General features: G+C 70.1%; 103 protein-coding genes (2 of these 103 cut by a window edge). 26 read left to right on the forward strand and 77 right to left on the reverse strand.

The window, feature by feature from the left end; all coding sequences use genetic code 11:
* From LQ757_RS13705 to LQ757_RS13720, 4 genes are all read right to left on the reverse strand, one after another.
* Window positions 1-494, reverse strand: partial view of a DUF4097 family beta strand repeat-containing protein gene (locus LQ757_RS13705; protein ID WP_231047801.1) — the 5' portion only. 358 nt of this gene lie to the left of the window's left edge; only the first 494 of its 852 coding nucleotides appear in the window; it begins with the start codon at window positions 492-494; the stop codon falls past the left edge of the window.
* 112 nt (window positions 495-606) lie between these two features.
* Complete coding sequence (locus tag LQ757_RS13710; protein WP_231047802.1) at window positions 607-1095, reverse strand: toxin-antitoxin system HicB family antitoxin; 489 nt, start codon at window positions 1093-1095, stop codon at window positions 607-609.
* Between the two features lie 166 nt (window positions 1096-1261).
* On the reverse strand, window positions 1262-1957 hold the full coding sequence (locus tag LQ757_RS13715) for a LuxR C-terminal-related transcriptional regulator (protein ID WP_372459658.1): 696 nt from the start codon (window positions 1955-1957) through the stop codon (window positions 1262-1264).
* The gene (locus LQ757_RS13720; RefSeq protein ID WP_231047803.1) at window positions 1950-3161 is read right to left on the reverse strand and encodes an ATP-binding protein; all 1212 of its coding nucleotides are present in this window, start codon (window positions 3159-3161) and stop codon (window positions 1950-1952) included. The genes LQ757_RS13715 and LQ757_RS13720 overlap by 8 nt, the downstream gene beginning before the upstream one ends.
* 114 nt (window positions 3162-3275) lie before the next feature.
* Here LQ757_RS13720 and LQ757_RS13725 point away from each other — a divergent pair, with 114 nt between their 5' ends.
* On the forward strand, window positions 3276-4958 hold the full coding sequence (locus LQ757_RS13725; RefSeq protein WP_231047804.1) for a PspC domain-containing protein: 1683 nt from the start codon (window positions 3276-3278) through the stop codon (window positions 4956-4958).
* A 2-nt stretch (window positions 4959-4960) separates the two neighbouring features.
* Window positions 4961-5500 (forward strand): tetraspanin family protein, encoded by a 540-nt coding sequence (locus tag LQ757_RS13730; RefSeq protein WP_231047805.1) that lies wholly within the window; start codon window positions 4961-4963, stop codon window positions 5498-5500.
* Window positions 5501-5703: 203 nt separating this feature from the next.
* On the opposite strand, the gene LQ757_RS13735 is transcribed toward LQ757_RS13730, so the two are convergent.
* The 5 genes from LQ757_RS13735 to LQ757_RS13755 form a co-directional block, all read right to left on the reverse strand.
* Window positions 5704-6969 carry a UDP-N-acetylmuramate dehydrogenase gene (locus LQ757_RS13735; RefSeq protein WP_231047806.1) on the reverse strand — a complete coding sequence of 422 codons (1266 nt, stop codon included), beginning with the start codon at window positions 6967-6969 and terminating at the stop codon, window positions 5704-5706.
* A 1-nt stretch (window position 6970) separates the two neighbouring features.
* Window positions 6971-7417, reverse strand: coding sequence for a MaoC family dehydratase (locus LQ757_RS13740; RefSeq protein ID WP_231047807.1), 447 nt, complete (start codon window positions 7415-7417; stop codon window positions 6971-6973).
* Window positions 7417-7863: an FAS1-like dehydratase domain-containing protein gene (locus tag LQ757_RS13745; RefSeq protein ID WP_231047808.1), complete on the reverse strand. Its 447-nt coding sequence runs from the start codon at window positions 7861-7863 to the stop codon at window positions 7417-7419. Before LQ757_RS13745 ends, LQ757_RS13740 begins: the two co-directional genes overlap by 1 nt.
* A gap of 162 nt (window positions 7864-8025) precedes the next feature.
* On the reverse strand, window positions 8026-8670 hold the full coding sequence (locus LQ757_RS13750) for a DUF937 domain-containing protein (RefSeq protein ID WP_231047809.1): 645 nt from the start codon (window positions 8668-8670) through the stop codon (window positions 8026-8028).
* A 101-nt stretch (window positions 8671-8771) separates the two neighbouring features.
* Window positions 8772-9386 (reverse strand): TetR/AcrR family transcriptional regulator, encoded by a 615-nt coding sequence (locus LQ757_RS13755; protein ID WP_231047810.1) that lies wholly within the window; start codon window positions 9384-9386, stop codon window positions 8772-8774.
* A gap of 135 nt (window positions 9387-9521) precedes the next feature.
* Here LQ757_RS13755 and LQ757_RS13760 point away from each other — a divergent pair, with 135 nt between their 5' ends.
* Both LQ757_RS13760 and LQ757_RS13765 read left to right on the forward strand, forming a co-directional pair.
* On the forward strand, window positions 9522-10754 hold the full coding sequence (locus LQ757_RS13760) for an MFS transporter (protein WP_231047811.1): 1233 nt from the start codon (window positions 9522-9524) through the stop codon (window positions 10752-10754).
* Window positions 10751-12394 (forward strand): amidohydrolase, encoded by a 1644-nt coding sequence (locus LQ757_RS13765; RefSeq protein ID WP_231047812.1) that lies wholly within the window; start codon window positions 10751-10753, stop codon window positions 12392-12394. The genes LQ757_RS13760 and LQ757_RS13765 overlap by 4 nt, the downstream gene beginning before the upstream one ends.
* Window positions 12395-12563: 169 nt before the next feature.
* On the opposite strand, the gene LQ757_RS13770 is transcribed toward LQ757_RS13765, so the two are convergent.
* From LQ757_RS13770 to gabT, 6 genes are all read right to left on the reverse strand, one after another.
* A complete protein-coding gene (locus LQ757_RS13770) occupies window positions 12564-14117 on the reverse strand; it encodes an APC family permease (protein ID WP_231047813.1) in 1554 nt (517 codons plus the stop codon).
* Between the two features lie 42 nt (window positions 14118-14159).
* Window positions 14160-15038, reverse strand: a complete 879-nt coding sequence (locus LQ757_RS13775; protein ID WP_231047814.1) for a universal stress protein — start codon at window positions 15036-15038, stop codon at window positions 14160-14162.
* A complete protein-coding gene (locus LQ757_RS13780; RefSeq protein ID WP_372459666.1) occupies window positions 15038-16465 on the reverse strand; it encodes a flavin monoamine oxidase family protein in 1428 nt (475 codons plus the stop codon). The genes LQ757_RS13775 and LQ757_RS13780 overlap by 1 nt, the downstream gene beginning before the upstream one ends.
* Before the next feature lie 60 nt (window positions 16466-16525).
* Window positions 16526-17995 carry an NAD-dependent succinate-semialdehyde dehydrogenase gene (locus tag LQ757_RS13785; RefSeq protein WP_231047816.1) on the reverse strand — a complete coding sequence of 490 codons (1470 nt, stop codon included), beginning with the start codon at window positions 17993-17995 and terminating at the stop codon, window positions 16526-16528.
* 77 nt (window positions 17996-18072) lie between these two features.
* The gene (locus tag LQ757_RS13790) at window positions 18073-19419 is read right to left on the reverse strand and encodes a Glu/Leu/Phe/Val family dehydrogenase (RefSeq protein WP_231047817.1); all 1347 of its coding nucleotides are present in this window, start codon (window positions 19417-19419) and stop codon (window positions 18073-18075) included.
* On the reverse strand, window positions 19416-20801 hold the full coding sequence (gene gabT / locus LQ757_RS13795; RefSeq protein WP_231047818.1) for a 4-aminobutyrate--2-oxoglutarate transaminase: 1386 nt from the start codon (window positions 20799-20801) through the stop codon (window positions 19416-19418). Before gabT ends, LQ757_RS13790 begins: the two co-directional genes overlap by 4 nt.
* 223 nt (window positions 20802-21024) lie before the next feature.
* On the opposite strand from gabT, the gene LQ757_RS13800 reads away from it, so the two are divergent.
* Window positions 21025-22680, forward strand: a complete 1656-nt coding sequence (locus LQ757_RS13800) for a PucR family transcriptional regulator (protein ID WP_231047819.1) — start codon at window positions 21025-21027, stop codon at window positions 22678-22680.
* A 42-nt stretch (window positions 22681-22722) separates the two neighbouring features.
* Here LQ757_RS13800 and LQ757_RS13805 read toward each other — a convergent pair whose 3' ends face one another.
* Complete coding sequence (locus LQ757_RS13805; RefSeq protein ID WP_231047820.1) at window positions 22723-24102, reverse strand: GH1 family beta-glucosidase; 1380 nt, start codon at window positions 24100-24102, stop codon at window positions 22723-22725.
* 194 nt (window positions 24103-24296) lie between these two features.
* On the opposite strand from LQ757_RS13805, the gene LQ757_RS13810 reads away from it, so the two are divergent.
* Window positions 24297-24491, forward strand: a complete 195-nt coding sequence (locus LQ757_RS13810; RefSeq protein ID WP_231047821.1) for a DUF1918 domain-containing protein — start codon at window positions 24297-24299, stop codon at window positions 24489-24491.
* 122 nt (window positions 24492-24613) lie between these two features.
* On the forward strand, window positions 24614-25375 hold the full coding sequence (locus LQ757_RS13815; protein ID WP_231047822.1) for an SGNH/GDSL hydrolase family protein: 762 nt from the start codon (window positions 24614-24616) through the stop codon (window positions 25373-25375).
* Between the two features lie 28 nt (window positions 25376-25403).
* Here the strand turns inward: LQ757_RS13815 and LQ757_RS13820 are convergent, their stop codons facing one another.
* Window positions 25404-25967 (reverse strand): dihydrofolate reductase family protein, encoded by a 564-nt coding sequence (locus LQ757_RS13820; protein ID WP_231047823.1) that lies wholly within the window; start codon window positions 25965-25967, stop codon window positions 25404-25406.
* Between LQ757_RS13820 and LQ757_RS13825 the strand changes: the two genes are divergently transcribed.
* A complete protein-coding gene (locus LQ757_RS13825) occupies window positions 25962-26705 on the forward strand; it encodes a TetR/AcrR family transcriptional regulator (protein WP_231047824.1) in 744 nt (247 codons plus the stop codon). The genes LQ757_RS13820 and LQ757_RS13825 overlap by 6 nt on opposite strands.
* 8 nt (window positions 26706-26713) lie before the next feature.
* Here LQ757_RS13825 and LQ757_RS13830 read toward each other — a convergent pair whose 3' ends face one another.
* Window positions 26714-27214 (reverse strand): FBP domain-containing protein, encoded by a 501-nt coding sequence (locus tag LQ757_RS13830; protein WP_231047825.1) that lies wholly within the window; start codon window positions 27212-27214, stop codon window positions 26714-26716.
* An 88-nt stretch (window positions 27215-27302) separates the two neighbouring features.
* The gene (locus LQ757_RS13835) at window positions 27303-28229 is read right to left on the reverse strand and encodes a bile acid:sodium symporter family protein (protein ID WP_231047826.1); all 927 of its coding nucleotides are present in this window, start codon (window positions 28227-28229) and stop codon (window positions 27303-27305) included.
* Window positions 28230-28351: 122 nt separating this feature from the next.
* Between LQ757_RS13835 and LQ757_RS13840 the strand changes: the two genes are divergently transcribed.
* Window positions 28352-28645 carry a hypothetical protein gene (locus LQ757_RS13840; protein WP_231047827.1) on the forward strand — a complete coding sequence of 98 codons (294 nt, stop codon included), beginning with the start codon at window positions 28352-28354 and terminating at the stop codon, window positions 28643-28645.
* Window positions 28646-28654: 9 nt separating this feature from the next.
* Here the strand turns inward: LQ757_RS13840 and LQ757_RS13845 are convergent, their stop codons facing one another.
* From LQ757_RS13845 to LQ757_RS13855, 3 genes are all read right to left on the reverse strand, one after another.
* The gene (locus LQ757_RS13845) at window positions 28655-29941 is read right to left on the reverse strand and encodes an aminotransferase class V-fold PLP-dependent enzyme (protein ID WP_231047828.1); all 1287 of its coding nucleotides are present in this window, start codon (window positions 29939-29941) and stop codon (window positions 28655-28657) included.
* A 17-nt stretch (window positions 29942-29958) separates the two neighbouring features.
* Complete coding sequence (locus tag LQ757_RS13850) at window positions 29959-31368, reverse strand: NtaA/DmoA family FMN-dependent monooxygenase (protein WP_231047829.1); 1410 nt, start codon at window positions 31366-31368, stop codon at window positions 29959-29961.
* Between the two features lie 129 nt (window positions 31369-31497).
* Window positions 31498-33315, reverse strand: a complete 1818-nt coding sequence (locus LQ757_RS13855) for a DEAD/DEAH box helicase (protein ID WP_231047830.1) — start codon at window positions 33313-33315, stop codon at window positions 31498-31500.
* Window positions 33316-33421: 106 nt separating this feature from the next.
* On the opposite strand from LQ757_RS13855, the gene LQ757_RS13860 reads away from it, so the two are divergent.
* Entirely contained in the window at window positions 33422-35047 is a 1626-nt protein-coding gene (locus LQ757_RS13860; protein ID WP_231047831.1) for a glycosyltransferase, read from the forward strand.
* 4 nt (window positions 35048-35051) lie between these two features.
* Here LQ757_RS13860 and LQ757_RS13865 read toward each other — a convergent pair whose 3' ends face one another.
* The 6 genes from LQ757_RS13865 to LQ757_RS13890 all read right to left on the reverse strand — a co-directional run bounded on the left by LQ757_RS13865 (window position 35052) and on the right by LQ757_RS13890 (window position 41047).
* Entirely contained in the window at window positions 35052-35594 is a 543-nt protein-coding gene (locus LQ757_RS13865; RefSeq protein ID WP_231047832.1) for a hypothetical protein, read from the reverse strand.
* A gap of 167 nt (window positions 35595-35761) precedes the next feature.
* Window positions 35762-37435, reverse strand: coding sequence for a cytochrome b/b6 domain-containing protein (locus LQ757_RS13870; RefSeq protein WP_231047833.1), 1674 nt, complete (start codon window positions 37433-37435; stop codon window positions 35762-35764).
* A 3-nt stretch (window positions 37436-37438) separates the two neighbouring features.
* Complete coding sequence (locus LQ757_RS13875; protein WP_231047834.1) at window positions 37439-38431, reverse strand: electron transfer flavoprotein subunit alpha/FixB family protein; 993 nt, start codon at window positions 38429-38431, stop codon at window positions 37439-37441.
* Window positions 38432-38441: 10 nt separating this feature from the next.
* A complete protein-coding gene (locus tag LQ757_RS13880) occupies window positions 38442-39218 on the reverse strand; it encodes an electron transfer flavoprotein subunit beta/FixA family protein (RefSeq protein WP_231047835.1) in 777 nt (258 codons plus the stop codon).
* A gap of 95 nt (window positions 39219-39313) precedes the next feature.
* Window positions 39314-40444, reverse strand: a complete 1131-nt coding sequence (locus tag LQ757_RS13885; RefSeq protein ID WP_231047836.1) for an acyl-CoA dehydrogenase family protein — start codon at window positions 40442-40444, stop codon at window positions 39314-39316.
* A gap of 147 nt (window positions 40445-40591) precedes the next feature.
* Window positions 40592-41047 carry a hypothetical protein gene (locus tag LQ757_RS13890; RefSeq protein WP_231047837.1) on the reverse strand — a complete coding sequence of 152 codons (456 nt, stop codon included), beginning with the start codon at window positions 41045-41047 and terminating at the stop codon, window positions 40592-40594.
* Between the two features lie 549 nt (window positions 41048-41596).
* Between LQ757_RS13890 and LQ757_RS13895 the strand changes: the two genes are divergently transcribed.
* Both LQ757_RS13895 and LQ757_RS13900 read left to right on the forward strand, forming a co-directional pair.
* Window positions 41597-43408, forward strand: coding sequence for a tyrosinase family protein (locus tag LQ757_RS13895; RefSeq protein ID WP_231047838.1), 1812 nt, complete (start codon window positions 41597-41599; stop codon window positions 43406-43408).
* Between the two features lie 4 nt (window positions 43409-43412).
* Complete coding sequence (locus LQ757_RS13900) at window positions 43413-44387, forward strand: SCO family protein (RefSeq protein ID WP_231047839.1); 975 nt, start codon at window positions 43413-43415, stop codon at window positions 44385-44387.
* Window positions 44388-44391: 4 nt separating this feature from the next.
* Here LQ757_RS13900 and LQ757_RS13905 read toward each other — a convergent pair whose 3' ends face one another.
* The 18 genes from LQ757_RS13905 to LQ757_RS13990 all read right to left on the reverse strand — a co-directional run bounded on the left by LQ757_RS13905 (window position 44392) and on the right by LQ757_RS13990 (window position 64386).
* A complete protein-coding gene (locus LQ757_RS13905; protein ID WP_231047840.1) occupies window positions 44392-44847 on the reverse strand; it encodes a hypothetical protein in 456 nt (151 codons plus the stop codon).
* Window positions 44848-44926: 79 nt separating this feature from the next.
* Window positions 44927-46984, reverse strand: coding sequence for a glycoside hydrolase family 36 protein (locus LQ757_RS13910; protein ID WP_231047841.1), 2058 nt, complete (start codon window positions 46982-46984; stop codon window positions 44927-44929).
* Between the two features lie 16 nt (window positions 46985-47000).
* Window positions 47001-48107, reverse strand: a complete 1107-nt coding sequence (locus LQ757_RS13915; protein ID WP_231047842.1) for a Gfo/Idh/MocA family protein — start codon at window positions 48105-48107, stop codon at window positions 47001-47003.
* Window positions 48104-48841, reverse strand: coding sequence for a sugar phosphate isomerase/epimerase family protein (locus LQ757_RS13920; RefSeq protein ID WP_231047843.1), 738 nt, complete (start codon window positions 48839-48841; stop codon window positions 48104-48106). The genes LQ757_RS13915 and LQ757_RS13920 overlap by 4 nt, the downstream gene beginning before the upstream one ends.
* Window positions 48842-48903: 62 nt before the next feature.
* Window positions 48904-50976 (reverse strand): alpha-galactosidase, encoded by a 2073-nt coding sequence (locus tag LQ757_RS13925; protein WP_231047844.1) that lies wholly within the window; start codon window positions 50974-50976, stop codon window positions 48904-48906.
* Complete coding sequence (locus LQ757_RS13930; RefSeq protein ID WP_231047845.1) at window positions 50973-51827, reverse strand: carbohydrate ABC transporter permease; 855 nt, start codon at window positions 51825-51827, stop codon at window positions 50973-50975. The genes LQ757_RS13925 and LQ757_RS13930 overlap by 4 nt, the downstream gene beginning before the upstream one ends.
* The gene (locus LQ757_RS13935) at window positions 51824-52774 is read right to left on the reverse strand and encodes a carbohydrate ABC transporter permease (RefSeq protein ID WP_231047846.1); all 951 of its coding nucleotides are present in this window, start codon (window positions 52772-52774) and stop codon (window positions 51824-51826) included. Before LQ757_RS13935 ends, LQ757_RS13930 begins: the two co-directional genes overlap by 4 nt.
* Window positions 52775-52869: 95 nt before the next feature.
* Window positions 52870-54204, reverse strand: a complete 1335-nt coding sequence (locus LQ757_RS13940) for an ABC transporter substrate-binding protein (RefSeq protein ID WP_231047847.1) — start codon at window positions 54202-54204, stop codon at window positions 52870-52872.
* A gap of 277 nt (window positions 54205-54481) precedes the next feature.
* A complete protein-coding gene (locus tag LQ757_RS13945) occupies window positions 54482-55477 on the reverse strand; it encodes a LacI family DNA-binding transcriptional regulator (RefSeq protein WP_231047848.1) in 996 nt (331 codons plus the stop codon).
* Window positions 55470-56165 (reverse strand): glycerate kinase, encoded by a 696-nt coding sequence (locus LQ757_RS13950; protein WP_231047849.1) that lies wholly within the window; start codon window positions 56163-56165, stop codon window positions 55470-55472. The genes LQ757_RS13945 and LQ757_RS13950 overlap by 8 nt, the downstream gene beginning before the upstream one ends.
* Entirely contained in the window at window positions 56162-56356 is a 195-nt protein-coding gene (locus LQ757_RS13955) for a hypothetical protein (protein ID WP_231047850.1), read from the reverse strand. Before LQ757_RS13955 ends, LQ757_RS13950 begins: the two co-directional genes overlap by 4 nt.
* A gap of 176 nt (window positions 56357-56532) precedes the next feature.
* Window positions 56533-58032 (reverse strand): chlorohydrolase family protein, encoded by a 1500-nt coding sequence (locus LQ757_RS13960; protein WP_231047851.1) that lies wholly within the window; start codon window positions 58030-58032, stop codon window positions 56533-56535.
* Entirely contained in the window at window positions 58029-58886 is an 858-nt protein-coding gene (locus LQ757_RS13965; protein ID WP_231047852.1) for an ATP-binding cassette domain-containing protein, read from the reverse strand. Before LQ757_RS13965 ends, LQ757_RS13960 begins: the two co-directional genes overlap by 4 nt.
* On the reverse strand, window positions 58883-59737 hold the full coding sequence (locus LQ757_RS13970) for an ABC transporter ATP-binding protein (protein WP_231047853.1): 855 nt from the start codon (window positions 59735-59737) through the stop codon (window positions 58883-58885). The genes LQ757_RS13965 and LQ757_RS13970 overlap by 4 nt, the downstream gene beginning before the upstream one ends.
* Window positions 59734-60624, reverse strand: coding sequence for an ABC transporter permease (locus tag LQ757_RS13975; protein ID WP_231047854.1), 891 nt, complete (start codon window positions 60622-60624; stop codon window positions 59734-59736). The genes LQ757_RS13970 and LQ757_RS13975 overlap by 4 nt, the downstream gene beginning before the upstream one ends.
* A complete protein-coding gene (locus tag LQ757_RS13980; protein ID WP_231047855.1) occupies window positions 60621-61571 on the reverse strand; it encodes an ABC transporter permease in 951 nt (316 codons plus the stop codon). The genes LQ757_RS13975 and LQ757_RS13980 overlap by 4 nt, the downstream gene beginning before the upstream one ends.
* A gap of 5 nt (window positions 61572-61576) precedes the next feature.
* On the reverse strand, window positions 61577-63208 hold the full coding sequence (locus LQ757_RS13985; protein WP_231047856.1) for an ABC transporter substrate-binding protein: 1632 nt from the start codon (window positions 63206-63208) through the stop codon (window positions 61577-61579).
* 68 nt (window positions 63209-63276) lie between these two features.
* Complete coding sequence (locus LQ757_RS13990; RefSeq protein WP_231047857.1) at window positions 63277-64386, reverse strand: amidohydrolase family protein; 1110 nt, start codon at window positions 64384-64386, stop codon at window positions 63277-63279.
* A 96-nt stretch (window positions 64387-64482) separates the two neighbouring features.
* Here LQ757_RS13990 and LQ757_RS13995 point away from each other — a divergent pair, with 96 nt between their 5' ends.
* Both LQ757_RS13995 and LQ757_RS14000 read left to right on the forward strand, forming a co-directional pair.
* Window positions 64483-65160, forward strand: a complete 678-nt coding sequence (locus tag LQ757_RS13995; protein ID WP_231047858.1) for a FadR/GntR family transcriptional regulator — start codon at window positions 64483-64485, stop codon at window positions 65158-65160.
* Entirely contained in the window at window positions 65153-66379 is a 1227-nt protein-coding gene (locus tag LQ757_RS14000; RefSeq protein WP_231047859.1) for an MFS transporter, read from the forward strand. The genes LQ757_RS13995 and LQ757_RS14000 overlap by 8 nt, the downstream gene beginning before the upstream one ends.
* 178 nt (window positions 66380-66557) lie before the next feature.
* Here LQ757_RS14000 and LQ757_RS14005 read toward each other — a convergent pair whose 3' ends face one another.
* The 3 genes from LQ757_RS14005 to LQ757_RS14015 all read right to left on the reverse strand — a co-directional run bounded on the left by LQ757_RS14005 (window position 66558) and on the right by LQ757_RS14015 (window position 68928).
* Window positions 66558-68057, reverse strand: a complete 1500-nt coding sequence (locus LQ757_RS14005; RefSeq protein WP_231047860.1) for a flavin monoamine oxidase family protein — start codon at window positions 68055-68057, stop codon at window positions 66558-66560.
* 148 nt (window positions 68058-68205) lie between these two features.
* Window positions 68206-68685, reverse strand: coding sequence for an Lrp/AsnC family transcriptional regulator (locus tag LQ757_RS19430; RefSeq protein ID WP_231047861.1), 480 nt, complete (start codon window positions 68683-68685; stop codon window positions 68206-68208).
* A gap of 9 nt (window positions 68686-68694) precedes the next feature.
* Window positions 68695-68928, reverse strand: coding sequence for a hypothetical protein (locus LQ757_RS14015; protein ID WP_231047862.1), 234 nt, complete (start codon window positions 68926-68928; stop codon window positions 68695-68697).
* 131 nt (window positions 68929-69059) lie between these two features.
* On the opposite strand from LQ757_RS14015, the gene LQ757_RS14020 reads away from it, so the two are divergent.
* Window positions 69060-70718, forward strand: coding sequence for a flavin monoamine oxidase family protein (locus LQ757_RS14020; protein WP_231047863.1), 1659 nt, complete (start codon window positions 69060-69062; stop codon window positions 70716-70718).
* An 82-nt stretch (window positions 70719-70800) separates the two neighbouring features.
* Here the strand turns inward: LQ757_RS14020 and LQ757_RS14025 are convergent, their stop codons facing one another.
* The 4 genes from LQ757_RS14025 to LQ757_RS14040 form a co-directional block, all read right to left on the reverse strand.
* On the reverse strand, window positions 70801-71709 hold the full coding sequence (locus tag LQ757_RS14025) for a UTP--glucose-1-phosphate uridylyltransferase (RefSeq protein ID WP_231047864.1): 909 nt from the start codon (window positions 71707-71709) through the stop codon (window positions 70801-70803).
* 62 nt (window positions 71710-71771) lie between these two features.
* Window positions 71772-73226, reverse strand: coding sequence for an aminobutyraldehyde dehydrogenase (locus tag LQ757_RS14030; RefSeq protein WP_231047865.1), 1455 nt, complete (start codon window positions 73224-73226; stop codon window positions 71772-71774).
* A gap of 40 nt (window positions 73227-73266) precedes the next feature.
* Entirely contained in the window at window positions 73267-74685 is a 1419-nt protein-coding gene (locus LQ757_RS14035; RefSeq protein WP_231047866.1) for an NAD(P)/FAD-dependent oxidoreductase, read from the reverse strand.
* A complete protein-coding gene (locus tag LQ757_RS14040; RefSeq protein ID WP_231047867.1) occupies window positions 74682-75983 on the reverse strand; it encodes a glycosyltransferase in 1302 nt (433 codons plus the stop codon). The genes LQ757_RS14035 and LQ757_RS14040 overlap by 4 nt, the downstream gene beginning before the upstream one ends.
* A gap of 134 nt (window positions 75984-76117) precedes the next feature.
* Here LQ757_RS14040 and LQ757_RS14045 point away from each other — a divergent pair, with 134 nt between their 5' ends.
* Complete coding sequence (locus LQ757_RS14045) at window positions 76118-76729, forward strand: TetR/AcrR family transcriptional regulator (protein ID WP_231047868.1); 612 nt, start codon at window positions 76118-76120, stop codon at window positions 76727-76729.
* Here LQ757_RS14045 and LQ757_RS14050 read toward each other — a convergent pair.
* From LQ757_RS14050 to LQ757_RS14065, 4 genes are read right to left on the reverse strand one after another with little or no spacing between them, the layout of a single operon-like run.
* Window positions 76708-77841, reverse strand: a complete 1134-nt coding sequence (locus LQ757_RS14050) for an ABC transporter ATP-binding protein (protein ID WP_231047869.1) — start codon at window positions 77839-77841, stop codon at window positions 76708-76710. The genes LQ757_RS14045 and LQ757_RS14050 overlap by 22 nt on opposite strands.
* Window positions 77838-78692 (reverse strand): ABC transporter permease, encoded by an 855-nt coding sequence (locus LQ757_RS14055; RefSeq protein ID WP_231047870.1) that lies wholly within the window; start codon window positions 78690-78692, stop codon window positions 77838-77840. The genes LQ757_RS14050 and LQ757_RS14055 overlap by 4 nt, the downstream gene beginning before the upstream one ends.
* Window positions 78685-79587 (reverse strand): ABC transporter permease, encoded by a 903-nt coding sequence (locus tag LQ757_RS14060; RefSeq protein ID WP_231047871.1) that lies wholly within the window; start codon window positions 79585-79587, stop codon window positions 78685-78687. The genes LQ757_RS14055 and LQ757_RS14060 overlap by 8 nt, the downstream gene beginning before the upstream one ends.
* A 4-nt stretch (window positions 79588-79591) precedes the next feature.
* Window positions 79592-80692, reverse strand: coding sequence for a polyamine ABC transporter substrate-binding protein (locus LQ757_RS14065; RefSeq protein WP_231047872.1), 1101 nt, complete (start codon window positions 80690-80692; stop codon window positions 79592-79594).
* A 118-nt stretch (window positions 80693-80810) separates the two neighbouring features.
* Between LQ757_RS14065 and LQ757_RS14070 the strand changes: the two genes are divergently transcribed.
* The 3 genes from LQ757_RS14070 (at window position 80811) to LQ757_RS14080 (ending at window position 84803) form a co-directional block, all read left to right on the forward strand.
* A complete protein-coding gene (locus tag LQ757_RS14070) occupies window positions 80811-81980 on the forward strand; it encodes a hypothetical protein (protein ID WP_231047873.1) in 1170 nt (389 codons plus the stop codon).
* A complete protein-coding gene (locus LQ757_RS14075) occupies window positions 81944-82933 on the forward strand; it encodes an SIS domain-containing protein (protein WP_231047874.1) in 990 nt (329 codons plus the stop codon). The genes LQ757_RS14070 and LQ757_RS14075 overlap by 37 nt, the downstream gene beginning before the upstream one ends.
* Before the next feature lie 127 nt (window positions 82934-83060).
* The gene (locus tag LQ757_RS14080; protein ID WP_231047875.1) at window positions 83061-84803 is read left to right on the forward strand and encodes a beta-N-acetylhexosaminidase; all 1743 of its coding nucleotides are present in this window, start codon (window positions 83061-83063) and stop codon (window positions 84801-84803) included.
* 67 nt (window positions 84804-84870) lie between these two features.
* Here LQ757_RS14080 and LQ757_RS14085 read toward each other — a convergent pair whose 3' ends face one another.
* Genes LQ757_RS14085 through LQ757_RS14100 form a run of 4 tightly spaced genes read right to left on the reverse strand, consistent with a single transcriptional unit; the run spans window position 84871 to window position 87669 of the window.
* Window positions 84871-85194, reverse strand: coding sequence for an L-rhamnose mutarotase (locus tag LQ757_RS14085; RefSeq protein ID WP_231047876.1), 324 nt, complete (start codon window positions 85192-85194; stop codon window positions 84871-84873).
* Complete coding sequence (locus LQ757_RS14090) at window positions 85191-85958, reverse strand: SDR family NAD(P)-dependent oxidoreductase (protein ID WP_231047877.1); 768 nt, start codon at window positions 85956-85958, stop codon at window positions 85191-85193. Before LQ757_RS14090 ends, LQ757_RS14085 begins: the two co-directional genes overlap by 4 nt.
* Window positions 85955-86809, reverse strand: coding sequence for a fumarylacetoacetate hydrolase family protein (locus tag LQ757_RS14095; RefSeq protein ID WP_231047878.1), 855 nt, complete (start codon window positions 86807-86809; stop codon window positions 85955-85957). Before LQ757_RS14095 ends, LQ757_RS14090 begins: the two co-directional genes overlap by 4 nt.
* Window positions 86806-87669, reverse strand: coding sequence for an amidohydrolase family protein (locus tag LQ757_RS14100; protein ID WP_231047879.1), 864 nt, complete (start codon window positions 87667-87669; stop codon window positions 86806-86808). Before LQ757_RS14100 ends, LQ757_RS14095 begins: the two co-directional genes overlap by 4 nt.
* Window positions 87670-87746: 77 nt before the next feature.
* Between LQ757_RS14100 and LQ757_RS14105 the strand changes: the two genes are divergently transcribed.
* Window positions 87747-88490, forward strand: a complete 744-nt coding sequence (locus LQ757_RS14105; RefSeq protein WP_231047880.1) for a FadR/GntR family transcriptional regulator — start codon at window positions 87747-87749, stop codon at window positions 88488-88490.
* A 4-nt stretch (window positions 88491-88494) separates the two neighbouring features.
* Here the strand turns inward: LQ757_RS14105 and LQ757_RS14110 are convergent, their stop codons facing one another.
* Window positions 88495-89466: an aldo/keto reductase gene (locus LQ757_RS14110; RefSeq protein ID WP_231047881.1), complete on the reverse strand. Its 972-nt coding sequence runs from the start codon at window positions 89464-89466 to the stop codon at window positions 88495-88497.
* Between the two features lie 152 nt (window positions 89467-89618).
* Here LQ757_RS14110 and LQ757_RS14115 point away from each other — a divergent pair, with 152 nt between their 5' ends.
* From LQ757_RS14115 to LQ757_RS14130, 4 genes are read left to right on the forward strand one after another with little or no spacing between them, the layout of a single operon-like run.
* Complete coding sequence (locus tag LQ757_RS14115; RefSeq protein WP_231047882.1) at window positions 89619-90689, forward strand: zinc-dependent alcohol dehydrogenase; 1071 nt, start codon at window positions 89619-89621, stop codon at window positions 90687-90689.
* A complete protein-coding gene (locus LQ757_RS14120; protein ID WP_231047883.1) occupies window positions 90686-91444 on the forward strand; it encodes an SDR family oxidoreductase in 759 nt (252 codons plus the stop codon). Before LQ757_RS14115 ends, LQ757_RS14120 begins: the two co-directional genes overlap by 4 nt.
* Window positions 91441-92052, forward strand: a complete 612-nt coding sequence (locus LQ757_RS14125; RefSeq protein ID WP_231047884.1) for a bifunctional 4-hydroxy-2-oxoglutarate aldolase/2-dehydro-3-deoxy-phosphogluconate aldolase — start codon at window positions 91441-91443, stop codon at window positions 92050-92052. The genes LQ757_RS14120 and LQ757_RS14125 overlap by 4 nt, the downstream gene beginning before the upstream one ends.
* A complete protein-coding gene (locus tag LQ757_RS14130; protein WP_231047885.1) occupies window positions 92049-92999 on the forward strand; it encodes a sugar kinase in 951 nt (316 codons plus the stop codon). Before LQ757_RS14125 ends, LQ757_RS14130 begins: the two co-directional genes overlap by 4 nt.
* Window positions 93000-93062: 63 nt before the next feature.
* On the opposite strand, the gene LQ757_RS14135 is transcribed toward LQ757_RS14130, so the two are convergent.
* Genes LQ757_RS14135 through LQ757_RS14185 form a run of 11 tightly spaced genes read right to left on the reverse strand, consistent with a single transcriptional unit; the run spans window position 93063 to window position 105313 of the window.
* Window positions 93063-94565, reverse strand: coding sequence for an aldehyde dehydrogenase (NADP(+)) (locus LQ757_RS14135; protein WP_231047886.1), 1503 nt, complete (start codon window positions 94563-94565; stop codon window positions 93063-93065).
* Window positions 94566-94579: 14 nt separating this feature from the next.
* Entirely contained in the window at window positions 94580-95761 is a 1182-nt protein-coding gene (locus LQ757_RS14140) for a fumarylacetoacetate hydrolase family protein (protein ID WP_231047887.1), read from the reverse strand.
* A 14-nt stretch (window positions 95762-95775) separates the two neighbouring features.
* Complete coding sequence (locus LQ757_RS14145) at window positions 95776-96558, reverse strand: enoyl-CoA hydratase/isomerase family protein (RefSeq protein ID WP_231047888.1); 783 nt, start codon at window positions 96556-96558, stop codon at window positions 95776-95778.
* Window positions 96555-97691 carry a type 2 periplasmic-binding domain-containing protein gene (locus LQ757_RS14150; RefSeq protein WP_231047889.1) on the reverse strand — a complete coding sequence of 379 codons (1137 nt, stop codon included), beginning with the start codon at window positions 97689-97691 and terminating at the stop codon, window positions 96555-96557. The genes LQ757_RS14145 and LQ757_RS14150 overlap by 4 nt, the downstream gene beginning before the upstream one ends.
* A complete protein-coding gene (locus LQ757_RS19435; protein WP_231047890.1) occupies window positions 97691-98911 on the reverse strand; it encodes a CaiB/BaiF CoA transferase family protein in 1221 nt (406 codons plus the stop codon). Before LQ757_RS19435 ends, LQ757_RS14150 begins: the two co-directional genes overlap by 1 nt.
* Complete coding sequence (locus tag LQ757_RS19440; RefSeq protein WP_231047891.1) at window positions 98908-100014, reverse strand: Gfo/Idh/MocA family protein; 1107 nt, start codon at window positions 100012-100014, stop codon at window positions 98908-98910. Before LQ757_RS19440 ends, LQ757_RS19435 begins: the two co-directional genes overlap by 4 nt.
* Window positions 99996-100958, reverse strand: coding sequence for an MBL fold metallo-hydrolase (locus tag LQ757_RS14165; RefSeq protein ID WP_231047892.1), 963 nt, complete (start codon window positions 100956-100958; stop codon window positions 99996-99998). Before LQ757_RS14165 ends, LQ757_RS19440 begins: the two co-directional genes overlap by 19 nt.
* Before the next feature lie 20 nt (window positions 100959-100978).
* Window positions 100979-102130 (reverse strand): mandelate racemase/muconate lactonizing enzyme family protein, encoded by a 1152-nt coding sequence (locus tag LQ757_RS14170; protein ID WP_231047893.1) that lies wholly within the window; start codon window positions 102128-102130, stop codon window positions 100979-100981.
* Between the two features lie 13 nt (window positions 102131-102143).
* Window positions 102144-103046 (reverse strand): carbohydrate ABC transporter permease, encoded by a 903-nt coding sequence (locus LQ757_RS14175; RefSeq protein WP_231047894.1) that lies wholly within the window; start codon window positions 103044-103046, stop codon window positions 102144-102146.
* On the reverse strand, window positions 103039-103983 hold the full coding sequence (locus LQ757_RS14180; RefSeq protein WP_231047895.1) for a carbohydrate ABC transporter permease: 945 nt from the start codon (window positions 103981-103983) through the stop codon (window positions 103039-103041). The genes LQ757_RS14175 and LQ757_RS14180 overlap by 8 nt, the downstream gene beginning before the upstream one ends.
* A gap of 1 nt (window position 103984) precedes the next feature.
* Window positions 103985-105313 (reverse strand): ABC transporter substrate-binding protein, encoded by a 1329-nt coding sequence (locus LQ757_RS14185; RefSeq protein WP_231047896.1) that lies wholly within the window; start codon window positions 105311-105313, stop codon window positions 103985-103987.
* Window positions 105314-105486: 173 nt separating this feature from the next.
* Between LQ757_RS14185 and LQ757_RS14190 the strand changes: the two genes are divergently transcribed.
* Window positions 105487-106239 (forward strand): FadR/GntR family transcriptional regulator, encoded by a 753-nt coding sequence (locus tag LQ757_RS14190; RefSeq protein ID WP_231047897.1) that lies wholly within the window; start codon window positions 105487-105489, stop codon window positions 106237-106239.
* 33 nt (window positions 106240-106272) lie between these two features.
* On the opposite strand, the gene LQ757_RS14195 is transcribed toward LQ757_RS14190, so the two are convergent.
* The 4 genes from LQ757_RS14195 to LQ757_RS14210 form a co-directional block, all read right to left on the reverse strand.
* Window positions 106273-107115, reverse strand: a complete 843-nt coding sequence (locus tag LQ757_RS14195) for a carbohydrate ABC transporter permease (RefSeq protein ID WP_231047898.1) — start codon at window positions 107113-107115, stop codon at window positions 106273-106275.
* The gene (locus LQ757_RS14200) at window positions 107115-108095 is read right to left on the reverse strand and encodes a carbohydrate ABC transporter permease (protein ID WP_231047899.1); all 981 of its coding nucleotides are present in this window, start codon (window positions 108093-108095) and stop codon (window positions 107115-107117) included. Before LQ757_RS14200 ends, LQ757_RS14195 begins: the two co-directional genes overlap by 1 nt.
* A gap of 53 nt (window positions 108096-108148) precedes the next feature.
* Entirely contained in the window at window positions 108149-109432 is a 1284-nt protein-coding gene (locus tag LQ757_RS14205) for an ABC transporter substrate-binding protein (RefSeq protein ID WP_231047900.1), read from the reverse strand.
* A gap of 204 nt (window positions 109433-109636) precedes the next feature.
* A complete protein-coding gene (locus LQ757_RS14210; protein WP_231047901.1) occupies window positions 109637-113086 on the reverse strand; it encodes a right-handed parallel beta-helix repeat-containing protein in 3450 nt (1149 codons plus the stop codon).
* Window positions 113087-113319: 233 nt separating this feature from the next.
* Here LQ757_RS14210 and LQ757_RS14215 point away from each other — a divergent pair, with 233 nt between their 5' ends.
* On the forward strand, window positions 113320-113515 hold the 5' portion of the coding sequence (locus LQ757_RS14215; RefSeq protein ID WP_231047902.1) for a hydroxyacid dehydrogenase. Its footprint extends 797 nt past the window's final position; 196 of the gene's 993 nt are visible here — the first part of the coding sequence; the start codon lies at window positions 113320-113322; its stop codon lies off the right edge, out of view.

Raw genomic sequence — 113515 nt, forward strand, 5'->3', positions numbered from 1 at the left:
ATCGCGTCACCGGCGACGGCGCCGACCCGGATCTGACCGTGGTCGGCGGTGATCTCGATCCCCCCGTCGGCGGTACCCACGGTCGCATTGCCGTGCCCGGCGCGCATCCACAGGTCGCCGGTGGCGTCGACATCCACGGGACCGGTCATCGCCTTGATGCGGGTCGCGCCGAGGCGTCCGACGGTGCGCACCCCGCCCTGCGCGATCTCGGCGGTGAGCCGCGACCCCGTCGGCAGCTCGACCGTCACGTCGACCGAGTCGAATGGGCCCGGGCCGATCCAGCTGAGGCGCGGCCGCGGTCCGATGACGGTGAGCCGCCGGCCGTCGAAGTCGACCCTGGTGTCGTCGACGCCGCGGCGGTCGACCGCTTGAGCGGGGCTGGACGGCGACACGGTCACGACCGTGTCGGCGCGGTCGCTTGCGAAGATCTCGATGTCGCCGACCTGCAGGTTGATGGCGAGGTCGATCGGGGTTGGGGTGCTGAAGGTGGGCATGCTCGCGCCTCCCTTTCTGGGTATGCCTCTGGACAGGTACTGCCGTCCGGCCCTGCCCGTCGGCGTGGCTGGTGCGTGTTGCTCGGCTGAGCGCTCGAGTTGTGGACTGCGGCTAGCGCGCCCAGCCCGTGAAGTTGTCGCCGGTGCGCAGCGCGCGCTGCGCGGATCGTCGTTGCCTGGGTTGGAGGGCGGCCGCGATCGCGCGCACCAGCCAGGTGTTGACGGACAGGCCGTCGGCCGCCGCCGCCTCATCGACCCGTGCCTTGAGGGCGTCGGGCAGGCGAAGCGTCGTACGCGAGGTGCTCGCGTCGTCGAGGTCGACGGGTGCAGCGGGTCGCTCGTCGGCGTCGGACTCCGTGTTCGGCGCGGTGACGACGAACACGATCTCACGCCCGCGCAACCGCAGGTCGACCGAGCCGGGTGCGAGGTCGCGGGTGATCTCGCCGACCGCAGCCGACAGGACGTCGAGCAGCACGAGCCGCGTCGCGGCATCGAGCGCGCCGGCGAGTCGCTCGGCGGCGGCCCGGGCCTCGTCGGTGCCGTGCTCGGCGGCATCCGCCAACTGGCGCTGCAGGTCGCTGACGTATCGCCCGAGTTCCATGTCACTATAGTGACACCACTATGGTGTCATGTCAACCCGTTCTGGTGTCGGATCGGTGCCGCCGTGGTGTCAGCGTGGTCGAGTAAGCGCGCAGCGCCATCTCGAGACCACGCAAGCAGGTCTCGATACGCGTCACGCTCCGAGTGGAGCTACTCGACCGACGGGATCAGAGCAACCGCCGCGCGTTCGCCCACGCCGTGAGCTCATGCCGGCTCGACAGCTGCAGCTTGCGCAGCACCGCCGACACGTGCGTCTCGACCGTCTTCGTCGAGATGAAGAGCTCGGCCGCAACCTCCTTGTAGGCGTACCCGCGGGCGATGAGCCGCATGACCTCCTGCTCGCGCGCCGAGAGCCGATCGAGCTCGTCGCTCGCCGACGCCGTCTCGCCGACCGCCGCGCCGAACGCGTCGAGCACGAACCCGGCGAGCTTCGGCGAGAACACGGCGTCACCGCCGGCGACGGCATGCACGGCTCGACTGACGTCGGCCCCCGAGGAGCCCTTCGTGATGTACCCGCGAGCCCCGGCGCGGATGACGCCGACGACGTCTTCGGCCTTGTCGGACACGCTCAGTGCGAGGAACCGGGTGCCCGGCACCAGCGGCGCCGCCCGGCGGATCACCTCGGCCCCGCCGGTCGTGCCGGCAGGAAGGGCGATCCCCGGCAGGTGCACGTCGAGCAGCACCACGTCGGGCGCGACATCCGTCACGACCTGCACCGCAGACTCGACGTCGTGCGCCTCGCCGACGACCTCGATCGAATCCGCGAGGTCGGCCTTCAAGCCAGACCGGAAGATCGAGTGATCGTCGACCACGACGACGCGCACCGCGCGATCGTCGATCGAGCGATCGGATGCCTCAACCACGACCGTTCTCCGATCCCGAGCGCTCGACGGGGTAGCGCAGCCGCACCTCGGTACCGACACCGCCCGCGCCGGGCCGCACCTCGCCCGACCCGCCGGCACGGCGCATGCGACCGATGATCGACTGGCGTACGCCGAGCCGGTCGCCCGGCACGTCGGCCAGCGCGAACCCCGGGCCGCGGTCGCGGACGAACACCTCGGCCGCCGCGGGGCTCGACTCCACGTACACCGACACCTCTCCCCCGGCGTGCCTCGCCGCGTTCAGCATCGCCTCGCGGGCCGCCGCCGCGAGCTCGCCGCTCGCCCGCTCGCGCGACTCCCCGACCACGACCACGTCGAACGTGACGGGGTAGTCGATCTCGAGCGCACCGCCGTAGTCGCGCAGGTCGGTCGCGAGGTCGCTGTCGAGCGGGGCGTCGCCCGCGAAGAGCCAGTCCCGCAACTCGCGTTCCTGTGCGCGGGCGATGCGGGCGACCTCGCTCGTGGCGCCCGCGCGGTTCTGGATGAGCGCGAGGGTCTGCAGCACCGAGTCGTGCAGGTGCGCGGCGATCTCGCTGCGCTCCTCTTCACGGATGCGCCGGGTGCGCTCGGCCGTGAGGTCGCGCCACTGCGCGATGAGCGTCGGCGCGAAGACGAGGGCGATGCCCACGAGCGCGGCGAGTGCGGTGAAGGCGGCGCCGAACGTCGAGGTCCTGCTCCCCGATTGACCGAGCACGGCCACGAAGACGAGCACCGTGACGGCGAGCAGCACCGTCGCGACGACCCGGACCGTGAGCTCGTGACGCGGCCCCCGGATGGACTCGCCCCGGTCGATGAACGTCGCCCAGGCACCCGCGGCTACGGCCGCACCGATGCCGGCCAGCGTTGGGCCGAACCAGGTGCCGACCAGCTCGGCGACGACATCCGAAGAGACCGTGAACTGCGCCAACCACACCGGCACGAGGCAGAACGCCGACAGTGCGATCAGCATCCACGCGACCGGTGCGCTGCGACTGGGCCGCTCGTCACCCGGCGACCACGGCGTCAGCGCCCACAGCCAGAGGTAGAGCAGCAGCCCCGCGCCGGCGGCGAGGCTCGCGATGATGAACGCGGTGCGCACGATCCACACGGGCCACCCGAGATGCGCGGCGAGACCCGCCGACACGCCGGTGGCGACGCACTCCCGCGGTCGGGTCATCCGGCGTTCGATGACACCGCTCGTCTCCATGCTGCAATCCAAGCAGACCCGGCCACGCCCGCCTCGGGTCGCGGACGACGCTCAGGGTCGAATCAGGGATTCACCCCATGGCGGCCGCCCGGCCGCCGCTGCCACCATCGAGACATGGAGACGAACCAGACCGCCCCCGGGGCAGGCCCAGTGCCGGAAGATGCGCAGGGGGACTCCGCGTCCGCCGGCCCGCAGGCCGAAGGGGCGGTCGGTTCGTCTTCTGCGAGCTCCGCCGGTTCGGCCGGCGGCTCGACGGCGGGTGGCGCGACGGCGGATGCCTCGGGCCCCGGGTTCTACGCCTGGCTCCGCCGCCTCGGTGTGCCGCGCCGGGCCGGCTGGCTCGGCGGGGTGTGCGCCGGGGTGGGCGCCCGCCTCGGCATCGATCCGATCATCGTGCGCGGCATCGTCGTCGTGATCGCAGTGCTCGGCGCCCCGTTCGTGCTGCTCTACGCGATCGCGTGGCTGCTGCTGCCCGACACCGACGGCCAGATCCAGCTCGAGCGCCTCACCCGCGGCATCGTCGACCCCGCGATCGTCGGCATCGCCGTCATGGGCGTCATCGGGCTCATCCCGCTCGTGCAGGGCGGATGGCTCGGCTGGCGCTGGTGGCCCGACTGGTCGATCTCCGACCCGCTCTTCGGCTTCGACCTGACGTGGCCGCTGCGCATCCTGTGGGCACTCATCGTCGTCGGCGCGATCATCGCGCTCGTCGTGTGGCTGGCGCGGCGCGCAGCGGCGGGCTCGCCAGGCACTGCGGGCGGACCGGGCGCCGCGGGATCGCCCGCCGCCGCGGGCACTCCCCCGTACGGTGCAACGGATGCCTCGACCGCGTCCTCGGCCACCACCCTCGCCTTCGCCGCCGGGGGCGCGGGCCCTGCGACGGCGACGGCGCCGGCCGCGGCATCCGCCGGGCCCGTCCCGGCCACCGAGCCGCCGGTGCCCGCGCAGGGAGCCGACGCCGACGCCATCGCCGAATGGCGCGCACAGCACGAGGCCTGGCGCGTCTCGCATGCCGAGTGGAAGGCCGGCCAGGCCGAGGCCGACCGCGAGGCGCGCGCTCGCGCGGCCGAAGAGAACAAGGCTCGGGCGCAGGAGTTGGCGGCACAGGCCGAGGCCGCGCGCGCCGCACGCCGGGCGAGCCGGCCCCGCACGAGCGCCGCCTACGTCGTCACCGTGCTCGGCGTCGCACTCATCGGCGGGGCGATCGCCGCGCTGCGGGCGCTCGGGGTGCCTGAGACCGCGGGCTTCGCGATCCCGATCGCCCTCGCCGTCGCGACGCTCGCCATCGCGGTCGGCATGCTGCTCGCAGCCCTGCGCCGTCGCCGCGCCGGATTCCTCGCCTTCACCGCGATCGTCTCCACGGTCGCGATGGTGACCGCCACCGCGGGCGCCTCGATCATGCCGCAGGGCGCCCTCGTGCCGCCGGGGTACGGCATCTCGCTCGACCACTCGCAGCGGCTCGTGCAGCCGTTCGGCGACGCGTACATGTTCGCCCTCCCCACCGGGGGCGTCGACACACCCGTCATCGAACTGACCCAGGGCACGGGCGACACCTGGCTCACGATCGACGAGAACGCGAGCGTCGTCCTCTACGCCGCCGACGCCGGGGACGTGCGCGTGTACACGGTCGGCCCCGACGGCATGGTCTCGCAGGTTCCGATCGACCCCGACGACGAGGTGCTCACGCTCGGCGGCGACCCGCTCGTCATCGACCGGGCCGAGAGCGACGCCGACGTGCACCTCGTGCTGAGTCAGGGCACCGGTGACGTGCACATCGAGATCCACGAGGGAGAATGACCGTGACCGACACCACGCACCCGGGCGACGCGAGCGGCCGCGACGCGAGCGCAAGCGGCGCTCACGCCGCAGACGAGACAACAGCCTTCGACACGACTGCCTCGGACACGATGGCCTCCGACACGACCGCCCTCGACTCGAGCGTCGCCGACGCCGACCGCACCACGACCGTGCTGCCCGAGTGGGTCACCACCGGGCAGGCGCCTGCCGATGCCGCGACGATCACCCCTCCCCCGGCTCCGGCCGCGACGCCGGCTTCGGGTTCGGGTTCGGGTTCGGGTTCGGGTTCGGGTTCGGCTGATGCCGTCGAGCGTCCCACCATCCGCTGGGGCGCCCTCGTCTGGAGCCTGCTGTTCGGCGCCACCGCCGGGTTCACCCTGTGGGTGCTCATCGACCCCGCGCGCCGGCTCGCCGTCGGCGAGTGGCTCACGACGCTGAACCCCCTCGCGGCCGCGCTCTACGGCCTCGTCGCCCTCGGCGTGATCCTCGCCCTGTTCGGCATCGTCGGCCTCATCCGCCGCGGCGAGCGCGCCCGCGCCTGAACGCCCGCGCCCGCACCTGACCGCCCGCGCCCGTACCTGACCCGCGCCCGTACCTGACCGCCCGCGCCCGTACCTCACCGCGCGCGCCCGGCGGCCGTCGCGCCTCGCCCGCCCCGCATCCCGAATGTTTCCGTTTCCGCCCGCCTTTTCCGCCCCACGGGCAACACCGGGTCGAAACGGAAACGTTCGGCGTGGACGAGGACCTAGAGCTCGACGCCCACGAGCACGGGCTCGGGCCGCAGCACGATGCCGAACTCTGCCTGCACGCGCTGCTGCACGAGCCGCGCGAGCTGCACCACCTCGTCGGCGGTCGCGTCGCCCCGGTTGGTCAGGGCGAGCGTGTGCTTCGACGAGATCGCGGCCCGCGAACCGGGCAGCGCGAACCCACGACGGATTCCCGAGTGCTCGATGAGCCACGCGGCCGAGAGCTTCACGAGCGGCTCGGAGTCTGCGACATCCGATTCGATGACGGATGTCTCGAGCGACGCCTGCAGCTCGAGGAACGCGTCGAGCGGGGTGGTCGAGGCGATCGTCGAGAGCGGCGTGACCTCGTCGGGTGCCTCGGGCTCGACGTACCAGCGCGGTGCCGCGGCCGGCAGGGTGCGGGCGGTGTGCTCGCCGACGATGGGGTTCGTGAAGAACGAGCCCGCGCTCACCGAGTCGGGATCGGCGGGGTCGAGCACCATGCCCTTCGAGGCGCGCAACTCGAGCACGCTCTCGCGCACGCGCGCGATCGGCACCCGGTCGCCCTGCTGCACGCTCAGCGCGTCGGCGAGCTGTCCGTAGGCGATCGGCTGGCCGAGCGCCCCGCCGAGCACGGCACGCTCGGACGCCGTGTCGTGCAGGTCGAGCTCGACCGAGATGACGATGCCGCGCAGCCCCTGCTTCAGCACCGAGGTGCGGTAGCCGAGCTCGAGCTCGTCGGCGGTCATGCGGCGGGGAACGTCGGCGCCCTCGTCGAGGAACTCGATCGCCACGAGCGTCGCCTCGAGCTCTTGACCGTAGGCGCCGATGTTCTGCACGGGCGCCGCACCGACTGCGCCCGGAATGCCCGAGAGCGCCTCGATGCCCGAGTACCCGTGCTCGACGGTCCACGCGACGAGGTCGTCCCAGGTCTCGCCGGCCTGCACCCGCAGGCGAACGGTGTCGGTGGTCGTCGATCGAGTAGCCGACGAAGGAGGCGTATCGAGATCACCCTGCGACGGGTCTCGATACGCTTCGCTACTCGACCGACGGGGAGTCAGCACCTCGATGCCCTTCGTCGCGATGCGGATGACGGTGCCGTCGAAGCCGTCGTCGCCCACGAGCAAGTTGGAGCCGCCGCCGAGGGCGAGCCACGGGACATCCGTCGACCAGGCCTCGCGCGCGAGGTCGACGAGGTCGCGCTGCGTCGTCGCCGTGACGAGGCGACCGATCGGGCCGCCGACGCGCAGCGTCGTGAGGTCGGCGAAACGGATGTCGCTGCCCATGTCAGCCGAGCGCGACGCGCACTTGCGCCTTGCCGAGCACGGTATCGTCGCCGAGCTTCACGGTGAGGTCGATGCGCGCGACCGTCGCGGACTCGTCGAGTTGGCCGATCTTCGCGACGACCGTCACGAGCGCGCCCTGCTCGGGGTCGACGACGACCGGACGGGTGAACCGCACCTGGTAGTCGGCGATGCGGCCGGGGTCGCCCGCCCAGTCGACGACCGGCTGCACCGCGAGGCCCATGGTGAGCATGCCGTGCGCGAGCACGCCGGGCAGGCCCACCGATGCGGCGACGTCGTCGCGGTAGTGGATGGGATTGAAGTCGCCCGAGGCTCCGGCATAGCGCACGAGCGAGTCGCGCGTGAGCGGGAACTCGCGCTCGGCGACGACGTCGCCCACGGCGAGCGCGGCGAAGGCGGGAGCGGTGGGGGTGGCGGTCGCGGCGGCCATCAGTCTTCTCCTCGGATCACGAGCGTCGAGATCGCGGTGACGACGTGGGCGCCCGTCTCGTCGACGATGGATGACTCGGCCGTGACCATCGAGTGCGCCCCGAGGCTCTTCACGCTCGACACGGTGAGGGTGGCCGTGAGCAGGTCGCCCGCGACGATCGGCCGCGTCGATGTGAACCGCTGGTCGCCGTGCACCACGCGCGAGAAGTCGATGCCGGCGTCGGGGTCGGCGAGCAGCTGGGCGAGCGTGTGCTCCTGCACGACGACCGCGAAGGTCGGCGGCGCGACGACGTCGTCGTACCCCGCGGCGCGCGCGGCCTCGGGGTCGAGGTTGATCGGGTTCCTCGCGAACACGGCGCGAGCGAACTCGCGCACCTTCTCGCGACCGACGAGGTAGGGCTCGGTGGGCGGGAAGACCCGCCCCTGCAGCTCGGGGTTCAGTGGCACCCCGACAGTCTAAGCGGGGGGATATGCCGTCGGTCGAGTAGCGAGCGACGAAGGAGCACGCGTATCGAGACCACACGCGAGGTCTCGATACGCTCGCTTCGCTCTTGATCTCGAGACGGCGCTGACGCGCCTCCTCAACCCGCGACCCGGACCATCGGGACGTCAGCGCTTGCCGCCGCCGAGCAGCCCGCCGAGGATGTCGCCGAGACCGCCGCCCGATCCGCCCGAAGCGCCGCCGCCGCCATCGCCACCGCCGATGAGTCCACCGAGCAGGTCGCCGAGGCCGCCGCCGGCGCCACCGCTCGAGGCGCCACCACCGCCGCCACCGCCGAGCAGCCCGCCGAGGATGTCGCCGATGCCGCCGCCGTCACCGCTCGCGTCGGCCTGGGCTTCGGGTGCCTGCTGCTTCTTCTGGAACTGGCCCGCGAGGAAGCTCATCACGATCGGCGCGAGGATCGGCAGGAGCTTCACGACCACGCCGCCGATGCCGCCGCCCGACTTCGTGTCGAGCGCGGTCACGACCTGGTCGGTGTTGCCGCCGAACACGTTCTTCACGATCTTCTCGCCATCGGCCTCGTCGACCTCGCCGAGGTTCACGCCGCCCTGCACGAGCCGCGGGTCGTGCTGCGCGACGGCCTTCTCGAGCGATGCCGCACCCGCCGGGTCGGTGGCGTTCGCACCCATTCCCGCGAGGAGCGTCGGAAGCGCCTCGTTGACGGCGCTCGTCGCCGTCGCCTCGTCGACCCCGAGCTTCGCCGCGATGTCGCCCATCGGCAGGTCGGCGATGATGTCTTCGATTCCAGCCATTGCGGTTCCCCAATCCTCACGCCCCGCCGTCGCGGCGCCCCGGGTTCACCGTATCGTCGCGAACCGGCCCGGCGGAAGGGACATCCGCTCGACGGGTTCTGTCAGTCGAGCTCGTAGCGCGCGAGCCGAAGGCGCAGGCCGTCGAGCAGCAATTCGACCCCCGACTCGAACGCTCGGTCGCTGCGCGGCCGACCGCGGTCACCCGTCTCGACCAGGCGACCCAGCGTCTTCGTGGCGGTCTCGGGCCGCCAGACGTCATCGGGCGACGCGAGGTCGAGGCCGAAGCCGATCGAGAACGCGTCGATGATGGCGACGACCTCGAGCACGTCCTCATCGGGGAACCCTGCGTCGGCGAGCGTGGTTGCGAGCCGGTCGTAACTCGCGATGACCGTCGGGTCGGTGATGGTCGTGCCGACGATGAGGGGAATGAGGAAGGCATGGTCCGCATACATCCGCCGCTCGGCGCGCAGCGTCGCCTCGACGACCTCGTCCCACGTGCCGGTGATCGTCGCGGACATGTACCGCTCGCCCAGCCGGCCGCGCATGAGCTCGATTATCTCGTCGCGCCCGGCGACGTGGTTGTACAGCGATGACGCGGTGACGCCGAGCCGTCTCGCGATCGCGTTGACGCCGAACGGCGCTCCCTCGTCGACGAGTTCCATCGCGGCATCCGCGATGCGCTCGGTCGACAGGATCGGGGTCCTCGGCCTGGGCATCAGCGCCTCCTTCGTCCACGTCAGCCTATGGGTTGCGAAAATTGCCTCTTCCCATTGCGGCCACTCGCGTTCATAATAAACGAATACCATTCGTTTACCTCGCGCACATCGTCGTGCCAACCCCGGAGGTCCCCCGTGTCCCACTCCCTCCCATCGGTCCGCATCCCCCTGCGACTCCCCAGTGCCGTCGCCACGTTCGGGATCGGCATCGCCGGCTACCTCGGCGTGAACCTCTCGCCCTACATGATCGCCGCGGCGCAGTCGGCGCTCGAGGTCGACGTGCTCACCGCCAGCTGGCTCGTGACGGGCACCCTGCTCCTCACCGCCGTGACCGGCCTCGCCACCGCCAAGCCCAGTGCCGGGCCGCACCGGCTGCTCGTCGCACGCGTCGGCCTGATCGTCGCCGCTGCGGGCTTCGGTGCCGCAGCGCTCGTGCCGACGCCGTGGATCGTCGTGGCGGGCCTGCTCGTCGGCGGTATCGGCGCCGGCGGCGCGGTGTCGTCGTCGGGCGCCGCGTTGGCCGCGTTCATCAATCCCGACCGGGTCGCCGGGTTCAACGGGTTGGCGAATCGTGCGATCGTCACGGTGATCCTGGCCCTGGTGCCGTTGCTTCCGCTCGTGCCGATCAGCGTGTTCGGCACCCTCGCGCTCTTCGCCCTCGTGGTGCTGTTCGCGTCGGCGTGGCTGCCCTCCGCCCCGGTCGTGGAGCACGCGGCCGCGCCTGCGGGCGCCGCGGCATCCGACGTCGTCACCCGTCGGCCGCACCGCGCCGAGACCATCGCCGGCTTCGTACTGCTCGGCACCTTCGCGCTGTGGGCCGTGAGCGAGGACTCGCTGTGGGCCATGGCGGGCGTCATGGGTGCCGACCAGGCCGCGCTCACGCCCGAGGGTCTCGGCATCGCACTGAGCGGCGCGACCGCGGGCGGCATCGTCGGCGCCATCCTGCTCATGATCGTCGGCGACCGCCTCGGGCGAGCGGTGCCGCTCGCGATCCTGCTCGCCGCCGGCGGTGTGCTGAAGATCGCCGAGGGCTTCGTGACCGACCCGACCGTGTTCATCGTGGTGTTCATCGCGTGGAACACCGTCTACGCGATCGCCTTCCTCTACTTCGTGTCGACCGCCGCGGCCCTCGACGCCGACGGCCGCTGGTCGGGCCCGCTCCTCGCCGTGTACCTCGTGGGCTCGGCCCTCACGCCGGTGATCGGCGCGGCGCTCGTCGAGTCGTTCGGCTACCAGGGCTTCACCGTGGTGCTCGGCGTCGCGAGCTTCGCGCTCGCGGTCCCCGCCTTCCTCGTCGCGCGCATCTCGACGCGACTGCAGCGCACCGAGGAGCCCGCCGCCGCGGTCGTCGAGGGGGTGAACGCATGACCCGGGTGCTCCACTCCAGCGGCCGCGTGTTCACCGCCGACGAGCCCGCGTGGGCCGAGGCGATCGTCACCGAGGGCGGGCGCATCGCGTTCGTCGGCTCCGACGCCGACGCCGCAGCGTTCGCCGGGCCGGATGCCACGACGGTCGACCTGGGCGGCCGGGTCGTGGTGCCCGGCTTCATCGACGCGCACACGCACCTCGTCATGATGGGCGAGGCGCTCGGCAAGGTCGGCCTGACCGACGCGCGCACGCTCGCGGAGATCCACGAGCGGCTGCGCGCGGCGCGCGAGGCCGATCCCGATGCTCCGCGGCTGCTCGGCCGCGGATGGCTTTTCGACTCCGTTCCGGGCGGGGCGCCCACGGCGGCGATGCTCGACGAGGCCGTCGCCGACGTGCCGGTGTACCTCGACGCGAACGACTACCACTCCGTCTGGGTCAACTCGGCCGCACTGCGCGAGCTCGGCATCGACCGCGACACCCCCGATCCGATCGGAGGTCGCATCGGCCGAGGCGCCGACGGCGAGCCCGACGGCATGCTCTTCGAGACCGCGGCGCAGCAGCACGTATGGACCCTGCTGGCGGATGCCGCGACCGACGCCGACCGCGACGCCGCGGTTGAGCGCACGATCGCCGCGTACCTCGCCACGGGCGTCACGGGCGTGGTCGACATGGCGTTCGACGAACTCGGGCTCGCGGCATTCGACCGCGCGGCCGCGCGGCGCGGCGGCATGCTGCCCATCCGCGTGCTCGTGCACTGGTTCATCGCCAACACTGGCGACGATGCGCAGAACCTCGCCCAGGTTCGGCGGGCAGTCGAGCTCGCGGGCGAACACCGCCCGTGGCTCAAGGTCGCCGGCATCAAGCTCGTGCTCGACGGCGTGATCGACGCGTGCACGGCCGCGATGCGGCATCCGTACGCCGACGGCTCGAACGCCGACCCAATCTGGCCGCTCGAGCGCCTGCGCCCCGTGGTGGCCGCCGCCGACGCGGCCGGCCTGCAGGTGGCGCTGCACGCGATCGGCGACCTCGCGAGCGACGTGGCGCTCGACGCGCTCGAGCACGCCCACGCCGTGAACGGCGAGCGCCCGCGGCGTCACCGCATCGAGCACCTCGAGTACGCTGCTCCCGCGACGGCCGGCCGCATGGCCGCGCTCGGCGTCACCGCGTCGATGCAGCCCGTGCACGCCGACCCGGCCATCTGGGCGAACTGGGCCGCCATGCTCGGCGACGAGCGCGCCGACCGCGGCTTCGCCTGGACGGAGTTCACCGAGGCGGGCGCGCTGCTGGCGTTCTCGACCGATGCCCCGACCGCGCCGCACGAGGCGCTGCCGAATCTCTACATCGCGGCGACGCGCCGCTCGGCGCTCGACGGCTCATACCCCGCGAACCACCCGGAGTACGCGGTGCCCCTCGCCGACGCGCTCGCCCACGCCACGCGCGATGCCGCCGCGAGCTGCCTCGAGGAGCACGAGCGGGGCCGCATCGCCGTGGGGCTCGCGGCCGACTTCGCGGTCCTCGACCGGGATCCGTTCAGCGAGGGCACCGATGTGCTGCTCGAGGCTCGCGTCGTGCGCACGGTCGTCGCGGGCGAGCCGGCGTACGAGGCCGAGCGAGCCCCCGTCGAGGCATCCTCGGCCTGAGAGGCAACCGGGCGGGACATCCGCCCGTCCAACGCCCCGACCACCCGACGACCCCGTCGACCCGACGCTATTCAGGAGAATGGGCCCCATCCCCGCCTCACAGCGGGCATGGGGCCCATTCTCCTGAGCGGCGTGACCCGAGCCGCAGCCCGCGCTCAGCCGCCCGCCGTCAGTCCTCGGCGGACGCGCGCGTCAGCGTCTCGCCGCGGAAGAAGCCCGGCCGCTTCCACCACTGCCACACCATGATCACGACACCCGACAGCAGCACGACCATGCCGAGCACGAACACGAGGCCGACTCCGAAGATGTCCGAGCCGCTGCCGTAGTCGGGGTTCATGCTGTCGATGAGCGTGGTGAAGAACAGCACGCCGAGGATCACGCCGCCGAGCAGCGGGAACAGCAGGGTGAAGAAGAAGTTGCGCACTGACCGCCACCACACCTTGCGGAAGAACCACACGCACGCGAACGCGGTGATGCCGTAGTAGAAGCAGATCATCATGCCGAGCGCGGTGATCGTGTCCCAGAGCACGTCTTCGCTGAGGAACCGCATGACGGCGTAGAACACCGACGCCACGACGGCCGAGACGATCGTCGCGTAGCCCGGCGTGAAGAACCGCGGGCTCACCTTCGCGAACTTCTCGGGAAGGGCGCCGTAGTGGCCCATCGCGAGCAGGGTGCGCGCGGGCGACACGAACGTCGACTGCAACGACGACGCCGACGAGGTGAGCACGGCGAGCGACACGAGCACCGCGAGCGGGCCGAGGATCGGGCCGGCGAGGTGGAAGAACACGTTGTCCTGGATGTCGGGGTTGCCGAGTCCGAACTCGCCCGTGCCGACACCCGCATAGGCGATGAGCGCGACCGCGATGAGCAGGTACAGCACCACGATCGTGACGACCGTGATGGTCGCCGCACGGCCGGGTGTCTTCTCCGACCCCTTCGTCTCCTCGTTCATCGTGAGCGTGACGTCCCAGCCCCAGAAGATGAAGATCGACAGCGAGAGGCCGGCCGCGAACGCGGAGAACGACTCCACGGCGAACGGGTTGAACCAGCTCAGCTCGATCGCCGTCGCGTCGAACGCGTTGCCGTTGGCGACCTCCACGAGCGCCGCGCCCGCGAAGAGCAGGAGCACGAGCACCTGGAAGCCGACGAGCCAGTACTGCAGCTTCTGCGTGGTTTGCATATCGCGGTACGACACCCATGTCGCCGCGGCGACGAAGAGCAGGCAGACGGTGACGTTGATGAGCGGATTCGCCGCGAGGTCGGCGATCTCGGGGTTGCCCGCGATCTGCGAGATCAGCAGGAACAGGAAGTCGACCGCGATGCCCGCGAGGTTCGAGAGCACGAGGATGGTGGCGGCGATGAGCCCCCAGCCGGCCATCCAGCCGATCCACGGGCCGAAGGCGCGGGTCGCCCACGTGAACGACGTGCCCGAGTCGGGCATGCGCCGGTTGAGCTCGCGATAGCCGAACGCGACGAGCAGCATCGGGATGAACCCGACGAGGATGATCGCGGGCACCTGCACCCCGACCTCCGACACGGTCGGGCCGAGGGCGGCCGTGAGCGTGTACGCGGGGGCGATGCACGAGATGCCGATGACGATCGCGCCGATGAGGCCGACGGAACCGGCCGACAGCCCCTTCTTCGTGATGCCGTGCTCGGCGCCGTCGACCGCGCGGGTCGCTTCGGTCAACGGGGGCTGGTAGTCGGGTTGTTGCGTCATCGCAGTCTCTTTCAGGAGGTCGTGGTGCGCGGCATCACGACGTCAGGGGGTCGTGGTGCGCGGCACCACGACGACGGGCACCGGCAGTTCGCGAAGCATCTTCGCGGCGGTCGATCCCAGGAACAGGTGATGCGGCGTCGCGAGCCGGCTCGAACCGACGAGCACGACTTCGCCGGCATGCCACTCGAGGTCGCGCACCGATTCCTCGATGCTCGCGCCCGTGGCGGTCACGACGGTCGCGTCGACGCCGGCCGGCAGCGCGCGCTGCGCCTCGACGAGCACTTCGTCGGCGTGCGCGCTGCTCGTGAGGTCGGCGAGCTCCTCGTCCATGCCCGAGGGCAGGTCGATGGGCACGAGCGACAGCAGGCGCAGCGGCGCGTGCGCCGAGCGGGCGAAGCGAACGGATGCCTCGAGCACGGCACTCGACCCCGCGCGCGTGCCGATCGCCGCCGTGATGCGGGTGACCCCCTGTGCCGGCGCGACCTCGCGAGCGCCCGCGGGCGCGAGGGCCACCGGGACATCCGACGAATGCAGCAGCGCGCTCGCGACCGAGCCGACGCGCATGCGTCCGAGCAGGCCGCCGCGGGCCGCCCCCACGACGATGAACGAGGCGCCGAACTCGTGCGCGGCCTCGATGAGCCCCTCGGCGAAAGACTCCGCGTAGCGGATGTGCAGCTGCTGCGCGATGTCGTCGTCGAGCGTGGCCGAGGCTTCGGCGAGCCAGGTGCGCGAGCGCTCCTTGAGGTGACGCTCGTAGCCGGTGTCGGGCGGCACGACGCCGCCCCGCGCCTCGATCGGCAGCACCATGACGACCTCGAGCAGCGCCTCCGTCGCGGCGGCGAGCCGCGCACCGAGGGCGAGGGCGTCGGCACCCGACTCGTCGGCCGTGTAGCCGACGACGATGCGATCGGGACCGGACATCAGCGGCCTTCGAGGATCTTGGCGGCGACGAGCCGTCCCATGCGGATCGCCCCATCGACGTGCTGGTAGCCCTTGCCCGCCATGTCGCTGCACGCGAAATGGATCGGGCCGACGGGCGTGCGCAGGTCGGCGCCGTACCGCGCGAGACCGCCCATGTCGAAGCTCGCCGCGTACGCGCCGCGGGTCCACTCCTCACTGCCCCAGTCGCTCTCGTAGTAGACGACCGGGGTGAGCGCCTGCTCGCCGTAGTAGTGCGAGAGCGACTCGAGGATGCGCGCCTTGCGCTCCTCGGTGCTCAGCGTGAACACCCCGTCGGCCTCTTCGTCGGAGACGAAGCCGACGAGCGTGCCGCGCGGGTCGTCGTGGTTCGTGTTGTCGTAGGACTCGTGGCAGAGCTCGTACGGGCTGAACGCGGTGCCGCTGAGGCCGGCGTCGCGCCAGAACGGCGTCTCGTAGACGGCGTGCACCTTGATGACGAACCCCATCGACAGGTGCTGGTGCAGCTGGTGCTGGCGGCGCGGCAGCGGCGGGTCGTACGAGATGCGGCTGAAGAGGATCGGCGGGACGGCCAGGATGACCCGTGCCGCGTGCACCTCGAGCGTGTCGGTCACGGCGACGACGCCGGCGCCAGGGACATCCGTCCCCCAGCGGATCGTGCGCACCGCCTGGCCGAGCCGCACGCGCTCGCCGAGCCGCTCGGCGAGCCCGAGCGGCACCTGCTGCAGGCCGCCGACGACGCGCTTGTCGAGGATGAAGTCGGCGTCGACGAGATTCGAGAACGAGCCGGCCGACGCGGCCATGAGCAGCGCCTGCAGCGCCGAGAACGCGTGGTCGGGCTTCGTGAGCATCGCACCGGCGATGAACATGCCGATGTTCAGGCGCGCCTCTTCGTCGTCGGTCTGCGTCTCGAGCCAGTGCGCGAACGAGATCTCGTCGAGCTCCTTGGCCTTCGGGTGCGCCCACGGCTCGTCGGGGTCGATCTGCGCGACGAGCTCGTCGAGCTTCTCGATGAGGCCGACGATCTCGCCCTCGGTCTTCGCCGGCACGGGGAAGATCTCGCCCTCGAAGAGGCGCCGCTCGCCCTTCTTGTCGATGTAGACGTTCTCGCCCTCGCGGTAGCGCGAGTAGGTCTCGAGGCCGAGCTCGTCCAGCGTCTCGATGAGGGCGTCCTGATCGGGCGAGACCCACTGGCCGCCGATCTCGAGCATGGCGCCCTCGATCGTGTCGGTCCAGAGGCGGCCGCCGACGCGGTCGCGGGCCTCGAGCACGACGACGCTCCTGCCCGCGGCGACCAGCTTGGTGGCGGCGGTGAGCCCGGCGGCGCCGGCGCCGACGATGACGACATCCGTGTCGATGCGTTCCATGATTCCTGTCTCTTCGTTCTTCGTGCGTGCATGCGTCGGTCGAGTAGGGCCGAAGGCCCGTATCGAGACCAGTCGAGTGGGTCTCGATACGCCGCTGCGCGGCTACTCGACCGACGGAAACGCTCAGCTCACCGGGATGAGCGTGTACTTGGTGTCGAGGTACTCGTGGATGCCTTCGAACCCGCCCTCGCGGCCGATGCCCGACTGCTTGATTCCGCCGAAGGGAGCGGCGGCGTTCGAGACGAGGCCGGTGTTCAGGCCCATCATGCCGGTGGCGAGGCGCTCGATCATGCGGTGGCCCCGCGCCAGGTCTTGCGTGTACACGTACGAGACGAGCCCGTACTCGGTGTTGTTCGCGAGGCGCACGGCCTCGTCTTCGTCGGCGAAGGTCGTGATGCCGAGCACCGGGCCGAAGATCTCCTCGCGCAGCAGGCGCGCGTCGGCCGGGACCGAACCGAGCACCGTGGGCGAGTAGAACGAGCCCGCACCGGAGATCACCGCGCCGCCGGTGAGCAGCGTCGCACCCTTGTCGACGGCGTCCTTGACGAGCTCGTCGGTCGTGGCGACCGCCTTGTCGTCGATCAGCGGGCCGATGGCGATGCCGTCTTCGGTGCCGCGACCCACGCGCATCGCCGAGACCCGCTCGGTGACGCGGCGGGCGAACTCGGCGGCGACGTCCTCGTGCACGATGAAGCGGTTGGCCGCGGTGCAGGCCTGGCCGATGTTGCGGAACTTCGCGAGCATCGCCCCGTCGACCGCCTTGTCGAGGTCGGCGTCGTCGAACACGACGAACGGCGCGTTGCCGCCGAGCTCCATGCTCGTGCGCAGGATGCCCTGCGCCGACTGCGCCATGAGGGCACGGCCGACCTCGGTCGAGCCCGTGAAGCTCAGCTTGCGCAGCCGCGGGTCGGCGATGATCGGCGCCGACACCTTCGACGACGTCGACGTCGCGATGACGTTGACGACGCCGGCGGGCAGGCCGACCTCTTCGAGCAGCTGCACGAAGGCGATGGTCGTCAGCGGCGTGAGCGCCGGGGGCTTGATCACCACGGTGCATCCGGCAGCGAGCGCCGGCGCGATCTTGCGCGTCGCCATCGCGAGCGGGAAGTTCCACGGCGTGATGAAGAACGACGGACCGACCGGGCGCTGCGACACGACCATGTGGCCGGTGCCCTCGGGGTTCAGGCCGTAGCGGCCCGAGATGCGCACCGCCTCTTCACTGAACCAGCGCAGGAACTCGCCGCCGTAGGCGACCTCGCCGCGCGCCTCGGCGATCGGCTTGCCCATCTCGAGCGTCATGAGCAGCGCGAACTCCTCTTTGCGCTCCTGCAGCAGGTCGAAGGCACGACGAAGAAGCTCACCGCGCTGGCGCGGCGGGGTGGCGGCCCATGCCTCCTGTGCGGCCACGGCCGCGTCGAGCGCGCGGATGCCGTCGGCCGGCGAGGCATCCGCGATCTCCTTGATCGTCTCGCCCGTCGACGGGTCGATGACGGCGAGGGTCTTGCCGCCCTCGGCGTCGACCCACTCGCCGGCGATGAACAGTCCGCCGTTGACCTTGTCGAGCACGGTGGCTTCGAGTGTTGCGTTCGTCATGCGTGTCGTTTCCGTTTCGTGATTCTCGGTGGCGGTTTCGGTGGCGATCGGATGTCCCGGCGGGAGTTCCCCGTCGATCAGGGGTAGAGGCCGCGGAGCTTGTGCGCTTCGGCGACGCGTTCGACCGCCAGCGCGGTCGCCGCAGTGCGCAGCGACAGTCCTCGCGCCACGGCGTAGCCGAGCACGCACTGCCAGGCGCTCAGCATCCGCTCTTCCAGTCTGCTCTCGACCTCGTCGGCGCGCCACCAATACGCCTGGTTCGCCTGCACCCACTCGAAGTACGAGACGATCACGCCGCCGGCGTTCGCGAGGATGTCGGGCACGACGAGGATGCCGCGCTCGCGCATGATGCGGTCGGCGGCCGGGGTCGTGGGGCCGTTGGCGCCCTCGACGACGACCTTCGCGCCGACGCGGCCGGCGTTGCCGTCGTGCAGCACGCCCTCGACGGCGGCCGGCACGAGCAGGTCGACCTCGAGCGTGAGCAGGTCGGCGCCCTCGATGGGCTCGGCGCCCGCGAAGCCGACGACCGAGCCGGTCGCACGCACGTGGTCGCCCAGCGCCTCGATGTCGAGGCCTGCGGCGTTGAACACGGCGCCGTACTGGTCGCTCACGCCCGTGACGGTGACGCTCGCCTCGACGAGGAAGCGCGCCGCGTCGGCACCGACCTTGCCGAAGCCCTGCACGGCGGCGGTCGAGCGGGAGGGCTCGAGGCCGACATGACGCAGCGCGGCGAGCGCGATGTGGGTGACGCCGCGGCTCGTCGCGCTCGCGCGGCCCTGCGACCCGCCGAGCGAGATCGGCTTGCCGGTGACGATGCCGGGCACCGTGTATCCGCTGTTGACGGAGTACGTGTCCATCATCCACGCCATGGTCTGCTCGTCCGTGCCGATGTCGGGCGCGGGGATGTCGCGCTCGGGCCCGATGATCGGCAGGATCTCGCTCGTGTAGCGACGCGTGACGCGCTCGAGCTCGGCCATCGAGTGCTCGCGCGGGTCGATCGCGAGACCGCCCTTCGCACCGCCATAGGGCACGTCCAGCAGCGCACACTTCCAGGTCATCCACATCGCGAGCGCGCGCACCTCGTCGAGGTTCACGTTGGGCGCGTAGCGCAGGCCGCCCTTGGCGGGGCCGCGCGAGAAGTTGTGCTGCACGCGGTAGCCGAGGTACAGCCGGCTCTCGCCCGAGTCCATGCGCAGGGGCACCGCCACACTCAGCTCGCGGCGCGGGGTCGCGAGCATCTGGTGCAGGCCGTCGGTGAGGCCCAGCAGCCCCACCGCCTCGGCGAGCTGCGACCGCGCGTCGCTCAGCGGTGTCGCGACGTGGGCGTCGGCGGGTTGAGGAGCCGACGAAGTCGCCGTCTCGAAACCTGCCTGCGAGGCATCCGTTGCGGTCGACATCGTCGTCGCCGCGAGCACGTCGGTCATGCCGCCTTGAGCCCTTCTGCGATACGGAGCCCTTCGGCAACGATGGCGAGACCCTCGATGAGGAGCTCGTCCGAAATCGTGAGCGGGGGAAGGAAGCGGATCACGTTGCCGTACGTGCCGCACGTGAGCACGACGACGCCGTTCTGGTGGGCGTGCTTCGCGATGGCGTTCGTGAGGGCCGCGTCGGGTGCGCCGGTCTCGGGGTCGACGAGTTCGATCGCGACCATCGCGCCGCGGCCCCGCACGTCGCCGATGCGCGCGTCTGCGGTGCGCAGCGCGTTGAGGCGGCCGATGAGCACGGCGCCGATCTCGCGGGCACGCTCGATGAGGCCGTCGGCCTCGTACGACTCGATCGCGGCGAGCGCCGCGGTGCACGCGAGCGGGTTGCCGCCGTAGGTGCCGCCGAGACCGCCGGCCATGGCGGAGTCCATGATCTCGGCGCGACCGGTGACCGCCGAAAGCGGCAGGCCGCCCGCGATGCCCTTCGCCGTGACGACGAGGTCGGGGACGATGCCGTCGTGCTCACTCGCGAACCAGGCGCCCGTGCGGCCGAAGCCGGTCTGCACCTCATCGGCGATGAACACGACGTCGTTCGCGCGGGCCCACTCGACGAGCGCCGGAAGGAAGCCCTGCGCCGGGACGATGAAGCCGCCTTCGCCCTGGATGGGCTCGATGATGATCGCGGCGAGGTTCTCGGCGCCGACCTGCTTCTCGATCTGGGTGATCGCGCGGGCCGCGGCCTCGGCGCCCGACAGGCCGCCGTCGCGGAACGGGTACGAGAGCGGCGCGCGGTACACCTCGGACGCGAACGGGCCGAAGCCGCTCTTGTACGGGATGTTCTTCGCGGTGAGGCCCATGGTGAGGTTCGTGCGGCCGTGGTACGCGTGGTCGAACGCGACGACGGCCTGCTTCTTCGTGAAGTGACGGGCGATCTTCACGGCGTTCTCGACGGCCTCGGCGCCCGAGTTGAACAGCGCCGAGCGCTTGACATGGTCGCCGGGCGTGAGCTCGTTGAGCTTCTCGGCGACGGCCACGTAGCTCTCGTAGGGTGCGACGGTGAAGCACGTGTGGGTGAACGCGTCGAGCTGGGCCTTCACGGCCTCGACCACGCGCGGGTTGGCGTTGCCGACACCGGTGACGGCGATGCCCGAGCCGAGGTCGATGAGCGAGTTGTCGTCGGCGTCGACGAGAACCCCGCCGCCCGCGGCGACGACCGAGACGGGAATGGTGGTGCCGACACCCGAGGCGACGGCCTCGGCCTTGCGCGCCATGAGCTCCTGCGAGCGCGGGCCCGGGATGGCGGTGACGAGGCGGCGCTCCTGCGCGAGCGCGGGGCCTCCGGTGGCGGTGGCCGGCGTGGCCGGGGTGTCGACGAGAGTCATGGCTGCTCCGATGCAAGGTGGCGGCGGTGGCTGATGCGTCGATGGTAGGTCGCGGCGATCGGATGGCTCAGCGCCCGCGTGTACACTCGGGTACAGGTTGTTGGACGCCGCGTATAAGCTCGCTCGTCGATCGAGTAGGCCCGCCAGGGCCGTATCCAGATCACGCACGGGTCTCGATACGCTCCTTCGTCGCACTCGACCGACGACATGCCGAGGAGGCGCAATGAAGCCCACCGTGCAGACCCTGCTCGACCGTACCGAACTCGGTCTCGGGTTGCTCACCCCAACCGCCACGCTCGCCCCGGGCGCGCTCGAGACGCCGGTCGCCTGGGCGCACAGCTCCGACCTGCCCGACCCGACCCCGTTCCTCGACGCGGGGCACGTGCTGCTCACGACCGGCACGCAGTTCGGCGACGCGGCGTCCGACGACGCCGGCACCTCAGGCGGGGCATCCGATGGCGGGGCATCCGAGAACGGCGCCTTCGCCGACGCCTACGTGCGCCGCCTCCGCGAGGCGGGCGTCGCGGCGCTCGGGTTCGGCACCGAGGTCATCCGCGCGGGCACTCCCGACGCGCTCATCGCAGCATGCACCGCGCAGGGACTCCCGCTGTTCGAGGTGCCGTACCGGGTGCCGTTCATCGCGATCGCCCGGCTCGTCGCCGACCTGCTCGCCGAAGACGCCTACGCCCGCCAGGCGTGGGCGCTCGCGGCGCAACGCGCGATCTCGCTCGCGGCCCTGCGACCCGACGGGCTCTCGGCGACCCTCGCCGAGCTCTCGAGGCGGCTGGGCACGTGGGTCGGGCTCATCGATGCGACCGGGTCGGTCGACCGCGAGGCGCCACCCGGCGGACTCGGCCAGCCCGCACTCGGCGAGGTCGTCGGCGAGGCGCGATCGATGCTGCGGCGGGGCCAGCGCGCGAGTCGCACGCTGCTCGCCGCCGAGTCGACGGATGCCCCGCAGCGCCTGACCCTGCAGACCCTCGGCGGCGGCGGGGCGCTTCGCGGAGTGCTCGCGATCGGCGACTCCCCCGAGCTCGACCAGGCCGGCCGCGAGGTGGTCACCTCGGTCATCGCCCTCGCCGGGCTCGCACTCGAGCAGAACCGCGACCTCGACCGGGCGCGTGGGCACCTGAGGTCGGGACTGCTGCGCAGCATCCTCGCCGGCGACACGGCGCTCGCCGAGCGGGTCGCCGCCGAGATGTGGGGCGAATTGCCGCATGCGCCGGTGCGGGTCATGGTGACGGATGCCCCGCTGGCCCACGTCGATCAACTCACCGAGTTGCTCGAGCTGCGCGTCGAGGAACGCGAGGGGCGCCTGTTCTTCGGGCGTGACGACGAGCAGTTCGTGCTCGTCGTCGAGCAGCACGATGCGGGGCTCGCCGACGAGCTCGCGTCGGAGTTCGGGCTGCCGGTGGGGGTGTCCGACCCGGTCGGCGGGAGCGACGGCGGCGCGGCGGGCGGCATCGCCGCGGCCGGCGGCATCGCCGCGGGCGCGACCGGCGGCATGGCGCTCGCGCACGAGCAGGCGATGCGCGCGCTCGAGCGCGCCCGCGAGACCGGCGCCGGCGTCTCGTACTTCGAGGAGATCAGCCGCCAGGGCGTGCTCGCGTTCCTCGCCCGCACCGACGCGCGCGCCGTCGCGCTCGCGACCCTCGCGCCGCTCACCGAGCACGATGCCGCACACGGCACCTCGCTCGTCACGACCACGCGAACCTGGCTCGAGCACGGCGGGCAGTTCGACGCCACGGCGCAGGCGCTCGGCGTGCATCGGCACACCGTGCGCAGCCGCATCGCCCTCGCCGAGCGGCTACTCGGCCGCGACCTCTCGGGCTTCCACGCCCGCGCCGACCTCTGGGCGGCCCTGCTCGCCGTGGGCTGACGCCGTCGGCGACGGCCCGGCGAGCGCCGGCGCGCGCCCGCGTCAGCGCGACTGGGCGGCGATGACCCCGCGGTACCAGTCGAACGAGTCCTTGCGGGTCCGTTCGCCCGAGTCGAAGTCGATGTGCACGAGGCCGAAGCGCTGCGTGTACCCCTCGGCCCATTCGAAGTTGTCGATGAGCGACCAGACGAAGTAGCCCCGCACGTCGACGCCGAGCTCAACGGCGTGCCTGACGGCGCTCAGGTGCGCGTCGAGGTACGCGATGCGCTCGACGTCGTGCACGGCTCCGTCGACCACGACGTCGGGGAACGATGCCCCGTTCTCGGTGATCACGATCGGGGGCAGCCGGTCGCCGTAGTCGTCCTGCAGCCCGACGAGCACGTCGGCGAACGCCGAGGGAACGATCGGCCAGCCGAAGCCCGTGACCGGCACGTCCACGAAGTCGGCGGGTTCGAACGGCAGGCCGGCCGCGGCGAATTCCGAGCCGGCGGATGCCGCTGCCACGCGCGTGGGGTTGTAGAAGTTGACCCCGTAGAAGTCCAGCGGGGCGGCGATCAGCTCGAGGTCGCCCGGCTGCACGCCCGGGAACCCGTCGATGCCGAATGCCGACAGGTCGGGGTATGCGCCTGCGAGCACGGGATCGGCGAAGATGCGGTTGTAGACGAGGTCGAACGCCGCCGCCGCGAGTTGATCGCCGGGGGCATCGGAGGCCGGCACGACGAGCGTGTGGTTGTTGGTGATGCCGACCTCGGCGGTGCTGTTCGCGCGGATCGCCGAGACCGCGAGGCCATGGGCGAGCAACTGGTGATGCGCCGTGGGCAGGGCGCCCATCATGAGCGCACGACCGGGTGCCTGGGTGCCGAGGGCGTAGCCCTGCAGCGTCATCATCGCCGGCTCGTTCAGCGTGATCCACCGGTGCACGCGGTCACCGAGCCGGTCGAGCACGAGCGCGACGTAGTCGGCGAATCGCGTCGCGGTGTCTCGAGCGAGCCAGCCGCCGGCATCTTCGAGCGCCTGGGGAAGGTCCCAGTGGAACAAGGTCGGCAGCGGAGCGATGCCGGCGCCGAGCAGCCCGTCGACGACCCGCTCGTAGTAATCGAGGCCGGGGCCGTTCGCCGGCCCGGTGCCGTCGGGCTGCACTCGTGTCCACGAGATGGAGAAGCGGTAGTCGGTGACACCGAGTTCGGAGAGGAGCGCGATGTCGTCGGCGTATCGCCGATAGCTGTCGGCGGCGATCCCGGCGGTCGCGCCCTCGAGAATGCGCCCTGGCGTCTGCGAGAACGTGTCCCAGATCGAGGAGCCCCGCCCGTCGGCGCCGGTCGATCCCTCGATCTGGAATGCGGCGGTGGCGGCACCCCAGCGGAACCCCGGGGCGAACGGCGGGAGTGCTGCCAGCGGCGGTTCGTGCCGGTGTTCGGTCATCGAGTTCCCGCCGTCTCTGGTCGTGGCGGGGATCAGATGTCCCCGCGCGGCCGCGCATGTGGGTCAGTTGACCCACATCGATCACCCTAGCCGGTGCGCCCGATGAGGGGAAGGCGCCGTTTCGCCGCCGGAACGCGCGACCTTCCGCCTCGCCGACCCCGGGCGTACTCTGGGATGAGTCGAGAGGGGACGCCATGCAGGCAGCGGTCGGCGATCGATTGGTCATCCACGGCAAGCAGGTCGGCCAGGCCGACCGACACGGCGAGATCCTCGAGGTGCGCGGAGAGAACGGCGGGCCGCCCTTCCTCGTGAAGTTCGACGACGGCCACGAGACCCTGCTCTACCCGGGAGCGGATTGCGAGCTCGAGCGCGAGCGCCAGGCGCGCTGAGTCCGTCGCTGATCGGGTAGCGAGCGCAGCGAGCGTTCCGAGATCCCGCACGAGGTGGTCTCGATACGCGTGCCTTCGGGGGCGCTACTCGACCGGCGAGTCCGGCCGCTAGCGTGGAGGGCATGTTCACCTCCTACGCGGCGATCGGCGACAGCTTCACCGAGGGCGTGGGCGACGAGATGCCCGACGGCAGCGTGCGGGGCTGGGCCGACTTCGTCGCCCTCGGTCTGGCGCAGGCCGCTCGCCAGCCGATCGGCTACGCGAACCTCGCGATCCGCGGCCGCAAGCTCGGCCCGATCATCGACGAGCAACTCGATGTCGCGATCGCGCTGAAGCCCGACCTGCTGAGCTTCAACGGCGGCGGCAACGACATGCTGCGGCCCCGCATGGACGAGCAGGCGACCGCTACGCGGTTCCGCGGGGCGATCGAGCGCATCCGCGCGGCCGACATCCACGTGCTCATGCTCAGCGGCGCCAACCCCACCGAGCACATTCCGATGGGCAAGGTGTTCGACGCCCGCGGCGCGCGCCTCACCGCGGCCCTCGTCGACCTGGCCGAGGTGCCGGGAGTGACCTTCGTCGACAACTTCAACGACCGAGGGCTCCGGGACATCCGCTACTGGTCGCCCGACAAGCTGCACCTGAACGCGCTCGGGCACGCACGGGTGGCGAGCAACGTGCTCACTGCGCTCGGTGTCGCGGTGCCCGACGAGTGGGGTGTCGCCGAGGTCGCGGCCGCTCCTCCCGGGGCGCGCAGCCGCAACACGGCCGCGTACTATCGCGAGTTCGTGCTGCCGTGGATCGGACGGCGGCTCACCGGCCGTTCGTCGGGCGACGGCCGCACCGCCAAGCGCCCCACGCTCGAACCGACGCCGTCGGCGTGATCGATGTGCACGCGCGCGTGGTGAGCTGCTACCCGAGGTCGCGAACCGGGTGGTATCGGAAATTCACCTCGGCCATGGGCTCGCCGTTGATGAGCCGGAGCGGTACGGGCGATCCACCCGGGTTGTCGTACAGCCGGATGCCGTCGCCGAGGAGCACCGGAAGGATGTGGAGGTCGATCTCGTCGATGAGGCCGCGCTCGAGCAGCTGACGGCCGACGGTCGGCGAGAGCACCTCGACATTCTTCCCACCTGCCGCGCGCTGGGCCGCCTCCAAGGCCTCGGCCACGTCGCAGTCGAGGAACGTCACGCCCTCAGCGGGCTCGGCATCCTCGGGGTGATGGGTGAGCACGAAGATCGGCCCGCTCCAGGCGCCGCCGTACACCGCGTTCGGATCGGGGAAGGCGTCCCATCCAGCGCGTCCGCCGAGGATGGCTCCGGTCGTGCTGGTGTATTCCTCTATCAGCCCCGCCCGGTTGGTCGCATCCGGCATCCAGTCCATGCTGTGGCCGGGCCCGGCGACGAACCCGTCGAGTGACATCGAGAAGTGCCAGAGGACCTTCCCGGCGGCGGTCTGGGGAGTGGTGTCGTGCATGTTCGGCTCCTTCGGCTTGAGGTGAGTCAGCTGACTCACCTCAAGCCACGGTACCGATGCTTCGAAGGTGAGTCAAGCGACTCACCTCTGTGGAATACTGGATTCATGTCACGCGAACTCTCTGCGTACCATCGACAGGTCGCCGCAACCAACCGTGCGGCGATCCTCGACGCGGCCACAGATCTGTTCCTCGAGTTCGGATACGACCGCACCTCGCTGGCGCGCGTCGCCGAGCGCGCCGGGGTCTCCAAGGCGACACTGTTCAAGCAGTTCCCGACGAAGGCGGAACTCTTCGAAGCGACGGTGCTCGCCGCGGGTGACGCGCCCGACGGAGTGCCTGTAGACCCGCCGTCCGGAGACTTCCGCGCGGGTCTGGTGACCTTGGGCCTCGCGTACGTGGAGCTGCTGTGCCGCCCTCGGATGGCGGACCTGATCCGGGCCGTGATCGCCGAGTCACCGAGGTTTCCGGAGCTGCGGGAGCGAACGTTCGATTTCGGCACGCTGCCCGTGCTCGCTTCACTCAGGCGCTACTTCCGAGCGGAAACCGCTGCGGGAACCGCCGACGTCGACGATCTGGACCTGGCGGCAACGCAGTTCCTCGGCATGATCGCCACCGTCGTCTTCTGGCCCCGCCTCGTCCACGGCAACTGGTCGCTCAGTGACGAAGAGACGCGCACGGTTGTCGACGAAGCAGCTCAGACGATCGTCGCACGCTACGCCGCGCCCGTGAGTCGCTGATTCGCGACTCAGCCCGCGCCGTTGAGCACCTCGGCGACGAACGCCCGCGTGCGGCGGGCCAAACCCTCGATGCGCTCGAGTTCGTGCGTGCTCGGTTGCACCTCGGAGGGCGCCGGCGGACGGCCCAGCCGCACCGTCTCCTGGCAGGCGAGGTCGCTGCAGATGTAGGTGCCGACACTGTCGCCCCGCTCACCCGGCGCACCACCACGCCGCGCCGAGAAGAGCACGACCTGGTCGCCCGGCTGCTGCGTGTGGCAGAGGCTGCAGATCGCGGCCCGATGGTGGGAGCCGGTGCGCTCGGCAGCACGCAGGACGACACCCGCGGCCGATCCGTCGAGTTCGGTGATGAGGTAGCCGCGCGCCGGGATGCGCGGGTCGCGCCACGCGAACGCATCGAGGGGCGCCCACTCGGTGACGAAGAACCGCACGGGCAGCGAGACCTGGGCGAGCTCGGCCTCGGTGGCGTTGCCGAGCGTCGAGCGGATGTCGCTCTCGACGAGTGCCTGCATGCGTCCCCTCCCGTGCGCGACCCATCCAGTCTACGAACCGCGCCGCCGGGCGGCGAGGCGACCGGCATTCGGGAAGCGAGGGCCGCGGTTACGACGTCGCCGAGGGCGCGTCGACGTCGGCCCCGGCAGCGCCGTCCGCCGTCGATGCGTCGGCCCCGCGCGCGCCCCCGCGCCCGCGGATCAGGAATCCGAACGCGAGCGCGACGAAGAACATCAGCACACCGTAGACCGCTGCGGGCAGGCTCATCTCGACGCTGCCGATGACGGTCTGGGCGATGACGATCGCGAGGGTCGCGTTGTGGATGCCGATCTCGAACGAGCTCGCGATCGACTGACGGCGGTCGACGCGCAGCAGTCGCGGCACCAGGTATCCGACCCCGAGCGAGAGCACGCAGAACAGCACGGTGATGCCGGCGAGGCGCCCCGCGTTCTCCATGAGCAGCGCGAGGTTCGATACGATCGCGCCCGCAATGACGACGACGAGGATGACGACCGAGGCGATGCGCACCGGCTTGTCCATGCGGTCGGCGAAGGCGGGCTTCCACCACCGCACGAGCATGCCGACCACGACCGGCAGCAGGACGATCGCAAACACCTCGATGGTCTTCGCGAGCTGCAGGCCGAGCTCGCCGCTCTCGGGCAGGAAGTACGCGATCGCGAGGTTCGTGATGAGCGGCAGCGTGACCACGGCCAGCACCGAGTTGATCGCGGTGAGCGAGATGTTGAGGGCGACATCGCCGCGGAACAGGTGGCTGTAGAGGTTGGCCGTCGTGCCGCCCGGCGATGCCGCGAGGAGCATCATGCCGACCGCGAGCACGGGCGGCAGCCGGAACAGCAGCACGAGCCCGAAGCAGATCGCGGGCAGCAGCACGAGTTGGCAGACGAGGGCGACGATCACCGCCTTGGGATGCTTCGCCACGCGCGAGAAGTCGCGCGGCGTGAGGCTGAGGCCGAGCCCGAACATGATGATGCCGAGCGCAACGGGCAATCCGATGGTGGTCAACGCTGATCCCATCCGCTCAGTGTGGCGGATCCGCGGCGTTCTGGGAATGGGCATTTCGCGGCGAAGACGTGACGAATCCTCTGTTGCGACCCGGGCGCGCCGCCCTACGATGTCTGCAACAGACAGGGGGCGCGATGGCTGATCGTCGGTTCACGGTCATCGCCGTGGCGGGTGCCGCGGTCATCGCTGCGGGTCTCATCGTGGGCGGCGTCGCGCTCGGCACGTCGGGCGTGTTCGAGCCCCGCGGCGCGCCCGAGACCGAGACGGTCCGCGAGGAGCCGCGCTGGGACGAGCCGGCTCCCGACGTCGGGCCCGGTGTCGCGCCCGATTCCGACAGCGGCCAGCCGACCACCGGCGCCGGCATCTGCTGGGTGTATTCGGGCGGGGGCTGGCTCGGGGCTCCCTGCCCGCCCGCCGCCGACGAGTGAGGGCAGAGGTCAGCCGAGGTCGAACGCGGGCGCCGGCCGATCGTCGACGCGCGGACACCACCCGGCCGGAGCGCGGTCGTAGGCGTGCGCCGGCCCGTCGGCGATGAGGGCGCCGAGCGCGAAGAGGAAGCGGTCGATGTCGTCGACGGATGTCCCGGCGCCGAGACTCGCCCGCAGCCCGTTCGACCTCGTGGCGAGGCGGTCGAAGAGCGGGTGGGCGCAGAACCGCCCGGCGCGCACCGAGATGCCGTGCTCGGCGCCGAGGGCGGCGGCGAGGAGCCCGATGGATCCGCGTTCGAGTTCGATCGTGGCGATGCCGAGCCGGTCGTCGATGTCGTCGAAGCCCCGGATGACACGTACCCCATGCTGCGCCACGAGCCCGGCGTGCAGGTGTTCGGTGAGTGCATGCTCGTGGGCCGCGCGCGCGTCGTCGCCGAGCCGCTCGAGCTCGACGAGCGCCCGCGCGAGCGCGACGATGCCGATGACGTTCGGCGTGCCGGCCTCGTGCCGATCGGGGCCGGTCTTCCACGAGACGTCGTCGATGCCGACCGATTCGACCGCACCTCCTCCGAAGAGGTGCGGCGGAGCCGCGTCGAGCCAGTCGCCGCGGCCGACGAGTGCGCCCGCCCCGTATGGCGCGTAGGCCTTGTGACCCGAGAACGCCAGGTAGTCGACGCCGAGCGCGGTGACGTCGATCCTTCGGTGCGGCAGCAGTTGGGCACCGTCGACGGCGAGCCGCGCGCCGTGCGAATGGGCGAGGTCGGCGAGGTCGGCGATCGGCAGCACCTCGCCGGTGACGTTCGACGCTCCGGTGACCGTCAGCATTGCGGCCGGACATCGGCCGAGTTCGGCATCGAGCGCGTCGAGGGTCTCGGCGATCGTGCGCCGTCCGGCGACCACACGGCGGGCGCCCTGGCGCCACGGCAGCAGGTTCGCGTGGTGCTCGATGTCGAGCACCACCGTGTCGCCGGGCACCGCCCGGGCGAGCAGGTTGAGCGCGTCGGTCGTGTTGCGCGTGAAGACGACGAGGTCGTCGTCGCGCGCTCCGACATGGCGTGCGACCACGGCCCGCGCCTGGTCGACGAGCGCGGTGGTCTGCTGCGACGGATACCCCGTGCCCCGGTGCACGCTCGCGTAGTACGGCAGCACGCGCGTCACCTGTTCTGCGACGACGGCGAGCGCGGGGGCCGACGCGGCGACGTCGAGGTTGACGTGCCGCACGCGGCCGCCTCCGAGCACCGGCACCTCGAGGCCCGCATCGGCGAGCAGCGCGAGTGGCGGCTGCGAGACCGTCACCGCCGCTCCCCCACCGCTCACGAGTGCACTCCCGCCGTCTCGAACTCGCCGCGCGCGACGTGCACGTTGTCGGGCCGCTCGAGTCCGAGCGAGTCGCGCAGGGTCTCGCCCTCGTACTCGAGCGGGAACACGCCCCGGCGCTGGAGCTCGGGCACGACCCCGAGCGCGAACGCGTCGAACTGCGCCGGCTGGATCGCGGAGAGCACGTTGAACCCGTCGACCGCTCCGGCATCGCCCCACGCCTCGAACTCGGTTGCGATGTCGTTCGCGGTGCCCACGATGACCGAGGCGCTCACGGATGCCGCGACCACGAGATGCCGCAGGGTCGGCGGCCGCTCGCCGTGCGGGCTCCGGCCGGTGCGCTCGGCGACGATCTCGACGAGTTCCTGCCCGACCGCACTGAACGCTGCGACCAGCGCCGGCGTGACGGCCCGATCGGGCGAGAGCCCCGAGAGGTCGACGCCGACGAGGGTCGCGAGCTGTGCGAGCGACCGGTTCGCGGGGAACGCCTGAGGCGGGCCGTCGGGCCAGTCCTCCGCGATCTGAACGAGTTCCGACAGTTCGTCGGCGATGGATTGGGCGTGCTCACGGGTCTCGCCGACGATCGGCAGCACCGGCGCGATCACCTTGAGGGTGCGGTCGTCGCGGCCGGACTCGAACGCGAGCGAGCGCAGCTCCTCGCGGATCGCGACGGCGTGCTCGAGGTCGCTCACGGCGACGAGGGCGAGGTCGGCGTGCTGCGCCGCGAAGAGTCGCGATCGCGGCGAGGTGCCGGCGTGCACGATCGGCAGGTGCCCCTGCACGGGACGCGCCACATTCAAGGGGCCGTCGACGCTGAGGAACTGGCCGCGGAAGTCGGTGGGGTGCAGCTTCGACGGGTCGAGGAAGACGCCGGATGCGACATCCGCCACGATCGCGTCGTCTTCGAACGAGTCCCACAGACGCCGCAGCACCTGGTCGAACTCTGCCGCGCGCTCGTAGCGCGACGGGTTGACGACGTGGAAGTCCTGTCCGTGGTTGCCGGCCGCGCGGGGCTCGGAACCGGTGGCGAGGTTGAGTCCGGCGCGGCCGCCCGAGAGCAGGTCGATCGAGGCGGTGGCCCGGGCGAGCGTGTAGGGGTCGGCGTAGCCCGTGTTCGCGGTCGCGATGAGCCCGATGTGCTCGGTGACCCCGGCGAGATACGTGATCGCCGACAGCGGGTCGATTCGCGCCACGAGATAGGGGTCGCGGAACTCGAGGTCGTGGCCGGTCGCGAGCCAGTCGCCGAAGAAGAGGTAGTCGAGTCGCGCCGCCTCGGCGACCTGGGCCGCGTGCCGCAGCACGCCGGCGTCGCCGCGCGGATCGCGGTGAGCTCCGGGGTACCGCCACCCCGACGGGTAGGCCCCGATGGCCCTGACCATCGCGCCGATGATGAGTCGCGTCGACATGTGCTCACGTTAGGCACGCCCTGCGGGGCACCGCACCGGGCGGCGTCGCAAACGGTCACGGCGTGACACATTTCGTCGTCGGGCGACACACGGGCACGCAGACACGCCGTCGCGCCGGCTCCGAGCTCGTCAGTCGCGCGGCCTCGATGACTTGTGGCGGGGCTTGCGGGCCGGGCGGTCATCGTCGTCGTACCTGCGGCGAGGCGGTGCGCCCCGGTCGGGTCGCAGCTCGATCAGGCGGCCCGAGATGCGGGTGTTCTCGAGGCGCGCGAGCGTGTCGTCCGAGAGATCGGCCGGAAGTTCGACGAGCGAGAATTCGGGGCGGATCTGGATCGCACCGAAGTCGTCCCGGCGCAGCCCGCCCTCGTTCGCGAGGGCTCCCACGATCTGGCGGGGCTCGACGCGGTGGCGCCGGCCGACGGCGATGCGATACGTCGCCATGCCCGGCCCGGCCTGACGCTGACGCCGGTCGCGGCGCTCCGAGTCGCCGTCGCGGTCGTCGCGGTCGCGCCACCGGCGTTCGCCGCGGTCGCCCCGATCGCGGTCGTCGCGGTCGCGCGTACCGCGCTCGCGTCGCGGCCGCTCGGGCTCGGGCTCGAGCAGCAGCGGCGTCTCACCCTGGGCGACGACGGCGAGCGCGGCGGCGACATCGACCTCGGGCACGTCGTGGTGTCGCACGTAATGGGCGACGATGTCGCGGAACCCCTCGATGCGCTCGGCGGCCGAGAGTGCCTCGGTGATACGGTCGTCGAACCGGGCGAGCCGGGTGACATTGACCTCGTCGACGCTCGGCAGCTGCATCTGGTTGAGCGGCTGACGTGTGGCCTTCTCGATGCGCGAAAGCAGGCCGCGCTCGCGCGGGGTCACGAAGCTGATCGCGTCGCCCGTGCGGCCCGCGCGCCCGGTGCGCCCGATGCGGTGCACATAGGGTTCGCTGTCGGTGGGGATGTCGAAGTTCACCACGTGGCTGATGCGTTCGACGTCGAGGCCGCGGGCTGCGACATCCGTTGCCACCAGGATGTCGAGCTTGCCCGACTTCAGCTGGTTGACGGTGCGTTCGCGCTGCGCCTGTGCGATGTCGCCGTTGATCGCGGCGGCCGAGTATCCGCGAGCGCGCAGCTTCTCGGCGAGCTCCTCGGTGACGTTCTTCGTGCGAACGAAGACGATCATGCCCTCGAAGTTCTCGACCTCGAGGATGCGCGTGAGCGCGTCGATCTTCTGCTGGTACGACACGACGAGGTAGCGCTGCGTGATGTTCGCCGACGTCTGCGTCTTGGTCTTGACCGTGATCTCTTCGGGGTCGTGCAGGTACTGCTTCGACATACGGCGGATCGCGGCCGGCATGGTGGCCGAGAACAGCGCGACCTGCTTGTCGTCGGGGGTGTCGGCGAGGATCGTCTCGACGTCCTCGGCGAAGCCCATCTTGAGCATCTCGTCGGCCTCGTCGAGCACGAGGTACTTCAGCTCACTGAGATCGAGCGTGCCCTTGTCGAGGTGGTCCATGATGCGGCCCGGAGTGCCGACGACGATGTGCACGCCGCGCCGCAGGGCCGAGAGCTGCACCCCGTAGCCCTGCCCGCCGTAGACCGGCAGGATGTGCACGCCGCGCAGGTGCGCCGCGTAGCGTTCGAACGCCTCGCAGACCTGCAGCGCCAGCTCGCGGGTGGGCGCGAGCACGAGCGCCTGCGGCGTCTTCTGCGACAGATCGAGGCGCGCGAGGATGGGCAGCGCGAACGCCGCGGTCTTGCCGGTGCCGGTCTGCGCGAGACCCACGACATCGCGGCCGCCGAGGAGCGTCGGGATCGTCGCGGCCTGGATCGCCGACGGGGTCTCGTAGCCGACGTCGTCGAGCGCCTTGAGCACCGGGCCGTCGAGTCCGAGGTCGGAGAACGTCGTGGCGGGCTGCTCGGCAGCCGCTGCCTCGACCGGTGCGTCGTCTGAAGTCACGCTTCAGGGTAGTCCGCGCAGGCTGTGAGCGGGCGGATGTCGCGAACGTCGTGTGCGGGACATCCGCGGTCGGTCACCATCGGTGCAGGTCGCTACGCTCATGACAATGGATCGAGTACGGATGCCGCAGGGACGCCAGTTCGCGGTGACCTGGTCGATCCCCGACGACTACGGCGGCATGACCGCCGCCATGCTGCAGCGGTCATCGGCGTTCAGCCGGCTCGGCGGTACGCCCGTCGATGTACTCACGTTCGACGCGCGGCCCGATACCGCCGACCTCGAGCAGCGACTGCGCGAGCGCGGCGTGCTCGACCCCGGGGTGCGCCTGGTGAACCTGTACGACTGGCTCCGCAGACGTCCGCTGCCCGGCGGCGCGTTGAAAGCCGAACGCGACGTGTTCACGCCCCTCGCCGAAGCCGACGCGACGGCGACGCGACGACGCGGCGACACTGTGACGAGCAGGGTCCGCAGCGACGACCACGGACGCACCCTGCAGGTCGATCACTACCGCGACGACGGCACGCTCGTGCTCAGCGACCGGCGCGACACGCGCCGCCGCGGCGTCATCGGCGGCCGCTCGATCGTGCTGTGCGACCCCCACGGCCGGCCGGTGCGATCGTGGGCGCGCATCTGGCCGCTCTACACGGCGTGGCTCGACGCGCTCACCGATCGCCGACAGAGCTTCATGATCGTCGACAGCAAGACCATCGCGCGGTTCATGGTCGGCTACCGACGGTCGCACGTCATCACGGCCCACGTGGTGCACGCCTCGCATCGGTCGGGTGCGGGCGACGCCCACCCCGTGCGGGCGTCGCGGCGAGACGTGTTCGAGCACCTCGACGGGTTCGACCTCGTCGCAGTGCTCACCCGCGGGCAGGCGGCCGACATCGAACAGGATGTCGGGGCCACGCCGAACCTCGTCGTGATCCCGAACTCGCGACCCGCCGCGGGCGTGTCGGCCGGCCGGGTGCGAAATCGCGGCGGATCCCCGCATCCCGGCGATCCGCGCGATCCCGACCGCGGTGTCGTGCTCGCCACGTTGACGCCGCGCAAGCGCGTCTCGCACGCGATCGACGCGGTGCAGCGGGCTCGCGGTATCGGGTCCGAAGCCGGCGCCGGCGGCGCCGCTGCCGGCCTCCGGCTCGACGTGTACGGCGACGGTGAGAGCCACGCTGCGCTGGAACGGCGGATCCGGGACGACCCGGCGGTGCGGCTGCACGGATTCGATCCCGACGCCCGCCGCGAGTTCGCGACAGCGTCGTTCCTGCTGCTGACATCGCGATCCGAGGGCTCGCCGCTCGTGCTCGTCGAGGCGATGGCCGCCGGATGCCTCCCCATCGCCTACGACATCCGGTACGGGCCATCCGACCTGATCAGGAACGGGCGGAACGGCTACCTGGTGCCCGCCGGCGATGTCGACGCGCTCGCGGCGGCGATGGGACGCCTGCGGGAGCTGCCCTCCCGTCGCGTCGAGGCGATGCGATGCGCGGCGATGCGCTCGGCACGCCGATTCGACGAGGCGCGGGTCACGCAGATCTGGGCGCGCGAGCTTCATCGGTCGGCCGTTCGCCGCCGGCTGCGACGATCGCCGAAGCTGAGGCACGTGCGCGAACTCACGGCGCGCTCGCGAGTCGCCGCGTCGGTTCGCACCGTCGTGGTGAACGTCGTGACCGCGTTCGGATCGGGCCGCGGTTCGCGAGGGCGCGAGAAGACCGGGACGTCGCGCGGCTGAGCGGCTATTCGGGCTTGTTGGGTCCGCCGGGCTTACCCTTGCCGTTGCCCTTGCCGGGGTGATCGTCACTCGGGACGGGCGTCTCACTCGCTTCGGGCTGAACGGTCGGCTCGGGCTCGGGAGGCGGCGCCGGTGCCGGTTCGTCGGACGGAGCGTCCGTCGATTCGGGGAGGCGGAACGGCGGGGCCGGCGTCGATGTCGGCAGGATCGGTCCGAACGGGCCGAGACCCTCGGAATCGGTCGAGTCGGGGGTGGGTCGACCGTCGCGGGTCGATGTCGAGGCGTCCTCGCCGAACGCCGTCTCGGTCACCGTGCGGATGAACGCGGCGCCGCTGCCGATCGCCGTGATCGCCACGAGTACGGCGACGGTCAGCAGCGCTCCGAGGCGATGCACCGACAACCATTCCGCGACGCGCGCCACCAGCGGCGCGATCGGGTCGATCAGCGACGCGAAGACCGTGGCGAATCGAGACTTCGGCGCAGCCCGACGACCTCGCGTCGGCAACGTGTCGACCTCGATCTCGTTGTCGTCGTCGATCTCGGGCACGCTCACCTCGTTTCAGTCTTCGGCACAGGACCCGCCAATGGGGGTCATCGGGCACCCGACATCGAGGATACGTCAGTGCTTCGAATCGACGACGACCGTCGGCCCTCACGAACTCACCCGCGCGTTGCCCCCGATCCCTCCGACCGCCGCGCGATCATCGGTTCCGCCTAGCGACCGACCTTGCCGAAGAGTCCCGCGATCGGCGCGAGCACCATCGGGCGGGCGGCGACCCACGCCGCCGCGATCACGACGAGCGAGGCCACGAAGATCCAGAAGCCGAGCCAGCTGACGACGTCTTGCGCCGCATACATGTGATTGAGGTTGCGCAGCGCCCCGGTGAGGAAGACCAGCGCGACGTGCACCACGATGAAGGCGACGAAGTAGAGCATCACCGGGAAGTGCACGGCGCGCGCCCACTCCACGGGATAGATGCGGTTCAGTGTCTTCGCGTTCTTCGGCCACAGCCCCGACATGCGCACACCGGTCACCGCGGCGAGCGGCGCCGCGATGAAGATCGTCACGAAGTACGCGAGCACCTGGAGGCTGTTGTAGTTCACCCAGCCGTTCTCGAGCGGCCAGTCCAGCGACACGTACTGCAGGGTCGCTGAGATCGCGTTCGGGATGTACTCCCAACTCGTCGGCACGACCCGCATCCACTGCCCGGTCGCGAAGAGGAGCACGACGAAGACGATGCCGTTGACGAGCCAGAGGATGTCGAGCGACTGGTGGAACCACAGGTTCAGGCTGATCTTGCCCTGTCCGCCCTTCGACCACCGCGGCGTCCAGTAGGCGGCCGGTCGCTTCTCGGTGCGCACCTGCAACCCCGATCGGATGATGAGCACGATGAGGAACACGTTGAAGAAGTGCTGCCACCCGAGCCATGCCGGCAGCCCGACCGGCGCGCCCTCGGGCAGGTGCGTCTCGCCGGGATAGGTCGCGAGGAAGTCCTGCATAAAGCCGAGCGTGAGGAACCAGTTCGTCACGACCACCACGAACGTCGCCGCGAGCAGCAACCCGAACCCACCGATCACGGCCGAACCGAGCAGCTGGCCGAAGGTGTAGGCGCCGAATCGTCCGGGTTTGGGCGCGGGCGCCGGCGCCGGCCGAGGCCGCGGGGCCGGGCCCGCGGTGGCCGGGCGGGTCGCCGCCGGGCGGGCCGCCGCCGGGCGGGCGAGCGGGACGCGCTGGGGCGGCGCGGCAGGGACGGGGGCCACGGATGCCGCGACCGCGGCCTCCTCGACGAGCGGAGGCGTCACGGGCGCGGGCGGCACGGGCGCGGGCGCGACCCCTGTGACCGGCGCGGCTTCTGCGACGACCGCGCGGACCGGGGCGAAACCGGCCGCCGGCCATGCCTCGCCGCCCTTCACACGGGGAAGGCCTCGTCGGAGCGGACGTTCGGAGGTCGCGGCTCCGAGCGCCGTCGCGGCGGGGGCGACCGCCGGAACTGCGGCGGCAGCCACGCCCGCAGCCGAGGCTGCGGCGGCAACGGGCGCCTGTGGCGCGGGCGCAGCCGGGCTCGCGGCCGCAGGCGCGGGTGCCGCCGCGACGGCGGGCGCGGCGGCCGGCCACGGCTCACCTCCGGGAACCCGGGGCAGTCCCCGCCGAACCGAACGCCCGGGCCCCATCGCCGCAGCGACGACGGACGGACGCTCCGGGGCGGGCGCGGCAGCGACATCCGCAATATCGACGATCGGTTCCGGAACGGCAGCCACCGAACCACTCGCCGGGCTCTCGGCACGAGCCGCCACGATCTCGATGGGCGCGTCACCCAGCGGCGGCCAGGCGTCGCCGCCGCGTTCGCGAGGCAGTCCCCTACGGAGGGTCGGCGGGTAGGTGGCCACGGGTCAGCGCTTCCGTTCGGCGAGCGCGCTGATCAGCTGCGGCACGACGGTGAAGACGTCGCCGACGACACCGAAGTCGGCGACCTCGAAGATCGGCGCATCGGGGTCCTTGTTGACGGCGACGATGTTCTTGGCGGTCTGCATGCCCGCCTTGTGCTGGATCGCGCCAGAGATGCCGAGGGCGATGTAGAGCTGCGGCGACACCGAGACGCCGGTCTGGCCGACCTGGTGGTTCGCCGGGATGTAGCCGGCGTCGACCGCGGCGCGCGATGCACCGACGGCGGCGCCGAGGGCGTCGGCCAGCTCTTCGACGAGCGCGAACTTCTCAGCCGAGCCGAGACCGCGGCCGCCCGACACGACCCTCGTCGCCCCACGCAGCTCGGGCCGGCTGGAGGCCTCTTCGATGGCTTCGACCGACTCGATGGTCGTAGCCTCCGCTCCCGAGGCCTGCAACTCGAGCGTCTCGAGAGCGATCGGCCGCGCCTCGGCACGCGATTCGATCGCGCCCTGGCGAACGGTGACGACCAAGGGGCCGAACGTCGCGGCGGATTCGAGGTTGTACGCCCCGCCGTACACGGAGTGCCGGGCGACGACGCCCTCGTCGTCGCGGGAGACGCCGATCGCGTCGACGGCGATCGGCGCGCTCGTGCGTGCGGCGAAGCGACCGGCGATGTCGCGGCCCTCGATCGAGTTCGAGATGAGCACCGCGTCGGGCGCGACGGCGCCGGCTGCCGCGGCGAGCGCGTCGACCTGCGGCACGGTGAGCTGCGTCTGCACCGCATCGGTCTCGACGACGAGTGTGCGCTCGGCCCCGGCTGCCGCGGCCTGCTCGGCGAGCGCCTGCGCGTCACCTCGCCCTGGCGCCGTGACGGCGAGCGCCACCGGGGTTCCGATGAGCGCCGCGGCACCGAGAAGGCCTGTGGCGCTCTTCGCGAGCTCACCGGTCGGCGATGTCTCGAGCAGGACGAGGATCGCGTCTGCGGGGTAGTCGGTCATGTTCGTCCTCTCAGGCCAGCCGGTTCTCGATCAGGAACTCGGCGATCTTCGTGCCGCCGTCGCCCTCATCCGTGATCTTGACGCCCGCGGTACGCGGCGGCTTCTCGGCGATCGCCGTCATGATCGACGAGGCGACCGAGAGATCTTGCGGCTCGATGCCGAGATCGGCCGCGGTCAGCGTCTCGAACGGCTTCTTCTTCGCCGCCATGATGCCCTTGAAATTGGGGAGGCGAGCGTCGGGCAGCGCCTCGGTGATCGAGATCACGGCCGGCAGCGGAGCGCTCACGCGCATGGCGCGGTCGTCGGTGCTGCGGGTGCCCGACACCGAGTCGGCGGTGATCTCGACCGACGAGAGTGCCGTTGCGTTGGGAACTTCGAGCAGTTCGGCGAGCATGGCGGCGAGGACGCCGCCGCTGCCATCGGTCGAGAGGTTGCCGGTGATGACGAGATCGAACCCCGTGCGCCGGATCGCGGCGGCGAGCGTGCGGGCCGTCAACCCGAGGTCGGCTCCGGCGAGTGCGGGGTCGGCGATGTGCACGGCGGATGCCGCTCCCATCGCCAGTCCCTTGCGGATCGTCGCCGCGGCGCTCTCGGGCGCCATCGACAGGAGGACGACCTCGACGCCGTCGGCAGAACCGGCGTGAGCGAGCGCCACTTCGAGGGCACGCTCGCTGATCTCGTCGAGCACGGACTCGCTCGCGGCGCGATCGGCGAGCCCCGTCTCGAGGTCGAGCTTGCGCTCCCCGTAGGTGTCGGGAACCTCTTTCACGAGGACGATGATCTTCATCGGGCCCGGGTCCTTTCCTCATCGGCGAGCAGCAGTGCTCGCCCGAACCAGTTAATCATGCCTAACTCAGTTTCGGGGCGCGGATTGTGCCGACCCTACAACCGGTTCACGAGATCGCGGCCGACGATGAGCCGCATGATCTCGTTCGTGCCCTCGAGGATCTGGTGCACCCGCAGGTCGCGCACGACGCGCTCGATGCCGTACTCGTGCAGGTAGCCGTAGCCGCCGTGGAGTTGCAGCGCCGTGTTCGCGACGTTGAACGCGGCATCGGTCGCGAACCGCTTGGCCATGGCGCACGCCGGGACGACGTCGGATGCTCCTTCATCGAGCTTCGCCGCGGCGCGCTCCAGCAACGCCCGGGCCGCCTGGAGCTCGGTCTCCATGTCGGCCAGGGTGAACATGATCGACTGGTTGGTCGCAAGCGGCGCCCCGAAGGTCTCACGCTCGCGCACGTAGCCCAACGCGCGCTCGAGCGCCCACTGGGCGCCGCCGAGCGAGCATGCCGCGATGTTCAGGCGCCCGCCGTTGAGGCCCCGCATCGCGATGCCGAACCCATCTCCCTCGGCGCCGAGGCGGTTCGTCGTCGGCACCCGCACGTCTTCGAAGACCACCTGTCGCGTCGGCTGGGCGTTCCAGCCCATCTTCTGCTCGTTCCGCCCGAAGCTGAGGCCCGGGGTTCCGTCGGGGACGACGATCGCGCTGATGCCCTTGGCACCCGGTTCCCCCGTGCGCGCCATGACCACGTAGACCGCTGACGACCCCGCCCCCGAGACGAACTGCTTGACGCCGTTGATGACGTAGTCGTCGCCGTCGCGGCTGGCCGAGGTCGTGATCGCCGCGGCATCCGACCCGGCCCCCGGCTCGGTGAGGCAATAACTGCCGAGGTCGGTCATCTCGGTGAGGCCCGGGACCCAGCGCTCACGCTGGACGTCGTCGCCGAACGTGTCGATCATCCACGCGACCATGTTGTGGATCGAGATGTACGCCGCAATCGCGGTGTCGCCCTTGGCGAGCTCCTCGAACATCGCGACCGCATCGGACCTCGTCAGGCCCGACCCGCCGAAGTCCTCGCGCACGTACACCCCGCCGAGGCCCAGCGCCCCGGCGCGGCGCAGGGTGTCGGTCGGGAAGTGCTTCTCGGCATCCCAGCGCGCCGCGTTCGGCGCGAGCTCCGCATCGGCGAACTCGCGCACGGCTGCGATGAGGGCCTCGCGCTCTTCGGTCATGATCCCGTTCCGGCCGAGCGCCTCGCCGGAATGGCGAAGCTGCCTGTTCTCTTCTTACCGGATGACCGCGCGAGTCGACACCGCGGCCCGGAGATTCAGCAGAACTCGGTGCCGCGGCATCCGCCGTTCTCGTGCAGCGGTCCGCCCTCAGGCGCCGGTCAGAACCTCGCAGGCCCTTGCGAGCTGCCTTTCGCCCGTGAAGTGGGGCTCCTTGATGACCTCGCCGGTATCAGCATCCAGGACCAGGATCCCTGTGAAGCCGAACGGTACCTGGCCGATGATGCTGAGGGTCACCGTGCCGTCGGGTGCCACCTTCAGTTGGTCTGCGCCGACGTCCTTGAACCGGAACGAACCGAACTCAGACGACGCAACCCCCGTGACGCTGATCGTGGCGAGACTCAGCACGTTGCCACCGCCGTCGAGCCAGCCCCGCTCGATGCGGAACCCGCTCAGCGTCGTCGTGACGTCGACGCCGCACTCCGCGGTCAGGAAGTCGTCTGCGAAGGTGTCCTCGATCGGGATCTTCTCGATCGAGGGCGGGGCGGCCAGCGCGGGAGACGCGGTGGCGGTGAGAAGGAGAGCGGCCGCGGAGATCGCGGTCACTGCTCGGGCAGTCATGTGCATTGATATTCCCCCCTCGTGAGGCGAACAGCAACCGGATCGCGTGTGTCGAGCGGCACTGCTCGGTGTCAGTAAACTGCTGTGCCGGCTCGACCACAAGTGCATCGTCTCCCTCCTTCGCGCTCTCGACGCCGGACGCACCCGGTTGCTAGCCTGATCAGCGGGAATGACAGCGGCATGGGGGTGCCATGAGTGTCAGCATCACGTTTCCTCGCTACGACGACCGCGGCCGTGCCCACCTCACCTGGCGGCCGGTCGAGGTCGAGTTCGCCGTGTCGCCGCCGCAGGCGGGCGGTCCCGTCGCGGTCACCGTCTCGTCGCGAAGCCTCGCCGGCGGCGGCGGACTGCTCTTCGCCGATCCGCTCACGCACGCGAGCACCGCGACGCTCGATCTCGACCTCCCGGCCGACGGCACGGTTCGCACGGTGTGGATCGGGGGGGGCATTCCCCGCCGCCAGCACGCGCTTCGGGGACGTCGTCGTCGAAGTGCGCAGCCGTCCAGGCGGGGCGCTGCTCGGCTCGCACCCCACGATGGTGAGGATCCGCAAGAACGCGAACGCGCTCACGACGGCCGAGCGGAACCGGTTCCTCCGGGCGTTGGCGACACTCAACGGCTCGGCGAGCGGGCGGTTCCGCGACTTCCGCGACATGCACGTCGCGGGGGCGCCCGACCGCGAGGCGCACGGCGGTGCCGGCTTCCTGCCGTGGCACCGTATCTACCTCCTCGACCTGGAACGAGAGCTCCAGAGGATCGACAGCGACGTGGCGCTGCCGTACTGGCGCTTCGACGAAGCGGCGCCGAACCTCTTCACGCGCCGGTTCATGGGCGTCCCGGGACCGCAGGATCGGGTGCAGTTCACCTCGACGAATCCGCTCCGAGGCTGGGTCGCGGGCAACCTCCCCGGCGTCGAGCGCGGACCGGGCGTCGGACCGCAGACGCTCCCCCTGGTCCGCACCGAGCAGCAGACGCTCGCGCTCGGCGGCGCGCCTGCCGCGGACTTCACCGGCTTCGCCGTCATGCAGGGGAATCCTCACGGTCGCGCGCACATGTCGCACATCAGCGGGGTCATCACCGACCCCGGCACAGCACCCCAGGATCCCCTCTTCTTCCTCCTGCACTGCAATGTCGACCGGCTCTGGGCGAAATGGCAGTGGGCCTTCCGCCGTCATGATCCCGCGGCGGCCCGCTCGTTCGCGACGGGGTCGACCCGCGCCGGTCATCGCATCGGCGACCGCCTGTGGCCATGGAGCGGTCCCCTCGCGGCGCCGCGCCCGACGACCGCGCCGGGAGGGGGGGCTCACGGCATCGCCCATGACGGATGCCCCGGGCGTGAGTCCGCGCGTGCGCGACACGATCGACTACCTCGGCACGAACTCATCCGCTCATCTCGGGTTCGCGTACGACGACGTCCCGTTCCAGATGGAAGGTGCGACGCCATGACCGACGAGACCGACATCGAAGAACTCCGCAAGGCGTACGTCGCAGAGCTGGCCGAGGTACGGCGCGCGCGGCCGCGCCCCCTCACGGCACGACGTGCCGCCGAAGCGCTCACGCCCGAACTGACGGAGGCGAAGCTCGAGGCGATGCTCCTCGATGCCGACACGTTCGACACCGCAGTCCGCCTGCTGCTCGACCTCCTCGCCGACGAGACGGCCGCCGTCGAGCACCGGTTGACCGCTCTCGAGCGGCTCGGCGGCGCGGCCTTCCAGCCGATGCGGTTCGCGCCGTTCCGCGCCGAGTTCGTCGAGCGGCTCCGCGAGCTCGCGGTGTCGCACGACAAGCAGCTGCGCTACCTCGCGCTCGACCGACTCACGCTCGACGACGACGAGGTCGGCAAGCGCCTCCTGCGCGAGAGTCTCGAAGGCACGCGCGCGCAACTCGTGCCGCCCGCGACGGCGACGCGCTTCCTCGCACGCGATGAGCACGGGGACGCCGCGCCGCTCTTCCGCGAGCTCGCACGCACGGGATCCGCGCGAGTGCGGGAAGAGGCACTCCGCGCCCTCGCGGCCGACCCCGAGTCGGTCGAGCTGCTCGCAACGATCTCGACCGACAAGGCCGAGCGTCCCAAGGTGCGCGAGCTCGCCGCGATGAGCCTCAAGGCGAACTCGCCCGAGCGCTTCGCACACGTCGCGCACGACCTCGTGCTCGACGAGGAGGAGGACGACAAGCTCCGCTCCGCCGCCCTCTCGGCGCTCGCCTTCACGTCCGAGGCGGCTGACGCCCTCGACAACGAAGCGTTCCAGGCCGACCTCGACCACATGAAGGACGGCACCACGTCGCGCACCCTGCTCACCTCGATCGATCGCTTCGCCAAGACGCGCGGGCAGAAGCCGCCGGAGTGACGCGATGCCGAGCGACGTCGACGCGCTCATCTCCGAGCTGCTCGCACAGCCCGTGACGGGCGAGCAGCTCCGGCAGGACGCGCCGCACGCGGCGGGCCTGTCAACGGCCGACGCCGAACGCATGCGCGCCCACCTGCTCGCCTCGTTCGAGACGCGAGGCATCCCCGATGACGCGCTTCACGTGGTCGCGGAGGAACTGCGCACGAGCGTGAGCCCCGCCGTCCTCGCGGGCGCTGCGCGAGCGGTCCGCAGCCTCGGCCCCGACGTCGGCGCCGAATGGGACGGCCTCCTGCGCGACGCGGCCGACCGCATCTCGACGGCCGACGTGTTCGTGCGCTGGCATCCGGGTGCCGTCTCGCCGGGATGGATGCGCACCGCGCGCGGCGAGCTGCTCGCGACGCTGCAGGAGCTCCGTCCGGCGGCCTCGGCTGCAGCGACGACCGCGTGCGAGGCATCCGTTCTCTCCCTCGCTCCCGACGCCCTCGATCGGGTGCGGCTCGAGGATCAGGACGGTGCGGTGACGACCCTCGCCGATGTGCTCACGGGCCGCGAGACGGTGCTCGCCTTCTTCTACACGCGATGCATGAACCCCGCGAGGTGCTCCCTCACGATCACGCGACTCGCGGCCGCGGCTCGCGCCGCCGAAGACGGAGGTCGCGCGCATCTCGCGATGACGTACGACCCGGCGTACGACTCCCCTGCGCGGCTGCGCCGGTACGGCGCCGAGCGCGGGTTCCCCTTCGGTGAGCGCGCGCGATTGGTGCGGACGACGGATGCCTGGGCCGACGTGCGCGCGATGTTCGGCCTGCGCGTCGGCTACGGACCCACCACAATCAACGAGCACGCGCGCGAGCTCTTCCTCGTCGGGCCCGGTCTCGTCGGGCCCGGTCTCGTCGGGCCCGGTCTCGTCGCGCCCTGCCTCGTCGCGCGCGGACTCGACCCGGACTGGCTCGCCGATCCCGTCGCCGCTGCTCGGTGACCGGTCAGGCGTCCCCCCTCTGCCGGCGCCGCCCCTCCTCGCTCGCCGCCGTGAATCGGCGGGTGAGGTTCTTGATGAACTCGATCCTGCGGAAGCGGAGCGCAGACCAGTCCTCATCGATGGCGACCTGTCGGACCGGCTCGAATCCGGCCGCCCCCATGCTGAACCATCCGGTGTCGCGATTGAACTCGCACCGGTATCGTTTGGAGGACGCCTTCGGGTACGCGATCCACACGATGGCGTCGCCCGCCGTCAGTGATGCGACCGACTCCGCGAAGGCATCGACCTGCTCCTGGGTCTGCGCGAACCCGAGCACCCAGCCGGCGGACTCAATCCCCGCCCGCGTCTCGTCGAGCACGACGCCGTCGACCGCCATGACGTGATCGCGGAACGAATTCGGCGCGTCGAACACCCGGACCACCGGATCGGTCACGTTGAGCTTCTTCAGCAACGGATCCATTCATTCACTGTCGCACAGACCACGCGCTGCCGCAGCCGACCGAATCCACCCGATGGAATCCGGAGAATCCCGGCGTGGTTCACCCCTGACGCAACCGGAACGTCCGTGCGCTCGGCTCAGCGAGTCGTGAGGTGATGCGCAGCGCGCCACCATTCCAGCTGTGCTCCCAGCCGTCTCTCGCAATCGGGAAGACCTCCTCGACGACGACGTCGTGGTCCTCTGCAGGCGGCCACGGCAGCTCGATTCCTCCGCCGCTGTCGCCGCGGTGCCACACCGTCAGGAGCTCGCCGACGGCGAGCGCGATCCACTCGTCGGTCCAGCCAGGAAGGCCGAGCGGCCACCGAGGGATGGCGTCCGCGACCTCGGAACGCACGGCCCGATGCGCCGCGACCGCCTCGGCGACGAGCCTGCGCTGCGCCGAGGTCATCCGGTCGAGCCAGCCCGAGAGGTACAGCCTGGTCAGGATGCCGTTACTGAGCGCCAGGACGATCCGCTCGTCGCTCATTTCGGGCTGCGGGTAGCCCCAGTTCGCCGCCTGCTCCGGCACGATCGCGCTCGGGCTCGCGGCGGCGATCGGCACCGAGTGCAGCTCGCTCTGCTGGTCGGACGTGGACTGCAGCTGTGAGAGCCGGAGCATGCCGTAGTCGGCGCGCATCGCGCCCGAGCTGCAGCTTTCGACGATGAACTCGGGATGCCGGTCGAGGATGCCGCCGAGCCACTCGTGCAGCGCGCGCTGGTGCCCGAGCGCCCCCTCGCCGAGCGAGGTCGCCGCGACATCCGTGCCACTGCCGAAGTCGACGTTGTAGTCGAGCTTCGCGTACCCGATGCCGAACCGGGCGATGAGGTCGTCTACCGTCGCATCGAGCGATGCCCGAACAGACGAATGCCGCAGGTCGAGGTGGTAGCGGCCCCAGTCCCGGAGGCGGAATCCCCCGCGTGCGAAGAACGCGTCGTCGGGCAGGTCCCGCGCAGGCAGCGTGTCGACCCCTGTGACCTCAGGCTCGAGCCAGAGGCCCGGAATCATGCCGTTGGCGCGTATCTGCGCGATCACCGAGCCGAGGCCGTTCGGGAACCGGTCGCGGGACTCGTGCCACTCGCCGAGGTTGTCGTGGCGGTCGCCCTGATTGTCATACCAGCCCGCGTCGATGCAGAACACGTCGGCGCCGACCTCGGCCGCCGCGTCGATGAGCGGGAGAAGGGTCTCCTCGGTCACGTGCGGGCCGACGGTGTTCATCCAGGTGTTGTAGACGATGGGCAGCATGGTATTCGCGGGGTGGGGTCGTCGCAGCGCTCGTCGGTACTCGGTGAGCGCGCCGAGCGCGCCGTCGAGCCCGTCGTCGCTCACGACGACCGCTGCCGGCACGGTCTCGAACGACTCTCCGGGCCGCAGCACCGTGCTCCACGACGAGTCGTGGTCGGTCGGGCCGGTGAGCGTCACACCCACTGACCCGAGCCGCTCGGTGAGCTCCCACGACCATGCGCCCGAGCTCTCGACCTGCCAAGCGAAGCTGCGCCCCCGGTCACGGTGCCGCAGCACGCCCTGCGGCAGGAGCTCCCCGGTCGACCAGGTGCCGCGGCCGACGAACGCAATGCGCCCGCGGGGGTCCTGCCCGTGCAGCGGCACGTCGATGTCCATGAGCAGCCGCTGGGCGATCGGCTCGCCGGTCCACCGGTACTCGGCGAGCCACTCGTTGCGCGCCCAGTGCAGCTCGAGATCGTCGCGATCGGCGGCTGCGAAGAGCGAGACCGCGAGGCTCGTCACGACCTCGAGACGCACCGGCCCGCTGCCGCCGTTGCGCACGATCGAGTGAGCGCGGAACCCAGGAACCCCCGGCCAGGTCGTGGCGACCCAGTCGGCCTCCAAGCCGGACTTCGGGTCGCGGATCGTCAGCCGGAGGCGGTCAGCGGATTGCTCGTGCGAGACGATTCGCATTCGCTCGCCGACCGCGGACGTCTGCCAGGCGAGGTTGGTGCGCCCGTGTCCGTCGGCCGCGTGGAACACCTCGACGAGCCCGACGGAGCCGGCCAGCTCGGCAGTCCCGCCGGGCGGCCCGAAGGCTGCGATCCGGGGCGGCGCGTCGTCGTCGACCTCGATCGCAAGGGCGAACCGGTCGTTGCCCCATTCGATCGAGGTCATCGGGTGGTCCCGCCGCTCACACTGTCCTCGCCTTCGGATCCCAGCCCACGGGAAGCGCCGACGGTCGCTGCGCGGTCGACGGCACCAGCGCCGGGACGCCCGATCGTGCGGACTCATCGATCGACACGATGACATCGAGCACGTGGAACGCGAGCTGTCCATGCGCGCGCTCGGGCACGCCCGTGCGGATCGCGCGTGCCAGTTCGAGCACGCCGATGCCACGGCCGTCGCTCACCCCGGTCGACTCGATCTCGCGCGGGTGCGCCGGATCGTCGGTCCATACGGAGATCATGCCCTCGAAAGCATTCGGGTCAGGCAGCGCCAGCGCTCCGGTCGTGCCGGCCACCTCCAGCACAGCGGGGCACTCCCACCGCGACTCGAAGCTGAACACGACCTGCGCGGATGCCCCGGACTCGAAGTCCACCAGCGCCGCGTGGTGTGTGGGCACCTCCACCGGGAACTCCGTGCCCGCGCGCGGACCGGAACCGATCACACGCGTCGCGCGCGAGGTGGAGGCCGCCGCGGTGACCCGGGCGACAGGCCCGAAGAGCTGGACGAGCGCGGTCAGGTAGTACGGACCCATGTCGTAGAGGGGGCCGCCGCCCTTCGCGAACAGGAACTCGGGATTCGGATGCCACGACTCCGGGCCGACGGCACGGAACAGCGCGAGAGCCGTGGTGGCCGCCCCGATCTCGCCCGCGTCGACGAGCCGCTGCGCGGTCTGCAGACCCGCGCCGAGGAACGTGTCGGGGGCGCTCGCAACGCGCAGCCCCCGCTCGACCGCACGGTCGAGCAGCAGCCGTCCTCCCTCCCGGTCCAAGGCGAACGGTTTCTCCGCCCACACATGCTTGCCGGCATCGAGGATCTGCAGCCCCACGTCGACATGCGCCGCGGGGATCGTCAGATTGACGACGATCTCGATGGCGTCGATCGCGAGGAGGTCAGCGACCGTGCCGCTGCCCGGGATGCCGTACTTCCTGGCCTGTGCCGCCGCGCGATCGCGGTCCAGGTCCGCGACGAACGACACCTCCAGATCGGGGAACCGGGTCAGATTCTCCAGGTATTGGGAACTGATCACCCCCGCGCCGATCACACCGACACCCACCGTCCCGGTGTTGCTCATACGGTCGCCGCCGTCTCGGTGACGAAGGCGTGGCTGGTGGCGACGCCCTCGAAGATGTCCCCGCTGTAGGTGTCGAACTCGAGCACCCGGATCGCGTCCGGGGCGGCGGTGAGAACGGCGCGGACGTTCACCGCTCCCGCGCCGGCGGGTTGCTGGGTGGCGGCGTCCCGCTCGACCGCACCGTCCTTGATGTGCAGAAACCGCACCCGCTCACCGAGCCGACGCAGCAACGCGGGGGTGTCGACACCGGCGACGGTCGCCCAGAAGGTGTCGACTTCGAGGACGACGCGTGGGTCCAGCTCGGCGGCAAGGATCTCCAAGCCGGTGCGGCCTCCGATGCTCTGGAACTCCCACCAGTGATTGTGATAGCCGACGGTGACACCACGGTCGGCTGCGGCGGGGACGAGCTCGTTCAGCCGGGACGCGATCGATGCGATGCCCGCGGCGCTGTGCCACCCGGCGCGCACGTCCGGGTCGATGACCGTGGTCACTCCGAGCCTTGCGGCCGCGTCGAACGCAACGGTCGGGTCGGGGGCGGTCAGCAGCGGGCTGTGCCCGGAAGGCGCGCGCAGGCCGGTGATGGCGAGGGCTTCCGCGTAGCGATCCTCCCAGGCGACGAAGTCGAACAGCTCCACATGGCGCAGCCCGATCCCGTGGAGGCGGTGGAGCGTGCCCACCATATCGTCGGCGAGTGCGTCGCGCACGGAGTACAGCTGGACGGAGAGGGTGCTCATCGAGTGGGGCCTTTCGGGTTTATGCGGGGTCGGTGGCGAGGGGTCGACAAGAATGATCGCGGCTAGCCGAAGATCACCGATCCGGACCGGGTCGCATCGATCACCGCTCGGCCGTCGGGTAGGAAGGAAACGTGAATGCCCTCGGCCGCCCAGTGCCTCGTGTCGACCGGGACGGCGGTGACGTGCCGGATCGCCTGACCCTGCGGGGGGAACAGCGACACGACACCGCGGCCCGTTTCGGGCAGGATCTTCTCCCGCGCCTCGGCCGCGCCGGCGCCCAGTCCGGTCGTGATCATGCTGGCCCGGGTCGCGTCGTCGGCGACCTGCCGGTACCGGTCCAGAGTGGCGCGGATGACGTCGACGCCCTCGTCGGAGATGGCGAGCAGGTCTCCCCAGATGCCGTGATGGCCCAGGATCACTGCCGCGAGGCTCTCCTGCTGGTGCGCGCAAGGGTCATCGGGGTAGTAGTGGACCAGCGTGAGGACGGAGGGGATCCACCTGTCGAACGCGTACGTCTCTCGGCAGATCCACCCTCGAGCACGCCCGGGGTGGAAGAACATGTTGGTGTTCACGCCGTTGAGGCCTTCGGGCAGCTCGTAGTCCGAGTAGTACGGGCCGTTGTTGACGAGGAAGTACTTTCCGGCGGACAGGAAGCTCAACCCGAACGACCGGTGGTTCTCCGTGACATCGAAGTCGACGATCGACCCGGGCACGGCGACCGCCAGGCGCTCCGCGATCTCGGTCATCCGCTCGCTCATCATGAACGCGAACCGGTCTGCTCGTTCGCCGGCGCTGTTGCTCTGGTCCCCGTGATGATGATCGGCGCTGTCGCACCCGTACTGGCCGACGGCGTCCAGCTTGAAGTACGTGACGCCGAGTTCACGGTTGACGCGGATCAGGTGCCCCAGGAGGGTCTCGAACCAGTCGCTGACCAGACACATCGGCCTGCTCGTCTCGGATTCCCAGATCTCGCGTGTCTCAACGGGGTCCCCTCGCCACGTCTTGATGTCGCCGGCGTGCGCGGCCAACGCGCGACTCGACAGCGACGCCATCGTCGGGTCGAACCAGATCCCGAGACGCAGCCCGAGTTCGTCGGCGCGATCCGTGATGTTGCGCAACCCGGCAGGGAACCGGACCGGGTTCACCACCCAGTCACCCGTCGAGACGTACCAGCCGGTGTCGATCACATACGTGTCGATGCCCATGCGGGCGGCGACCTCGAGCTCGGCGAGAACGCGCTGCTCCGTCAATCCGGCGAGGTAGGGTCGGCCGTGCCAGTACCGTTCCCGCTCCTGGAAGTTCCAGGTGTTGTAGAAGATCTGCGGTCGGCGCGAGTGGTCGTGCTCCGACTGGTATCGCAGCAGGAAGGTGCGGAACGCGGCGGCGACGGCATCCAACCCACCCTCCACAGCGGCGGCGAGCAGCCAAGGCGTGCGGAAACCGGCGACATCCAGACGCTGGCCGTCGAGGTAAGCGCCCTTCACCGCCCCCACCCGTACGCCGCGGGATCCGTCGACCCAGAAGCCGCAGAACAGATCCCCGCCCGACGTGCCGTGCTCGTACGCGAGCAGCCACGAGGAATCCTGTTCGACGCCGACGAGGATCGGGCCGATCAGCGGCGACAGCGCCTCGGCGGCCTCAGCGTCGAGGGTGATCTCGTTCGGCATGAAGGAGTGACCCAGCTCGACGAAGTCCGACATGCGCACCTCGGTGACCGGACCCGTGCGGCGCAGCAGCTCCGCGTAGGTGATGCCCGTGTCGCCGGCCGTCTTCGTGAGCCGGCGCAGACTCACACTGTGCAGTCCGTACTGGAACCGAACGACGGGGCTCTCCGGGGACTGTCGGATGACCAGGGTCAGCTGCAGTCCGGGTTCGCCGTCGACGTCACCGACGAATGTGGACTCGATCACTCCGTTGAGCAGGGTGCGCTCCAGCGGTTCCCCGAAGTCCGCGACTCGGCAGGTCACCGCGCGCCCGTCGATCTCGAAGACGGGCGAGGCGATGGCCAATCGCATTCGCGCTTGCGGGTTCTCGATGCTCCACAGAGCTTCCTCACTTCCCGCCGCGGCGGTGTGGGTTCCGCCCACGGCGACGGAGACGACGGATGCGGGGATGACGGTTGACGAGAAGGTCATTGCTTGACTGCTCCACCTAGTAGACCGGAAACGAAGTAGCGCTGCATGAAGATGAACAGCAGGGCGACGGGGATGACAGAGATCGTGGTGGCCAGGATCAACTGGCCGTAGTCGGTGGTGTTGCCGTCGCTGAACGAGGCCAGCGCCACCGGAATCGTGTAGGCGTCCTCGGACCGGAGCACCACGAGCGGCCAGATGAAGTCGTTCCAGATGGCCAGGAACAGGAAGATCCCCAGTGCGGCCAGCGCCGGACGCAGCGCCGGGCTGACGATCTGGAACAGGATCCGGAACTCTCCCGCACCGTCGATCCGGGCGGCCTGGATCAGTTCATCGGGCACCGACTGCATCGCCTGCCGCATGAGGAACAGGCCGAACGGGAACGCCAGCCCTGGGAGGATCAGCGCCTGGTAGGAGTTCAGCCAGCCCAGCGCGACCATCGTCTGGAAGAGGGGGACCAAGGTCACCTGGCTCGGGATGGCGAGGGTGGCGATGACGAATCCGAACAAGAACGCCTTGCCGCGGAACTGGAACTTCGCGAACGCGTACCCGCCGCAGAGGCAGATCACCATGCCGACGATCACATAGACGATCGAGATCGCGATCGAATTGAGGACCGGACGGAGGTACCCGCGCTCGCCGAACAGGTTGACCCAGTTGGCGACCAGCTGGTCCCCGGGCAGCAGGTGGGGCGGGTTGGAGAACACCTCCGACGAGGTCAGGGTGGACCCGACGACCAGCCAGTAGAACGGGGCGGCCATGAGGATGAACCCGACGAAGATCACGAGCGTGAGCACCGCGCTCGCCAGCCGGCTGCGCCGGCGGGTGCGGGAGACGCGAACGGCGGCGCTCATTTCTCCTCCTTGAAGAGCCGGAACTGTGCCACCGAGAGGATCACGACCATGCCGACCAGGACGAAGCCGATGGCCGAGGCGTATCCGAAGTCGAAGTATGTGAAGGCGTTCTCGTAGAGGTACATGCCGATCGTGAGGGTCGCGTTGTCGGGCCCGCCGTTGGTGAGGATGTACGGCTCGTCGAACAACTGCAGGGTGCCGATCGTCGAGGTGACCACCGTCAGGAGGATCGCCGGGCGCAACCCGGGGAGCGTGACGTTGAAGAACTGCCGCACGTGGCCTGCGCCGTCCATCGCCGCGGCCTCGTAGAGGTCCTGGGGGATCGTCTGACGCTGGGCGAGGTAGATGACCGTGTTGATTCCCGTGTAATGCCAGGTCATCGCGATCATCAGTGAGACCTTCGCCCACACCGGGTCCTGCAACCATGGCACCTTCGGCAATCCGATGGACTGGAGCGTCACGTTGACGATGCCGTTGTCGGTCGCCAGCATGACGCTGAAGATCACTCCGTACGCGACGAGGCCCATCACCACCGGCAGGAAGTAGCCGAGGCGGAACACCGTTCTGAACTTCAGCAGCGTCGAGTGGAAGGCGACCGCGAGCAGCATGGCCAGGGCGAGCATGATCGGCACCTGGATGACGAGGATGACCAGGGTGTTGAGGAGCGCCCGGTAGAACAGTGGATCGTTGAAGATCCGCTCGTAGTTGGCGATTCCGACCAGGCGCTGCGTTCCGCCGTCATTGGTGGTGAGGCTCAAGTATGCGGCGGAGAGGATCGGGTACCCCTTGAACGCCGCGAACAGGAGGATCACGGGCGCCAGGAGCACATAGGGGGTGTTCCGCGGGGTCAGCCACGACCGCCGGGCGGATCGACGCGACCGGGTGGGCGGCGTGGATTCGAGCGGTGGCGGGGATTGCACCGGGGATTGCACTGCGAGGTCGATCATGACCACTTCTTCCTTCAGAGCCTGGGGCTCCGCCCGCTGCCGGGCGGAGCCCCGTGCTCGATCGGATCGGGGAGCGTGCGCGAGTTCAGCCTTGCTTACCCGGCGATCTCTCGCCCGGTGGCGTCGGCGAGGAGCTGTGCCGCCTCGTCAAGTGCTTCCTGCGGGTCGGCGCCGGAGATCAGCACCTTGGTCTGCGCGTCAGCGTAGATCTTGATCGCGCGCGCGTAGTCGCTCGTGAAGGTCGGCACCGCGAGGTCGGGCTGCGTGATGGAGTCGACGAAGATCTGACTGGGCGACTCGCCGACGTAGAACCCGCTGCCGTCGGTGAAGCCGTCCGACGAGTACACCGGCGTGAATCCAGGAGTGAAGGCGTGTGCCGTCTGCATCGCCTCCTGCCCCTCCAGCGTGCCCAACGCGAAGGCGATGAACTCCCACGCCGCGTCCTTGTGCTCGCTGTTGCCGGCGATCGAGAGATAGGACGCCCCCGCCAGCGCCGCCGTCGCGCCGCCCTCTTCCACAGCCGGGCGCAGCGCCACGGCCCACTTCCCGGCCTGATCCGGCTGGGCGTCCTCGAAGTATCCTGCCCACCAGGAAGCATCGACGTTGGTCGCGACCGAGCCGTCCGCGTACTGACTGGCTCCGCCGGCCGTGAATGAGGCGGCATCCGCGAGAACACCCAGATCGTTCGCCTTCTTCAGCAGCTCGAGCGATTTCGCGCCCTCGGCGCTGTTCAGCGTGATCTCGCCGTCGGCGTTGAAGTAGAACGAGCCCTGCTGCTGCGTCAAGGTCTGCCAGATGTCAGCTGAGGGATGGTTCGTCGCCGCCTTGTCGAGCTCGAACAGGCTCGCGCCGGTCTTCGCCTTCAGCGTCACGCCGGCCTCGATGAGCTCATCCCACGTCGTGATCGTCGACATGTCGATACCGGCCGCGTCGAAGAGCGACTTGTTGTAGGTGAAGCCGGCCGTGTTCACCTCGAACGGGACACCCCAGAGCTCGCCGTCGGGGCCCATGCCGCCGCCCCACGCGCTCGGCGCGAAGTCGGCGGCGAGGTCATCGGCGCCCAGGGTGGAGAGGTCGGCGAATGCGCCCGGGAACTTCTCCGTGTAGCCGGGGAGGTAGTCGATCCCGATCTGCATGATGTCGGGCAGTCCTTCACCGCCGGCGGCGAGGCTCGTCGTGATCTTCTCCCAGATGGCCGGGTTGCCGACGTCGACCACGTCGATCGTCGTGCCGGGGTTGGCGTCCTCGAACTCGGCGACGGCGGGGGCGAGCAGTTCGGCTGCTGACGTTCCGGCGGTCCAGACGGTGACCGTCTGGTCTCCGCCAGCGGATGATGATCCACTGTCGCCGGTGCACCCGGCGAGTGCGGCGGCTGCGACAACACCGACCGTGAGACCGGTGGCGACTCGAGTGAGGGTTCTTAGCTCCATTGGTAATGCCTCTTTCATGCGATGTGGACGACCAGCACTCCACGGGTGAAGTGCGCCATTACCGCCGCTGCACGGGCGTTGTGCGCGGCGGGTGAACAGGATGTCGCTCGCGTCTGTGGGGCGACAGGATCTGATATTAGGGCAAATTTAAGGACGTTACAATAGGCGGATGCGACTCACTGATCGGCTCACGAGATCGCGGTGATGGACCAGTCCCCAGCGAATGTCCGCCGGGCGGTGGCTGCGGCGAGCAGAGGACGATCTGGGAGGTCGGGGATCAGCCGGTTGTGCTGGAGCGCACGGTGAGGCTCGGCTCGAGGAGCAGGTGCACTGCTTCCTCAGGAGGGTCGACCACCATGCGCGCGAGCTCTCTCGCGATCTGCGCCGTCGGCTGCTTCACGGACGTAACGCCGAGAGCGTCAAAGGCAGCCATCGTCGTGTCATCGAACCCCGTGACTGCGACATCCGAACCGGGGGCGAGACCCAGCGCACGGATCGCGAGCACAGCACCCACGGCGAGATAGTCCGACGCGCAGATGATCGCCGAGGGCGGCGATTCAGAGCGAAGCAGCGCTGCAGTGATGGCCTCACCCGAACCGTCGGCACCCGGTGTCAGTGGGATCGGGTCAGCCACAATCGGTTGCGGCAGTCCGTGCTTGCGAGCAGCGGACACGAAGCCCTCCAGACGTGCTGCGCTCCAATGCGGCTCGAGATCGTGGCCGATGAAGGCAAGCCGGTGGTGGCCGCGCTCGACGACATGATCCACGGCCAGCTCGATCCCTCGCGCCCCGTCGGTATCCACCCAGCTCCACGAGACGGCCATTCCCTCCTTCGTCTGGCCATACCCGGCGAACGGGATGCCACGCGACTGAAGCTGTGCCGGACGTTCATCGTCCGGTTCAATGCCTGTCAGGACGATGCCGGCGGCCGAACCGCCGTAGTACAACGATTCGCATGCGCTGAGCCAGTCTTCCTCACGCGTCTCGGCGATGAGGGTGAGGTTCATGTTCTGCTCTTGACTCGCCGACGCCAGCGCGTGCAGGAACTCGTCCATGTAACCGTCGCCGTATCGGGGTCGGGGCGGCAACGCATAGCCGATCTGGGTCGGACGCGCCAACCGGAGGCTCCTGGCCATGATGTTGTTCCGATAGCGGAGCTCGCGCATCGACGCCTGGACCTTCGCCTTGGTCTTCGCGGACACGATCTCCGGGCGGTTGACGACATTCGACACGGTCATCACCGACACGCCCGCGTGTGCGGCGACGTCATTCATGTTCGGGAGGCGTGGCGCACCGGACCCGGTTCCGCTGACAGCCAAGCTTCGACCAACCTTCCTCGCAACTGACGCCGTGACGCAGAACGGCACATGCGCGACGGGCCCGCGACCCCGGTTGTAACGACCATAACACCGTGCTCACATGCGTCGGCCTCGGAAAGTACCGCGTCATCACCTGCGAGCGGGCGACGTCGGCACCCGCCGCCTCGAGCCACCGCAGCGGATCCGCCATCGCCGCGATGCCGCTGCCGGCCAGATCGGTGAGCGCGACGGATGCGGCGTAGCCTCGCGGCTCGGTCGTGATCGCACCGGCGACGAGCGCCGTCGGCACTCTGGCGATGCGGGCGAGCGCGGCCACCTCGGTCGGCGCCTTGCCGGCCTCGGATTGCCCGTCGAATCGTCCTTCGCCCGTGATCACGAGGTCCGCGCCGGCGAGTGCGGCCGGCAGGCCGATCGCCTCGGCCACGAGGGCCGCACCGCCGCCCATCGTCGCGCCCAAGGCGAGGAGGCCGAATCCCGTGCCGCCCGCGGCACCGGCTCCGGCGCTCGCCGCGAGCGGCTGCACCGACCGCGGCGTGAGCTCGACAAAGTGGCCGAGGTCGGCCTCGAGAACGTCGACGGTGGCGGCTTCCGCTGCGCTCGCGGTGCCCTTGAACGAGTCGGGTGCGATGACGACGCGCGTCATGGGGCGCCGAAGGTCGGGGCGGGCACTCTCGAGAGCCAGTCGAGCGCCGCGAGCCCGGTCGGAAGGCCATCGCGCACCTCGACCCGATACCCTGCGCCGGCGACGATCGCGGCGAGCGAGGCACTCGTCTCTGCGAAGGGATGCCACGGATCCGCGTAGCGGCCCGAACCGGGGAGAACGACCGCACGCATGTCGTCGCCTCCGCTTCTCTGAGCAACGGAGTTCCGCCGGAGTCCCTCCGTCATCGGTCTCCTCCATCACGTACCACACCTCGGTGCGAACCGTCCCGAGCACGTCGAATCTGGTCGAAATCGTACAACTCGATCAGCGAGGGCGTGGACGGCGACCGTCGCGATCGCGGGCGACGTCAAACCCCCCGGAACACCGGGGGAAAGAGTTCGGGCGGGCGTCCGGCGAGGTAGTCGCGTTCGAGATAGGCGTCACGCAGCTTCTCGAAGGTCCGCCGGCCGTCCCGGCGCAGCGCTTCGAGATCGACCCCGGCGATGCGCCCGTCGCGCACCACCGCGCGACCGCCGACCATGCTGAAGCGCACGTCGCGGGCGGAGCCGGCGAGGATGAGCGTGCGCAACGGATCCTCGATCGTGCCGAGGCGGAAGTCGTCGAGCGCGAAGGCGACGAGATCCGCCGACGCGCCGACGCTGATCCTGCCGAGGTCGGGCCGGTGCAGCGCACGCGCGCCGCCCAGGGTCGCGGCCTCGACGTACTCCGCCAGCATGCCGCGAGAGAGATCGTCGTGCTGGGCCTTGGCGAGTTGCACGCCGGCGTCGATGCCGCGAATGAGGTCGGGCGGGAACGAGTCGGTGCCGAGACCGACATTCACTCCTGCCTCGAGGTACTGCGAGAGCCGTTCGAGCAGGAAGGCGTAGCGGTTGTTCGTCAGCGGGCAGTGGATGATCGACGCCCCCGACGCGGCGAGGGCGGCCAGTTCGCCGCGATCCTCGCCGTGGATCTCGGGGTGGAGGTCGAGGTACACGCCGTGGGCGAGGATCAGCCGATCGTTCAGCAGCCCGACCCGGTCGAGCAGGCCGAGCTGCGTGGTGCCGTGCAGCTCGGCGACGAGCTCGCGCTCGCCGAGCTCCTGCAGGGCATGCGCGCGCACCAGCACTCCTCGCTCCGCGGAGACGCGCGCGGTCGCGCGAAGCACCTCCTCGCGGACCGTCTCGATCCGGCACGGCGCCAGGATGCCGGTGACCAACGGGTCATCGAGCGATGCGACGGTGTCGAGGAACCGCACCGCCTCGGCGAGTCCGGCGCGTCCCCGCTCGTCATCCCAGGCGAGCTCCGTCGACCCGTCGGCGCCGACGACGTGCACGCCCGAGCGGTACGAGGGCCCGAGGAACGAACGGAGGCCGAGCTCGCTCGCGATCCTCGCCACGTCGACGAGGTCGTCGTGCGTCTCCGCCCACTCGGAATGCACCTCCGAGGCGATCGGCACGAACGTCGTGATGCCGTGCAGGGCCAGCTGGGTGAGCGCGTACCTGCGCATGGTGCTGCGCTCGTCGGCCGTGAGCACGTCGTGTCGCCCGTCGCGGAAATACGCCGCAGACCACATGAGCCGGCGTTGCGTCGCCGCATCGCCCCACGCATCGAGCACGAGGTGGTCGATGTCGGCGAGCGCGTCGAGGTCGATGAGCCCCGGCAGCAGCACGCTCTCCCCGAGGTCGATCCGCTCGACGCTCCCGGCCGGGGCATCCGCGCGATCGCCCACGAACGTGAAGCAGCCGTCCTCGACGACGACCGCACCATCTCGGATCTCGACGAACGCGTCGCCGTCGTGGGCGATCACATGGTCTGCCGTGATCAGCGTCGAATGCTGCGAGCGCTCCCGCGGCCCGTGCGACGTCACGAGGCGAGTCGCTCGCGGCGCACGGGCTTCCAGCCCGGCCTCGGCACGGCGGCACGGAGGGAACGGGTGTACGGATGCTGCGGATCGGCGAGCAGCTCGGCGGTGACGCCGGCGTCCACCACCCGCCCCTGCTCCATCACGATCATCCGCTCGGAGATCTGGTTCACGACCGCCAGATCGTGCGAGATGAACAGGTAACTCACGTCGCGTTCGGCACGGATGTCGCTCAACAGGTTGAGGATCTGCGCCTGGATCGACACGTCGAGCGCCGCGACGGCCTCGTCGAGCACGATCACCGCCGGGTCGGCCGCGAGTGCCCGCGCGATGGCGACGCGCTGCCGCTGCCCGCCCGAGAGCTGGTGCGGGTACTTCTCGGCGAAGCTCTGGCCGAGCCCGACGCTGTCGAGGATGCCGAGCGCGCGGTCCTGCACCTCGCGCCGGGTCACCCCGGCGCCGACGTGCAGGCCGACGCTCGTGCCGACGATGTCGCCGATGCGCTGGCGCCCGTTCAGCGACGAGTACGGGTCCTGGAACACGTACTGCACCTCGCGCGCCCAGCGCCGCCGGTCGGCGAGATTCTTCACGCCCTTCGTGCGCGAATCGCCGCGCACCGTGAGCTCGCCCTCGGTGACCGTCTCCAGCCCGACCAGCATGCGGGCGACGGTGGTCTTGCCGGAGCCCGACTCGCCGACGATCGCGAGGCACTCGTTCGGGTACAGCTCGAACGAGACTTCGTCGACGGCGATGACCGGATCATCCTTCGTCGGCCCCGGGAACACCTTGCGCAGCCGATTCGCGACGACGATCGGCTCGGTTCCGATCCGCTCTGTTCCGATCAGCTCTGCGCCGTTCATGATGCCTCCGCCTTCAGCAGTTCGTGGGTCTCGCGGTCGTAGCGCAGCACCGGCAGGCGGTCGACGCGCTGGTCGATGCTCGGGCGGGCGCCGAGCAGCTCGACGGTGTACGGATGGGTGGGCGCGTGGTACACGTGCGCACCCTGCTCGACGATCTCTCCCGCATACATCACCGCGAGCCGGTCGCAGCAGGCCGCCGCGAGCTCGAGGTCGTGCGTGATGAACAGCAGCGCCAGCCCGCGGGCGCGCCGCTGCTCGTCGAGGATCGCCATCACGTCGGACTGCGCCGTCACGTCGAGCGCGGTCGTCGGCTCATCGGCGAGGATCAGCTTCGGCTCGGCGAGCAGCACGCTCGCGATCATGACGCGCTGCAGCAGGCCGCCCGACAGCTCGTGCGGGTACTGCCGCAGCCGCTGCTCGGGATTGCGCACCCCGACCTCGTCGAGCAGCACCACCGCTCGCCGCTCCGCTTCGCGCCGGTCGACGCCGCGCTCGCGCACGAGCGCCTCGGTGAGGAAGTCGCCGACGCGGTGCACCGGATTCACGTGGGCGCGCGGATCCTGGAAGATCATGCCGACATCGGTGGACCGGTAGCGGCGCAGCGCCGCTTGGTTCATTGCGAGCACGGATGTCCCGTCGAAGGCGATCTCCCCCGACACCCGGAACGCGGGGTCGAGCATGCGGGTGATCGCGCGAGTCGTGAGCGACTTGCCCGAGCCCGACTCCCCGACCAGGCCGAGAGCCTCGCCCGCGTGGATCTCGAATGAGACGCCGTCGAGCAGCGTCTGATGGCCGCCCCGCAGGCGGAGCGTCGCGCGCACGTCGTCGAGCATCAGCAGTGGTTCGGTCATCGCATGCTCCTTGCATTCGAGGTGAGCCGGTCGCCGATGACAGTGACGCACCACACGATGACGACGATCAGGGCGCCGGCGGCGATCGCCTCGGTCGGATGCCCGCGCAGCACCGAGTCGAACCCGCTCTTGACCATGAGGCCGAGGTCGGCGGTCGGCGGCTGGACCCCGAGCCCGAGGAACGACAGCGCAGCGAGCTCGATCACCGCGAAGCCGAGCGAGGACACGGCCTGCGCGATCACGATCGGCTGCACGTTCGGCAGGATCTGGGTGAAGGTGATGCCGGTGCCCGACTGCCCCTGCAGCCACGCCGCCGACACGTACGGCATGTTGCGCTCGCGCAGGGCGGCGCCGCGCACGACGCGGGCCACGTAGGGGATGTAGGCGATCGCGAGTCCGCAGACGACCGTCACGAGGCTGGGACCCCAGATCGCGACGGCGATGAGGCCGAACACGATGCCGGGCACAGCGAAGAGCACGTCGAGCAGCCAGGTGATGACGGTGTCGGCACGTCCCCGCCGCCATGCCGCGAACAACGCGAGCAGCACGCCGATCACGGTCGCGATCAGGATCACGAGCCCGGGGCCCGCGAGCGTGATGCGCGCGCCCCAGATCAGCCGGGAGAGGATGTCCCGGCCGAGCGCATCGGTCCCGAGCAGGTGCGCGGGCGATGGACCGCTGAGCGATGCGAGCAGGTCGGGGTAGTCGGGGTCGTACGGCGCGACGATCGGCGCGAACACGGCGGCGAGCACGATGACCAGGAGGATGCCCGCAGCGATGCTGCCGACGACGCCGAGACGGTCGGCCGTGGTGCGGGCGAAGCCCGCGCTGCGGCGTTCGCGCGCTGCGCGCGCGACCGCGAGACTCGTGGTGGATGGGGTGGTCATTGCCGGCTCCCGAGCGCGATGCGCGGATCGATGAAGGTGTAGAGGAAGTCGACGATCGCATTCACCACGACGAAGGCGACCACCAGTACGAGGATCACCGCCTGCACGACGGCGAAATCGCGCTGCAGGATCGCCCGCACGAGCAGGGAGCCGAGACCGTCGAGCGCGAACACGTTCTCGACCACGACCGCGCCGGCGATGAGCGTGGCGATCGTGAGGCCGAGCACGGTGACGATCGGGATGAGCGAGTTGCGCAGCACGTGGTGGCGCACGATGTATCCGGGTGCGAGGCCCCGGACCGTCGCCGTCTGCACGTGCTCGCGGCCGCTCTCCTCGAGCACCGATGCCCGCGTGATGCGCGCCAGGTAGGCGGCGCTCGCCACGGAGAGCGCCAGCGCGGGCAGCGTGAGGTGCACGATCGTGTCGAGCCCGCCGGTTCCCGACCCGAAGGTCGGGAACCAGCCGAGGCCGACGGCGAAGATGCTGATCAACGCGACGCCGACCACGAACGACGGCGTCGAGAGGCCGATCGCCGCCGTCGTGGAGGTGAGCTGGTCGCTCCAGCCCCCACGCAGCGCGGCGAAGGTGCCGGCCGCGACGCCGACCACGGCGATGATCACCGCGGCCATCGACACGAGCGCGAGCGTGGTGCCGATGCGTCCCGAGATCAGGGAGGACACGTCCTGCCGGTACACGATCGAGTACCCGAGGTCACCGCGCAGGATGTCGCCGAGCCAGGCGGCGTAGCGCACGAAGAACGGGTCGTTCAGGTGGTACTGCGCGGTGACGGCGGCGATCTGCTCCGGGGTCCCTCCGCGCGGGCCGAGGATGAACGCGAGGGGGCTGCCGGGTGCCAGGTACAGCAACCCGAAGACGATGAAGGACGTCACGAGCAGCACGAGCAGGAGGCCGCCCGCGCGTCGCAGCAGGTAGGCGCGGAGGGACATCCGGACTATTCCGTTCCGCCGATGCTCGCCGCCCACGGTGCATAGAGGTAGGCGAACGACGCCGTGGCGCCCGAGATGCGGTCGTTCTGCACGAGGGTGACCGGCTCGTAGGCGAGCGGGATCCAGGGCAGTTCGGTGGTGATGATGCGCTGTGCGTCGATCACGAGGTCGGCACGAGCGGCCGGGTCGGTCTCTGCGCGGGCGGCGAAGAGCTGTTCGTCGGCGTGATCCCACCCGGTGTAGTTGTGGCTGTCGGTGCTGGCGAAGAACTGGTACACGTCGAGCGCGTCGGCGAAGCTGCCGTAGTTCGTCGTGAAGAAGCCGTCGATGCCCTCGCGCGCGGTCTCGTCGAAGTAGAGGTTGCCGAACTGCTCGACGGGGATGACCTTGGTCTCGATCTCGAGTCCGATCGCCTGCCCGGCGGCCTGGATCACGTTCGCGGTCTGCTCGTGCACGGCCGAGCTGCCCTGCACGGCGAGCACGATGGGCTCGGTCGGTGCGCCCGCCTCCGCGACGAGCTGCTTCGCCCGCTCGAAGTCGGCGTCGGCCGAGAACTCCTCGTGCGCCTGTTCGAACGCCTCCTGCTCGTAGCCCCAGTAGTCGGGCCCGGCGAGCGTCGTCGCGGGGATGCCGGCGCCCTGGAACACGACCTTCGTGAGCGCGGCACGGTCGATCGCGAGCGAGAGCGCCTGACGGATGCGGTCGTCACCGAGTCCGCCGTCGAAGTTCGTCGTGACCATGGTCCAGAACACGAGCGACTTGCCGTAGGTCGTGGTCACCTCGTCGCTGCTCTCGAGTTGGGTGAGCCCTGCGGGCGGCAGGTAGAAGTACTGGCCGTCGACGTCGCCGGTGCGAAGGGCGTTGATCGCCGTCGACTCGTCGGCGATGAAGCTGAAGCTGAGCTTCGCCGCCATCGGCACGGTGCCCCAATATCCCTCGTACGCGGCGAGTTCGATGCTCTTGCCCGAACTCCACGCCTCGAGCGAGAACGGTCCGGTGCACTGCAGTCCGCCGTCGGGGGTGCCGAACGCTTCGCCCGCCGCCTCGGCAGCGGCCTTCTGGACGATAGCGCCGGCGGCGGTGCCCATCGCCTGCGTGAAGAGCACGTCGGGCTGGGTGAGCTTCACCGTGACCTGGTCGGGCGCAGTCACCGCCACCGATTCGACGTTCTGGAAGTAACTCGAGAAGTAGCTCGTCGCGGTCTCGCCGACCTGGCGCTGCAGCGAGTACGCGACGTCCTCGGCGGTGAGCGGCTTGCCGTCCCAGAAGGTGACACCGTCTCGGATCGTGTACACGATCGTCGTGTCGTCGGGCTGCTCGACGCCCGAGGCGAGACCGGGCTCGGTTGACAGGTCGGGTGTGAGGCGGACGAGGCTCTCGCAGAGGTTCGCGGTCACCGTGTTCTCGGCGTAGTTGAACCCGAAGATCGGGTCGAGGGACATCGGCTCATAGGGCAGGTTCCACTTGACCTCGTCGACGGGCTGTGCGCCCGGCTCGGTGGTCGTGGCCAGGTTGCTGAGATCGACGGTGAGCCCTCCGTCGGTTTCGTCGGTGTTCTCGGATGCGGTGCAGCCAGTGAGGGCCAGGCCCGCGACGGCCAGTGCGGCCGTGGCGATGGTGATGCGGCGTCGTGACACGGGGAACTCCTTTGTCGATGTGTCGGGTGTGCGCTGGTGGTGCAGGTGGGTTCGGTGCTGAGGTGCGGTCAGTGGAGCGAGGGGATGCGGCCGTCTCGGATGACGCACACGGGGGCAGGCCGGTCGACGACGACCTGCGCGAGCGATTCACCGTGGAACTCGAGCCGAGTCGGGTGGTCGGCGCCCGACCAGTCGGCAAGCTCGGGGATGCCGATCAGGCGTCCCCCGGCGGTCGATCCGAGTCGATAGCAGCGTTCGAGCTGGTCGTCGGTCATGGCGCCGGTACGGTAGGCGAGCAGGTGCACCCGGTCGACCATGCTGCCGGTGCCGAATGGCGACCATGTATCGCGTACGCCATCGGATCCGACTGCCACCTGCACGCCATGCCGCTCAAGAAGCTCGAGGTCGGGCACGGGGTCATCGCCGAGGGCGCAGGTGGTGATCCACATACCGGCCTCGGCGACCCGGTCGAGCGTGTGCGGCAGGCTCTCGGCCGAGGCATCCGCCAGTGCGAAGGCATGACTCACGGTGACGCGGCCGTGCATGCCGGCCGCGATCGTGCGCGCCGCGATCTCGCGGATCTCGGCGAGGCCGGGCTCGCCGCCGTCGTGCAGGTGGATGTCGAGGTCGCGACCCGCCCGCTCGGCGAGGCGGAAGACCGCGTCGAGGTGTCCGTCGACGTCGCCCTCGAGTCCGAGCGGGTCGATCCCGCCGACGAGATCGGCGCCCGCGTCGAGGGCCGCCGCCATGACGTCGAGCGTGCCGGGGTTCGTGAGCAGCCCGAACTGGGGGAAGGCGACGATCTGAACCGTGAGCCAAGGGGCGAGCCGCTCAGCCGCCGCGCGAACGCCCTCGACGTTCGCGGTGCCCAACTCGCTCGAGACGTCGACATGGGCCCGCATTGCGAGCGTGCCGTTCGCGAGTGCCGTGCTGAGCACGGCGTGGGCGCGGTCCTCGACACTTCGTGTGGACGCGCGTTGGGCTGCGAGGTCGTTGGCGATGAACTCGGACAACGACCCGGCGCGGCGACGCGACATCCACGGCCCGCCCCAGCTCGACTTGTCGGGGTGGATATGCGCGTCGACGAGCGCCGGAGCGACGACGACGCCGTCTCGGCGGATTCCCCCTGCGACGGGGACGACGGGGAGGGGGGCGACCGTGAGGGTCGGGTCTGCCATGGGACGGACTCCTTTGTCGAACGTGTCGGGCACCGGTGGCCAGATTTGTCAGATGTTATGATAACCATACTTTCGAGCTGGAAGAGAATGGATCCCGTGGAACCCATCCAACGCAAGTCGCTCGTCGACACCGTGGTCGACCGCCTGCACTCCGAGATCACGTCCGGGGCCTGGCCCATCGGCACCCGAATCCCGACCGAGGCCGAACTCACCGAGCGCCTCGGCGTCAGCCGCCCTTCGGTCCGCGAGGCGGTGCGCTCGATCGTGCAGCTCGGCCTGCTCGAGACGCGTCAGGGCGATGGCACCTACGTCGTCGCGAGCGACGCCACCGAGGTGGCCTTGCGCCGCACCCTCGGCGGGGCCGACGCCCGGGAGGTTCTCGCCGTGCGGCGTGCACTCGACGTGCTCGCCGCCCGCGAGGCGGCGCTGCATCGCACCGACGACGACCTCGCCGCGCTTCAGGAGGAACTCCTCCTCCGGCGGCAGGCGATCCGGCGCAACGCCGTCGACGCGTTCGCGAACCACGATGTCGCGTTCCACGTCGGCGTCGCCGCCGCATCGCACAATCGGCTCCTCGTCGGCATCTACGCGAGCTTCGACGGGTCGCTCCGGCAGTCCGTCGCGCACAACTCCTGCCTGTCGAACAACGCCGACCCGAGCACCGTCGACCTGCACGAGGCACTCCTGCACGCGATCAGAGCGCGCGACGTCGACGCCGCCACCGCCGCGGCACTCGGCGTGCTCGACCAGACCGAGCAGTCGCTGCATGACTGACCGGGGCGTCGGCATCGGCGCTCCGCTCCTCGCCGGCGTGCTCGTCGTCGGCATCGGCCTCTCGGTGCGATCGCCGATCACGAGCGTCTCGGCCCTGCTGCCCGAGATCGACGCGGCGTACGACTACGGCGCGGCGGGGCTTGCGATGCTGAGCGCGGTCCCGGTGCTGCTGTTCGGGCTCGCCGCACCCCTGGCGCCCATTCTCGGGCGCCGACTCGGGGTCGATCGTGCTGCAGCCGTGCTCGTCTCGACGCTCGCCGTCGCGCTGCTGCTCCGTCCGCTCGGTGCAGCAGCGCTCATCGCGGGCACCGTGGTCGTCGGCGCGAGCATCTCCCTGCTCGGCGTCCTCACGCCGCAGCTCGTCCGCACTCACCTCGAGCGCAGGCAGGGCCTGTGGTCGGGGATGTACACCGCTGCGTTCGGCGCCAGCGCCGCGCTCGGAGCCGGGCTGGCTGTACCGGTGTTCGATGCCGTCGGCGGTGATGCGGCCACGGCCCTGCTCGTGTGGGCGATCCCGATCTCGGTCGTCGCGGCGTTCGCGCTCGTCGTCTCCCGACGGCTCGGCGCTGCCGCGTATGTCCCCGACGCTCGGCCGGCCGACACGCGCGACGGGTCCATCCTGCGCGCGCCGAGAGTCTGGTCGGTCACCGGCTTCTTCGGATGCCAGGCGCTCATCTACTTCGCCCTGACCGCCTGGCTGCCGACGATCGCCGTCGACCGGGGCCTCGATCCTGCCGCGGGCGGGCTCCTGCTCGCCTGGCTCAGCCTTGCCGGCATCCCCGCTGCGCTCCTCGCGCCCGCCATCGCGGCCCGATACAGCAGCCAGTCGACCATGACCGCGGTGGTCTCCCTGCTCTCGGCCGCGGGCATCGCCGGCCTCGCGTTCGCGCCGGTGTCAACGGCGGTCGCCTTCGTCGCCGTGCTCGGCGTCGCACAGAGCGCCGCTTTCGGCCTCGCCGTCGGGCTCATCGTGCAGAGGGCGCCGAGCACGGCCCGAACCGCGTCGTTCTCAGCCGTCGCTCAGGGCATCGGGTACAGCGTCGCCGCCCTGGGCCCGCTGGGTCTCGGAGTGCTCGCCAACGCCGGCGTCGGCTGGACTGCGCTTCTCGCAAGCCTCTTGGGCGTCGTCGCCGTCCAGTTCGCCTTCGGGCTGCGCGCGGGGCGCCCGTTGCCGAAGCCTTCGGTGTCGACCCGAACGGGAGAGGTCGTCACGCGCTGACTCGAAGTCCCGGCGGACCCACGGGCGCAGTCGTCAACCGTGCGAGCTGACGACGTCGGCACCCGCCGCCTCGAGCCACCGCAGCGGATCCGCCACGGCGGCTGTGCTCGCAGGCCTTTGCGAGCGAGATCATCGGCTCCGTCGTGCAGCCACCTCCCGCGGCCAGGTTCTGCTTCGCTCAGAGCGCCCGCAGCAGCTGGTCCGCCTGAGCGACGCCCGAGGTGTACGACGACGACACCGAACTCGTGCGCATGCCCGCCCAGTACAGGACACCGCCGACCGTCGCGGCCATGTCGGCCGCGCTGCCCCCGCTGCCGTACGGCCCCCAGGAGTATGGCTCGTTGGCCCAGTCGGTCATCACGGCATTGTGGTATCTCAGGCCCTGGTCGCCCGCGGCCCTGCGCACGACCTCCAGCACCGCCTGGTATTTCTGCTCGAGCGGGAGCGCATGGAGCTCCCGTGCGGCAGCGCCGGTCTCCCATCCGACGATCACCTGGCCCTTGTATCGGGGGGAGGCGATCGACGCGTTCCAGAGCGTGGTCGGGAAGTGATCCATCGATTCGGCATAACCCCAGTTGTCGGTGCCGTTCGGCGTGAACACCTTGTCCTTGAACTCGAGCACGCACTTGAAGATGTTGCTGTACGTGAACGCGTCGAAGGCGGCCCACTTGGCGGCGGGCAGGCCGGGGGTGAAGGCGATGTCGCGATGCTTCATGACCCCGGCAGGGACGGCGAAGACCACCCTGCGCCCGAACATCGTGCCCTTCGAGGTGAGGAGTTCGACACCGTTGGCGGTGTAGTCGACCTCCTCGACCACCGTCCGAAGCATGATCGGCACGTCGGCCGCGATGAAGCGCAGCAGCTGGTCGTATCCGCCGATGATCTTGTAGTCGCCGTCGTCGTACCGCGAATCGTTCGGATCGAGGATCTCCGGCGCCGGTGCCTGCTCGGGGTGCAACGTATACCGGATGCAGTCCCTCAAGGGCGCGGCCACGCGGGAGGCGGACGTGTTGTACAGGGGCTCACTGTCGTCCGTCAGCTCGTAGATGAGGCCGCTCGGCGTGTTCGCCGCGGTCACCCCGAGTCGCAGCAGGTACGCGTCCGCCTTCTCGCCGGGCAGTGCAGCGGGCAGCGGCAGGTTCTGCCCCGCCGGGTCGTGCGGGATGAGCGCCTCCGGCAACCCCAGCGGGAAGAGCCACGAGGTCGGAGAATCCCACTGGTGCCACTGCGACGGTGGCGAGGACGGCGGCGCATCGGCCAGACGGATGTAGTTGTTCTGGAACATCCGCATGTCGAACCCGGCCTGTTGGATCCACGGGTACGTCGATGCGTAGGGGCCGCCGTGCACGAGCTCGCCGCCGCGTTCGACCGGGATGCCCATCGACGTCCGGTCGGTGTACATTCGGCCGCCGATCCGGTCGCGGGCTTCGACGATCACCACCCGGAGATCGGGGTTCTGGTCCGTGATGCGACGCGCTGCGCCGATGCCCGCGGCCCCGGCGCCGACGACGATCACGTCCCACCTGCGCTTGTCGCCGTTGGCGTGCTTCAGCGAGGGCGTTCCGTTGCCGTGGCCGTTGCCTGGACCGATCGGCGGGCCGGCGGCGGCGAGGTTCGCGAGCCCTCCTGCGGCGGCGAGCCCGCCCATCAGGATCCCGCGACGACTGATGTTCTCCATGGTGCAACTCCTTTATTGCTGGGTGGTTGATGGGCACGACGCCGCGTTTCGGGGCGCTCGTCGCGCGACGGCATGCTCCGACGGCATGCACGGTGGCCGCGGTCCGTCCCGGTCGGACGGAGCGCGAGGGTGGGATCTGCGGGGGCGCCTAGTCGGCGCTGGAGACCTCGGGGACGCCCCATCCGTATGCGAGCTTGTGCACCTCGAGCACGAAGAACGACTCGGTCGACACGACGCCGTCGACGGCGCCGATCTTGTTCTCCAACACATCGACGATGTGCGCGACGTCGCGGCAGATCACCTCGACCATCACATCGAACTTGCCGCTCGTGATCACCACGTAGCTCGTCTCCGGCAGCGCCGAGAGCGATGCGCAGACGACCCTGGCCGTCCCGGGCCGCACCCGCACCCCGATGAGGGCGAGCCGGTCGAAGCCGATCGCCAGTGGGTTCGCGATCCCGACGACTTGGAGGACTCCCTCGTCCTCCAGCTTTTTCAGGCGATAGCGCACCGACGAGGCGGGCACGTCGAGTTCAGCAGCGAGGCTGGAGATCGGGCGCCGTCCATCCACCTGAAGCGCCGCGATGATGCGGCGGTCGAGGTGGTCAAGACCGTCGAGCTCGTTCACGGATCGAGGCTAGCGCGGATCGTCGGGGCCCGGTCGAACCAGATGCGGCACGCCGGTGCGAAGGTCGATCATGTCGGGGCCCTGCGCCGGGACGATGGCGTCGGCGTCGCTGACGACGGTTGTGTCATGGCTGGTCTCCTCTCTCAATCGGTCGGACTTGCGATGCTCCTCGAGCGCATGACGACTCGCCCCGAGGCCAATCTGACGGCCATCCTTGCGGAGTCTTGTGGAATGCGCAATCATCTGACTCAACTTCTCACAAATCAACAGCTGGGTTTCGCTCGGCGTGACGAATCATCCACTCGTCACGACGGCGGCAATCGACTTGCACCATGTACAGCAACGCTCCACCGATACGGACAGCGAGGTTCTTCATGAAGGCAATCCCCCGCGGCACCACGCCGCTCACCACTCGGATCGGCTCGATACTGCGCGCCCACGGCGAGGCCGAGCGGCGCGGCATCCCGGTCGACGAGGTGATCGGCGAAGCGGCCGAGTCGCGCGCCGAGGCATCCGGTTCGACCGAACGCGGCAGCCTGCCCCCCAGCCGGCGCGACGCCCTCAAGGTCGCGGGCATCGCCGGTGCAGGAGCGGCGCTCGCGATGGCCGCGCCGATGCCGGCCGCAGCGTCCGTGGCGAAGCCGGCACCCGCCCCGAGCGTCGCGATCGTCGGCGCCGGACTCGCCGGCACCCGCGCGGCGCACTGGCTCTGGCGCACCAAGGGCATCGCGTCGACCCTCTACGAGGGCAGCTCGCGGGCCGGCGGGCGCTGCTACAGCCTGCGCGGATTCTTCGACGAGGGCATCGTCGTCGAGCACGGCGGGGCGCTCATCAACACCGACCACAACGCGATCCGAAATCTCGCATCGAACCTCGGGCTGAGCCTCGACGTCGTGTCGGGCGGCAGCTACCTGGGCTGGGTCGACAAGTACCGCATCGACGGGGCCGACTACCCGTACGACGACGCGAACGACGACTGGGGGCAGGTGTACCAGGCGATGAAGGCCGACCTCGCCGCCGCACCGTACTGCCAGACCCACGACGTGCACACGGCCGCGGGCGTGGCGCTCGACGAGATGACGGTCGACGACTGGCTTGCGGCGAAGGTGCCGGGTGGCCTGTCGAGCCGCTTCGCGAAGCTCATGCAGTCGAACGTGATGGCCGAGTACGGCCTCGAGTCGCATGAGCAGTCGGCGCTCAACCTCGTCTACCTGCTCGGCTGGAACTCGCAGAACAGCCTCGCGCCCGTCAACGGCGCCGACGAGAAGTACCTCGTGCACGGCGGGAACGACCAGATCGTCACCCGCATGCTGGAGGAACTGCCGACGGGCACGGTCCGCTACGGTCACGAGCTCGTCGCGGTGAAGCGCAACGCGGACGGCTCGGTGCGCCTGAGCTTCAAGGTCGGCAACCAGACCATCGACAAGACGGTCGACCGGGTCATCCTCGCCCTGCCGTACACGACGCTGCGCGAGTGCGATCTCAGCCAATCGGGCTTCTCGGCCCTCACGCGGCGAGCGATCGATGAGCTGGGCCTCGGGGCGAACGCGAAGATCCACGTGCAGGTGTCGCACCGGCCGTGGGTGGAGCAGGGCTTCGGCGGGGCGGCCTACACGAACCCCTCCGGCTTCCAGTGCGGCTGGGACGACACCGCCTCCCATCCGCTGCCGGTCGGCGTATACAACTTCTTCCCCTCGGGCGACCAGGTGAAGGGGTGGTCGGGCGTACCGTTCGGCACCGCGCCGGCGCAGCAGGTGCAGGGCTACCTCGCCCAGCTCGAGCCGATCTTCCCCGGGGTCTCGGCGGCGTACTCCGGCAAGGCCTACCGCGACTTCTGGTGGGCGAACCGCTGGTCGAAGGGCGCGTACACCTGCCAGCGCCCCGGCCAGTACACGCAGCTGTTCGGCGTCGGCTCGACTCCGGAGGGCAACGTGCACTTCGCGGGCGAGCACACGAGCGTCGAGTACTTCGGCTTCCTGAACGGCGCCGTCGCGTCGGGCGAGCGCGCGGCGAAGGCGGTCGCATTGTCCTGAACGGTATCCGGGGGTTCCGTGTCGCGGGCGTTCCGAGACGCCCGACGACGACCGGCGGATGCCGAATACCGCGCTCGCCGCGTCAGTGGCTCGCGAAGACCGGCTCGAGTTCGGTGACATACGCAGCGAGCCAGGCGCGCAGGTCGGGACCGAGGTCGTCCCGCTCGGCGGCGAGCTGCACGACTGCCTTGATGTACTCCAGCTTGTCGCCAGTGTCGTACCGGCGACCACGGAACACGACGCCGTAGACGCCGCTGCTCCCGGGATCGGCCGCCATCGTCATCAGCGCGTCCGTCAGCTGGATCTCGCCGCCCCGGCAGGGCGTGGTGCCCTCGAGCACGTCGAACACCTCGGGTTTCAGCACGTACCGGCCGATGACCGCGTAGTTCGAGGGTGCCGCCTCCTTGGCCGGCTTCTCGACGAGCCCCGTGATCCGGACCACTTCGGGGTCATCGGTCGACTCGACGGCGGCGGCCCCATAGAGGTGGATCTGATCCGGGTCGACCTCCAGAAGCGCCACGATCGATGCGTCGCGCCTGGACTGCTCGACCAGCATCCGACTCAGGAGCGGGTCGCGGGCGTCGATGAGGTCGTCGCCGAGCAGGACGGCGAACGGCTCATCGCCGACGTGCATCTTCGCACGGTGCACCGCGTGCCCGAGACCCATCGGGTCGCCCTGCCGCACGTAGTGCATATCGGCGAGGCCCGTCGACTCGTTCACCGTCTCGAGCTTCGCGGTGTCGCCCTTCGCCTCGAGCGTCGCCTCGAGTTCGGCGACTCGGTCGAAGTGGTTCTCGAGGGCGTTCTTGTTCCGCCCCGTGACCATCAGGATGTCGGTCAGCCCGGCCGACACCGCTTCCTCGACGACGTACTGGATCGCCGGCTTGTCGACGACCGGCAGCATCTCCTTCGGCATCGCCTTGGTCGCGGGAAGGAACCGGGTCCCGAGTCCCGCGGCCGGGATGACGGCTTTCGTGATCCGTTCGTTCATATCGCCGTTCCGTTCTTCTCTCTCGTCTCGTGAGTGCCCGAGCGTGGAGCGTCGGGCCAGGATCAGGCCGGGCGGAAGCCGGTCGTCTCGGGCGGCGCCGCGTGACGGATCATGAGGTGGCGCGTCACCGAGTAGTCGAGCAGCGGCTCGATCGACATGTCCTTGCCGAAGCCCGAGCCCTTCACTCCGCCGTGCGGCGCCTCGGACGCGATCGGCAGGTGATCGTTGACCCAGGTGACGCCCACGTCGAGCGACTGGCTGACCCGCAGGGCGCGCGAGACATCCGAGGTCCACACCGACGACGCCAGCCCGTAGGCGCTGTCGTTCGCGAGCGCGATGCCCTCGGCCTCGCCGTCGAACGGGAGCACGACGAGCACGGGGCCGAACACTTCGCCCTGCACGATCTCCGAGGACTGGGCGGCGCCGACGAGCAGGGTCGGCGCGAAGTACGAGCCCGTGCGGTCGATCGCGTGGCCGCCAACGAGCGCCTCGGCGCCGCCGGCCACCGCCCGGGAGACGAAGCCCTCGACGCGCGAGCGGTGCGCCTTCGAGACGAGCGGCCCGATGTGCGTCTCGGGATCCATGGGATCGCCGGCGATGATCTGCGACACCGCGTCGCGCAGCGCCGAGACACCGTCGTCGTAGACCGAGCGCTCCAGGTACACGCGCGTCGCGGCCGTGCAGTCCTGGCCCGTGTTGTACGTCGCGCCGAGCGCGACTGCATGCGCCATCGCGCCCAGGTCGGCGTCCGCGAACACGATCACGGGCGCCTTGCCGCCGAGCTCGAGGTGCACCCGCTTCACGCCCTCGACCGCGCCGCGCATCACGGCCTTGCCGGTCTGGGTCGACCCCGTCACACTCACCATGTCGACCTCGCGGTGCGTGACGAGCGCCTGACCCACCTCGGCGTCGCCCGTGACGACGCTGAAGAGGCCTGCCGGGAGCCCGGACTCGACCGCCAGCTCCGCGAAGCGCAGGGTCGTCCGCGGCGTGGCCGGGGCGGGCTTCACGATGACCGCATTTCCCGCGGCGAGCGCGGGACCGGCCTTCCAGATCGCCATGATGAGCGGGAAGTTCCACGGCGTGATGCCCGCGACGACGCCGACCGGGCGGCGCGTGAGGATCGACGTGTAGCCGTTGGAGAACGATCCCGCGCCGGTGCCATCGAGGGAGCGGGCGGCGCCCGCGAAGAACCGCAGGTTGTCGATGCCGAACGGCAGCTCGCCGTCGTACGCGGTGGTCCATGGCTTGCCCGAGTCCTCGACCTCGAGCTTCGCGAGATGCTCTGCGTCCGCCTCGAGCGCGTCGGCGAGGCGGAGCAGCGCGAGCGACCGCTCCCCCGGCGTCTTCGCCGCCCACTCGGGCTGGGCGGAGCGTGCGGCGGCGGCGGCCTCGTCGACGTCGGCGACGCCCGACGAGGTGAACGCGGCGACCTCCTCCTCGGTCGCCGGATTCGTGATGACGGCGTCGTCGCCGGTGCCGGCGCGGTAGTCGCCGATGAAGGTTCCGGTGGTCATGCGATGGTCCTTTCTTGTGACGGATGCCCCATCACGACGGTCATGAGTTGAAGCCGAGCCCGAAGCCGTCGAGCGTGCGCAGCCAGAGGTTGCGCCGGCCCGCGTGCGCGTCGGCGGCGAGGATCGAGCGGCGGGTGAGCTGGATGATGGGGTTGCGGAACGGCTCAGGTGGGATGGGGAACGGCCGGCGCCGCACGATGTCGTAGCGGAGCCGTGACGTGGGCTCGCCCGCGAGCAGGTCGAGCGCGACATCCGCCGAGAACCGCGACGCGCCCACGCCGAGCCCCGTGTGCCCGACCGCATACGCCACGCGGCCGCCGAGGGCTGTGCCGTACGCGGCCGTGAAGCGGGTGGTCGAGTCGATGGGACCGGCCCAACGGTGCGTGAATCGGAGACCCTCGAGCTGCGGGAACGTCTGGAGGAAGTGCCGGGCGAGCAGTTCGTGCGAGCTGTCTCGCTGCTCGAGGCTCGCATCGACGCGACCGCCGAAGTAGTAGACGGCATCCCAGCCGCCGAACAGGATCCGCCCGTCGGCCGTGGGCCGATAGTAGTGGAACTGGTTGCCCGCGTCGGTGAGCCCCTGCCCCTCCGCCCAGCCGATCGACGCCCGCTGCGCCTCGGAGAGCGGCTCGGTCATGAGCACGTGGTCGTAGAGCGGCATGATGTAGTTCCCGAGCCGCTTGAGTGGGGCAGGGTACGCCGCGGTCGCGATCACGACGTCGCGCGCATCGACATGCCCGTGCGCGGTCGACACGCGAACCCCGGCACCGTGCCGGGCGAGCCCGGTGGCGGCGGATGCCTCGTACACGCGCACGCCGCGGCGCTCGAGCTCCGCGGCCATTCCCCACGCGAGCCGCGCCGGGTCGACGAGCACCGTGCCCGTGCGATCGCGGAGGCCGCCGAGGTAGGTCCGCGAGTGCACGTCGGCCTGCACCTCATCGCGCGACTGCAGCTCGAGCTCGATGCCGTGACGCTCGCCGAGCCGCTGCGCGTCGCGCAGGCCCGCGAGCTGCCATTCCTCGACCGCGACGGTCGTCTTGCCCGAGCGGCGCAGGTCGCAGTCGATGCCCGCCGCCTCGATCGTCGCGACGAGCTCGGCGAGGTTGCGGTCGCCCTCCTCGTGCAGGGCGCCGACCTGGTCGGGCCAGATGGCCGTGCCGTGGGTGAGCCCGTGCGTGAGCGAGCTCGCGACGAACCCGCCGTTCCGTCCCGTCGCGCCGTGGGCGACTCGCTCGGCCTCGAGCACGACGACCGAGCGACCCGGATCGCGCTCCACGGCGCGCCAAGCGGTCCAGAGGCCCGTGAACCCGGCGCCGATCACCACGAGGTCGGCCTCCACCGCGCCGTCCAGCCACGCCCGAGAGGCCGGCGCGTCGTCGCGATCCATCCAGTACGGCGTCGGCGACGCGTCGCGGAGCGCCTCGACCGCGGCATCCGTCCTCACGGTGCCCGTGCTCACACGCGCTCCCGCGCCCCGACGCGCTCGATCACGTCGGCCGCGGCGGCCACGCCGGCGCGCGAGCGGATGTCAGCGCCGACGGCGGCGATGCGCGCGCGCAGCGCAGTGTCGGCGAGCAGGCTGCGCACCGCCTCCTGCAGGTCGTCGGCGGTGAACCGGTACGTGTCGAGGCGGATGCCGAAGCCCTGCTCATCGACCCGCTGCGCGTTGTCGTACTGGTCCCAGAAGAGCGGCAGCAGGATCATCGGCTTGCCGAAATGCAGCGCCTCGGTCGTGGTGTTGTTGCCTCCGTGGGTGATGACGAGGTCGACGAGCGGCAGGATCCTCGTCTGCGGCAGGAACTCGGCGCCCCACATGTTGTCGGCGAGTTCGAACTCATCGTGCAGCGGACCCTTCGAGACGATGACGTTCAGGGGCTGATCGGCGAGCGCCGCGATGACCCGCTGCATGAGCTCGACGTCGGCCGATCCGAGCGAGCCGAGGCTGAAGTAGACGAGCGGGCGGGAGCCGTCGGTGAACGACGCGGGCAGATCGGCCGGCGGCTGCTCGGTCTCGCGCACCGAGGAGTCGAGACGGTGCCAAGTCTCGTCGAGCGGGCGTTCGGCGCGGTAGTCGAGCACCTCGGGGTAGACGTAGAGGTTCTCGTCACCGGGGTGGATGAACTCGAGGTCGGGCAGCGCGGGTGCGCCCTGCTCCTGCACCCAGGCGTCGTACGACTCCCAAAGGGCTCGATGGGTGCGCTCGTACTCGGCGCGGAACGCCGCCCAGCCCTCGCGATCGTCCTTGCCGAGACCCGAGAACACGGGCGCGATGTCGACGCCCGGCACCTCGAGCGGGTTGCAGCTCATGATGCGCACGAACGGCACGCCGGCGGTGACGAGCGCGGGGAACGCGATGACGTTGTCCTCGATGATCACGTCGGGCTGCACGCGCTCGATGATCGCCTTCAGCTGGGGCTCGCAGTATTTCGCGCCGTTGGCGAGCTCCTGCCAGATCGGCAGGGTCACCGTCTCGAGCTGCTCGGCCGTCGTCCTGCGGAACTCCGGCGAGACCGTCTTGATGTAGTCCTTCCAGAACTGGCCGGCGTCCTGCTCCACGTCCTCCTCGGGTGCCGGTGCGAGGTCGACGAGGTCCTCCTCGAAGCCGAGGGTCGTGAGCTTGCCCTGCCAGGAGCGCTCCGCGGCGAACACCACGCGGTGCCCGCGCTTGAGCAGCTCGTTGCCGATGCCGATGCAGTTGTTCGTCGGGCCGTAGGCGCTCTCGGGCATGAACAGGAAGGTGCGGGGCTCGTCGGACATGTGGGCTCCGTTCGTGTGCTTTCTTTGAATGGTGATGGAGAGAATTGGTTCCGTCAAGAGATATGTGAAGTCAGGTCATTCGGCCTAAGATTGACCAGTGATGCAGACAATCTGTCTGATCAGGATGGAGACTGATGGCCAGGCCGAAGCGGCAGGAGGAACGACGCAGCCAGCTCGTCGCGGCGGCCCAGCGGGCGATCGCGGCGCACGGACCCGAGGGGGCCCGACTGAACCGCGTGGCCGAAGAGGCGGGCCTCACGTCGGGCGCGGTGCTCTACTACTACCCCGACATCGAGGAGCTCATGTTCGAGGCGAACCGAGCCGGAATGGAGCGCTTCTACGAGGGCCGGGTGCGCATGCTCGAGCAGCTGCCCGACGACCCCGTGGTGCGTCTGCTCGCGCTGGCGAAGTCGGGCCTGCCGAGCGGCCCCGGCGACACCGAGGTGCGGCTGCTCTGCGAACTCGGCGGCTCGGCCGGCCGCAACCCGCTCATGGCCTCGCTGCTCACCACCCTCTACGACCGCCAGGTCGGCATGTACCAGGTCGTGCTCGAGCAGGGCGCCGCCCGCGGCATCTTCACGCTCTCGCAACCCTCGCTCGTGGCCGCCCGCAACCTCGTCGCCCTCGAGGACGCCTACGGCTATCGCATCATCGCGCAGCACCCGACAATCGATCACGATGCCGCTCTCGAGCTCATCGTGTCTTACGCACGGCTCGCGACGGGTCACGCGCTGACCTCCTCCTGAGCGGCGTCCGCCGTCGCAGGGTCGGCGGATGCAGTAGCGGCCGCATCGCCCGTGACGGATGCCGCGCCGGCGCCGCGCGCCACCGCTGCGGCGCGCGCGAACCGCACGCCGACGGCGTCGCCGCGGGCGACCCGGCTCGCACCGTGCACGGTCGCGAGGATCGGCGCCGTGATGCCCGGCACCTCGATCGAGATCGTGGAGGCGCCCCCGAGGAAATAGGTGTCGACGACCGTGCCGGAGAGCCCGGTCGCGGCATCCGTCGACAGCTCGACGTCTTCGGGACGCACGACCGCCGTTGCCGGGGACCCCGCCCGGAGGGCGTGCGCGGCGTCGACGACGCCGAAGCCCGGCACTTCGACGCCGGTCGCGGTCGCCGTGCCGTCGAGGAGGTTCGCCGTGCCGATGAACGAGGCGACGAACCGCGACGCCGGGTTCGCGTAGAGCTCCTGGGGGGTCGCGAGCTGCTCGAGCCGCCCGTCTCGGAGCACCGCGATGCGGTCGGCCATCGACATGGCCTCCTCCTGGTCGTGCGTGACGACGACGAAGGTGAGGCCGACCTCGTGCTGCAGGCGCTTCAGCTCGAGCTGCATCGAGGAGCGCACCTGCCGGTCCAGGGCCGAGAGCGGCTCGTCGAGGAGGAGGAGCTTCGGGCGCTTCACGATCGCGCGTGCGAGCGCGACGCGCTGTCGCTGGCCGCCCGAGAGCTGCCCGGGACGGCGCTTCGCAAGCGCGCCGAGCCCGACCACGTCCATGACCTCGGCGACCCGCGAGCGGATCTCGGCCCTGCCGACGCCGTCGGACTCCAGCCCGTAGGCGACGTTCTTCTCGACGCTCATGTGGGGGAAGAGCGCGTAGCTCTGGAACATCATGTTCACCGGGCGCTTGTGCGCGGGCATCCGCAACAGGTCCTCGCCATCGACCTCGATACGCCCCTCGGCAGGGGTCTCGAAGCCGGCGATCGAGCGCAGCAGCGTCGTCTTGCCGCAGCCCGACGGCCCGAGCAGCGCGAAGAACTCGTTGTGGGCGATGTCGAGGGAGATGCCGTGCAGGGCGACGGTGTCGCCGTAGACGGCCCGAATGCCGTCGACGCGGAGCAGAGGTGCGGTGGTCACTTCGGGGTTCCTGTCAGTCGAGTCAGTCGCTGCGCCGCGATCACCGTGACGATGCTCACGAGCAGGAGGAGGCTGGCGAGGGCGTTCACCTCGGGGGTCACTCCGAAGCGCACCATCGAGTAGATGACGATCGGCAGCGTCGGCTGCGTGGGCGCCGTCGTGAAGAACGCGATCACGAACTCGTCGATCGAGAGCGTGAAGGCGAGCAGGGCGCCGGCGACGATGCCGGGCGCGAGCTGCGGTAGCGTCACCCGCACGAAGGTGCGCACCGGGCCCGCACCGAGGTCGCGCGAGGCCTCCTCGAGGCTCGGGTCGAGGTTCGCCATGCGGGCGAGCACGATCGCCGTGACGAACGCGGTCGCGAAGACGCCGTGCGCGATGATCACCGAATGCAGGCCGAGGGTCACCGTGAGCAGCGAGAACAGCGTGAGCAGGCCGATGCCGAGGAGCAGGTCGGGCAGGATCGCCGGGGCGATCGCGAACGCCCGGATGAGGCCGCCGCGCGTATAGTGCGCGATGCCGTAGGCGAGCAGCGTGCCGAGCACCGTTGCGATCGCCGTGGCCCCGGTGGCGACGACGAGCGTGTTCACGAGCCCCTGCATGATCGCCTCGTCGGTGAACAGCTCGGGGTACCAGCGCAGCGAGAAGCCCCGCCACACGAAGAGGTTCTCCGAGTCGTTGAAGCTCATCACCACGACGATGAGGATCGGCAGGTACAGGAACACGTAGCCGAGCCAGAGCGGCACGAGGATGCCCCGGGGTTTCCGCACCGCGCGCGGGCGCGCCGTCGGGTCGAGCTCGCGCATCGCCGTCGTCGAGGGGTTCGTCACGGACGCGGTCGAGTCAGCCACGGCGCGGTCCTTCCGTGAGGCGCCGCGAGACCGCCGACTGCACGACGATGACGAGCACGAGGAAGATCGTGAGCAGGAGCGCGAGCGTGGCGCCGAACGGCCAGTCGCGCGCCTCGAAGAACTGGTCGCGCACGAGGTTGCCGATCATGATCGTCTTGCCGCCGCCGATGAGCTCGGGGATGACGAAGTTCGACATGGCGGGCACGAACACGAAGATGCACCCGGTGAGCGCGCCCGGCAGCGACAGCGGGAACGTGACCGTGCGGAACGCGCGCCACGGGGTCGCGCCGAGGTTCGTCGCCGCCTCGCGCAGCGACGGGTCGAGCTGCTGCAGCGACGCGTAGAGCGGCAGCACCATGAGCGGCAGGTACATGTAGAGCAGTCCCACGACGATCGCCTGCGGCGTGTAGAGCATGCTGATCGGGGCATCCGTGATGCCGAGCCCCTGCAGCCACTGGTTCACCCAGCCGGCGTTGTTGAGGAGCAGGATCCACGCGTAGGTGCGGATGAGGAAGTTCGTCCAGAACGGGAGCACGACCGCCACGAGCGCGACGGTGCGCCACTTCGGCGAGAGGCCCGCGATGGCGTACGCCATCGGGTAGCCGATCAGGAGGGCGAGGAGCGTCACGATGCCGGCGAGCGCGATCGACTGCAGGATGACCCCGAGGTAGAGCGGCTCGAAGAGCTTCACCCAGTTGTCGAGCGTGAACTCGAAGACGATGCCGCCGAATCGGCCGCGCTCGAAGAACGTGTAGAAGGCGAGCAGCCCGACCGGCACCGCCATGAACACGATCAGGTAGATCATGCCCGGGGCGAGGAACGGCGCGGGCGCGAGCCCCAGCCGCACGCGGCCGGCGCGTGCGGCGGGAGCGGGCCGTTGGAGCGTTTCGGTCACAGCGTCAGTTCGTCGCGAGCACTTCGGCGTTGAGGTCGACGTACTTCAGCGAGTCCTCGCCGAGGTCGACGATGGTCTCCTGCTGCATGAGCTCGTCGACCGTGATGCCGAGCGTGGGGTACGACTCGATGAGCGCGGGGTCGAGGGCATCCATCGCGGCCTTGTTCGGCACCTTGTAGAGGATGTTCTCGGCGACCCACGTCTGCACCTCGGGGTCGAGGATGTAATTGATGAAGGCCATCGCCGCCTCCTTGTTCTTCGACGACTCGAGCACCGTCATGGTGTCGACCCAGAGGTCGGCGCCCTCCTCGGGCACGACGAACTTGATCGACGGGTCCTCGGCGATGCCGTAATTGCACCAGCCGTCCCACGCCTCGACCATGGCGGCCTCGCCCGACACGAGCTTCGAGTAGAACGTCGTGTCGTCGTAGGCGAGGAGGGTCGGCTTCGTCTCGAGGAGCTGGGCCTTCGCATCCTCGAGCTCGGCATCGTCGGTCGTGTTGATCGAGTGGCCCTCGGCCTTGAGGGCCGGCATCGAGAGCCAGCGGTCGGTCGAGAGCATCGTCGTCTTGCCGACGAGCTCGGGCTTCGGGTTCAGCAGGTCGTTCCACGACGTGGGGTCGAAGCCCGTGAGGTCGGGACGGTAGCAGAGCCCGGTGGTGCCCCAGGCGTAGGGCTCGGAGTAGACGTTGCCCTCGTCGTACGCGAGCTCGAGGGCCTCGGGATACAGGTTCTTCTCGTTGGGGATGAGGCTCTTGTCGAGCTTCGCGAGGATGCCCTGCTCGCCCAGCGCCTGCGCGTACTGGCCCGAGACGAAGGCGACGTCGATGCCGGGGTCGGCGCTCGCCGTGAGCTTCGCGACGATGTCTTCATTCGTGGTGTGGTTCACGATCGTGGTCTTCACGCCGGTCGCCTCCTCGAAGCGCTCGGCGAGGTCTTCGGGCGAGTAGTCGGCCCAGATCGAGACCGTGAGCGTCTGCTCGCTGAGGTCGGCGTTCGGGTCGAGCTCCTCGGCGCCGCCTCCGCCGGAGGCACACGAGGAGAGCGCGAAGGCGAGGGCGATCGTGCCGGCTGCGGCGGCCGCGACGCGTCGCGTGGTGGGCATGGGTACCTCCTGGGACGTCGAAAAGGTTGAGCGATTGTTGCACTGCGGATCAAGAAACCGCAATGGTTCTCAGGACGGGCTGGTGCTGGGGTTGCCGAATAGTTACAATCCGAATTCAATGAACTCGCTTCTCAGCGGCGAGCGCGTCGACGTGGACGGCCGCTCGATGACCGTCGACGCCGGCCTGCGGATCGTCGCCGACGGGCGGCGCCCCGCCGCCGGCGACGGGGTCGCGCGCTCGCTCGCGAGGCTCGTCGACGACACGGTGGCGCCGGATGCCCCCGAGCGCGCGATCACCGTCGACCAGACGAACACCTCGGTCATCGTCGACGAGCGGCTCATCGTGAAGCTCGTCGGCCGATGGGCCGCCGCCGACCGGGCCGGCGCCCTGCTCGAGCGGCTCGCCGAAGCCCGGTCCGACGACGTCGACCGGCTCGTCGGACGCATCGAGTGGCGACATCCGTCGCTCGGGTCCGCGACGCTCGCGGTCGTCACCGAGTACCTGCCGGGCGCCGAGGACGGCTGGACCTGGGCGGTCGACGACGTCGTCGCGGCGCTCGACGGCGGCCCAGAGCCCGACTGGCCGGCGCTCCTCGGCGGCCGGGTCGCGCGCATCCACGACGTGCTCGGCGCCGACGCCCGCCCGTCGGGCGATGGCGCGGGCGCAGCGCGCAGCGCCCGGGCATCCGACGCGCTGCGCGGGGCGATGCTCGTCGCCCATGGTGACGTCGGGGCGAGACTGCGCAACCGTCGGGCCTCGCTCGACCGCGACATCCGATTGCTCGAGCGCGCCGCCCCCGGCCTCGAGTTCCCCATTCACGGCGACCTGCACGTCGGGCAGGTGCTGCGCTCCCCCACCGCAACCGGCACGCGCTACACCGTGATCGACTTCGACGGCGACCCGCAGCTCGCCGCGAGCGAGCGCGAGCGAGCGGATGCCGCCGCCCGCGACGTGGCGCATCTGCTCGTCTCCCTCGACCTCGTCGCCGCGGTCGCCCAGAAGCAGATGCGTCGCGTGGATCCTCGCGCCTTCGCGTGGGCCGACCGGGCCCGCGCCGCGTTCCTCGACGCGTACCGCACGTCGCTCCGCCGCGGCGAGCTCCTCGACGAGGCGCTGCTGCCCGGATTCGAGGCCGAGCAGCTCGTCGCCGAGCTGCACTACGCCGACCGCTTCCTGCCGAGGTGGGCGTACGCGCCCGACGCGGCGATCACCCACCGCCACCCGTCGACGAACGAGCACCCGGAGGAACCGTGGACACCGCCGCCTTTCGAGCCGACCTCGAGCTGATCCCCGAGACGCTCGACGCGCTCGCCGACGCGCTCGACTCCGGGCTGCCAGGCCTCGACGCGCTGCCGACGCTCGGAGCCGCCCGCGTGCTCGTGCTCGGCATGGGGTCGAGCCGCTACGCCGCCGACGTCGTGGCGCGCCGCTACCGCGCGGTCGGTGCGAACGTCGTCGTCGAGCTCGCGAGCGCCGAACTGCTTCCGCCGCCCGCCCCCGATCTCGCGGTGGTCGCCGTGTCGGCGACTGGCGGCAGCGCGGAGGTGTTGCGCGCGGTGGAGCGGTACCGCGGCACCGGACGGCTCATCGCGGTGACCAACCGGCCCGACTCTGCGCTCGCGCGCCTCGCCGACGTCGTCGTGCCGCTCCTCGCCGGGGTCGAGGCGTCGGGCGTCGCCTGCCGCACGTTCCGGGCGACGTTCCCCGTCGTCGACGCCGTGCTCGGGATGACCACGGGTGCGACGCCGGAGGGTCGCTTCGACGCGACGAAGCTGCGCCGGGCCGCCCATGCCAACGCGCAGCTGCTCGAACGCGCCGCCGGCTGGCTGGAGCCGATGACGAGCCTGCTCGCGGGTCCGGCAGGCACCTGGATCCTCGCGCCCGTCGAACGGCTGTCGAGTGCGCAGCAGTCCGCCCTGATGCTGCGTGAGGTGCCGCGCCGCAGCGCTTTCGCGTCGGAGACCGGCGACTGGTCGCACGTCGACGTCTACCTCACGAAGACCCTCGACTACCGCGCCCTGGTCTGCGCGGGGTCGCCTTGGGATGCGCAGGCGCTCGAGTGGATGCGATCGCGGGGTTCGCGGTACGCCTCGCTCGGAATGGAGCTCGAGGGCTCCGAGCTCGCGATCCGGTACGACCACGACGACGACGAACAGGTCGCCCTGCTCAGCGAGATGCTCGTCGGCGAGCTGGTCGCCGATCGACTCCTGCACGCGTCCCCTGGGTTGCGCGAAACCTGATCGGATAATCATCCGAATTGATTGTTTATGATCGAAACTCGTCTTCTATTGACACTTTCAGTCAGCGATGGCTAGCCTTCGAGGCACCCGGTACCACCTGACCCTCTGAAGCTGAAGGAAGACATCGATGTCCATACGGATACGCCGTGCCCGAACGATCGCCGCGGTCGCAGCCGCTGGCGCGCTCGCGCTGATCGTCGCACCGATCCCCGCGAACGCCGCCGACCCCGCCGACGTTGTCGAGACGACGGACCTGGCCGCGCAGATCGCCGTCATCCCCGCCCCGTCGAGCTTGGACGCCACGGGCGCGGCTCCCGTGTTGCTCGGGTCGGGCACCGTCATCAAGATCCATCCTCTCGATGACGGCGCCGCCGCGGTCGGGGAGAACCTCGCCGAGCTGCTGCGGGATGCCACGGGGTACGCGATCCCGGTCGGGCAACGCGCGGCCGGAGCATCCCAGGGCGCGACGATCGAGTTGTCGACCCGCGGCGACGCCGGGCTCGGCGACGAGGGGTACACGCTCGAGGCGGAGGGCACGCAGGTGTCGGTCGAGGCGCACAGCGCCGAGGGACTCTTCCGTGGTGCGACCACGCTCCGGCAGCTGCTTCCGCCCGAGATCGAATCGGGCGAGGCATCCGACGTCGCCTGGGCGATCCCGTCCGTCAGTATCGGCGACGCGCCCCGCTACGACTACCGCGGTGCGATGCTCGACGTCGGGCGGCGCTTCTACCCCGTCGACGACGTCAAGCGATTCATCGACCAGATGGCCCTGTACAAGTTCAACGCACTGCACATGCACCTCACCGACGACCAGGGTTGGCGACTCACCGTCGACGCCCGTCCCGAGCTGACGCAGATCGGCGCCTCGACGCAGAGCGGGTGGAAGCCCGGAACCGGAGAGCCCTGGTTCTACACGAAGGCCGACTACCAGGAGATCGTCTCCTACGCCGCCGAGCACTTCATCGAGGTCGTGCCCGAGATCGACGGGCCGAGTCACGCGATGGCGGCCAAGGCCTCGATCCCCGAGATCAACTGCGACGGCAAGGCCGTGGCGCCGTATTCCGGCTTCGACGTCGGCCTCCCCACCATCTGCCTCACCCCCGAACGGCGCGACGAGGTCCGCGCCTACCTGCGCGATGTCCTCACCGAAGCCGCGCAGCAGAGCTCGTCGGACATCGTGCACATCGGCGGCGACGAAGTGCCCTCCACCACCCAGGAGCAGATGGACTGGTACGTGCAGACGTCTACCGAGATCCTCGCCGAGCAGGGCAAGCGCGTCATGGGCTGGCATCAGATCGGCGCCTCACCGCTGCCCGCGGGGTCGATCATGCAGTGGTGGGCCGACGCGGGCGACCAGGCGTCGATCGGCACCCCGAACGAGCGCCCCGACGTGCACGAGCTCCGCAACGCGCTCGCCCAGGGCGCGACCGTGGTGGCCTCGCCGGCCGACCGCTCGTACCTCGACATGAAGTATGACGCGAGCGTTCCGTACGGCCTTCGCTGGGCCGGCTACGTCGACCTCGAACGCGCCTACGACTGGGACCCGATCTCGGTGACCTCGAGCCCCGACGGCAGCGTCTCGCTCGCGACCGAGGAGCAGATCGCCGGCGTCGAGGCGGCGCTCTGGGCCGACCGCGCCTACCGGGGCTCCAACTCGCTGCCGACCTCACTCGACCAGTTCATCCCGACCTCGCAGTACGCCGACTTCACGAGCTTCCCGCGCATGCCCGCGATCGCTGAGGTCGGCTGGTCGAGCGCTGACGTGCGCGACTTCGACGACTTCGAACGGCGCATCGTCGAGCACGCCGACCGTTGGGACGAGCTCGGCATCGGGTACTACCACGCACCCGACGTGCCCTGGAAGGAGTAACCGAGCATCCGTTAGATGAGGCGTCGCCGGCTCGGGCCGGCGGCGCCTCATCGGCGTCGCGCTCCGCTCAGTCCAGGTGGAAGACCTCCGGGATCTCCATCCACCACTCGCCGGACGCGCGTTCGGGGAACGGCCGCTGCAGCGGCTCGCACACAGACCACCACTCCTGCGTGACCGGGTCGGCGGCGATCGCCGCCATGTCGGCGTCGAAGTCGTCGCCGACGTACTCCATGTAGGCGAACAGCACCTCGCCGTGTCGGTAGATCGAATAGTTGCGGATGTTGCTGAGCGTCAATCGCTCGAGCACGGCCGGCCACACCGCCGCGTGGAGGCGCTCGTACTCCTCGCGGTTCTCGGCCGGCATCCCGATCACCGAGGCGAGCCGCTTCATGCGCGTGCCCCGGCCGGACGCGCGCGCAAGTGCGTCATCCCGCCGTCCACGTCGAGGGCCGTTCCGGTCGTCGAACCCGACAGCGGGCTTGCGAGGTAGGCGATGGCGGCAGCGACCTCGGCCGGCTCGACCATGCGCCCGGTGGCCTGGCGCGCGTCGAGAGCGGCGCGCTCGGCCACGGGATCAGCGAAGCCCTGCAGCATCCGCTCCACGAACGGAGTCGCCACGGTCGCCGGGCTCACGCAGTTCACGCGGATGCCCTCGCCGACGTGATCGGTCGCCATCGCATACGTCAACGCGAGCACGGCGCCCTTGGACGCCGAGTACAGCGCACGCTGCGGAAGTCCGTTCAGGGCGGCGATCGACGCGAGGTTGACCACGGCAGCGGCATCCGATCGGCGCAGCCAGGGCAGCGCCGCCGCCGTGACCCTGGCCATGCCGACGACGTTGATGTCGAGCACGCGCGCCCATTCGGCGTCGTCGTTCTCCTCGACCGTGCCGACCGCGCTGATGCCGGCGTTGTTCACGACGATGTCGATGCCGCCGAACCGATCGGCGATCGCAGCGACGGCGCCGTCGACCGACGCGCGGTCGGAGACGTCGGCGACGAAGCCGGTCAGCGCGTCGGGGAGGCCGTCGATATTGCGGTCGAGCACGGCGACCGTCGCGCCGCGCGCCGCGAGCGTCTCAGCGGTCGCGAGGCCGATCCCGGATGCCCCTCCGGTGACGACCGCGACGAGGCCGTCGAACTCGCCGGCGCTCATGCCTGCACCATCCGCTGGCTCGCGCGGCCGAGGCCGTCGATCTCGAGCTCGACCGTGTCGCCCTCGCGCAGGTAGGGCGTGCCCGGAAGTCCGAGCGCGACGCCCGCCGGGGTGCCCGTGTTGATGACGTCACCCGGGTGAAGCACCATGAACTGGCTGAGGTACCAGACGACGTGCGCGACCGAGAAGAGCATGTTCGCCGTCGAGCCGTCCTGCCGCGACTCGCCGTTCACCGAGAGCCGAAGTCCGAGCTGCTGCGGGTCGTCGACGTGCTCGGCCGGCACGAGGTCGGGCCCGAACGGGTTGAAGGTCTCGCAGCTCTTGCCCTTGTCCCATTGGCCGCCGCGCTCGAGCTGGAACTCGCGCTCCGACACGTCGTGCGACACCGCGTAGCCCGCCACATGGGCGAGGGCCTCGTCGGGCGACGCGAGGTAGCGGGCGGTCGTGCCGATCACGACGCCGAGCTCGACCTCCCAGTCGGTCTTCGTCGATCCGCGAGGGATGAGCACGTCGTCGAAGGGGCCGACCATGGTCGAGGGGTCCTTCATGAAGACGACGGGCTCGGCGGGCAGCGCCGCTCCGGTCTCCTCGGCGTGGTCGCGGTAGTTGAGCCCGATGCACACGATCTTGCCGGGGCGTGCGATCGGGGCGCCGACGCGCTGCCCGTCACCGTCGAACTCGGGGAGGTCGCCGAGCGCCTCGCGCACCCGGTCGATGCCGCCGTCCGCGAAGAAGGCGGCGTCGAAGTCGAAGGCGACGCCGCGCGCGTCGAGCAGGCGGCCACCGGAGCGCACGACCGGCACCTCGCGGCCCGGCGCGCCCAGCCGCGCGAGAGTGAACAGTTCAGTCATCCGTTGGTCTCCGATTCTGGAAGTGAGTAGAACGAGCGGGCGGTGCCCGCGAGGATGCGGTCGCGGTCGGCGGCGTCGAGTCCGCCGAGCAGTTCGTCGATGCCCGACCACACGCGGGTGTACCCGCCCGCGATGAGCGAGACGGGCCAGTCGCCGCCGTACATCAGCCGGTCGGGGCCGAAGGCGTCGAGCACGTGGTCGAGGATCGGCCGGATGGCGTCGACCGTCCAGGCGGCGGGATCGCCCGTCGCGGCGTACAGTCCCGAGACCTTGCCGCGCACGCGCGGATTGGCGGCGACCTGCGTCATGAGCAACGCCCACGGCTCGTGGTCGGCGAGCCCGATCGGCGGCTTGTTGAGGTGGTCGATGACGATGTCGAGATCGGGATGCCGCTCCGAGATCGCGAGCACGGCCTCGAGGTGCTCGGGTAGCACGCCGACGACGTCGAACGGGACCCCCGCCCGCTCGAGCAGGCCGAGCCCTTCGTCGACGTCGCGGCGCTGCAGCCATCGCGGGTCGGGCCGGTCGTGGATGAGGTTGCGCACGCCGCAGAACGGCGGGCGCTGCACGAGCTCGGCCAGTCGCTCGGCCGCCCGCTCGGGCTCGTGCAGCGGAACGTAGCCGACGATGCCGAGCACGATGGGCTCGGTCGCCGCGACCGCGAACATGTGCTCGGTGTCGTCGTCGTTGTCGGCCGACTGCACGAGCACGGTTCCCGTCACGCCGGCGGCGGCGAACTCGGGCGCGACGTCATCCATGCCGAAGTTCCGGTACAGCACTCCGGCCTCGGGGCCGAGCCAGGAGTACTCGGCCCGGTCGAGGTCCCAGACATGCTGGTGTGCGTCGATGATGCCGCTCATGGGTGTTCCTCCAGAGGGTCGGGGAAAGATCTGATGAATGGGCGGACTTGGTCGGCCTGCTCGCTTAGGCTGTCGCCATGAGCACGATGTCCGCCGCAAGCGAGCCCGCCCGATCGCGATCGAACGTCGTGATCGACGGCATCCGTCAGATGATCATGAGCGGTGAACTGGGCGCCGGTGCGCGGCTGCCGGTCGAGCGCGAACTCGGCGAACGGCTCGGCGTCTCGCGCGGACCCCTGCGTGAGGGCGTGCGCGCGCTCGTCATCCTCGGCGTGCTCGAGACCAGGCAGGGCGACGGCACCTATGTGACCTCGCTCGAGCCGAGCCAGCTGTTCGAGCCGCTCGGCATCCTCGCGGAACTGCAGAGCCCCGAGAACAGCGTGCACCTGCTCGGCGTACGGCGCACGCTCGAACCCGAGGCCGCTGCCCGCGCGGCCCTGCTCATCTCCGACGACGATCTGGCCGAGGCCCGGCGCATCCTCGACCACGGCGAGGGGCTGCTCGCCGACGACGAGATCGACCTCGAGGCGACGATCGACGTCGACACCGCCTTCCACCGTCTCATCGCGAACGCGAGCGGCAACCCGGCCTTCGCCGCGATCATCGAAGCGCTCGTCAGCCGCACCGCGCGCGCCCGCCTGTGGCGAGCGATCCATCAGCGCGGGGCGGTCCAGGACACCCAGCGCGAGCACCGGGCGATCCTCGACGCACTCACGTCGCACGACCCCGAGCGCGCCCGCATCCGCATGGCCGCCCATGTTCTCGGTGTCGAGGAGTTCACGGCGAGTCATCTCGCGCCGGTCGAACCCGACGAGGACTGAGACCTCAGGCATCGCGCACCAGCCCTCGGTCGGAGAGCACGCGCCAGAACTCCTGTGGAATCCGCGCCGCATAGCGCTCGGCCGAGCTCACGACCTGGCCTGCGGTGCGCATGCCGACGACGACCGAGACGACGGCGGGATGCCGCAGCGGATAGGCGATCGCCGCCTCCGGCAGGGTGACACCGAACTCCTCGCAGACGTCGGCGATGGCGTGGACCCTGGCGATCAGTGCCGCGGGGGCGGGACCGTAGTCGTAGAGCGCGTCGGCCGAGGGACGCGGGCGAGCGAGCAGCCCAGAGTTGTACACCGCGGCGGCGACGACGGCGACGCCGCGGTCGACGGCCAGCGGGAGGAGGTCATCGAGCGCCCCCTGCTCGAGCAGGGTGTAGCGACCTGCGAGCATGATCACATCGACGTCGTGCCGGCGCACGAACTCGGCCGGCATCGCCGACTGGTTCATGCCGGCACCCACCGCGCCGACGATGCCCTCGTCACGGAGTTCGATCAGCGCCGGGATCGCCTCGGCATGCGCCTGCGCGCCGTGGTCGTCGGGATCGTGGAGGTAGGCGATGTCGATGCGATCGAGGCCGAGTCGCTCGAGGCTCTCGTCGACCGAGCGGCGGATGCCATCGCGGCTGAGATCCCACTCTCGTCGCATGGTGGCGGGAACCGCGAACCCCTCGTCGTCCATCGCGCCGTCGGGGTAGCCGCTCGGGACGAGGAGACGCCCGACCTTCGTCGAGAGCACGAAGTCGTCACGGGCACGGCCGGCGAGGGCCGCACCGAGGCGTCGCTCGGATAGGCCCAGCCCGTAGTGCGGGGCGGTGTCGAAGTAGCGGATGCCGGCGTCCCACGCCGTCTCGACCGCGGCCTGCGCCTCGTCGTCGGTCGTCGCTCGGAACAGGTTGCCCAGCTGCGCCGCGCCGAATCCGAGTTCGGTCACGGACAGGCCGGGGCGCAGCGTGCGGCTCAGCATCGAGTACCTCCAAGTAGACGGCGTGATGCCTAAAGGTTAGATGACTGAGTGCCAGATTTCCATTTTGCTGCGATAATGGGAGGAATGCGGCTCGATTGATCATCTGAATTTCTCGAATGAATGCCGTTTCGACATCTCGATCTGGAGGCGCAATGCTGACCGCCGCATACACGGGCGACTCGACCATCACGATCGCCGAGGCAGAGCCCGCGCCGCCCCGGCCGGGCGACGTGCAGCTGCGCGTCGCGTACGTGGGACTGTGCGGCACCGACCTGCACATCCTGCACGGCAGCATGGACGCCCGCGTCGAGAACCCACTCGTGTTTGGCCACGAGATGAGCGGCACGATCGCCGCGATCGGCGACGGCGTCGAGGGGTGGAGCGTCGGCGACGCCGTCACCGTCATGCCGCTGGCCTGGGACGGCACCTGCCCGGCCTGCCTGGCTGGAAACTCCCACATCTGCCAGAACCTCGACTTCATCGGCATCGACTCCCCCGGCGCATTGCAGGCGCTCTGGAACGTGCCGGCCGCCACCCTCGTGGCCCTTCCCCCTGAGATCGCGCTCGATGCCGCCGCCCTCGTCGAGCCGGTCGCCGTGGCGGTGCACGACGTGCGACGCTCCGAGCTCATCGCGGGCGAGAAGGCGGTCGTCATCGGCGGCGGTCCCATCGGCGTGCTCATCGCCACGGTGGCCCGGGCGTTCGGTGCCGAAGTCGCAGTGATCGAGCTCGACCCTCGGCGGCGAGCCCAGATCGCGAGTCTCGGGTTCGACACGCTCGACCCGCGCGAGGTCGACCAGGTCGCCTGGGTCGAGGAGTGGACGCACGGTGCGGGAGCCGACGTCGTCTTCGAGGTCTCCGGAGCGGCGGCCGCCGTGCTCGGCGCCACCTCGCTCGCGAAAGTACGCGGCACCATCGTCGTCGTGGCCATCCACCCGACTCCGCGCGAGATCGACCTGCAGCGGGTGTTCTGGCGGGAACTGCGTATCCTCGGCGCACGCGTCTACCAGCGCACCGACTTCGAGCGCGCAGTCGAGCTGATCGCCGACGGCACGATCCCCTCCGAGCTGCTCATCACCGCGATCGTCCCGCTCGCCGAGACCCGCGCCGCCTTCGACGAGCTCGAGGGCGGCCGGGCGATGAAGGTGCTGGTCGACGTGCAGGCAGGGCAGCCCGGGCAGCCCGGGCAGGCCGGGCAGGCCGGGCAGGAGGCGGGCGCATGAGCATCAGCTTCGACCTCACCGGCACGACCGCGGTCGTGACGGGCGCGAAGCGCGGCATCGGCTTCGCCATGGCCGAGGGGCTCGCCGCGGCGGGTGCCGACATCATCGGAGTGAGCGCCACGATCGAGCCGACCGGCAGCGCCATCGCCGCCGCCGTCGAGGACCACGGCCGCTCGTTCGAGGCCCGCGCCGTCGACTTCGCAGACCGTGCGGCCGTCATCGCCCTCGGGGACGAGCTGCGCGAGCGGCAGATCGACATCCTCGTGAACAACGCGGGCACGATCGAGCGTGCACCGGCGGCGGAGCATCCGCTCGAACTGTGGGATCGCGTCGTCGAGGTGAATCTCTCGAGCCAGTTCGTGCTGACCCAGGCGGTCGCCGGCGGGATGCTCGACCGCGGCCGTGGCAAGATCATCTTCACCGCGAGCCTGTTGAGCTTCCAGGGCGGAATCAACGTTCCGGGCTACGCCGCCGCGAAGTCCGGCATCGCGGGTCTCGTGAGGGCCCTCTCGAACGAGTGGACGTCGCGAGGGGTGACGGTGAACGGCATCGCACCCGGCTACATCGCCACCGACAACACCCAGGCGCTGCGCGCCGACCCCGATCGTTCGAAGGCGATCCTCGACCGCATCCCGGCCGGCCGCTGGGGTGACGCCGACGACATCGCCGGCGCGACGGTGTTCCTCGCCTCTCCGGCGGCCGACTACGTCTCGGGCGTGATCCTGCCCGTCGACGGCGGATGGCTCGGACGATGATCCTCGTCGGTCAGCGCTTCGTCCCCGTGATCGTGCTCGATGACGCGCGACAGGCGGCACCGCTCGCCGAAGCGCTGCTTCGCGGCGGCATCGGCTGCGCCGAGATCACGCTCCGCACCGATGCCGGGCTCGCCGCGATCGCCGCCGCGAGCACGATCCCCGATTTCATCGTCGGCGCGGGAACCGTCCTCACCCCCGACGACGTCGACCGCGTCGTCGACGCCGGGGCGCGTTTCGTGGTGAGCCCTGGGCTCGCCGAGGACGTCGTCGAGCGATCCATCGCGGTCGGGGTCGAGGTCATCCCGGGTGTCGCGACCGCCACCGAGATGCAGCGGGCGCTGCGGCTCGGCCTGTCGCGGCTCAAGCTCTTCCCCGCCGGCCCGCTCGGCGGCGTGGCGACGATGAACGCGCTCGCCGGCCCCTTCCCCGACGTCCGTTTCCTCCCGAGTGGCGGGGTGACGGCCGACAACGCCGGCGAGTACCTGGCCTCCCCATCGGTGTTCGCGGTGAGCGGCAGCTGGATGGCGACCCGCGAACTCATCGCGGCCGGCGACTTCGACGCGATCGAGCGGTTGAGCCGCGCGTGCGTCGCGCTGGAGGCGTCATGACCTCTGCGGTGCTGACGATCGGCGAGGGGCTCGGCGTGCTGCGGACCCGCGGCATCGGCACCCTCGCGCTCGAGCGCGAGCTCACGGTCGGCACCGGCGGGGCCGAGGGCAACGTCGCGATCGGTCTCGCGCGGCTCGGCGTGCCCGTCACGTGGCTCGGCCGCGTCGGCGACGACGGCCTCGGAGAACGCGTCGCGCGGGAGTTGCGCGCCGAGGGGGTGAGCGTCATCGCCCCGGTCGACCCGGGAGCGCCCACGGGCCTGCTGCTCAAGGAGACACCCTCCGCCGGCCGCTCGGTCGTGACGTACCACCGCTCGGGGAGTGCGGGCAGTCGGCTCTCTCCCGACGACCTCACCCCCGTCGACTTCCACGCCTTCTCCCTCCTCCATGTGACCGGCATCACCCCGGCGCTCTCCGCTTCGGCGCGCGCATGCGTCGACCTCGCGATCGACCGAGCCCGCGAGGCCGGCACCGCCGTGTCGTTCGACGTCAACCACCGCTCCCGCCTGTGGTCCGCCGGTGCGGCCGTCGACGTCTACCGCGAAATCGCCCGGCGCAGCGACATCGTGTTCGCGGGCGCCGACGAGGCCGCCCTCCTCACGGGCCTGCCAGACGACTACGCACCCGCCCTCGCCAGGTCGATCGCCGCGCTCGGACCCGCCGAGGTCGTCGTCAAGCTCGGCGAGGGCGGAGCGCTCGCCCTGCTCGACGGTCGAATGTCGTCGCGCGCGGCGATCCCCACCGCCGTCGTCGACACGGTCGGAGCGGGCGATGCGTTCGTCGCCGGCTATCTGGCCGAGCGGCTGCGCGGTGTCCCGGTCGAGGCTCGGCTCGAGCTGGGCGTGCGTACAGGGGCGGCGGCATGCGCGCATCCCGGCGATTGGGAGGGCTTCCCGACCCGGCGCGACCTCGATCGGGACGCCGGGTCGGACCCGGTCAGCCGCTGACCGCCAGCCGAGCGCTGGTCAGCGGAGCACTGGTCAGCGGAGCGCTGGTCAGCGGATCACTCGTCAGTCGAGCACGAGCCGTCCGTCGATGCGGCGCGGGATGCCCGAGTACGAATCGCGCAGCTCGGGGGGAAGCTGCGCCTCTGGGGCATCCTGGTAGGCGAGCGGACGCAGGAACCGCCGGATCGCGCTGACGCCGACCGAGGTGTGCTGCGAGTTCGTCGCCGGCCACGGTCCGCCGTGGTGCTGCGCCCACGACACCCGCACGCCCGTGGGGTACCCGTCGAAGACGATGCGTCCGACGCGCGGCGCGAGTTCGCGCACCATCCCGGCGACGGCGGCCGCCTCATTCGGCTCGCTGTGCACCGTCGCCGTGAGCGAGTCGGGTACGGCATCGAGCGCGCTCACGATCTGCGCGTCGTCGCCGTAGCGGGCGACGACGATGAGCGGGCCGAACGCCTCCTCAGTGACCTCGGCGGTGACCTGCGCCGCCGTCGTGGCGAGCACGGTCGGGGCGGCCGCGAATCCGTCGACGCCGTCCGACCCGCGTGCGAGAACCGAGACCGTTCCGGTCGCGACCAGGCGGTCGCGGATCTCGTCGAACGAATTCGCGATGCGCTCGTTGAGGAGCACGGATGCCCCGGCCTCGGCTGCCCGCGACGCGATGCGCTCGACGATCGCGTCACCGTCGGCGCCGTCGGGCACGAAGGCGATGCCGGGCTTGGTGCAGAACTGTCCGCTGCCGAGGGTGAAGGAGCCGTACAGGCCGTCGGCGATCTCGGCAGCACGCGCCTCTGCGGCGCCGCGCGTGACGATCAGCGGGTTGAGGCTCGAGAGCTCCCCGTAGAAGGGGATCGGCTCGGGGCGGGCGTTGATGATGTCGAGCAGTGCCTGTCCTCCACCGAGCGACCCGGTGAACCCCACGGCCCGCACGAGCGGGTGCGCGACGAGCACACGGCCGGCCTCGGTGCCGTAGACGATCCCGACGAGGCCGTCGGGAGCGCCGTACTCGGCCGCCGCTGCGGTGATCACGGCATGGGACAGGGCCGACGTCTCGAGGTGCGAGGAGTGCGCCTTGAGGACGACGGCGTTTCCTCCCGCGAGCGCCGACGCCGTGTCGCCGCCCGCGACCGAGAACGCGAAGGGGAAGTTGCTCGATCCGAACACCACGACCGGTCCGATGGGGACGAGCAGGCGGCGGATGTCGGGGGCGGCTCCGAGCGGCGTCTGCCCGGCATGGTCGATCGTCGCCTCGAGATAGCCGCCGTCGCGGAGCGCTTCGGCGAACAGGCGGAACTGGAAGGAACTGCGTCCCACCTCGCCCTCGAGGCGACCGGCGCCGAGCCCGGTCTCGCGGTCGGCGACGGCGACGAGGTCGGCGCGGTTGGCGTCGAGGGCGTCGGCGATGGCGTCGAGCAGCCCGGCGCGCCAGAGCCGGTCGTGCGTCGACGCCGCCTCGAACGCCGCCTGGGCGGCCCGAACCACGGCATCAGCCTGTTCGACCGGGGTCGCCTCGAGGTCGGTGGCGATGGCCGCGCCGGTGCGTGGGTCGGTACTCGTGAGCATGGGTTCTCCGGGGGTCAGCGCAGCAGGCCGCGCGCGGTCAGTGAACGGTACAGAGCGTCGATCCCGAAGGCCCAGGGCTCGGCGTCCGCGGTCGAGCGCACCCGATTGACGAGTGCGCCGAGCCGTGGTTCGGCGATCGACACGAGGTCGCCGTCGTGGTGCGTGAACCCGCGCCCGGGGACATCACGATCGTCGACCGGTGCGAACATCGTGCCGAGGTAGAGCACGAAGCCGTCGGGGTACTGGTGATGCGGGCCGACGACCTGCGCAACGAGATCGGCGGGGTCGCGGCTGATGCGTGCGAGCTCGCTCACCCCGTCGAGCCGGTAGCCGTCGTCGCCGACGATCGAGAGCCGCACGACCGAGGCGCGCACGGCGTCGAGGTCGTAACCGTCGTCGAACAGGCGGATGAAGGGCCCGACCGAGGCCGACGCGTTGTTGTCCTTCGCCTTGCCGAGCAGCAGGGCGCTGCGCCCCTCGACGTCGCGCAGGTTGACGTCGTTGCCGAGGCTCGCGCCGACGATCCGGCCGTCCGAGGCGACCACGAGCACGACCTCGGGCTCGGGGTTGTTCCACTGCGAGGCCGGGTGCACGCCGACGTCGACGCACGCGCCCACGGTGGCGAGCACGGGCGCCTTCGTGAACACCTCGGCGTCGGGCCCGATGCCCACCTCGAGGTACTGGCTCCACCACCCGCGTTCGATGAGCATCGCCTTGAGGGCCATGGCCTCATCGGAGCCGGGTCGCAGGGTGTCGAGCGACCCGCCGATCGTCTCGAGGATCTCGATGCGGATCGCCATGGCCGCATCCTGGTCGCCACGGGCGCGTTCCTCGATGACCCGTTCGAGCATGGAGACGGGGAAGGTGACCCCGGCGGCCTTCACGACGTGCAGGTCGATCGGCGAGAGCAGCCATGGGCGCTGGGCGTCGCGCGTCTCTGGCGGCGTGTTCGCGACGAGCGCGTCGACGGAGCCGACGACTCTGCCGTGCGTCGTCGCCGCAGCCGCAGCCGCAGCGGGATCGGCGGACTCCGTGAGGGCGCGCATCGTCGGGAACACGGTCGAGACGTCGACGACGTCGGCGCCCCGCAGCACGACGACGCTCGGACCCGAGACGTCGGGCACCCACGCCCGCCCGACCAGCGTCGCCGACTCCGCGTCGTCGGGAAGGATCTCCGATGCGTTCGGCCAGGTCATACTGCTCCTCGTGGTCATCGGCGGTGGAACACCGCGGCGCGCTTCTCGGCGAAGGCGGCGCGGCCCTCGTCGGCGTCGGCGGTCGCGAAGGTGATGGTCTGCAGGTCGCGCTCGTAGCGGATCGACTCGTCCTGCGTCATGTTGAACGCCGCACGCAGGTTGGCCTTCGCCGTCTCGGCCGCGATCGGCGGTCGGCTCGCGATGACGGCCGCGAGCTCGCGGGCTCGCACCAGCAGGCGTTCCGGCTCGACGACCTCGCTCACGAGTCCCCAGCGTAGGGCGGTCGCCGCGTCGACGGCGTCACCGGTCATGAGCATGACGGCGGCGTTCGATGGCCCGATCGAGTGGGCGAGGAACGTCGACATGCCCCCTCCGCCGATCCAGCCGAGCTTGATCTCGGGCGCCGCGAAACTCGCCGTCGTCGATGCGAGACGGATGTCGCAGATGAGCGCCGTCTCGAGGCCCCCGCCGAAGGCGTACCCATTGACGGCTGCGATGACCGGCTTGCGGCCCACCCGGATCGCGTCGCAGTAGTCGGTGCGATTGCGGAAGTCCCACGGGGTCGCGTACTTGTCGAGTGTTCGGATGTCGGAGCCCGCGCAGAAGGCGCGTTCGCCCGATCCGGTGAGGATGATGACGCGGATCTCGTCGTCGTCGTTCGCGTGCTCGATGAGGGAGACGAGCGCGTCGGACATCTCCTGCGTCACCGAGTTGAGCTTCTCGGGGCGGGCGAGGGTGATCGTTGCGATCGCACCGTCGACGTCGATCAGGATGTTCTCGTGCGGCGACTGGATCATCGGATGCTCCTTTCGGGGACCGCCGCGAGGCGGTCGAAGAGGTCGTTGACGTGGTCGACCGCGCCGGGCCGTCCGCGGAGGATGGCCTCCCGCAACACGGCTGAGGCCGCGGCCTGGAAGGGGATGTAACCCGCCACCCGCGGGCGCACCCACGACTCCTCGATCGTTGCGATGGTGCGGCGATAGAAGTCGCCCAAGGAGGAATTGACGGCATCGTCGGTCCAGGCCGAGCGCAGGCTCGGCTGGCCTGCATCGGCCGGGATCCGCGTGCGCTGGACCTCGGAGTCGAGCAGGCCGGCAAGGTGGGCGATCAACGCCGCGTCCGGATCGCAGCGAGTGGAGATCGCGATCCCCGTTCCGCCGATCGTCGACCCTCGCCGCGTCGCGATCCCTACGCCCGGAGCATCGTCGAACCGCAGCGGATCAGGGCCGCTCGCGTAGTTGACGTAGCCGTAGACGAGCGGGATGTGGGCGATGTCGCGCTCCCGGCGCATCCGCTCGAGCAGTCCGATCGGGTTGAGGTCGGCGGTTCCCGGCGGCAGGGTACGGGCGATGCCGGTGAGCATGGCGAGCGCGCGTTCGCCGACGACCGGGTCGATGAATCCGGCACCGGGAACGACCGACGGCTCGCTGCCGAGCGCGACGCACAGCGAGGCGAAGGTGAGGAACGCGTGCGGCCCGGCGAGGCTCAAGGCGACCGGCGCGACGGTCGCGAGGTCGGCGACCTCTGCCCACGTGCGCGGTGAGGTCGGAACGAGTTCGGGGACGCTCACGGCGACCTGTGTGGCCGCATCGAGCGGGAGTGCCCAGAGGCGACCTTCGAGCGTGTACGACGCGGCGCTCGGGCCCACCGCCCCCCGCGACACCTCGGCGAGGAACTCGGCCGGGAACAAGGTGTCGAGCGGCCGCACGGCGCCGGCGGCGATGGCGTCGCCGAGGTGCGGATGATCGAGCACGATCACGTCGTAGCGTGCCGCGAGCTCTTCGATGGGGCTCGCTTCGAAGCCCTCGAGCGGCTGCGCATCCCAGTCGATGAGCCGCTCCCGCGCGACATCCGTCGCCGTCGCCGCCGCGCGTTCGAGCGCGAGCCGTCCGCGCGGGTGGTCCCACGTGAGGCCGCGGAAGCGTGCCATCACGCCCCCGCCGGAACGCGGTCGGTCGACCGTGCGGCACCCGACGCGAGCAGGGCATCGATCCGCTCGTCGTCGAGTCCGGCCTCGGCGAGGATCTCACGCGTGTGCTCCCCGACGAGCGGTGCCCCGCGGTAGAGCTGCGGGGGCGTCTGCGAGAAGCGATACGGGAAGCCCGGGGTCTTCACGTGACCCTCGGTGGGGTGCTCGTACTCGATGAACGTGCCGTTGTGCACGATCTGCGGGTCGTCGACGAGTTCCTGGTATCCGTGCACCGGGCCGATCCACATGCCCGCGGCACCGAGCGTCTCGATCCAGTAGCCCGCGGGCTTCTCGCGCAGCTTCGCCGCCGTCTTGGCGTGGATCTCGTCGCGCCGGGTCCAGCCCTCGACCTCGCTGTTCCAGCCCTCGAACGACGGTTCGCCGATGAGGCGACTGAGTTCGTGCAGGTCGGCGAAGGCGAGCGCGACGAAGCCGTCGCTCGTCGCGAAGACGCCGTAGGGCGCGCGGATGTACACGTGGGCGTGCGGCTCCGCCGATCGCTCCTGCGTCTTGCGCCCGACCGTGAAGACCGAGAGCTCCTGCATCTGCAGGGTCGTGAGCGCGTCGAGCATGTTGACGGTCACGAGCTGGCCCTCGCCCGTGCGCTCACGGTGCAGGAGTGCAGCGAGCACCCCCTCGAATGCGGTCGACGCCGTGACGGCGTCGGCGAGGTACTGGCCCGCGGGCGAGGGCTCGTCGCCATGGCGGCCGGCCGACAGCATCGCGCCCGACATCCCCTGCAGCAGCAGGTCCTGGCCCGGTCGATCACGGTACGGCCCGTCTTCGCCGTAGCCCGAGATCGAGACGTAGACGATCGACGGGTTGATCGCGCGCAGCGACTCGTAGTCGACTCCCAGTCGCGCGGCGACCCCCGGTCGGTAGTTCTGCAGGAAGACGTCCGCTCCGGCGATGAGCTCGCGCAGCGCCTCCTTGCCGTCGGCGTTCTTGAGGTCGAGGGCGACGGACCGCTTGTTGCGGTTGAGCGAGAGGAACGACACGTTGATCTCGTTGCCCACCGCACCTCCGGCTGCGGCATGGCGCTGCCATTCCCCGGTCGTCGGCTCGACCTTGATCACGTCGGCCCCGAGGTCACCGAGCCGCTGAGCGGCGAACGGCCCGGCCATCGCGATGGAGCAGTCGATGACGCGGTACCCCGCGAGCACTCCCCTGGTCTCGGTCACGCGGTCTTCTCCTTCTGGTTCACGGATGTCTCTCCGTGCACGGTCGTCTCCACTCCGCCGTCGGCGGCACTGCGCAGCATGGCGTCGATCAGCTCCACCGAGCGTGCCGCGACGACGGCATCCGAGTTGTTCTCGGTGCTCGCCCCCGCGATGAGGTCGATGAATCGGTTGGGCGGCACGATGCACTCGTACGCGCCCGCACCCGGTTCGATGTCGAGGTCCCACCGGGTTCCGTCGTAGCGGTGCAGGCTGACGCGTTCGCGCTCGGTGTCGAGCAGCAGCACGCCCTCGGTTCCGAAGATGCGGATGTCGACCTGGTACGGGTTCCCGTCGGGCAGGGTCGCGGCACCCGAGAGCGAGCCGAGCGCACCGCCGTCGAAGGTGATCACGGCGGCGTCGAACAGGTCGACGGCCGCACCGCCGGTCGAGACCTTCGCCATGACCGAGGACGCACGCAGTTCGCTCAGCCAGAACAGCAGCGCACTCGAGTGCGTGACCTGCCCGTGGGCGTAACCGCCGCCACGGGCGGGCGACTGCCACGTGCTCGGCTCGGGGCCGCTCGTCTTGGAGTCCCACAGTGAGCGGATGTGGTTGGTGTCGCCCGCGAAGAGCCCGCGTGTCGGCGATGCCATGTGGCAGAGCACGTGCTGGATCTCGCCGAGGTGGCCCGCGGCGACGAGCCGCTTCGCCTCGACGATGAACGGCTTGTAATTCCATCCGTAGGGCGCGAGGAAATGCACGCCGCGCTCGCGCACCCGGTCGGCGAGGTCCCAGCCCTGATCGGCATGGAGGGTGACGGGCTTCTCGACGAGCACGTGCAGGCCGCGGTCGATGGCGGCGACCGCCTGCGGGTGGTGCAGGTCGTGCGGCGTCGAGATGACGACGGCGTCGAGGTCCTGATCGAGCAGTTCGTCGTAGTCGGTCGTGGCCATGCCGAAGCCGAACTGCTCGCGCACCGCCTCGAGCTCGGGACCGATGCCGCAGACACCGACGAGATCGACGTCCTCGCGGGCGGCGAAGATCGGGAAGTGGTTGCTCGTCGCCCACCATCCGGCGCCGACGGCGCCGAGTCGCACGCGGCCGCTCACGCCGACCACCGCCACCGGCGGCGCCCCGCGGCATCCGTCTGCGAACCGACCAACCCTCGCTGCTCGAGCCGCTCGAGGTTGCCGGTGACCGGGAAGACCGCGTAGTCGAGCGCGTCGGGCGCCCACGGGCCCAACTCGGCTCCGGCCGAGCGGACGAGCTCGAGGGTCGTGGCCGCGGTGCCCGATTCCGACAGCACGCGTGAGAGAACCGCATCGAGGTGCTCGGTGTACTCCTCGCTCTCGTCGAGGAATCGGGCGACGCCGTCGCCCTCGTAGATCGGGTAGTGGGCGGTCAGCAGCACGTCGGCGTCGAGCGCGCGGAAGGCGCGCAGGCTCTGCACGTAGGGCTCGACGTCGCGGTACGTCGGCGGGAACGCCGGCCGCCCGTCGGCGGTCATGACCGTCGTGCCCAGCGTGGCGTCGCCGATGATCAGTGCACGGTTGGCGCTGTCGTGCACTGCGACGTGCCCCGGGCTGTGCCCCGGAACATGCAGGACGCGCACCGAGCGTCCGCCGAGGTCGAACTCCTCGCCGCCCGTGAGGCGCCGATCGACCGCGACCAGATCGGAGACGCCGCGCAGGTACGCCGTCGTCTCGGGCGGGTCATCGAATCCGTCGGTGTCGCGGAACTCGCCGTAACGCACGTCGATGAGCCGCTCGACGCTCTCGACGAGCTCGGCATCGAGGTCGTGCGCGAGGATCTGCACGGTGGGGATGGCCGCCTTCAGCGCGCCGTTGCCCCCGGTGTGGTCGTAGTCGCAGTGCGTGTTGATCGCCCACCGCAACTTGTCGCGCGGGATGCCCGCTGCGTCGAGATACGGCAGCAGCGTGTCGGTGATGCTGTCGCGCACTCCCGTGTCGACGAGCAGCGCCGCGTCGTCGCCGACGAGCAGGTAGAGCGCGACGAAGCGCTCACCGAGCGGCGCCTGTACGCGATGAAGGCCGGGCCTGATCTCCATGTCGGTTCGATCCCTCGCTCTCAGCGCTCGATGCCGTCGAGCACGACGCGCAGTCCTGCCCGGGTGGGCCGCATGTGGGGTCCGGCCGGGTTCGCCCATCCCTCGCCGTCGCGGGCACCCTCGATCGCGGCCTCATCGACGTGGATGCCGGCACCGGGCTCATCGCTCAGGAGGATGCCGCCATCCGCGAACTCGTGGTCGACCGCCACCCCATGGGCGAAGTCGATCGACTGGACCTCGGTCGTCAGGTGGTTGGGCACGGCCGTCATGACATGCGCGACCGCCGGGTTGGCGTTGTAGCCGACCGGGCTGATCGGCAGATCGCGCGCCGCCGCGGCGAGCGCGAGCCGGTGCATGTGGCTGACGCCCCAGATCGCCCCGGCCTGCACGACGTCTGGCGCGCCGGCCTCGAAGAGCGGCCGGAACTGCTCGACACCGGTGAGGTTCTCGCCCGTCGCCACGGCCGCGCGGATCGCCGTGCTCAGGCGGGCATGCCCGACGGCGTCCCATCGTCGCAACGGCTCCTCCACCCAGAGCAGGTCGACCTTCTGCTCGAGCGCGCCGACGTAGCGCACCGCCTGCTTCACCTGCCACGATTCGTTGGCATCGAGCATGAGTCCGGGTCGCGACGTGTTGCGGCGCAGGGCGTCCGCGAGGATTCCCAGCCTCCGCAGGTCGGTGTCGACGTCGAGCCCGCCCTTGAGCTTGCCGGCGACGAACCCGCGCTCGGCGAACTCCGCGTAGAAGCTCGCCAGCTCGTCGTCGTCGAGCGCGATGTCGAGGCCGGAGGCGTATCCCGGGACGAAGCGGTCGCGCCCGCCGAGCAGTCGCCACAGCGGCTCGCCGGCGGCCTTGGCCTTGATGTCCCAGATCGCGGCGTCGAGCGTTGCCACTCCACCGTAGGTCGCGCCGGCGTGACCCGACTTGAACACCTGGGCGAGCATGCGGTCGAACAGTGCGGCGGCCCCGCGGGGATCCTCCCCGTCGAGAGCGGGGAAGAGGCGGGCGAGGTCGGCATGCGAGCCGAGACCGACCCCTTCGATACCGGCGTCGGTCTCGAGGATGACGATCGGAACGTCGGTGACGGCTTCGGTGATGTGGCCGTTGGCGTCGCCGATCGCGCGGCGCCAGTGCTGCTGGGCCGTGAGTGTGCGGTAACCGGTGATCTTCATGTCGTACTCGCAGTCATTCCTTGGTTCCGCCCGCGGTCATTCCCTCGACGAGGAAACGCTGCGCGAACAGGAAGATCAACAGGATCGGCGCGACGGAGAGCAGCGTCGCGAGCGCCAGGGTCGGCAGCTGGATGACGATGCTGCTCGCCGTCGTCGGGTTGAAGGCCGGGACGTTGGAGAGCAGGTTCGCCAACCCGACCTGCACGGGGATCTTGTCTCCACCGACGACGAGGAACGGGAGGAAGTAGTTGTTCCAGTTGGCGACGAAGCTGAAGAAGCCGACCAGGGCGATGACGGGTGTCGCGAGCGGCATGGCCACCTGCGCGAACACCCGCAGCTCACCCGCGCCGTCGATGCGCGCGGCGTTCAGCAGGTCGCGCGACACCGCCGTCGAGAAGTAGATGTAGGTGAGGTAGACCCCGAACGGGAAGAACGAGAACGGCAGGATCACGGCGAGCGGGTTGCCGATGAGTCGTGCCGCGCTGAGCTCGAGGAAGATCGGCAGGACGAGCGCGGTGTTCGGGATGAGCATCACGATGAGCGTCGTCACGAGCAGGAGCCTGCGGCCCTTGAACTCGATGAGTGCGAGTGCGTACCCGGCCGGGATGCTCACGACGAGCGTGATGGCGAGCGCGGCGAACGAGTAGAGCGCCGAGTTGCCGATCCAGGTGGAGAACACTCCGCTGCCGAACGCGAACAGCTCGTTCCAGTTCGCGACGAGTTGGTCGAACGAACCGAAGCTGAACGGGCCGTCGAGCAGGAGCTGGGTGTTGGTCTTCGTCGGAGCCAGCAGCAGCCAGATGATCGGGAGGATGAAGAAGGCCGCGAAGACGAGCAGGATGATCGTCACGAGCGCACGCCCGATCCACTGTCCTGGGGTGAGTGCGCGTCGACGGCGCACGGCGAGATCAGTCACGTTCGAACAGCTTTCCGCGGAAGATGAAGACGGCCGACAGTCCGAGTGCGACGACCAGCAGGATGAGCGAGATCGCCGCGGATCCCGAGAAGTCGCCCTGCCGGAAGGCGTAGAGGTAGGCCAGCTGGTTGAGGGAGTAGTCCTCGGGCACGACGTTCTTGGTCGCCTGCGCGAGGATCTTCGGCTCGACGAAGAGCTGCGTGCCCGCAGCCAGGGACATGATGCCCATGTAGCTGATCCACTTGGTCAGCATCGGGAGCTGGATGTGCCAGGCCGTCTGGATCGCATTCGCGCCGTCGATGCGCGCGGCTTCCATGATGTCGGCGCTGATGTTGTTGAGCGCGCCGTACATGATGACGATCCATCCGCCGGCACCCGCCCAGAAGGCGATCACCGTGAAGACGACGGGAAGGTTGTCGACCGCCACGACATTGACCAGCGACTCGTACCCCATGCCCTTGAGGAGCGCCGAGACCGGGCTCACCGTCGGGTCGAGGACGAACAGCCAGAGCAGCACGCTCGAGGCGCCGGCGATGGCGCCAGGGATGTAGAACAGGAACCGTGCCGTGTTGCCGAGCCACCGCACCCGGATGGCATGCACGACGATCGCGAGGATCACGACGAGCACGATGAGGCTGACGAGCCAGTACACGATGTAGAGCGCGACGTGCGCGACGGCCGGAAGGAACCGGTAGTCGTTGAACACGCGGACGAAGTTGTCGACGCCGACGAAGGCGCCGTTGCGAGTGAACGCGAGGTAGATGGCGTACAGCGTGGGGAGCAGGCCGAAGGCCAGCAACAGCAGCGTGTAACCGCTGACGAAGATGTAGCCGTACCGCGACTGTCCTGCGTTCACCCGGCTGGCGCGCCGGCGCCCCGGCCGACGTCGCCCGGTGGGGACGGCGTCGACCGGAGCGGGAGGAGCAGTGACGGTCATGTCACTTCACCGTGTACCCATTGACGGTGGCCTCGTTCTCGAGCTCCTCCTGCCAAGCCGGCAGCAGGGACTCGACGGTCTCGCCCGCGGCGATGCCGGGGATGACGACCTTCGCCCACGCAGTCTCGGGGCTCCACGAGGTGACGTTCCAGCCATCCCAGACCTGAGCCGCGGCATCCGACATGACGGTCTTGAAGTCGTCGTTCACGAAGTAGGCCGCCTCGGCCTGCTTGTCGAGCCACTTCTCCGCCGCAGGCGTGTAGGCGGGGTATCCCGACGACGCCTCGACCTGGAACTCGTCGGCGCTCGTGACGAACTCGAGGAAGGTCTTGACGGCGTCGAGGTTCTTCGAGTGGCTGGAGGCGTACCACTGGCCGCCACCGACGTTGCCGGCTGCGACGTCGCCGCCTTCCCACGAGAGAGGCGGGGCGACACCGATCTGACCCGCCGGCGTGGCGAGCCCGCCCTGGAAGATGGCGCCGGTGTACCAGACCGGGCCCGGAACGCCGACGAGCTTGTCGGCGTACTTGGCTGCGAACTCGGCACTGAAGAAGCTGTCCTGCACGAGGGTGCCATTGGCGAGCATGCCGTCGATGATCTTCGAGATGCCCTCAGCGTTCGCGTCGCTCGTGTCGGAGTGGAAGACGGCAGTCTCGGGAGACTGGAAGACCGGAGACTCGGAACCGCCGTAGTAGACGTAGGTCATGAAGCTGTCGCCCATGCTGCCGAGGATGTACCCCGGGTGCTCGGCCGCGAGCTTGTCGCCCAGGGCGCCGTACTCCTCCCAGGTCGTCGGAACCTCGTAGCCGAACTGGTCGAGCAGCGTCTGGTTGTAGAAGAAGACGGTCTGGGCGAGGTCGTTGCGCAGGCCGTAGACCGTGCCATCGATCGTCGCGTAGTCGAGCGAGCCGGGCGCGAAGCCGTCGAGGAAGTCCTGGTCGAGGAAGCCCTTGTTGAGCGGCGCCGCGAAGCCCTGCTCACCGTTGAGGGTCTGCTTCGAGGCCCAGATCGCGTCGTTCTGCTGCGTGGAGAAGACGACGTCGGGCCAGCCCTCGCCGGCCTGGTCCATCAGGGTGATCTTGCTCTGGAACGATCCGCTGCCACCGGCGTTGCCGTCGTAGGTCTCGAGCTTGACCGGGATGTCGGGGTAGGCCTCCTGGAAGGCGGTGACCGCGGGCTCCCGCGACGCGTCGACCCAGACGGTGATCTCACTGTCGGGCACCTGCTCGGCTTCGGTGAAGCCGTACCTTCCCTCACCGCCGCCGGACGCAGTGGGGGCGCACCCGCTGAGGACGAGCAGACCGGCGGCCGCTGCGGCCACCACGGTCATGAGCCGAGTGACTCGGCGTCGGGAGGACGTTTGCTGTGACATGTCGCTTCCTGTTCTGGTCGGCGTCTCTGACGACACACCCTGAGTGGGATAGACTGATTACATCATACGTCTTATCAAACTGCAAGCGAAAGGTCATAGGTGTGACTAGCAACGGCCGATATGCTGTGGCCATGTCAATCGAAGCGGTCAGTGCGGAACCGAGTTCCGCGTACCCGACGATCGCCGCGCGCGCCAAGGCGCCCCGCCTCGGTGTGACTGTCGTCGCCGACCTCGTGGATGCCATCGTGCGCGGAGATCTCCCTCCGGGAAGCTCACTTCCCCCCGAGGCCGTGCTGTGCGAGCAGTTCGGGGTGAGCCGCACGGTCATCCGGGAGTCGGTCAAGCGCATCGAGGAGAAGGGCCTCGTGACGGTGGCCCAGGGGCGCGGCACGCAGGTGCTGACCGCCGAATCGTGGAACATGGTCGACGCGACCGTGCTGTCCGCGCTCGTCGCCAACGATGCCACCCTCGGCATCCTCGACGATCTCAGCGACGTGCGCGCATCGCTCGAGGGCGTCATCGCGCGCGATGCGGCCGGTCGCCGGACGCCCGAAGAGCTCGAGCGTCTGCGCGAGGCACTCGTCCTCATGCGCGACACGATCGAGGACGAGAAGAAATTCAGCGCCGCAGATGTGGTCTTCCACGCGACCGTCGGCGAGATGACCGCGAATCGGCTCGCCGTCAATCTCGTCAACACGTTGTTCGGACAGGCGCGCGAAAGCGCCCGCTTCCACCTGCACAGCCAGCTCGACGTGACACTCGACGAGCACGAGCAGGTCTTCGCCGCCATCGAGGCCGGCGACCCCGACGCGGCGGAGCAGCGGATGCGCGCGCACATCCTCGACGCATGGGAGCGCCGGCGTCCGCCCAGCCCGCGGCGATAGCCACCCGCTCACTGCGGCGATGGGGTGTCGAACTCACCCCTTGACGGCGCCCGCGGCGAGCCCCCCGAGGATGAATCGCTGCAGTGCGATGAAGATCACGAGGATCGGAGCCACCGCGAGCAGCAGGGTCGGGAACACGACCTCGTAGTTCGTCGAGTACGACGACACCGCGGCGTACACGCCGGTCGTGATGGTCTTCGCCTGGGAGCCCGGACCGAGGATGAGCTGCGGACTCACGAAGTCGTTCCACGCGCTCAAGGTGTTGAGGATGAACGCCGTCGCCACGATCGGCTTCATGAGCGGGAAGATGATCGTCCAGATCACGCGCAGCCGCCCGGCTCCGTCGATCGCCGCCGCCTCGTCGAGGGTGCGCGGCAACATGCGGATGTATCCGCTGAAGATGAACAGCGTGAACGGGATCATCGAGGCCGACATGAACAGCACGAGCCCCGGGATGGTCCCCATGAGCCCGAGGGCCTTGAGCACGAAGATCGCCGGGACGAGGATGATCTGCGCCGGAATGAACATGCCCGCGACGAAGAACATCAGGAGCGCGGCGAAGACGATGCCCGGCGTTCGCGCGATGACGTACGCCGCCGGGATCGAGAAGCCGATCGCGACGAGGTTGCAGGCGACGACGAGGAAGATCGTGAACGCGTAGCCCTCGACCACGGGGAATTGCGTGCTGTTCCACGCCGCCTCGAGGTACTCGGTCGAGGCGGTGCCGAGATCGAGGCCGAGCGGCGACAGCAGAATCTCCTGCTGCGGCTTGAACGCGTTCACGATCATGATGTACATCGGCACGAGCATGGCGAGCGAGAGCACCGACAGGAATGCGATGCGAACGGTGTTCGTGATGCGATTGGTGCGTCTCATCAGGCGGCCTCCGCCCCTTCGTCGGCGCGGCGCCGCATGGTGATGATGGTGAACGAGAGGATGCCGGCCGCGACGATGAGCAGCACCGCCTGGGCGCACGCGAGGCCGACGCGGTTGTTCGCGAACGAGACCGCGAGGATCTCGTAGGCCCACGTCTGCGTGGCGTCTCCCGGGCCGCCGTTCGTCAGGCCGAGGACGACGTCGTAGACCTTGAGGAGCGAGAGCACCGACGTGATGATCGTGACGGTGACCGTCGGCGCGAGCGCCGGCCAGGTCACGTGCCGGAACACCTGCCAGCGGGTGGCGCCGTCGATGCGTGCGGCCTCCTGCAGCTCGGGCGAGACGGCCTGCAGGCCGGCGATGTACAGGATGAGCTGTACGCCGAACTGGGCCCAGACGATGACGCCGACGAGGGTGTACAGCGCCCAGTCGGGATCGGAGAGGAAGGGCAGGGTCGTGCCCTGCAACTGTGTCATGAGCGCGTTGATCGCGCCCTGCGGGCCGAGCAGCGCCTGCCAGAGGAAGCCGACGACGAGTGCCGAGAGGACGTGCGGGTAGAACATGATCGCGCGACCGACGCTGTTGAACTTCGAGGGCCGGTGCAGCAGCAGCGCGAGCCCGAGTGCTATGCCGTTCACGAGGAACGAGCCGAGCACCGCGATCACGACGGTGACCGTGATCGAGGAATGCATCTCACCGGCGGGATCCTCGAAGATGCGCAGGTAGTTGTCGAAGCCCACCCACTCGGGGCTCTGCGACGGGATGCCGTTGTACCTCGTGAACGAGTAGTAGACCGCGAATCCGACGGGGACGACCATGAGGCCGACGTACACCACGAGGGCCGGAATGGTCAGCGCGCCGTCGAACAGGCGCTGGACGTCGATGCGGCGGCGCCTCGATGCCGACGGCGTGCGGCGGCCGGGCGCTCCCCGGCCGGTACCGCGGGACGCGGGGGCGTCCCCCGCGTCCGGGGTGGACACCCCGGACGACGAGGTGCGCCCCCGCGACAGCGTTGCATTGCTCGCCGACATGATCAGCCGGTCTGCTCCGCGTCGTACCAGGCGGTGAGGTCGGCGGCGACCTCGGCGGGCGAGCGGCCCTGCCAGAGGCCCTGCACAAGTTCGGTGAACTTCGCGTTGAACCCCGCCACCGGCAGCGCGTAGTCGCCGACGGTCTGGTTGCCGGGGACCACGAGTTCGGGGGCCGCGTCGACGAGGCCCTGCACGAGGGCGTCGTACTCATTCGTCGAGACGTCGAGTCCGGGGCGGCTGAAGCTGTCCATCGCGGCCTGCGCCTTGATCGCGTCTTCGTCGGTGGCGAGGTACTCGACGAGCGCGGTCGCCGAGGTGACATTCGACGAGCCGTTCCACACCATGTAGGGGTAGGCGAGCGTCGCGCCGATCGGGCCGGGCGCGTCGGATGCCTCGTCCACTGGCGGGGTGAACACGCCGACCTCGAACGAGGGAGGGCTCGCGGCGAGCGTCGTGGTGAACCATGAGCCCATCGGGTAGATGCCCACCGTGCCCGCGATGAAGTTCGCCTCCTGGGTGCCCGAGTCGGTCGCGACGTCGTCGGCGGTGGTGTATCCGGCGTCGATCCAGTCGCTCAGGTGCTCGAAGAGCGGTTCGAACTGCTCGCCGAGCGTGCTCTCGCCGCCGGCCACGGCCTGCTGCCACGCCGGCGTGGTGAGGTTCTGCTGCGGGTGCCAGACCTGCTGCGCCTGCACACCCGTCGCCCAGTCGGCGGCGAACGCGATGGGGCGCTCGACCCCCGCGGCGTCGAGCGCGGCGAGGGCCTCGTCGAACTCCTCCCAGGTCTTCGGGGTCTCGGTGATGCCGGCCTGGGCGAAGAGGTCCTTGTTGTAGTAGAGGACGGACTGCGCCTGGGTGCCGACGCCGACGACGTTGGTGCGGCCGTCGGTCGAGTAGGTGTCGACCATGGGCGTCTCCGCGACCCATGCCTGGTCGGTGAGGTCGAGGATCTCGGGCGCCGTGTCGACGGTGGGGAAGATCGACTCGATCACGTCGGGAGCCGTCCCTGCGGCGAGCAGGGCGGGGAAGGTCTCGGCGACCGATTGGCCGGTCGGGCCTTCGATCTTCACGTCGACCCCGGTCTCCTCCTCGAACGGGGCGACGAGCGCCTCCCATTTCGCCTGGGTCAGGTTGTCGGTGATGTTCACGAGCATGCGGACCTCGCCGCCGACCTCGCCATCGCCCTCGGCGCCGGCGCCGGGCGACGAGCAGGCGCTCAGGACCATCAGGGGCGCGACCGCAGCGGCCGCGATCCACGGTGCTCGTCGTCTTCCGGTTCCAGACATCGTTGTCTCCTCTCCTGATCCCGCTCGGGTGCGGGACGATGCTCGGGTCCCTGGGCAATACGACCCATAGGACATATGACGTATACATCGTACGCGCCAAGCCTGAATCGGGCAAGCGCTTTCCCCAGAATCGCGATCCCTCGCCCCCTCGCGCAGCAGGGGCGCCGTCGATCGACTCGGCGACGCCCCTCCCTCCGCCCGCCGTCAGCGGACGTCGACGACCATGGCCTTGCTCTCGCTCTGGCCGAGCGCATTCATGAATTTCATGACGTAGCTGTGCGCCCCCGAGCCGCGCCCCTCCAGCGCCACGCTGACGCGTTGCGCCTGCGGCGTCGCATCCGCAAGCTCGCCGGTCGCGATCTCGACGCCGTCCTCGCTGAGCGACCACGACGTCGCATTCGTGCCCCACCGGAGGTCGGCGGTCACGGTGTAGTCACCGTTCCGGTCTCGATTGTCGTGCGAGAGAACCGGCTTCGCCGGCGCCGCCGCATCGACCTTGACCACGTGCGCGGCACAGGGTGTCGCGCCCGTGAAGTTCACGAGCTCGCAGGTGTAGGTGTACTCGCCGTTCGGCTTGCCGCTGATCGGCACGGTCACCTTCTGCGCCGAGGGCGTGTCGGCGTCCAGCGCGACTTCGGCGACGACGACTCCATCTTCGAAGAGGCGGAAGCTCGTTCCGTTCTCCCCCCACCACATGTTCGCGGTGACGGTGAAGGAGCTTCCGCGGATGCCGTCGTGGGAGTTGTCGTCGCTCAGGACGACGCGGCCCGGCACCGGGGGCAGCAGCGCCTCGATGCTCGTCGTCAGCGCGGCGAGTGCCTCGTCGATGTGCGCTTGGGACGCATCGGTGGCGTCGCCGACCGCGACCGCCGCCCCGAGCGCGTCCTCGAGGCCCGCGGTGTCCCCGACCGGGTCGGTGGCGAGGAAGCGCTCGGCGCGATCGACCTCGGTCCACAGCGCCGCTGCGTCGCCACGGTCGGGACGACCCATGCCGTCGCGCGAGACGAGCCCGTTCCATCGCTCGACCCACTCCGCGCCGAACGACTCGGCGACGGCGCCCGACGACGAGAACTGCAGGGTCTCGAGGTCGAGTCCGGCGGCCTCGACGGAATCGGGCTTCACGAGGTTCGTGTTGATCTTGTCGCTCCAGCGCGAGAGCGAGTACGACGACGCGGGATTCGCGAACGTGTTCGTGCTGCCCTGGTACTCGCCGCCGCCGATGATCACCGAGTGGTCGAGTTCGTTGCGCGCCTGCACGTAGAGCGAGTCCTCGTTCTCCCAGATGTCCGAGCGGCTGCATCCGTTCGTGGCATCGACCGCGTAGTCGGCGACGGTGCAGGGTTCGCCGGTCTCCGTCACGCGGGGGACGTACCAGTCGTCGATCTCGGGGAAGGCGATCGGGGTGCCGTCGGAGTACTCGGCCGCGCCATTCGTGTAGTGCTCGACCCACGCCTCGATGATCTCGGGCGTCGAGCTGTACTTCTCGCCCTCGCGAACATCGAGGTACGCGTTGAACCGGCTCTGCACGACCCAGGCGTTCGAGACCGGCAGCCCCTTCTCGCCCTTGCGGTGGTAGAGCTGATCGTGCCCGGTGCGGGCGACGTCGATGAACACGTTGTCGTTCGCGGTGTTGCTGTGGCCCGACTGGAAGAACACCCCCGAGTGGGAGTCCTTCACCACGTTGTGGTGGAAGCGCATGCCCGAGACGCCGTCGTCCATGTAGAACGCGTCGTTCTTGCCGCCGACCTTCTCGAAGAGGTTGTACGCGACCTCGTTGCCGAGGTAGGTGTAGTCGCGCCCGGTGTAGACGACGCCCTGGTCGCCCGCGTTCTGGAGCACGTCGAAGAAGTGGTTGTGATTCACCTTCATGTCGTTGCCCATGATCTGGACGGCCATGTGCGGCGCATCGTGCACGTAGTTGTACTCGAACGAGTTGCCGACGCCGTAGAGGTAGCCCGCCGGAGTGTAGGTGGCGAGCTTCGAGAAGCGGGTGATCTCGTTGTGGTGCGCGACGTTGTCGCCGCGCTCGAGCGTGTCGCGGTCGCCGCCCCCCAGCAGCACTCCGCCGCCGCCGAGGTCGTGCAGGAACGAGTTCCGGACGACGTTGCCGTGTCCGCCGCGCACGGTCTCGTAGTCGGGCAGCGCGGTGATCGTCTCGGTGGTCTCGCCGATCCGGATGGCGTCCATGCTCACGTTCGAGATCTCGACGCCATCGATGAGCGTGTCCTCGGCATCGAGCAGCTGGACCCCGCTCACGAGCGAGTTCGACATCGCCAGATCGCGCAGCACGACCCCGGTCGTGCCCTCGAGCGTGAAGAAGTTCTCGTCGAACGCCGAAAGGGTGATCTGCTTGCCGTCGATCGTGCCGCCCTCGGGCATGAAGTACAGTACGTCGTTGCCCTCGAAGCGGTCGATGTAGTACTCGCCGGGCGCGTCCAGCTCGGCGAGGACGTTGGTGGCCTTCACCTTGGTGTACCCGTCGACCGGGATGTACATCGAGGGGTACTTCGTGTACAGGGTCGTGCCGCTCCACGAGAGCATCCGGACCATCTCGTTCGCGTAGTTGTTGCCGAGGTAGCCCGCGAGCCAGCCCTCGGTCTCGTACCGGGAGTTGTCGATGTCCTCGATCCACTCGGGGTCTGCCTGCACCGGGATGTCGGCGTACTCGCCGAACCCGCGGGTGCCCCAGTCGTGCACGGTCGGCACCGCTTCGGGCGCCCAGCCCTGGTAGCGGTCGCCTTCGAGCGCCCGGCCGCCGACCTCGAAGATCGCCGGAGTCATCTTGCGGAGCTCGTCCTGCGACCAGGTGTCGCGCGAGACGCCGTCGGGCAACTGCTGCTTCTTGTCTTCGAACTGCGCGCGCGGCGAGGTGCCGCTCGCCTGCCAGTCGTCCTCGACGCCGAACCGACCCTCGAGGTCGACGTGCATGAGGTCGCGCGGCGCGGTCGCGCCCCACTTGCTGCCCGTGCCCCAGAGGTGACAGTCCGTCTGCGAGGTCGTGCAGGAGTCGTCGTTCGGATACTCGGCAAGCGTCTGCAGCGTGCCGTCGACGGCGAGCTCGGGCGCGAACGGCTGCTGGAGCCAGTTGAAGCCGTTCTTGTACAGCGTGCCGGGTTCGACGCCGGCCGCGCCGAGGTCGTACACCCAGGCGCCGGCGCGAGCGCTCTCGTCGTGCAGTCGCGACTGCGACGAGAACTGCGGCTCGGCGAGCGCGTCGTCCGACATCTCGCTGAGCTTCTGCCACCCGTCGGCCGAGAGCTGATGGGCGCCGGTGATCTGCACGTCCTCGCCGCGATAGGCGGCGTACGTCACCCACGAGTGCTCGTCGCCCGCAAGCGTGATCGCGTCGTCGAGCACGTACTCGCCGCCTCGGATCCAGACCGTGCCCGGCGCATCCGCGCTCGTCCTGCCTGCCAGCGCATCGCGAGCGGCCGTGATCGTGCGCAGTGGCGAATCGATCGTGCCGTCGCTCGCGTCGTCGCCGTCAGGCGAGACGTAGACGACCAGCTCGGCCGCGGACGCGCTCGTCGACTGCGACGCCGCGTTCGCTGCCGCCGGCGCGGCGCACATGGCGCCGAGCGCGATGGCCGCGACGAGGGCGACAGGCCATCGGCGAGGCACCGACCTCGTGTCGCCGGATTGCGTTCTCCTCATTGAGATCTCCCTTGTCTCTCATCGGTGCACACGCGGCGACGAGCAGGCGGCCGTGTCGGATCGGATCGGACCGTCGCAGCCGCCCTCATTGCCGGAGCACATGGAACACCTAGGGATCGTACGTATGATCTATCGCTCGGGCAAGGGCTTTCCCAGATTCATCTGATGTGTTATGAATGTCAGACCGACGGAATCGGCGCGCCGGTCGGACGCGCCAAGACGAGAGGCGTGGCATGCGACCGAAGGCGGTCTTCGCGATGAGTCCGGGCTCGCTGGTCGGCCAGCTCTTCACCGCCGAGATGCTCGCCGAACTGCAGGCGCTCGCCGACATCGACCCCGGCGTCGTCGTCACCGAACTCGACGACGCGGGGCGCGCCGCGCTCGAAGGCGCGGAGATCGTGCTGGGCGGCTGGGGTGCGCCGCGAATCG

The sequence above is a fragment of the Agromyces cavernae genome, assembly GCF_021044935.1.
In the GTDB taxonomy this organism is placed as follows: Bacteria; Actinomycetota; Actinomycetes; order Actinomycetales; family Microbacteriaceae; genus Agromyces; species Agromyces cavernae.

What these genes read in the sequence shown, in the direction of transcription:
- LQ757_RS13710 (WP_231047802.1), bottom strand. Translation starts at nt 1,095, where the DNA reads ATGGAACTCGGGCGATACGTCAGCGACCTGCAGCGCCAGTTGGCGGAT.
- LQ757_RS13720 (WP_231047803.1), bottom strand. Translation starts at nt 3,161, where the DNA reads ATGGAGACGAGCGGTGTCATCGAACGCCGGATGACCCGACCGCGGGAG.
- LQ757_RS13725 (WP_231047804.1), top strand. Translation starts at nt 3,276, where the DNA reads ATGGAGACGAACCAGACCGCCCCCGGGGCAGGCCCAGTGCCGGAAGAT.
- LQ757_RS13735 (WP_231047806.1), bottom strand. Translation starts at nt 6,969, where the DNA reads ATGGGCAGCGACATCCGTTTCGCCGACCTCACGACGCTGCGCGTCGGC.
- LQ757_RS13740 (WP_231047807.1), bottom strand. Translation starts at nt 7,417, where the DNA reads ATGGCCGCCGCGACCGCCACCCCCACCGCTCCCGCCTTCGCCGCGCTC.
- LQ757_RS13750 (WP_231047809.1), bottom strand. Translation starts at nt 8,670, where the DNA reads ATGGCTGGAATCGAAGACATCATCGCCGACCTGCCGATGGGCGACATC.
- LQ757_RS13755 (WP_231047810.1), bottom strand. Translation starts at nt 9,386, where the DNA reads ATGCCCAGGCCGAGGACCCCGATCCTGTCGACCGAGCGCATCGCGGAT.
- LQ757_RS13765 (WP_231047812.1), top strand. Translation starts at nt 10,751, where the DNA reads ATGACCCGGGTGCTCCACTCCAGCGGCCGCGTGTTCACCGCCGACGAG.
- LQ757_RS13770 (WP_231047813.1), bottom strand. Translation starts at nt 14,117, where the DNA reads ATGACGCAACAACCCGACTACCAGCCCCCGTTGACCGAAGCGACCCGC.
- LQ757_RS13775 (WP_231047814.1), bottom strand. Translation starts at nt 15,038, where the DNA reads ATGTCCGGTCCCGATCGCATCGTCGTCGGCTACACGGCCGACGAGTCG.
- LQ757_RS13785 (WP_231047816.1), bottom strand. Translation starts at nt 17,995, where the DNA reads ATGACGAACGCAACACTCGAAGCCACCGTGCTCGACAAGGTCAACGGC.
- LQ757_RS13790 (WP_231047817.1), bottom strand. Translation starts at nt 19,419, where the DNA reads ATGACCGACGTGCTCGCGGCGACGACGATGTCGACCGCAACGGATGCC.
- gabT (WP_231047818.1), bottom strand. Translation starts at nt 20,801, where the DNA reads ATGACTCTCGTCGACACCCCGGCCACGCCGGCCACCGCCACCGGAGGC.
- LQ757_RS13800 (WP_231047819.1), top strand. Translation starts at nt 21,025, where the DNA reads ATGAAGCCCACCGTGCAGACCCTGCTCGACCGTACCGAACTCGGTCTC.
- LQ757_RS13805 (WP_231047820.1), bottom strand. Translation starts at nt 24,102, where the DNA reads ATGACCGAACACCGGCACGAACCGCCGCTGGCAGCACTCCCGCCGTTC.
- LQ757_RS13810 (WP_231047821.1), top strand. Translation starts at nt 24,297, where the DNA reads ATGCAGGCAGCGGTCGGCGATCGATTGGTCATCCACGGCAAGCAGGTC.
- LQ757_RS13815 (WP_231047822.1), top strand. Translation starts at nt 24,614, where the DNA reads ATGTTCACCTCCTACGCGGCGATCGGCGACAGCTTCACCGAGGGCGTG.
- LQ757_RS13820 (WP_231047823.1), bottom strand. Translation starts at nt 25,967, where the DNA reads ATGCACGACACCACTCCCCAGACCGCCGCCGGGAAGGTCCTCTGGCAC.
- LQ757_RS13830 (WP_231047825.1), bottom strand. Translation starts at nt 27,214, where the DNA reads ATGCAGGCACTCGTCGAGAGCGACATCCGCTCGACGCTCGGCAACGCC.
- LQ757_RS13835 (WP_231047826.1), bottom strand. Translation starts at nt 28,229, where the DNA reads ATGGGATCAGCGTTGACCACCATCGGATTGCCCGTTGCGCTCGGCATC.
- LQ757_RS13840 (WP_231047827.1), top strand. Translation starts at nt 28,352, where the DNA reads ATGGCTGATCGTCGGTTCACGGTCATCGCCGTGGCGGGTGCCGCGGTC.
- LQ757_RS13850 (WP_231047829.1), bottom strand. Translation starts at nt 31,368, where the DNA reads ATGTCGACGCGACTCATCATCGGCGCGATGGTCAGGGCCATCGGGGCC.
- LQ757_RS13860 (WP_231047831.1), top strand. Translation starts at nt 33,422, where the DNA reads ATGGATCGAGTACGGATGCCGCAGGGACGCCAGTTCGCGGTGACCTGG.
- LQ757_RS13875 (WP_231047834.1), bottom strand. Translation starts at nt 38,431, where the DNA reads ATGACCGACTACCCCGCAGACGCGATCCTCGTCCTGCTCGAGACATCG.
- LQ757_RS13880 (WP_231047835.1), bottom strand. Translation starts at nt 39,218, where the DNA reads ATGAAGATCATCGTCCTCGTGAAAGAGGTTCCCGACACCTACGGGGAG.
- LQ757_RS13885 (WP_231047836.1), bottom strand. Translation starts at nt 40,444, where the DNA reads ATGACCGAAGAGCGCGAGGCCCTCATCGCAGCCGTGCGCGAGTTCGCC.
- LQ757_RS13895 (WP_231047838.1), top strand. Translation starts at nt 41,597, where the DNA reads ATGGTGAGGATCCGCAAGAACGCGAACGCGCTCACGACGGCCGAGCGG.
- LQ757_RS13900 (WP_231047839.1), top strand. Translation starts at nt 43,413, where the DNA reads ATGCCGAGCGACGTCGACGCGCTCATCTCCGAGCTGCTCGCACAGCCC.
- LQ757_RS13905 (WP_231047840.1), bottom strand. Translation starts at nt 44,847, where the DNA reads ATGGATCCGTTGCTGAAGAAGCTCAACGTGACCGATCCGGTGGTCCGG.
- LQ757_RS13910 (WP_231047841.1), bottom strand. Translation starts at nt 46,984, where the DNA reads ATGACCTCGATCGAATGGGGCAACGACCGGTTCGCCCTTGCGATCGAG.
- LQ757_RS13915 (WP_231047842.1), bottom strand. Translation starts at nt 48,107, where the DNA reads ATGAGCAACACCGGGACGGTGGGTGTCGGTGTGATCGGCGCGGGGGTG.
- LQ757_RS13920 (WP_231047843.1), bottom strand. Translation starts at nt 48,841, where the DNA reads ATGAGCACCCTCTCCGTCCAGCTGTACTCCGTGCGCGACGCACTCGCC.
- LQ757_RS13925 (WP_231047844.1), bottom strand. Translation starts at nt 50,976, where the DNA reads ATGACCTTCTCGTCAACCGTCATCCCCGCATCCGTCGTCTCCGTCGCC.
- LQ757_RS13930 (WP_231047845.1), bottom strand. Translation starts at nt 51,827, where the DNA reads ATGAGCGCCGCCGTTCGCGTCTCCCGCACCCGCCGGCGCAGCCGGCTG.
- LQ757_RS13935 (WP_231047846.1), bottom strand. Translation starts at nt 52,774, where the DNA reads ATGATCGACCTCGCAGTGCAATCCCCGGTGCAATCCCCGCCACCGCTC.
- LQ757_RS13940 (WP_231047847.1), bottom strand. Translation starts at nt 54,204, where the DNA reads ATGGAGCTAAGAACCCTCACTCGAGTCGCCACCGGTCTCACGGTCGGT.
- LQ757_RS13945 (WP_231047848.1), bottom strand. Translation starts at nt 55,477, where the DNA reads ATGAATGACGTCGCCGCACACGCGGGCGTGTCGGTGATGACCGTGTCG.
- LQ757_RS13950 (WP_231047849.1), bottom strand. Translation starts at nt 56,165, where the DNA reads ATGACGCGCGTCGTCATCGCACCCGACTCGTTCAAGGGCACCGCGAGC.
- LQ757_RS13955 (WP_231047850.1), bottom strand. Translation starts at nt 56,356, where the DNA reads ATGCGTGCGGTCGTTCTCCCCGGTTCGGGCCGCTACGCGGATCCGTGG.
- LQ757_RS13965 (WP_231047852.1), bottom strand. Translation starts at nt 58,886, where the DNA reads ATGAACGGCGCAGAGCTGATCGGAACAGAGCGGATCGGAACCGAGCCG.
- LQ757_RS13970 (WP_231047853.1), bottom strand. Translation starts at nt 59,737, where the DNA reads ATGACCGAACCACTGCTGATGCTCGACGACGTGCGCGCGACGCTCCGC.
- LQ757_RS13975 (WP_231047854.1), bottom strand. Translation starts at nt 60,624, where the DNA reads ATGACCACCCCATCCACCACGAGTCTCGCGGTCGCGCGCGCAGCGCGC.
- LQ757_RS13980 (WP_231047855.1), bottom strand. Translation starts at nt 61,571, where the DNA reads ATGTCCCTCCGCGCCTACCTGCTGCGACGCGCGGGCGGCCTCCTGCTC.
- LQ757_RS13990 (WP_231047857.1), bottom strand. Translation starts at nt 64,386, where the DNA reads ATGGCAGACCCGACCCTCACGGTCGCCCCCCTCCCCGTCGTCCCCGTC.
- LQ757_RS14000 (WP_231047859.1), top strand. Translation starts at nt 65,153, where the DNA reads ATGACTGACCGGGGCGTCGGCATCGGCGCTCCGCTCCTCGCCGGCGTG.
- LQ757_RS14005 (WP_231047860.1), bottom strand. Translation starts at nt 68,057, where the DNA reads ATGGAGAACATCAGTCGTCGCGGGATCCTGATGGGCGGGCTCGCCGCC.
- LQ757_RS14015 (WP_231047862.1), bottom strand. Translation starts at nt 68,928, where the DNA reads ATGATTGCGCATTCCACAAGACTCCGCAAGGATGGCCGTCAGATTGGC.
- LQ757_RS14020 (WP_231047863.1), top strand. Translation starts at nt 69,060, where the DNA reads ATGAAGGCAATCCCCCGCGGCACCACGCCGCTCACCACTCGGATCGGC.
- LQ757_RS14025 (WP_231047864.1), bottom strand. Translation starts at nt 71,709, where the DNA reads ATGAACGAACGGATCACGAAAGCCGTCATCCCGGCCGCGGGACTCGGG.
- LQ757_RS14030 (WP_231047865.1), bottom strand. Translation starts at nt 73,226, where the DNA reads ATGACCACCGGAACCTTCATCGGCGACTACCGCGCCGGCACCGGCGAC.
- LQ757_RS14040 (WP_231047867.1), bottom strand. Translation starts at nt 75,983, where the DNA reads ATGTCCGACGAGCCCCGCACCTTCCTGTTCATGCCCGAGAGCGCCTAC.
- LQ757_RS14045 (WP_231047868.1), top strand. Translation starts at nt 76,118, where the DNA reads ATGGCCAGGCCGAAGCGGCAGGAGGAACGACGCAGCCAGCTCGTCGCG.
- LQ757_RS14065 (WP_231047872.1), bottom strand. Translation starts at nt 80,692, where the DNA reads ATGCCCACCACGCGACGCGTCGCGGCCGCCGCAGCCGGCACGATCGCC.
- LQ757_RS14070 (WP_231047873.1), top strand. Translation starts at nt 80,811, where the DNA reads ATGAACTCGCTTCTCAGCGGCGAGCGCGTCGACGTGGACGGCCGCTCG.
- LQ757_RS14080 (WP_231047875.1), top strand. Translation starts at nt 83,061, where the DNA reads ATGTCCATACGGATACGCCGTGCCCGAACGATCGCCGCGGTCGCAGCC.
- LQ757_RS14085 (WP_231047876.1), bottom strand. Translation starts at nt 85,194, where the DNA reads ATGAAGCGGCTCGCCTCGGTGATCGGGATGCCGGCCGAGAACCGCGAG.
- LQ757_RS14090 (WP_231047877.1), bottom strand. Translation starts at nt 85,958, where the DNA reads ATGAGCGCCGGCGAGTTCGACGGCCTCGTCGCGGTCGTCACCGGAGGG.
- LQ757_RS14095 (WP_231047878.1), bottom strand. Translation starts at nt 86,809, where the DNA reads ATGACTGAACTGTTCACTCTCGCGCGGCTGGGCGCGCCGGGCCGCGAG.
- LQ757_RS14100 (WP_231047879.1), bottom strand. Translation starts at nt 87,669, where the DNA reads ATGAGCGGCATCATCGACGCACACCAGCATGTCTGGGACCTCGACCGG.
- LQ757_RS14105 (WP_231047880.1), top strand. Translation starts at nt 87,747, where the DNA reads ATGAGCACGATGTCCGCCGCAAGCGAGCCCGCCCGATCGCGATCGAAC.
- LQ757_RS14110 (WP_231047881.1), bottom strand. Translation starts at nt 89,466, where the DNA reads ATGCTGAGCCGCACGCTGCGCCCCGGCCTGTCCGTGACCGAACTCGGA.
- LQ757_RS14115 (WP_231047882.1), top strand. Translation starts at nt 89,619, where the DNA reads ATGCTGACCGCCGCATACACGGGCGACTCGACCATCACGATCGCCGAG.
- LQ757_RS14120 (WP_231047883.1), top strand. Translation starts at nt 90,686, where the DNA reads ATGAGCATCAGCTTCGACCTCACCGGCACGACCGCGGTCGTGACGGGC.
- LQ757_RS14125 (WP_231047884.1), top strand. Translation starts at nt 91,441, where the DNA reads ATGATCCTCGTCGGTCAGCGCTTCGTCCCCGTGATCGTGCTCGATGAC.
- LQ757_RS14130 (WP_231047885.1), top strand. Translation starts at nt 92,049, where the DNA reads ATGACCTCTGCGGTGCTGACGATCGGCGAGGGGCTCGGCGTGCTGCGG.
- LQ757_RS14135 (WP_231047886.1), bottom strand. Translation starts at nt 94,565, where the DNA reads ATGCTCACGAGTACCGACCCACGCACCGGCGCGGCCATCGCCACCGAC.
- LQ757_RS14140 (WP_231047887.1), bottom strand. Translation starts at nt 95,761, where the DNA reads ATGACCTGGCCGAACGCATCGGAGATCCTTCCCGACGACGCGGAGTCG.
- LQ757_RS14145 (WP_231047888.1), bottom strand. Translation starts at nt 96,558, where the DNA reads ATGATCCAGTCGCCGCACGAGAACATCCTGATCGACGTCGACGGTGCG.
- LQ757_RS14150 (WP_231047889.1), bottom strand. Translation starts at nt 97,691, where the DNA reads ATGGCACGCTTCCGCGGCCTCACGTGGGACCACCCGCGCGGACGGCTC.
- LQ757_RS14165 (WP_231047892.1), bottom strand. Translation starts at nt 100,958, where the DNA reads ATGGAGATCAGGCCCGGCCTTCATCGCGTACAGGCGCCGCTCGGTGAG.
- LQ757_RS14170 (WP_231047893.1), bottom strand. Translation starts at nt 102,130, where the DNA reads ATGAAGATCACCGGTTACCGCACACTCACGGCCCAGCAGCACTGGCGC.
- LQ757_RS14180 (WP_231047895.1), bottom strand. Translation starts at nt 103,983, where the DNA reads ATGACCGTCACTGCTCCTCCCGCTCCGGTCGACGCCGTCCCCACCGGG.
- LQ757_RS14185 (WP_231047896.1), bottom strand. Translation starts at nt 105,313, where the DNA reads ATGACCGTGGTGGCCGCAGCGGCCGCCGGTCTGCTCGTCCTCAGCGGG.
- LQ757_RS14190 (WP_231047897.1), top strand. Translation starts at nt 105,487, where the DNA reads ATGTCAATCGAAGCGGTCAGTGCGGAACCGAGTTCCGCGTACCCGACG.
- LQ757_RS14195 (WP_231047898.1), bottom strand. Translation starts at nt 107,115, where the DNA reads ATGAGACGCACCAATCGCATCACGAACACCGTTCGCATCGCATTCCTG.
- LQ757_RS14205 (WP_231047900.1), bottom strand. Translation starts at nt 109,432, where the DNA reads ATGTCTGGAACCGGAAGACGACGAGCACCGTGGATCGCGGCCGCTGCG.
- LQ757_RS14210 (WP_231047901.1), bottom strand. Translation starts at nt 113,086, where the DNA reads ATGAGGAGAACGCAATCCGGCGACACGAGGTCGGTGCCTCGCCGATGG.